This is a genomic window from Terrabacter sp. C0L_2 (assembly GCF_036352015.1).
Lineage (GTDB): Bacteria > Actinomycetota > Actinomycetes > Actinomycetales > Dermatophilaceae > Terrabacter > Terrabacter tumescens.
The window spans coordinates 3,191,941-3,305,285 of the sequence record NZ_CP143557.1 but is presented as its reverse complement, the minus strand read 5'-3'; the positions used below and the strand labels follow the sequence as shown (position 1 = coordinate 3,305,285).

Genomic DNA, 113,345 nt, shown 5'->3' with positions numbered 1-113,345 from the left:
CAAGGGTGTCGTCACTGTCCTCAAGGACGCCGGCTCCGAGGACGACATCCTCGAGGTCGTGCTCGAGGCGGGGGCCGAGGAGGTCAACGACAACGGCGACACGTGGGAGATCATCTCCGAGGCCACCGACTTCGTCGCGGTTCGCAAGGCCATCCAGGACGCCGGCATCGACTACGAGTCGGCCGAGGCGTCGTTCGTCCCGAACCTGCAGGTCCCGCTCGACCTCGACGGTGCGCGCAAGATGATCCGCGTCATCGAGGCGCTCGAGGACAGCGACGACGTGCAGAACGTCTTCGCCAACGGCGACATCCCCGACGACGTGCTCGCGCAGCTCGACGAGGACGAGGACTGAGCCACACCAGACGGCACCAGCCGCAGCACGGGAGGCACGCCGGGACCGGCGTGCCTCCCGTGCTTTCGGGGGAGCGCGGCTAGCGTTGTCCCGAACACCTGTTCGGATCGTCCGCCCCGCCCACAGACCTGGAGGTATGCCGTGCGCGTCCTCGCGGTCGACCCCGGGCTCACGCGGTGCGGCGTAGGCGTCGTCGACGGCGTCCCGGGTCGCAAGCTCTCCCTCGTCGAGGTGGGCGTCATCCGCACCCCGTCCACCGACCCCACGCCGCGACGCCTCGTGGTGGTCGAGGACGAGATGCGCCAGTGGTTCGCCCGGCACCGTCCCGAGGCCGTCGCCATCGAGCGGGTCTTCGCCGACACCAACGTCTCCACCGTCATGGGCACCGCGCAGGTCACGGGGATCGTCATGATCATCGCCGAGCGGCTCGGCCTGCCGGTCACCCTGCACACCCCGACCGAGGTCAAGGCCGCGGTCAGCGGCAGCGGTCGGGCCGACAAGGCGCAGGTCACCACGATGGTGACCCGGCTGCTCGGACTCGACACGCCACCCAAGCCCGCCGACGCCGCCGACGCGCTCGCGCTCGCGATCTGCCACGTGTGGCGCGGGGGTACCCAGAGCCGTCTCGAGGAGGCACGGCTCGAGGTGCTCGCGCGCACCGGCAACCGGGGGAGCGGCATACCCCGGCGTGTGCCCCCGGGTGCGGCGCCACCCGTGCAGCGGCTCCGTGCCGCCTCCACCCAGCCCGGCGACGCCGCCCGGACCACCCGACCGCTACCCCCGCACCCTGGAGCCCAGCCCCGATGATCGCCTCGCTCTCCGGCACCGTCCTCAAGGTCGGCCTCGACTCCGTCGTCGTCGGCGTCGGCGGGGTCGGCATGCTCGTCCACACCACCCCCGCCACGGCGACGTCCGTGCGGCTGGGGCAGCCCACCGAGCTCGCCACGAGCCTCGTCGTGCGCGAGGACTCCCTGACGCTCTACGGCTTCGCCACCGACGACGAGAAGCACGTCTTCGAGACGGTCCAGACCGTCTCGGGCGTCGGTCCGCGGCTCGCCCTCGCGGTGCTCGCGGTGCACTCTCCCGACGCGGTGCGCGTGGCCCTGGGCACGGGCGACCTCGTCGCGCTGACCAAGGTGCCCGGCATCGGCAAGAAGGGCGCCGAGCGCATGGTCCTCGAGCTCAAGGACAAGCTCGGCGCGCTGCCGGGCTCGGCCGGCCATTCCGAGGCGGTGCACCTCGACACCGGCGAGGCCTGGCGCGAGCAGGTCCGGGAGGCGCTCGTCGGCCTCGGGTGGACCGCTCGTCAGGCCGACGACGCCCTCGACAAGGTCGCGCCACTCGCGGCCGACGGCGCCGGGGTGTCCGCGCTGCTGCGCGCGGCCCTGCAGGAGCTCGGCCGATGAGCGTCGACCGCTCGTGGGAGCTCGAGCAGGCCCCGGACGTCTGGGACGACGGCTCCTTCGACGCGACGGCCCGCATCGTCGACGCCGCCGGCGACACCGACGAGCGGCAGGTCGAGGCGGCCCTGCGCCCCAAGCGGCTTGAGGACTTCCCGGGCCAGACGCGCGTGCGCGACCAGCTCGGGCTCGTGCTCAAGGCCGCCAAGCGGCGTGGCACCCCGCCCGACCACGTCCTTCTGTCCGGTCCGCCCGGGCTGGGCAAGACCACCCTGGCGATGATCGTCGCCGGTGAGCTCGAGCAGCCCATCCGGATCACGTCCGGTCCCGCCATCCAGCACGCCGGCGACCTCGCGTCGGTGCTGTCCTCCCTGGCCGAGGGCGAGGTGCTCTTCCTCGACGAGATCCACCGGATGTCCCGCTCGGCCGAGGAGATGCTCTACCTCGCCATGGAGGACTTCCGTGTCGACGTCATCATCGGCAAGGGCCCCGGCGCCACGGCGATCCCGCTCGAGCTGCCGCCCTTCACCGTCGTCGGCGCCACCACCCGTGCCGGCCTGCTGCCCGCCCCGCTGCGCGACCGCTTCGGCTTCACCGGGCACCTCGACTACTACGCCGCCGCCGACCTGGTGACGATCCTGCACCGGTCGGCCCGCCTGCTCGGCCTCGACGCCGACGACGACGGCATCCGCGAGATCGCGCTGCGGTCCCGAGGCACCCCGCGCATCGCCAACCGGCTGCTGCGCCGGGTGCGCGACTGGGCCCAGGTGCACGGCGAGGACCGCGTCACGCACACGGCAGCGCGCCAGGCCCTCGAGCTCTTCGACGTCGACGAGCGCGGCCTCGACCGGCTCGACCGCGCCGTCCTCGAGGCGCTCTGCCGCCGCTTCAACGGCGGCCCCGTCGGCCTGTCGACGCTCGCCGTCGCCGTGGGGGAGGAGCCCGACACCGTCGAGACCGTGGCCGAGCCCTACCTCGTGCGCGAGGGCTTCATGGTGCGCACGCCACGCGGACGCGCCGCCTCGGGCCTCGCGTGGGAGCACCTCGGGCTCACCCCGCCGCTAGACTCGCAGGCGCTGTGGACGGCCACGCTGCCCATCGACGAGGCCGGCGGAGCCCGTTTCGACGGCTGAGTCGGGCCCCTCCGGGGCCTGTCGAGTGCGACCAAAACGTGACCCGCGCCCGCGTCACAACGGCCCGAGTCGGTCTGACAAACTGCACCGGCGCACGTAGACTCCTGCGGGCACCATCGCCGCTGCCGCGGCACCATCCGGTGCCCTTGGTCGTTGACGCGACATCCGACCCGATCGACGGGCGTGGCGCGCATGTGCACCGACCGGACGAAGACACGAAGGACTGAGCTGACATGAACAACAACGGGACTTTCTCGTTGCTGATTTTCGCCCTGCCCCTGCTGCTGCTGGGCTGGCTGTTCTTCACCCAGAACAAGCGGATGAAGCAGATGCGCGACTTCAGCTCGGCGCTCAACGTCGGCGACCGCGTCGTCACGTCGTCGGGGATCTACGGCACGGTCAAGCACCTCGACGACGCCAGCGCCTGGCTCGAGGTCGCCGAGGGCACCACGATCCGGATCGACCGCCGCGCCATCGCGATGAAGCAGGCCGACACGGACGCCACGGACGGCACGACCGCGACGAACGCGAGCACGGCCACCGATGTCGCGTCGGACGACGCCCCCGGCACCACGCCGGGCTCCCAGCAGAACGGTCAGTGAGGGTTTCGTGGCACGCAGCTCCACCAAGAAGTCGGCGAGACGCAGCCTCCTGGCGCTCATCGTCGTCATCCTCGGCCTCGGCGCACTGACCGCCGGCCTCGCCAAGTGGGGCGACGGGTCGATGACTCCGCGCCTCGGCCTCGACCTCGAGGGCGGCACGGAGCTCGTGCTCCAGCCGCAGCTCAACGGCACCGAGACGATCAGCGAGGGCCAGGTCAACCGGGCCGTCGACATCATCCGCCAGCGCATCGACGCCAACGGCGTCTCCGAGGCCGAGATCACGACCCAGGGCGGTCGCAGCATCGTCGTGTCGATCCCCGGCCAGCCGACCGCCGAGCAGCTCGACGCGCTGAAGAAGCCCTCGCAGCTGCGCTTCCGCGCGGTCTACGTGCAGGCGCTCGACTCCAACGCCGCGCAGGTCAACCCGAGCGGCACGCCGACCGGCACCTCGACCGGCACCCCCACGGGCACGCCCTCGGGCACGGCGACGAGCACCGGCACGCCGAAGGCGACCACGACCCCCTCGACGTCCGCCACGGCGCAGAACGGCGTCGTCCCCGACGCGCTGCGAGCCGCCACCACGCCGGCCACCCCGACCGCCACGCCCACCGGCACTCCGACCGGTACCGCGACCACGCCGGCTCCGTCCGCGACCGAGACGGCCCCGGCGCCGACTCCGGCCGAGACCGAGGCCGCGGTCAAGGCCCAGGCCAGCACCGGCCTCGTGGGCCTCGGCTGGGACAAGGTCAAGGCCGACGCGGCCGCGGCCAAGGTCGCCAAGGAGTACGTCGCGCTCAACTGCGGCAAGCCCGGCGCCATCGACGCCGTCAAGGACGACCCGGCCCAGCCGATCGCCACGTGCGGTGAGGACCGCATCACCAAGTACGTCCTCGGCCCGAGCGAGATCGACGGCAGCGAGATCGCCGACGCGACGAGTGGCTACCAGCCCGGTCCCAACGGCCAGCCCACCTCCATCGTCGAGGTCGCGCTGTCCTTCAAGGACGCCGGCAAGGCCAAGTTCGCCGCCGTCACCAAGCGCCTCTACGGCCTGCAGTCGCAGCCGCCGCTCGACCAGTTCGCCGTCGTGCTCGACAAGGCCGTCATCACGGCGCCGCAGGCGCGGGCCGTCATCACCGACGGACGCGCGTCGATCACCGGCTCGTTCACCATCGACTCGGCCAAGCAGCTCGCGGAGCAGCTGAAGTTCGGCGCGCTGCCGATCTCGTTCGCCCTGCAGACCCAGGACAACATCACGCCACAGCTCGGTGAGGAGCAGCTGCGCATCGGACTGCTGGCCGGCTTCATCGGCCTGCTGCTCGTCGTCATCTACTCGCTGATCCAGTACCGCGCGCTCGGACTCGTCACGGTGGCCTCGCTCGTCGTGGCCTCGGTCATCACCTACCTCGCGGTGACGGTGCTCGGGACGACGCACGGCTTCCGCCTGACGATGGCGGGGGTGACGGGTCTCATCGTGGCCATCGGTGTCACGGCAGACAGCTTCATCGTCTACTTCGAGCGCATCCGTGACGAGGTGCGCGACGGTCGTCCGCTCGTCGCCGCCGTGGAGACCGGCTGGAAGCGCGCCCGACGCACGATCATCGCGGCCGACGCCGTGAACTTCATCGCGGCCGGCGTGCTCTACTTCCTGGCCTCGAGCAACGTCCGTGGCTTCGCCTTCACCCTGGGCCTCACGACGCTCATCGACCTCGTCGTCGTCATGCTCTTCACCCACCCGATGGTCCAGCTGCTGGCCCGCACCGAGTTCTTCGGCAACGGGCACAAGTGGTCGGGTCTCGACCCGCAGCGCCTCGGCGCGAAGGAGTCGGTCCGCTACCGCGGGCGCGGCCAGTTCGGGGCACCCGGCGCCCAGCGCCCGCCCGCCACCGTGGGCTCGGCCCGCGTCGCCGATGGGAAGGCAAAGGCATGATCAACTTCGCCCAGGTCGGCAACGACCTCTACACCGGCAAGCGCTCGATCGACTTCATCAAGCGCCAGAAGACGTGGTACGCCGTCTCGGCGGTCCTCATCACCCTGGCCCTCGTCGGCATCTTCGTCCGGGGCCTCAACTTCGGCATCGAGTTCAGCGGTGGTTCCGAGTTCCGCGTGCAGGGCGTGACGAACAGCCAGGGCTACGAGGAGAAGGCCCAGTCGGCCATCTCCCAGGCCGGCATCGAGGGCAACGTCATCTCGACGATCGTCGGGCAGGACACCGTCCGTGTGCAGTCCGAGGCAGCTTCCGACCGCACGGACGAGGCCAGCGCCGCCCTTGCGAAGGAGTTCGGCGTCGACAAGGGCGCGGTCAGTGCCTCGCTCATCGGCCCGAGCTGGGGGCAGTCGGTCAGCCAGCAGGCGATCCGGGGACTCATCGTCTTCCTCATCCTCGTGACCATCGTCATGGCCCTCTACTTCCGCACGTGGAAGATGGCCGTCTCGGGACTCGTGGCGCTGCTGCACGACCTCGTCATCACGGTCGGGATCTACGCCCTCTTCGGCTTCGAGATCACGCCGTCGTCGATGATCGGCTTCCTGACGATCCTCGGGTACTCGCTCTACGACACCGTCGTCGTCTTCGACAAGGTGCGCGAGAACACGACCGAGGCGTTCCGCACCAAGCGCATGACCTACTCGGCGGCGGCCAACCTCGCCGTCAACCAGACGCTGGTGCGCTCGATCAACACGACCGTCGTCGCGCTGCTGCCGATCGCGGCCGTGCTCTTCGTCGGCTTCACGCTGCTGGGTCCGGGCACGCTGCTCGACCTGTCGCTCGCGCTCTTCATCGGCATCGCGGTCGGCGCCTACTCCTCGATCTTCATCGCGACCCCGTTGCTCGTGGACCTGCGCCGCAACGAGCCAGCCGTGCGTGAGCTCGAGAAGTACGTCGCCCGGCACGGCGTCAAGCCGCACGTGCCCGCTCCCCAGGGTGCGCTCGAGCCGGCCGTCGTCGGCGCCGACACCACGGGTGCGGCCGCCGACGCGGCGAGCCCGCTGCAGGCCGACGGATCGCCCCGCCCCGTCCACAAGTACGCCCAGGCGGGACCGCGCAACCAGCCCAAGCGCGCCCCGAAGTCGCGACGCTGACCCGTCGCGACACTGAACGATCCACCACCTCAGGAGACGGCGTGAGCCAGATCAGTGACCTCGTCGCGAGCAAGCTGCGCGACATCCCGGATTTCCCGAAGCCCGGGGTCCTCTTCAAGGACTTCACGCCGCTCATCGCCGATGGCCCCGCGCTGGGCGAGCTCACGCGGGACATCGCCAAGCGCTATCAGGGCCAGGTGGACGTCATCGTCGGCATCGAGGCGCGCGGTTTCATCCTCGGTGCCGCGGTGGCCTACGAGCTCGGCCTCGGCATGGTCCCGGTGCGCAAGGCCGGCAAGCTGCCGGGGGAGACCCTGAAGGAGTCCTACGCCCTCGAGTACGGCACGGCAGAGATCGAGGTGCACACCGACGCCTTCGAGCCGGGCCAGCGCGTCCTCGTCATCGACGACGTCCTCGCGACCGGTGGCACCGCCGAGGCGACGGCGCTACTCGTCGAGCGGGCCGGCGCGAAGGTCGCCGCGATCGAGGTCGTCCTCGAGCTCGGCTTCCTCGAGGGACGCAAGCGTCTCGCCGACCGGCCGGTCAACGCCATCCTCACGGTGTGATCTCGGAAGGACCGCCTAGACTCTCTTCATGAGCGAGGACGTCCGCAACGAGCTGTCCACCCCGTCGCGGGTGCGCGCCCGTTTCGCGCGTTTCGGAGCCACCCGGCCGGCCGGCAACCCCGTGCTCGAGCCGCTCATGACGGCGGTCCGCCAGAACCACCCGAAGGCCGACCTGTCGGTCATCGAGCGGGCGTATGCCGTCGCCGAGCACGCGCACGAGGGCCAGATGCGCAAGAGCGGCGACGCGTACATCACGCACCCGCTCGCCGTGACCACGATCCTCGCCGAGCTCGGCATGACCCCTCCCACCCTGGCGGCGGCGCTGCTGCACGACACCGTCGAGGACACGGCATACGGCCTCGACGAGCTGCGACGCGACTTCGGCGACGAGATCGCGATGCTCGTCGACGGGGTGACCAAGCTCGACAAGGTCACCTACGGCGAGGCCGCGCAGGCCGAGACGGTGCGCAAGATGGTCATCGCGATGGCGCGTGACATCCGGGTGCTCGTCATCAAGCTCGCCGACCGGCTCCACAACGCGCGCACGTGGCGCTACGTCAGCCCGGAGTCGGCCAAGCGCAAGGCCAACGAGACGCTCGAGATCTACGCCCCGCTCGCGCACCGCCTCGGCATGAACACCATCAAGTGGGAGCTCGAGGACCTCTCGTTCGCGACGCTCTACCCGAAGGTCTACGACGAGATCGTGCGCCTCGTCGCCGAGCGCGCCCCGGCCCGGGAGGAGTACCTCGCGGGGGTGCGCAGCCAGGTGACCGAAGACCTCACCGCGGCCAAGATCAAGGCCGTCGTGACGGGCCGGCCCAAGCACTACTACTCCGTGTACCAGAAGATGATCGTGCGGGGCCGCGACTTCGAGGAGATCTACGACCTCGTCGCGGTCAGGGTGCTCGTCGACACGGTGCGCGACTGCTACGCGGCGCTGGGCGCCCTCCACTCGCGGTGGAACCCGGTCCCGGGCCGGTTCAAGGACTACATCGCGATGCCGAAGTTCAACATGTACCAGTCGCTGCACACGACGGTCATCGGCCCGCAGGGCAAGCCGGTCGAGATCCAGATCCGCACGCACACCATGCACCGCCGCGCCGAGTACGGCGTCGCCGCGCACTGGAAGTACAAGGACCAGAGCAACGGCGGCGGTCCCGCGCGACCCGGCGAGATCACCCCGCAGAACGACATGGCCTGGCTGCGCCAGCTGCTCGACTGGCAGCGCGAGACCGAGGACCCGGGCGAGTTCCTCGACTCCCTGCGCTTCGAGATGGGCAGCAGCGAGGTCTACGTCTTCACGCCGAAGGGGTCGGTCGTCGCGCTGCCGATGGGCGGCACGCCCGTCGACTTCGCGTATGCCGTCCACACCGAGGTCGGCCACCACTGCATCGGCGCACGCGTCAACGGCCGGCTCGTCCCGCTCGAGTCGACGCTCGAGAACGGCGACGTCGTCGAGGTGCTGACGTCCAAGGCCGACGGCGCCGGGCCCTCGCGCGACTGGCTCCAGTTCGTCAAGAGCCCGCGGGCGCGCAACAAGATCAAGCAGTGGTTCTCCAAGGAGCGCCGCGAGGAGGCCATCGAGGCCGGCAAGGACTCGATCGCCAAGGCGCTGCGCAAGCAGAACCTCCCGCTCCAGCGGCTCATGAGCCACGAGTCGATGACCGCCGTGGCGACCGACCTGCGCTACCAGGACATCGAGGCGCTGTATGCCGCCGTCGGCGAGGGCCACGTGTCCGCGCAGCACGTCGTGGGCAAAGTCGTGGCCTCGATGGGCGGCGTCGACGGCGCGACCGAGGACCTCGCCGAGGCGACCGTCCCGACGCGGGCCGCGAGCCGCCGCAAGCCGGGCGACCCGGGCGTCGTCGTCGTCGGCACGGCCGACGTGTGGGTCAAGCTCGCCAAGTGCTGCACGCCCGTGCCGGGTGACCCGATCATCGGCTTCGTGACGCGCGGCAACGGCGTCTCGGTCCACCGCGTCGACTGCACCAACGCCGACCAGCTGACCGCCAACCCCGAGCGGCTCATCGACGTCGAGTGGGCGCCGAGCTCGGCCAGCGTCTTCCTCGTCCAGCTCCAGGTCGAGGCCCTTGACCGCAACCGGCTGCTGAGCGACGTGACCCGCGTGCTGTCGGACCAGCACGTCAACATCCTGTCGGCGTCGGTGCAGACCTCCCGCGACCGGGTGGCGATCTCGCGCTTCACCTTCGAGATGGGCGACCCGGCCCACCTCGACCACGTCATCAAGGCCGTCCGCAAGATCGACGGCGTCTTCGACGTCTACCGCGTCAACGGCGGCAAGTCGACGATGTGACGGGGACGCACGAGAAGGCCCGCCCGGCGAGTTCGCTTGCCGGGCGGGCCTTCTCGTGTGACTGCTGTTTCGGTCAGCCGCCGAACTCGGCGACGCCCGCGCGGGCCTGGTCGAGCCAGACCTGACGTGCGTCGAGGGCCTCACGCGCCTTCTTGATCTTGCTCGCGTTGCCTGAGGCCTCCGCCTTGGCGAGGTCGTCCTGCAGGTCGGCGACGGCGCGCTCGAGCTGGTCGACCATCGCCCGGGCGCGGGCCGCGACCTCGGGGTTGCTCGACTTCCAGCGGCGGTCCTCGGCGTCACGCACGGTCTGCTCGACCCGGCGCATGGCCTTCTCGACCCGCTCCATGTCGGAGCGCGGCACCTTGCCGGCGGCATCCCACTTGTCCTGGATGACGCGCAGCTGGCCCTTGGCCTTCTCGAGGTCGGTCACGGGCAGGATCGCCTCGGCCTCGACGAGCAGGGCCTCCTTGACCGTGAGGTTGCCACGGTACTGCTCCTCCTCGGCAGCGACGACCTCGTCCTTGGCGGCGAAGAAGCTGTCCTGGGCCGCCTTGAAGCGGGCCCACAGCTTGTCGTCGTCTGCCCGGCTGGCGCGCCCGGCACGTCGCCACTCGTCCATGAGCCGCTTGAACGCACCGGCGGTGGCAGCCCAGTCGGTGCTCGTCGCGAGCTTCTCGGCCTCGGCGACGAGCCGCTCCTTGGTGCTCTTCGCGTCGGCATGCTGCGCGTCGAGGCCGGCGAAATGGCTGCGGCGGGCCTTGTCGAACCCGTTGCGGGCGGCGCTGAAACGCTGCCAGAGGTTCGACTCGGTCTCGCGGTCCAGGCGCGTCGCCGCACGCTGGTGCGACTTCCACTCGTCGAGCAGCTCGCGCATGCGGGCGCCGCTCGTCTTCCACTGGATGCGGTTCTCGGGCTGGCCCGCGATGGACTCGGCCTCGGCGACGATCTTCTCGCGCTCGGCCGTCGCTGCGGCCCGGGCCTCGGCACGGTGCTGCTGCTCGACGTTGCGCTTGGCCGCGAGGCCGGACTGGATCTCGTCGAGCTTGGTCGCGAGCGCGTCGAGGTCACCGACGACCGTGGCGTCCTTCACCTGGGCTGTCAGCGTCTTGAGACCCTCGGCGACGTCCTTGGACGGAACCTCCGGCTGGGAGAGGCGCTGCTCGAGGAGCACCGCGGACGCGAAGAGCTCGTCGTACTTGCGGGCGAAGTAGGTGAGCGCCTCCTGGTCGCTGGCGCCGGGGTAGGAGCCGACCTCGCGCTCCTCGCCGTCCTTGGTGCGCACGAAGACGGTGCCGTTCTCGTCGACCCGTCCGAACGCCGCCGACGCGGAGTGGTCGGTCAGGATCGGGGCCGGCGCGGCCGGCGTCACCGTGGGGTGCGGCACGGCCTTGGCGAGCGCCGCCGGCGTCGGGATCGACGACGGCTTGGGGATGCTGGCCGGTGACGGGGCGGCCGGGGTCGCGTCGGCTTCGGCGTCGGTCGTGGCATCCACGCTGGCGTCCGGGGCGGCGTCAGGTGCAGTGTCGGGGGCGGTGTCAGCGACAGCGGCCTCGACCGTGTCACCGGCCTCCGTGCTGCTCACCGACGCGACACTGTCCGCGGTCTCCGTGGCGGCTGCGGCGGTCTCGTCGCCCTCCACGGCGACGGGCTCGGCTGCTACCTCGGCGACGGGCCCTGCTGCTTCCTCGGCGACGGGCTCGGTCCCGGCGGCCTCGACGGACTCGGGCTCGGTGACAGGCGCCGGAGCCTCGGCCTCGGGCGCCGTCCCGGCAGGGACGGCCTCCGCGGGCGACGTCGCCTCGGACGCCTCGGTCACCTCGGTCGTCTCTGCCACGTCGGCGTTGTCGGCTGCGGGGACGACGGCGGGCCCAGCAGCGGGCTCGGCAGCGGGGTCAGAGGCGGGCTCGGTGGCCGCCGTCGCCTCGCTCGTCGCCTCGGCCTCCGGCGTGGCGTCATCCGCCGTGGGGTTGGTCGCCACCGCCTCGGGCTCGGCGGTGTCGTCAGTCTGGGGGTGCTGGATGTCGGTCATGCCTTCTTCTCCGTCACGCTGACGCTGAGGATGCTGATCGGGGAGACGGGGGTACCGTCCGTCGGGCTGGGGGGCAGCGCCTTGTTGGCCGCAATCTTCTCAACGATGTCGAGGCCCTTGGTCACCTTCCCGAAGATCGTGTAGCCACCGCCGTCGGTGGGCAACTGGGTTTCCTTGTAGGTGATGAAGAACTGGCCGCCGTTGCTGTTCGGGTCCTGGGTGCGGGCCATGGCGAGCACGCCGGGGGCGTACTTCCCGTCCTTGGGGGCGTTCTCGATGCCGAAGGTGTAGCCGGGGCCACCCTGGCCGGTGCCGGTGGGGTCACCGCACTGGAGGACGTAGATGCCCTCGGTGGTGACGCGGTGGCACGGGCTCGGGGCCCAGAAGCCGGTCTTGGCGAGGTTGATGAACGACGCGACCGTCTGGGGTGCCTTGGCACCGTCGAGCTCGAAGGTCAGGTCGCCGCACGTCGTCTTGACGGTCGCGATGAACGTCTTGCCGGCAGCGGTCGCCTTGTCGGGGACGTCCTTCTGCTGCTTCGGGGTGGTCTGGTTGGCCGGGGGAGCCGTGCAGCCGGCCGCGAGCTTCTGGCCCTCGGCGAGCCCTCCGGAGGACGTCGGCGTGGCCGTCGCGGTGCCGGCGGGGGTCGTCGACCCGGCCGCGGGCGTGGCGCTGTCGGAGCTGCCGACGATCTTGGGCACGACGATGACGGCAGCGATGATGAGGATGACCGCGAGGATCACACCGAAGACCTGCTTGTCGCGCGTCGAGTCGCCCACCGGCGGCTTGGCGCTCTTCTGCTGCTCCTCGTGGCGGCGGCGCGCACGTGCGCGTTCCTGCTCTTTGGTCACGAACCTCTCCTCGTACGGGCCACATGGGCGGTCCCCGGGCGTCCGGTCATTTTATGGAACGACGGTCTCGCCGTCGCAGCGGGACGGGTCACGAGTCCGTGACATCTCCCCGCGTGCGCGCGCAATTGCGTCGGCGACGTCGCCGCACGGCATACCTACCCTCTCGCGACGTCCACCGAGGGCGTATGCCGGGTGCCCGAGTCCGCGTCGTCGCTAGGCTCCCAGCGTGCTGACCATCGCGTTCCCGGCCCAGGCATTCGACACCAACTGCTACGTCCTCGCCCCGCAGGCGGGGGAGGAGTGCGTCATCGTCGACCCGGGCATCGGCGTCGAGGAGACGCTGCGCGAGGTCCTGGCGCAGCACCGGCTGCGGCCCTCGGCGGTGCTGCTGACCCACGGGCACGTCGACCACGTCTACTCCGTGACGCCGGTCTGCGGGTCCGACACGGCGGCCTACATCCACTCCGACGACCGCTACCGGCTGCACGACCTGCTCGGCCGCAGCAACCCCGGGCTCATCGCCATGCTCGAGCAGCAGTTCGGCACCGCGGCCACGTGGACCGAGCCGACCAACGTCGTGGAGATCACGGACGGCACGCGTCTGACGCTGGCCGCCATGGAGTTCGACGTGCTGCACGCCCCGGGACACACCGAGGGCTCGGTCATGTTCGGCATCGACCGGGTGCCGGACGGGATCCGCGAGCAGGTCGACGTCGACCGCACCATGGTGACGGGCGACGTGCTCTTCGCCGGCTCGGTCGGCCGCACCGACCTGCCGGGCGGAGACCCGGCCGCGATGCAGCGCAGCCTGCGTGACGTCGTGCTGCCGCTGCCCGACACGACGCTCGTGCTGCCCGGGCACTACCAGGCCACGACGATGGCCCACGAGCGAGCCACCAACCCCTACCTGAAAGACTTGCGCGCGTGAGCACCCCGCAGCCCAAGGCCGTCAAGGTCATGCCGATCAGCGGCTTCCCCGAGTACCTCCCGTCCGAGCGCATCGTCGAGCAGCGCTTCCTCGACGTCATCCGCGAGACCTTCGAGCTGCACGGCTTCTCCTCGATCGAGACGCGGTCCATCGAGCCGATCGAGCGCCTGAGCTCCCAGGGCGAGGACGCCGACAAGGAGATCTACGCGGTCTCCCGCCTGGCCGGCGGCGGCGACGACGACGCCCGCTGGGGTCTGCACTTCGACATGACCGTGCCGTTCGCGCGCTACGTGCTCGAGAACGCCGGCAAGCTCGCCTTCCCGTTCCGGCGCTACCAGATCCAGAAGGCGTGGCGGGGTGAGCGCCCCCAGGAGGGTCGCTACCGCGAGTTCACGCAGGCCGACATCGACGTCGTCGACGTGGGTCAGCTGTCGCCTCACTTCGAGGCCGAGATGCCGCTCGTCATCGCCGACGTCTTCAGCAAGTTCCCGGTCGGCGAGTTCGTCATCCAGGTCAACGACCGCAAGATCCCCAACGGCTTCTACCAGGGCATCGGCATCACCGACGTCATCGGGACGCTCCGCATCGTCGACAAGCTCGACAAGATCGGCGCCGACAAGGTCAAGGCCCTGCTCGTCGAGTCGGGCACGACGGCCGAGCAGGCCGACCAGTGCCTCGCCCTCGCAGCCATCCGCTCGACCGACCTCGGCTTCGTCGAGCAGGTGCGGGCCCTCGGCGTCGAGCACCCGCTTCTCGAGGAGGGGCTCGAGTCCCTGGCGCGCGTCATCCGCACCGGGATGGCCCACGCGCCGGGCAAGCTCGTCGCCGACCTGCGGATCGCCCGGGGCCTCGACTACTACACCGGCACCGTCTACGAGACCCAGTTCGTCGGGCACGAGTCCTGGGGCTCGTTCTGCTCCGGTGGCCGCTACGACGCCCTCGCGAGCGACGGGCGCACCACCTACCCCGGTGTCGGCATCTCGATCGGGGTGACGCGCATCCTCGGCCTGCTCGTGGGGCGTGGGCTCGTCACGGCCTCCCGGTCGACGCCGGCTGCCGTGCTCGTCGCACTGACCGACGACGAGTCCCGCGAGGAGGCGGTGGCCGTCGCCACGGCACTGCGGCGGCGGGGCATCGCGTGCGAGGTCGCTCCCTCGGCGGCGCGCTTCGGCAAGCAGATCCGCTACGCGGACCGCCGCGGCATCCCGTACGTCTGGTTCCCCGGGACGGACGGGTGCGCCGACGAGGTCAAGGACATCCGCTCGGGCGAGCAGGTGCCGGCCTCGGCCGACTCGTGGACGCCCCCGGCCCAGGATCTCACCCCGCTCGTGACCCGCACCGACGTCGAGAGCTGAGCACCGGCCCGGGCCGTCCTGGTCCGCTCCGCCCTCCGCGGCGGCGGGTCAGGCCCCCGGGGGCGGGCGCAGGCCCTGGTCCCGCAGCTCGAGCAGGGCGAGCTGTCGGATGACGTCCCGGTCCTGACGACGCCAGGCTCCCGCCGGGTCGTCCGACACCCGGGCGAGCGACCGCATGGGCTGCGTCGCCAGGGCCCGGAGTGCGAAGAGGTCGAGGTCCTCACCGGCGTCGATGAAGCGCTGGGACTGGATCGCGTTGCGCACGAAGCGGACCCGGACATAGAGCCATACGGCGAGCACGAACAGAATCGGCACGAGTGCCGTGGCGAGCCCGAGACCGAGCGCCAGCCTGTCGACCGTGTCCGCCATCGAGGTGCCCGCGGACTGGAGCGTCGTGCCCGACCCTGCGGCCTGGGTGAGCCACGTCTTCAGCTGGTCGCCCACGAGCGGGATCTGGCCGGCCTGGTCGCCGGCGCCGGTCAGCGCGCCGTTGACGGAGCGCCCGGCCGAGCTGATCGAGTCTGCCGGGGCGCGCAGCTGGTCGACGGTGTCGTGGACCTGGCGACCGGCATACACCCAGATCCCCACCCACAGCAGCACGAAGACGTCCGACAGCAGCTGGCGGGTGCGGCGTGCGGGGCTGTCCGCGTAGAGCCTCACGAGCCCACTGCTGCGACGAAGATCGTGACGAGGAAGAGGTAGAGCAGGCCGACCGAACCGATGCCGACGACGACCGACGCGGCCAGGAAGCCCTGCGCGAACGGCCGCAGCCGAGGGACCGCCGTGGCAGCGGCGGACAGCACCACCCCGGCGCCCAGGACCCACAGCCCCTTCGACAGCACCACGCCCTCGCCGATCGTGAGCCAGGCGGTGACGATGGCGAAGACCGTCCCCGCTGCGACGCCGTAGCGACGCGGGTGCCCGCGGTGCGAAGCCTGGTCGCCGCCTCCACCGCCTCCACCGACCCCGGCGGGCGACACCGGCGCCGGCTGCAGAGGGCCGTCGTGAAGGGGCTGGGGCGGGCCCGCCGGCGCGCTCGTCGGGGTGCCCGGCCAGGTGTAGCCCTCGCCGGGCTGGGGGTCGGTCATGTCGGCTCCTCCCGAGTCGTGTGACGGCGGCGCCGGTGCGCGCACCCGGCGCACGGCGTTGCGCACACTCTGGCAGGCCGAGGGCGGCCGCGCCCTCCCGAACGAGGTCCGTACGAGGTCGAGCGAGGTCGTGAACGGGCGGCGGTACCCACGGATACAGTGGGCTCGCGGCCCCTGCGGGCCCCTTCTCGCCACCGCAACGGCGCCGTGGCCGAGTCAGTCCGGAAGGAAGTGCAGCAGCATGAAGGTCGGCATCCCCCGCGAGGTCAAGAACCACGAGTACCGCGTGGCCATCACCCCCTCAGGCGTCCACGAGCTCGTCGAGAACGGGCACGACGTGCTGGTCGAGAAGGACGCCGGCGTCGGCTCCCAGATCAGCGACGACGACTACGCCGCTGCCGGGGCGCGCGTCATCGGGTCCGCGGACGACGTGTGGGGCGAGTCCGACATGGTGCTCAAGGTCAAGGAGCCCGTGGCGGAGGAGTACCACCGCATGCGCGAGGGCCTGACCCTCTTCACCTACCTGCACCTCGCGGCCGACAAGCCGCTCACCGAGGAGCTCGTCAAGCGCAAGGTCACCGGTATCGCCTACGAGACCGTGCAGCTGCCCTCCGGCGGCCTGCCGCTGCTCTACCCGATGTCCGAGGTCGCCGGCTGCCTCGCGCCGCAGGTCGGGGCGCACGCCCTGATGCGCGCGCAGGGTGGCCGGGGCGTCCTCATGGGCGGTGTCGGCGGCGTGGCCAACGCCAAGGTCGTCATCCTCGGCGCCGGTGTGTCGGGCCAGAACGCCGCCAACATCGCGCTCGGCATGGGCGCCGACGTCACGCTGCTCGACACCGACCTCGACAAGCTGCGGATGTCGTTCTGGCGCTACGAGAACCAGGTGCACGGCCTCGCCTCCAACCGGCTCACGGTCCAGCAGCAGGTGCAGGAGGCCGACATGGTCATCGGCGCCGTGCTCATCCCCGGCGCGGCTGCACCCAAGCTCGTCTCGAACCAGCTCGTCTCGCAGATGAAGCCGGGCTCGGTGCTCGTCGACATCGCCATCGACCAGGGCGGCTGCTTCGAGGACAGCCACGCGACGACGCACGCCGACCCCACCTACACCGTGCACAACTCGGTCTTCTACTGCGTCGCCAACATGCCGGGCGCGGTGCCCAACACCTCGACCTACGCCCTGACCAACTCGACGCTGCCGTATGCCGTGAAGCTGGCCAACCAGGGCTGGCGCGAAGCGCTGCGCAGCGACCACGCGCTCGGCCTCGGGCTCAACACGCACGACGGCCACGTCACGTACGCCGGTGTGGCCGAGGCGCACGGCATGCAGTCGGTCAGCCTCGACGAGGCCCTGTCCTGACCCAGCAGCTCGTCACCGAGCCACCCGCGGTACGCCTGACGCGTCTCGAGCGCGACGTCCGCGGGTGGCTCGACCACGTCCGGGTCGAGAAGGGCGCGTCCGACAACACCCTGAAGTCCTACGGCCGTGACCTGCGCGCCTACAGCGCCTTCCTGGCCGCGAAGGGGATCGACGACGCGGGCCGCGTCACCGAGGCCGACGTCACCGACTTCCTCGCGTCGCTGCGTGAGCGAGGCCTCGCGGCCTCGTCCGCGGCCCGCACGCTCGTGGCCGTCCGCGGATTCCACCGGTTCCTCGCGCTCGAGGGTGAGGTGCCCGGCGACCCGGCGGCCAACGTCGCTCCGCCCAAGCCGCCGGCCCGGCTGCCCAAGGCGATCCCGCTCGAGGCCGTCGAGCGCCTGCTCGCCGCTGCATCGGTCGGCGACACGCCCGAGTCGCTGCGCGACCGTGCACTGCTCGAGATCCTCTACGGCATCGGCGCGCGCATCAGCGAGGCGGTCGGACTCGACGTCGACGACATCGAGACGGCCGGCGCCGACGACCCGTCCGGCGGTGGCGCGACGCGCGGGGGAGTGGCGTCCGTGCGACTGCGCGGGAAGGGCGGCAAGGAGCGCGTCGTCCCGGTGGGGCGCTACGCCGTGGAGGCCGTCACGGCATACCTCGTGCGGGGCCGTCCGGCCCTCGCCACGCACGGAACGGGCGGTCCGGCCCTCTTCCTCAACCAGCGCGGAGCGCGGCTCTCGCGCCAGTCGGCGTGGGCGGTCATCCGGCGGACGGCCGAGAGCGCCGACCTCACCGAGCACGTGTCACCGCACACGCTGCGACACTCCTTCGCCACCCACCTGCTCGACGGGGGCGCCGACGTGCGCGTCGTCCAGGAGCTGCTCGGGCACGCCTCCGTGACCACGACCCAGATCTACACCATGGTCTCGGTGCACCGACTCCGCGAGGTCTATGCGGGCGCCCACCCCCGTGCCCGCTGATAAGGTCACACGTGATCAGCGCGAGGCTGACCGCAGCATCCCAGGGCAAGGCCGAGCGGAGTGGAACACCCGGTGAACGAGGAGTCACACGACACCATGCAGTCCGTGCCGTCCGAGGACCTCGACCAGCGCCCCAGTCCGGTCAGCGCCGCCCCGCGCGTCGCGCAGCTGCCGGGCACCGAGTCGGCCGGATCCGGCGCCATGGGCCCGACCGGCCGTCCGCTCCCTGACTTCCCCGTCCCGGGCCCTCTCTCGAGCCACGGGCCGGCGCGGATCATCGCGATGTGCAACCAGAAGGGTGGGGTCGGCAAGACGACGACCACCATCAACCTCGGTGCCGCGCTCGCCGAGCTGGGCCGCAAGGTGCTCGTCATCGACTTCGACCCTCAGGGCGCGCTCTCCGTCGGCCTCGGCGTCAACGCCCAGGAGCTCGACACGACGATCTACAACCTGCTCATCGAGCGCGGTCACGACATCCACGACGTCATCCAGCAGACGCGCACGCCCAACCTCGACCTCGTGCCCGCCAACATCGACCTCTCGGCCGCCGAGGTCCAGCTCGTCGGCGAGGTCGCGCGCGAGCAGATCCTGGCCCGGGTGCTGCGTCCCGTCATCGACGAGTACGACATCGTCCTCATCGACTGCCAGCCGTCGCTCGGCCTGCTCACCGTCAACGCGCTGACCGCCGCGCACGGCGTCGTCATCCCGCTCGAGTGCGAGTTCTTCGCCATGCGTGGCGTCGCCCTGCTCATCGACACCATCGACAAGATCACCGACCGGCTCAACCCGCGCCTGCAGGTCGACGGCATCCTCGCCACGATGTACGACAGCCGCACCCTGCACAGCCGCGAGGTCGTGCGCTCGGTCGTCGACCACTTCGGCGAGCAGGTCTTCCACACCGTCATCAGCCGCACCGTCAAGTTCCCCGACGCGACCCTGGCCGCCGAGCCGATCACGTCCTACTCGTCCGAGCACTCCGGTGCCAACGCCTACCGCCAGCTCGCCCGCGAGCTCATCGCGCGCGGTGGCGCAGCCTGATCCGCAGTGATCTGATGACCGAGCAGGACACCGTCGACCGCACCGCGGTTGACGCCGACGACGCTGCCCTGCCTGCCGAGCACGCCGACGACTCGGCGCTCGTCCCGGCTGCCGCGCCGGCCGAGCTGACCCCCGGCGGCGTCATCACGCGGCGGGCGTCCACGCCGTTCGAGGTGCACCTCGACGTCTTCTCCGGCCCCTTCGACCTGCTGCTCGGCCTCATCAGCAAGCACAAGCTCGACATCACCGAGGTCGCCCTCGCCAAGGTGACCGACGAGTTCGTCGCCCACATCAAGGCGGCCCAGGCCGCCGAGAGCGACTGGGACCTGGGGCAGGCCTCGGAGTTCCTCCTCATCGCCGCGACGCTGCTCGACCTCAAGGCCTCGCGCCTGCTGCCGCAGTCCGGTCCGCAGGACGACGAGGACCTCGCGCTCATCGAGGCCCGCGACCTGCTGTTCGCGCGGCTGCTGCAGTACCGCGCCTACAAGGAGATCGCCAACACCTTCCGCGACCGGATGGCCACGGCAGGGCGCATCACCCCGCGGCAGGCCGGGCTCGAGCCCGAGTTCGCGAGCCTGCTGCCCGAGCTCGTCATCGCCATCACGCCAGAGCAGTTCGCCAGGATCGCCGCGCGGGCGATGACGCCGAAGATCGCGCCGACCGTCGGCCTCGAGCACCTCCACGCGCCGCAGGTCAGCGTGCGTGAGCAGGCGGCGATCATCGTCGACCGCCTGCGCCACCGGGGCCAGGTCTCGTTCCGGAGCCTCGTCGCTGACGCCGACAGCACCCTCGTCATCGTGGCCCGCTTCCTCGCGTTGCTCGAGCTGTTCAAGGAGGCTGCGATCGCCTTCGAGCAGGCCGAGGCCCTCGGTGAGCTCGACATCCGCTGGACCGGCACCGAGGCAGGCGACATCGCCATCGACGACGAGTTCGACGAGGACGACGAGGGCGCCGAGGACGACGGCGACGCGGGCACGCCCGAGCAGGCCGAGGACACGAACGACGACGCGAACGACGAGACGGGCGGCGCCGCCGCCCCACGGACAGGAGCAGACGATGAGTGACCAGTCGGCGCAGGGGCCCGACGCGACCGCCGAGCCGGAGGAGCTCGACGACCGCGAGGGTGCCGACGAGCAGATCGCCTTCGACATCAACGACTTCCCGGGCGGCGCCCGCTCGGCCCTCGAGGCCGTGCTCATGGTCGTCGACGAGCCGGTGACCGAGGTCGCGCTGGCCTCGGCGCTCGAGCTGCCCGTCGAGGACGTGCGGGGACACCTGCACGCCCTCGAGGAGGAGTACGCCGCCGCGCAGCGCGGCTTCACCCTGCGCAGCGTCGCGGGTGGATGGCGGGTCTACAGCCGGTCCGACTTCGCCCCCGTCGTGGAGAAGTTCGTCCTCGACGGCCAGCAGGCCAAGCTGACACAGGCCTCCCTCGAGACGCTTGCCGTCATCGCCTACCGCCAGCCCGTCTCCCGCGCGCGGGTCAGTGCCGTGCGCGGCGTCAACGTCGACGGAGTCGTGCGCACGCTGACGTCGCGCGGTCTCATCGAAGAGGTCGAGGACCTCGGGGAGAGTGGCGCGATGCTGTTCCGCACCACGCCCTACTTCCTCCAACGCATGGGGCTGTCGTCGCTCGACGACCTCCCGGCGCTGGCGCCCTACCTCCCGGACGCCGACGTCATCGACGAGCTCATCGAGGAAGGACACGCATGAGCGAGTACTCCAGGTCACCCCGCCAGCCGCGCAAGAAGGGCGGTCCGTCGGGACCGTCCGGCGGCGGTTCCAAGGGACGCGCCGGTCGCCCCACGGGCACACGCAGCGGCGGCAAGTCAGGCGGCGGCGGCGGCGGCGGGGCTAGCGGTCCGCGCTTCGCCGGGTCCACCAAGGCGAGCCAGCCCACGAAGCTGCCCGACCGCAAGGCCGTGCCCCAGATCGACGTGCACGACCCCGACGGCGTGCGCCTGCAGAAGCTGATGGCGGCCGGCGGCGTCGGCTCCCGTCGCGTCTGCGAGAACCTCATCGAGCAGGGCCGGGTCGAGGTCGACGGCCAGGTCGTCACCGAGCTCGGCGTGCGCATCAACCCGCAGACCCAGGTCGTCCACGTCGACGGCGTCCGCGTCAACCTCGACGAGGACCGCGTCTACCTCGCCTTCAACAAGCCCAAGGGCGTCGTCACGACCATGCACGACGAGCTCGGGCGCATCTCCCTCGCCGACTACGTCGGCAACCGCGAGGAGCGCCTCTTCCACGTCGGACGTCTCGACGCCGACACCGAGGGCCTGCTGCTGCTCACGAACGACGGCGAGCTGGCCCACCGGCTCCAGCACCCCGCATACGGCGTCCTCAAGACCTACATCGCCACGATCCGTGGCCCCGTCCAGCGCGACGTCGGCAAGCGGCTGCGCGAGGGCGTCGAGCTCGAGGACGGGCCGGTGAAGGTCGACTCGTTCCGCATCGTCGACCACCAGCCCGGCAAGGCCATGGTCGAGGTCGTGCTGCACGAGGGACGCAAGCACGTCGTCCGCCGCATGCTCGAGGCCGTGGGACACCCGGTCGTCGAGCTCGTGCGCACGGAGGTCGGTCCCATCCGTCTCGCCGACCTCAAGTCGGGGCGCACGCGCCGGCTCAACAAGGCCGAGATCGGGGCGCTCTACAAGGCCGCCGGTCTGTGATCCGGACGTCCCGTCGGCGTGACGAGACGCTCGCTACGCTGACGGGGTGACCACGCACGTCCGCATCGTCGGCACTGGGCTCATCGGCACCAGCTTGGGAATTGCGCTGTCCCAGAGCGGATTTCGCGTCTCCCTCGACGACCCGTCCCCGACCGCCGTCCGTCTCGCGCGTGACCTGCGGGCGGGGGAGGTGGCCGACGAGCAGTCCGGCGCGCCCGACGTCGTCGTCGTGGCTGCGCCCCCGGACGTCGCGGCGGGTGTCGTCGTCGACGCCCTGAACCGCTGGCCGGACGCGGTCGTCACCGACGTCGCCTCGGTCAAGGAGTCGGTGCTGAGGGTCGTGCTCGACTCCGGCGCCGACGCCAGCCGCTACGTCGGCTCGCACCCCATGGCGGGGCGCGAGCGCTCCGGCGCCGCGGCGGCGCGTGCCGACCTCTTCGACGGGCGGGCCTGGGTCGTCGTGCCGCACGAGGCCTCGACCGACGCCGCGGTCCGCCGCGTGCGCGAGGTGGCGCTCTCCGTGGGCTCCGCCTTGCGTGTCATGCCGGCGCACGAGCACGACGAGGCCGTGGCGGCCGTTTCGCACGTCCCCCAGCTAGCGGCGAGCATCGTCGCGGCGTGCCTCCGCGAGCTGCCGGAGTCCGCGGTCGGCCTCGCCGGCCAGGGCCTGCGCGACGTGACCCGCATCGCCGCCAGCGACCCCCGGCTCTGGACCCAGATCCTCGCGGGCAACGCGCCGGCCGTGCGTGACGTCCTGCGCCACGTGCGGGACCAGGTCGACCACGTCGTGGGCGCTCTCGACTCGCTGGCCGACGCGGACGGAGAGGGCGCTCTCGGCACCCTGAGCCGGGTCCTCGAGGCCGGCAACCTCGGCCACGCGCGGATCCCCGGCAAGCACGGCGCCGCGCCCGCGGCATACGAGGTCGTGTCTGTGGTCGTCCCGGACGAGCCGGGGTCGCTCGCCCGGCTGCTCACCGACGTGGGTGCGGCCGGCATCAACCTCGAGGACCTGCACCTCGAGCACGGGCTCGGGCAGGCCGTCGGGGTAGCCGAGATCTCGGTCGTCCCGTCCTCGGTCGAGCCGCTTCGCGCGGAGCTCGCGCGGCTCGGGTGGCGCGTGCACGACTGACGAGCGCGTGGCCCCGAGGATGACCGGTCCGGCCCGCGGGCTGGTCCGGGTGGGGCCCGACCCAGGCACTATCCTCGTCCGCATGTCGCAGACCCCCGAGGAGCACCTGTCCGGATTCGTCGTCGCCGTGGACGGGCCCTCCGGCTCGGGGAAGTCGAGCGTCAGCAAGCAGGTCGCGCGTACCCTCGGCTTCGGCTACCTCGACACCGGCGCGATGTACCGCGCGCTGACCTGGTGGTGCCTGCACGAGGACGTGGAGCTGACCGACGCCGACGCGATCACCGCTGCGGCACAACGCTTTCCGCTGGCCATCGGCACCGATCCCGACGCTCCCACGGTCACCGTCGGAGGCACCGACGTCGCGGCCGCGATCCGCGAGACGCGGATCTCCACCAACGTCTCGGCGGTGGCCACGGTGATCCCCGTCCGCGAGATCCTCCGGGTCCTCCAGCGTCGCCTCATCTCCGAGGCCGCGCAGACCAAGGGCGGCGTCGTCGCCGAGGGCCGCGACATCACGACCGTCGTCGCCCCCGACGCACCCGTACGCATCCTGTTGACCGCCTCGGAGGAGGCCAGGCTCGCACGCCGGTCCACGGAGCTGCACGGGGCGGCCGACGCCGCCGCCGTCGCCGCGACCAGGTCGCAGATCGTCGACCGCGACAAGGCCGACTCCGCGGTCTCGGAGTTCACGGTCGCGGCCGACGGGGTCACGACGATCGACACCTCGCACCTCGACTTCGAGGGCTCGGTCGAGGCGGTGCTCCAGGTGGTCGGGGCGGCGCGGGCATGAGCCAGGCGGTCGCTCCCCACCCCAATCGGGCCCGGATCGGCCGCCCGATCGGCAAGGTCATCTTCAGCACGCTCTACCGCGGCACCGCGCTGCACCCCGAGCGCGTCCCGCTGGCCGGTCCCGTCATCCTCGTGGCCAACCACGCGGCCTTCCTCGACGGGCCGCTCGTCTTCGGGCTCGCTCCGCGGCCCGTCAGCTTCCTCGTCAAGCAGGAGGCCTTCTCCGGCTTCTGGGGCTGGACCATCCGCAGCGTGGGCCAGATCCCCATCGACCGTTCGGTCGGGGACCGCGCCGCCCTCGCGTCGGCCAGCGCCGTCCTCGAGGGCGGGGGAGCGGTCGGGATCTTCCCCGAGGGCAACCGGGGTGACGGCGAGGTCCACCAGGTCAACCACGGCGCAGCGTGGATCGCGCTGCGCACCGACGCCCAGATCGTGCCCGTGGCCGTCAGCGGCACCCGCGCACCGGGCTCCACGAAGGACGACTGGCCGGCGTTCCGCTCGCGCCTCGTCGTCGACTTCGGGGACCCGTTCCGGCTCGCCGTCGACCCCGCGGTGCCGGGCCGGGACCGCCTCCGGCTGGCCAGTGACCAGCTGCGCGACGCGCTCGCGTCACATGTACGTCGCTCGCGGGTGGAGAATGGTCCCTCAACAGACGTTCACTGATTCGAGGACACCGTGACTGACGAGACCGCCCGCCCCATCGACGAGGGCGCTCCGATCTCGACCCCCGACCACGCCGTCGACCCCGTCGCCGGCGCCGTCGGCGCCCCTGAGCTCGACGACGCCGCCGTGGAGCGCGCCCTGCGCGCCGGGCTCGAGGACTTCGAGCTCAGCCCCGAGGACCAGGCCCTGCTCGACGCGCAGGGTGGCCTCTCCAACGACGGCGCGGCCCAGGGGCCGCTCCCGGTCGTCGCCGTGGTCGGCCGACCCAACGTCGGCAAGTCGAGCCTCGTCAACCGCATCCTGCGACGCCGCGAGGCCGTCGTCGAGGACGTGCCCGGGGTGACCCGTGACCGGGTCTCCTACGAGGCCGAGTGGGGCGGGCGCCGCTTCACCATCGTCGACACCGGCGGCTGGGAGGCCGACGCCACCGGCATCCACCTCCGCGTCGCCGAGCAGGCCGAGATCGCCATCGACCTCGCCGACGTCGTCATGTTCGTCGTCGACGCCACGGTCGGCGCCACCGACGACGACGAGGCGGTCGTCAAGCTGCTGCGCCGCTCCGGCAAGCCCGTCGTGCTCGTGGCCAACAAGGTCGACGACCAGCGCGGCGAGGCCGACGCGGCCATGCTGTGGAGTCTCGGACTCGGTCAGCCCTTCCCGGTGTCGGCCGTGCACGGCCGGGGAAGCGGTGACGCCCTCGACGCCGTGCTCGACGTGCTTCCCGACGTGTCGGCACACGGCGCGTACGCCCAGGGCGGCCCCCGTCGCGTCGCTCTCGTCGGCCGGCCCAACGTCGGCAAGTCGAGCCTGCTCAACCGTCTCGCCGGGTCCGAGCGCGTCGTCGTCGACAACGTCGCCGGCACCACCCGCGACCCGGTCGACGAGCTCATCGAGCTCGGCGGCAAGACGTGGCGCTTCGTCGACACGGCCGGCATCCGACGCCGCGTGCACCAGAGCCGCGGCGCCGACTTCTACGCCTCGCTGCGCACCCAGACGGCCCTGGAGAAGGCGGAGGTGGCCGTCGTGCTCATCGACGCCGAGGAGCCCATCGCCGAGCAGGACATCCGCGTCGTCCAGCAGGTCATCGACTCGGGGCGCGCCCTCGTGATCGCCTACAACAAGTGGGACACCCTCGACGAGGAGCGCCGCTACTACCTCGAGCGCGAGATCGAGAAGGAGCTCGTCCAGGTGCCGTGGGCGCCCCGGGCCAACATCTCCGCCCGCACCGGGCGGCACATGGACCGCCTGGTGCCCGCGATCGAGACCGCGCTCGAGTCGTGGGACACCCGCGTCCCCACCGGCCGGCTCAACGCGTTCATGGGGGAGATCGTGGCTGCTCACCCGCACCCGCTGCGGGGTGGCAAGCAGCCGCGCATCCTCTTCGCGACCCAGGCCTCGACGCGGCCGCCGCGCTTCGTCATCTTCGCCTCAGGCTTCATCGAGGCCGGCTACCGCCGCTTCATCGAGCGTCGTCTGCGCGAGCAGTTCGGCTTCGAGGGCACGCCGATCGAGGTGTCGGTCCGCGTCCGCGAGAAGCGTCGCCGCTGACTCGGAGCCCGACCGAGGCTCCCACGGGGGCCGATTGGGACCAGCGGCACCCGGTGCGCTAATGTTCCTTTCGCCCCGAGGGGCATTCGGGCTGTGGCGCAGCTTGGTAGCGCACTTGACTGGGGGTCAAGGGGTCGCAGGTTCAAATCCTGTCAGCCCGACCGAACGACGAAGGGCCGCACTCTCCACGGAGAGTGCGGCCCTTCGTCGTTGGTAGGCCGTTGCACCGTCCGAAGAGGCGGTCGCCGGACCGTCGTGTGGTGGCGCGAATCCGCTTGTACTGCAAGCCCTCCCGCCGGGCACTGCAAGGACTCCCTCTGTGGCACAAGCCTTCCGCAAGGTATGCGCTACGTTGCCCGAGGTGCCCTCGTTTCGGCTGTTTCGCGTGTCAGTGTTGCTCCAGCAGCACACCAAGAAACGGTAAAGCCACTCGAGGGAAAGGTCATGGGGGACACCATGCGCACCGAGAAGAAGAACTCCAAGAAGAAAAAGTCCGCAGCTTTCGTCGCCGCCGGTGTCATCGGCCTCGCGACCGCCGGCGGTGCGTACGCCTACTGGACGAGCCTCGGTGGCGGCACCGGCACGGCCTCCACGAGGGCGGGTGCCTCGAACGTCTTCGAGGTGACGGGCAACGCCGCCACCTCGATGTTCCCCGGTGACACCGCGCAGACGGTCACGGCGACCGTGAAGAACACGGGCACGGAGAACTACAAGCTCCAGGGTGTCAAGGCGTTCATCACGACCGACAAGCAGGGCTGCGACGGCACCGACTACAAGATCAACGGTGCGGCGGCTCCGACCAACGCGACGGACGCGGTCGCCATCACCGTCACGCAGGCCGACCTCGCGCCGGCCGCCACGACGACTGGCACCTTCTCCCTGCAGTTCAACAACAAGGCGACCAACCAGGACGCCTGCAAGGGCGCTGCGGTGGCGATCACCTACATCGCCAGCTGAGACCCGGACGGGGTGGGACGCCGCATCGACCCCGGCGCCCACCCCGTCCGCCACGTCCGTAGCAGTAGGGCCCCTCGGACAGGGCCAGGATGCCGTTCCAGACAGGGGAGCACGACCGTGACGACGCCGACCAGCACCAGGCAGACCGCCCTGGGGCTGTTCGGCGTCCTCGTCGTCCTGGCGACGTCGGCGGACATGGTGCCCGCCGTCGCTCCCGGCACGCGGCCGGCCGCTCCGGTCCTGACCTCGGTGCCGGCCGACCCGACGGCCAGTGTGACCAACACCGCGATGTGGATCCACCCCCGACCGGGCACGCGCTTCCGCTGCTCGACCGACGACCGGGGCTGGTTCCCCTGCACGTCGCCCCTGACCTGGGCGCTCGACCCGACGCGAGCAGGCCACCACCGGCTCTCCGTCCTGGCCGTCGACCCGTCCGGTCGTGAGTCGGCCGCCGTGACGTACTCGTTCTCGTACCGCGACGCCCTGCGCGCCTCCGGTCTCCGCTTCACGGTGACGGGCGGCGTCGACGACCTGACCCCCGGGGTGTGGCGCCAGGTCCCGGCACGCGTCACCAACCCCGGCGCCGTCGCGGTCCGAGTGACGGCGCTCGAGCTGCACCTCGCGGCCAACAGCACCCCGCCGGGGTGCAAGGCCGCCACCAACCTCGAGGTGCGACAGCCGCGCCTGGCCGGGCCGGACGCCCTCGTGGTGCCTGCGCGCTCCACGGTCACCCTTCCCGCACCCGGCGTCGCGACCGCCGCGATCCGCCTCCGGAACCTTGCGACGGTCAACCAGGACGCCTGCAAGAGCAAGTCCTTCGCGCTCACCTGGACCGGGACGGCACAGCAGTGATGCCGACCCTGACGCCCCCGAAGACGCGCGCACGCCGTGCCGCCCCGAGCCGCGGCGTGCGCGCCCTTCGTGTCGGTGTCCTGCTCACGGTCCTGATGGCCGTGTCAGGCACCGCGTGGGCGGCCTGGACAGCGTTGGGCGGCGGGACGGGCCAGGCGACGACCGGGACCCTGGTCGCGCCCTCGGCCGTCACGGCCACCGCGGTGAGCGGTGCCTCCAGCGTCGGCGTCACCTGGACCGCGCCCTCGACCGGGGTGTCGCCGAGCGGCTACCGGGTCGACCGCACCGACACGACGACTGGCAGCACCGTCGCGGCCTGCGGCTCGTCGAGCTCGTCCCTGGTCACGGGCACGTCGTGCACCGACACGTCCGTGCCCGACGGCAGCTACCGCTACACGGTCGTCGCCATCCGTTCCGGGTGGACGGCCAGGAGCGCCACGAGCATCCCTGTCACGGTCCTGGCCACCGTCGCGACGTCGGTCTCGTTGACGTCGTCGGCGACGCCGTCCGTCGTCGGCCAGCCCGTCACGTTCACGGCAACGGTCAGCGCCGCCTCCGGCACCGCGACGGGCTCCGTCGCGTTCCGCGACGGCGGCACCGCCATCACGTGCAGCGGCGGGAGCCAGACCCTGAGCTCCGGCGTCGCCACGTGCGTCACCACGTTCGGTTCCAGCGGCACCCGCTCCATCACGGCGGCGTATGCCGGGTCGGCACCCTTCGGCGCCTCCACGTCCGCCGCGCTCAGCCAAGTTGTGAACGTCGCGCCGACGACCACCATCGTGGCCTCCTCTGCGACGCCCTCGGTGGTCGGGCAGCCGGTGACCTACACCGCGACGGTGTCGGCGGTGGCCCCCGGTGGTGGCACCCCGGCCGGCAGCGTCACCTTCAAGGACGGTGCCACGACCCTGGCGTGCACCGGCGGCACCCAGACCCTGAGCTCCGGTGCGGCCATCTGCGTCGTCGCCCACGGCTCCGCGGGCACGCGCGGCATCACGGCCACGTACGCCGGCTCGGCCAACCATGGGTCCTCGACCTCCGCGGCCGTCACCCAGGTCGTCAATGCTGCCTCCACGACGACCAGCCTGACGACGTCCGCTGCGACTGTCACAACGGGACAGAGCGTCACGTTCTCGGCGACCGTCGCTCCGGTGGCTCCCGGTGGGGGAGTGCCGACGGGCGCGGTCTCCTTCAAGGACGGCTCGGCCACCATCAGCTGCTCCTCCGGCACGCCGACGCTCAACGCCTCCGGGATCGCCACGTGCACCACGTCGTTCACTGCCACGGGTTCCCGAACGATCACGGCGACGTATGTCGGCAGCTCGAACCACCTGTCCTCGACCTCGGGCGTCGTCACCCAGTCAGTGGTCAACCCGTCGGCCGTCGGACTCGACTTCGCCGGCGTCACGGTGGACGGCACGAGCGTCGTGCCAGCATGCACCGGCTCCGCGGCTTCCGGCTACGCCTGCACCGTCAGTGGCGGCAACAACGCGGTGGTGTCGGCCTCGGTCGGCTTCGTGGACAGCACGGGCAACCCCATCGCCTACAGTTCGGCGACGGAAACCATCTCGTGGACGGCCACCGGCAAGACTGCCGGGTCGGGCACCGTGACGGTGGCACCCAACGCGACCGCGGCCACCGCCAAGGTGTCCGCCACGAAGACAGGCAGCAATGCCGCCTCGATCACCGTGACGTACACGACGGCGAGCGGCGCCACCTGGACCGCGACCCTCACGGTGAGCTGACCGGGCCCAGCGGCGAGCAGTCAGCTCGACGTCATCCGGGCCCGGGCCTCGGCGCGGGTGGCCGGGGGAGGTGGCCCGCTCGCCGCTCGCACGAGGTCCGCGGCAGTCGGGCCGCTCGGCTCTCCCGGGCCCGGTCCGGGCCGGCGCTCATTGCCCTCGGGCGGTCCGGACCCGTCGGCCTCCGGATCCTCCGAGGGAGCCCGCCTCGCGCCCACGGTCAGCGCGGCGACCGCAGTCGTGACGGGCACCGCGAGGACGAGGCCGATGGCGCTGGCGAGCGTGCGCACGATCTCCTCCGACAGCGACTCCGTCTGGAGCATCTCGAGGACGGGACGCTCGTAGAGGAAGAGGAGCAGCAGCACGGGAAGGGCGGCACCGGCATACGCGAAGACGATCGTGTAGATCGTCGAGGCGATGTGGTCGCGCCCGATGCGCATGCCCGACTGGAAGAGCTCGCGACGCCCCATCGAGGGCGCCGCGGCGCGCAGCTCCCACACCGCGGACGACTGCGTGATGGTCACGTCGTTGAGCACGCCGAGGCCGGCGACGATGATCGCGCACGTCAGCAGCTCGCGTGGGTTCATCGTCGTGACGAACGAGGCGAGGGTCGCCCCCTCGTCGTTGGCGACGCCGCTGAGGCGTGCCATGTCGACCGCGAGAAGGCCGAGGCCGGCCGTGATCCCGACGCCGAAGAGCGTGCCCGCGAGCGCCGTGCTCGTGCGGACCGAGAGGCCGTGGGCGAGGTAGAGGACGACGAACATGATCGCCGAGGAGCCGATGAGCGCGACGAGCAGGCCCGACTGACCGTCGAGCAGGGCCGGCAGCATGAACTTGACGACGACGAGGCCGCCGAAGCCGAGGCCGGCCAGCGCGAGCACCCCACGCCACCGCGCGACGACGGCCACGACGACGAGGAAGAGGGCGAGCATCAGCGAGAGCGGCGCGCCGCGCTGGACCTGCAGGAAGGAGTACGTCTCGGGCTGGCCGCTCTGGGGCGGCGTCCTCAGCAGCTGGACGGTGTCGCCCTCCCGCAGGCCCGACGACGAGACCGCAGGCGGGACCGGGACCGACACGATGGGTCGCACGTCGCCGGAGGTCGCTGTGGGCTGCTCGAGCTGCACCGTGATGGCTCCGCACGTGGGCGCCGAACCACTGTCACCGGCCTGCCCGCCCGAGGACACGTCCCCAGCGCCACCGGTCGGCGTGGCGCAGACGGGCAGGGTCTTCTGCACCTCGGCGATCGGGAAGGCCACGCCGGGGGCGGCGAAGTCGGTCGTGCCCACCCGGTTGGGTGTCTGCGTGTCGCCCGGCCGGTAGCGCACGAGCCCGTAGACCGTCGCCGCGGCGGCGACCACGAGCAGGATGGTCAGGCCCACGCGGGCGAGCGTGCTGACGGCGACTGCGCCAGAGGTGCTGCGAGCGTCGTGGCTGTGCGTGTGCGAGTGTCCGCCGGGCATGGTGGCGAGTGTGCCAGAGCGACGGCGCACAGCGGCGGTGCGATAAGGCCCGGCTGCGAAGGCTCCCGACGTGTCCGGATCGATGCCGAAGACGCGCATCGACCTGTCCGGGGGCCGGTTAGGCTTGCCGCCGTGGAGGTCGAGAAGGCGGGGGAGCGCGAGCACGTCGTGACGGAGCGTCTGGTGACCATCCCCAACGTGCTGTCGGTGCTGCGCCTGCTCGGGGTCCCCGTCTTCCTCTGGGCGATCGTGTCCGAGCGCGACGGCCTCGCGCTGCTGCTGCTGCTCTTCTCCGGGGTCACCGACTACCTCGACGGGAAGATCGCCCGCCAGTTCAACATGGAGAGCCGACTCGGCCAGTTCCTCGACCCCATCGCCGACCGGCTCTACATCCTCACGACCCTCTTCGGGCTCGCGTGGCGCGAGATCATCCCGGTCTGGCTCGTCGTCGTGCTCCTCGCGCGCGAGGTCGTCATGGCGCTCATGCTGCTCTTCCTGCGCTCGCGCGGGCAGCTGGGCCTGCCGGTGCACTTCGTCGGCAAGGCCGCGACCTTCAACCTGCTCTACGCCTTCCCCCTCCTGCTGCTGGCCCACCGTGACGACTGGCTGGGCGCGCTCGCCCGTCCCGTCGGGTGGGGCTTCGCCTGGTGGGGCGTCGTCCTCTACTGGCTGGCGGCGGTGTTGTATGCCGTCCACGCGCGCATCGTGCTGACGCGCGGTCCCCGGGCGGTGACCTCGTGATCGCACCACGCCGGCCGGACGAGTCGATGACGCTGCTGACCACGATGATGGAGCGGCCGCTCGACGCCGGCTACCAGGAAGCTGCCGACCGCCGCGCCGCCGCCGGGCTCCCACGGGCCACCTCCACCCGCACCGTCCTCGTCGTCGTGCTCATGATTCTCGCCGGCTTCCTCTTCGCGGTGGCTGCGCAGTCCCTGCGCCCCAAGCCCACCGCCGCGGCGGCGGTCAAGAAGGAGCTCGTCACTCGCATCGAGGCGCTGCAGAAGCACGGCACCGAGCAGGAGGCCAAGGTCGCCTCGCTCGGCAAGCAGGTCCGCGAGTTCGAGGCCCTGGCCCTGCAGCAGTCGGGAGGGCCTGACCTCACGACCACGATCAAGGATCTCGAGGTGCAGGCCGGCGCGGTGCCGCTCACCGGTCCCGGCCTGACCCTGACCCTCGACGACGCCGCCTCGACCCAGGCGGACGGCAACGCCGGCAACCGCCCCAGCAGCGGCTTCGAAGAGGGACGCGTCACCTCCGGCGACCTGCAGATCATCGTCAACGGGCTCTGGGGAGCGGGGGCCGAAGCGATCTCCATCAACGGCCACCGGCTCAGCTCGACCGCCGCGATCCGCTTCGCGGGCCAGGCGATCATCGTCGACTTCCGGCCCCTCTCGCGGCCCTACGTCATCACGGCGCTCGGCGACTCGCAGGGCATGCAGCAGCTCTTCGAGCCGTCGTTCGCCGGGCTCTACCTCTCGCAGCTCACCGAGGAGTACAAGATCCGGTCGATCATGGCAGGCAGCGACTCGCTCACCGTGCCGGGTGACTCGGCGGCGCGGCTCGAGGTCGCGCAACCCGTCGGGCCGCCCGTAGTCTCGACCGCGCCTTCGACGTCCTCGACGCCGTCGCTCCAGAAGCGCACGACCACCCCCGCCTCACCCAGCTCCGCCACACCGACCCGTCAGGAGACCTCGTCGTGATCCCAGTTCTCGGCCTCGTGGCCGGACTCGCGGTGGGTCTCTTCCTCGATCCGTCGGTGCCCGTCTGGCTCCAGCCGTACCTGCCGATCGCCGTCATCGCGGCCCTCGACGCCGTGTTCGGCGCCATCCGCGCGATCCTCGACGGCATCTTCAACGACAAGGTCTTCGTCGTCTCGTTCCTGTCGAACGTCGTCGTCGCCGCCTTCATCGTCTTCCTCGGTGACCAGCTCGGTGTCGGCTCGCAGCTCTCCACCGGCGTCGTCGTCGTGCTCGGCGTGCGGATCTTCTCCAACGTCGCCTCGATCCGTCGGCACCTGTTCAAGGCCTGACGATGGCGAAGCGCAAGAAGGGTCGCCACGAGCCGACCACCCCGCCGATCTCCGGTCCGGCCACCGAGGCAGCCACCGAGGCGGAGGTGGGACAGGACGCACCCGTCGCAGCCGCGACCTCGCCGTCCGACGCGACCACCGAACCGGACGCACCCAACCCCGAACCGCACGCACCCGACCCCGAACCGGTACTCGACCCGACACCTGAGCCGACACCTGAGCCGACACCCGAGCCGACACCCGAGCCGACACCCGAGCCGAAGCCCGAGCCCGTCGCTGCCGACGCTGCTGGTGAAGCCGACGACAACGTCGACGACAAGACCGATCACGACGTCGCCGCTCCGCCCGCCCCGATCTTCGGCACGGGTCTCGACGACGGTGCCGAGGTCGACTTCACCTCGTCCGAGGCGCGCGAGAGCGGGACCAGCCGCGTCCCGGTCGAGGGCCGGGACGCGTGGACGCGTCTGGTCAAGATGAGCAAGCCCCGCGCCACCCGGGCCAACCTGCTCGGCGCACTGCTCGCGGTGCTGCTCGGCGCCGGGATCGCCGCCCAGGTGCAGCTGACCAACCAGCGCGGTCTCGACGAGCTGAGCCAGACCGACCTCGTCCGCGTGCTCGACGACATCTCGCTGCGGTCCTCGCGCCTGGACCAGCAGGTCCGTGAGCTGGAGTCCACCCGTGACCGTCTCAAGAACGGCACCGGCACCGCGGCGGAGGCCCTCGAGCAGGCCCAGAAGCGCGTGGACACCCTCGGCATCCTGGCGGGGACCCTGGCCGCCAAGGGGCCAGGCATCACGTTGCGCGTCACCGATCCCACCAACGCCGTGACGGGTCCGATCGTCCTCGACATCATCCAGGAGCTGCGCGACGCCGGCGCCGAGTCCATCGACGTCGGGGGCGTCCGTGTCGTCGCCTCCTCGTTCGTGGGCGACAAGGGAGGCCAGATCCTCGTCGACGGCGTCCCCGTGCCCCGTCCCCTCGTCATCAAGGTCATCGGCGACTCCAAGACCCTGTCGTCGGCCATGACGATCCCCGGCGGGATCGTCGAGTCGGTGCGGCAGAAGGGCGCCGAGGCGGTCGTCACCGAGTCGAGCCTCATCGAGATCACCTCGCTGCACCGGCCCACCGCCATGACGCACGCCAAGCCGGTCGAGTGATCTCGGCACACCCACCCGGCCCCACTTCCTGCGCGGCCCGCACGGGTCTGGCATCCTCTCAGGTGCCGCCACATGGTCTGCGGCACCCACGCACAGCAGCACGCGCGGCCCCGACACCCCTGACCAGGGCCGCCACCGACGAAGGAGCGACATGAGCGAGCTGGACTACCCCTCTGACCTGCGCTACACCAGCGACCACGAGTGGGTCCGCGTCGGCGACGACGGGGTCGTCCGCATCGGCATCACGGCGTTCGCGCAGGACGCCCTCGGCGACGTCGTCTACGTGTCCCTGCCCGCCGTCGGCGACACCGTGACGCCGGGGGACTCCTGCGGCGAGGTCGAGTCGACGAAGTCGGTCAGCGACGTCTACGCGCCGCTCGAGGGCGAGGTCACGGCGACCAACGCCGCGCTCGACTCCTCGCCCGAGCTGATCAACTCCGACCCCTACGGCGAGGGCTGGATGTTCGAGCTCCGTCTGGCCGACGCCTCGTCGGTCGACGGCCTCATGGACGCCGCGACCTACACGGCTTCCCTCTCCTGACTCCAGCCCCCACCCGGGGTACCCGCTCGTCGTGGCGCCGGGCAGGATGTGACCTGCCCGGTCAACTAGAGTGGATGCACCCGAATCCGCCCGCACCACAGAGGAGGACCGCATGTCGAGCAACCTGCCCGACCCCGACGACATGAACGTCGAACCCCGCACCATGCGGTTCCAGGGCGTGCCGTCGCAGGACAGCGACCACGTCGACACCGTCACGCCGCGCGGACTCAGCGCCGAGGACCAGGCCACCATCGACGCGCTCCGTCCGGGCACAGCGCTGCTGGTCGTCCTCCGAGGGCCCAACACCGGAGCGCGCTTCCTGCTCGACGACCAGCAGGTGGCCGCAGGTCGCCACCCGGACTCCGACATCTTCCTCGACGACGTGACCGTCTCGCGCAAGCACGCCCTGTTCGTGGCGCAGGGCGGTGGCTACGTCGTGCGTGACGCCGGCTCGCTCAACGGCACCTACGTCAACCGCGAACGCATCGACGAGGCCCCGCTGCACCTCGGCGACGAGGTCCAGATCGGCAAGTTCCGCCTCGTCTACTACTCGTCCGGAGCCCCCCAGACCGCACCGGCATGACCGCAGGCACGGCGGCGGCCGACGGGGCTGCTCCTGCCCCGCGGCGCCTGACCATCGGCAAGGTGCTCGCCGCCCTGTCGGAGGACTTCCCCGACGTCTCTGCCTCGAAGATCCGCTTCCTCGAGGCCGAGGGGCTCGTGCAGCCGCACCGCACGGCATCCGGCTACCGCACGTACACCGAGGACGACGTGCGCCGGTTGCGCTACGTCCTCACGGCGCAACGCGACCGCTACTGGCCGCTCAAGGTCATCCGCGAGGCGCTCGACGCCCTGGACCGGGGACTCACCGACCCCGCGGACGACCCCGGCGGGCGCCCCGAACCCCCGACGCCGACCGTCGACCCGGAGGTGCCGAGCTCCGTCGACCTGCTCCCTGGCCCCGTCGTGTCACTGACGGGTCCGGAGCTGCGCGCGGCCACCGGCATCGACCGCGACACGATGCACGCCCTCGAGACCTACGGCCTGCTCCAGGCCGACGAGCGCGGCCACTTCGGTCACGAGGCGCTGGCCATCGGCGCGGCGGCGCGCACGCTCTCCGACCACGGGCTCGAGCCCCGCCACCTGCGGCCGTTCCGCACCGCCGCCGACCGCGAGATCGGCCTCGTCGACCAGGTGCTGGCCACCCGCCGGGGGAGTGGCACCAGGCAGGAGCGTGCGGCCGAGATCGCTTCTGCCTGCATCGCCCTGCACGTCGCCCTGGTCCGGGCGGGGCTGCGCCGCTGAGGCCTGCCCGCGTCGACGACGGGCCGGGGTACGGTGGAGGAGTGAGAGAGGTCGATGTCCTGGGCGTCCGCGTCGAGATGCCCACGAACCACCCGATCGTGCTGCTGCGGGAGCGGGACGGGGGCCGCTACCTGCCGATCTGGATCGGGGCGGCCGAGGCCGCCGCCATCACGTACGCGCAGCAGGGCGTCGTCCCGCCACGACCACTAACGCACGACCTGATGCGTGACCTGCTCGCCGTGCTCGGCCACGAGCTCACGGAGGTGCGCATCGTCGCCCTCAAGGACTCGGTCTTCCACGCGGCGCTCATCATCGACGGCAAGGTCGAGGTGGGATCGCGTGCCAGCGACGCCATCGCCCTGGCCCTGCGCACCGGCGCCAAGGTGCTCGTCGAGCCGGCCATCCTCGACGAGGCCGCCATCGTCGTCTCCTCCGAGGAGGACGACGAGGTCGAGCGCTTCAAGGAGTTCCTCGACCACGTGTCGGCAGAGGACTTCGAGGGCCCGGCCCCGGAGTCCCAGGAGCCCGGCGACCGCCCGGACCGGCCCGACCTTCCTGACTGACTCTCCTGACCCACGCGGCCGGGGCGAAGCCGGCCGTCCGCGTCACCGCGACCGTCGACAGCCACTCTTACCGTGAGGTAGAGATCGAAGGTTTGCGTGGACGCCCCGACACGCCGTGCCCTTAGCACGCGGGTGATTGACCGCAGCACGGCGGCGGCCTACCGTCAGTAGAACGACGTGAGTGTAGTTATCTGGATGTCGTCTGCGCGATCGCACCACCGCGACTCGCAGCCTGAGCACGAGGAGGACGGCATGGCCGCCATCGAGGACGCGCGTGACACCGGCCGGGCCCTGCCCGTCGGGTCCCAGGGCCTGCTGTTCACCGACGACCTGCCCGAGCTGGACGAGGACAGCGGCTACCGCGGTCCGACGGCCTGCAAGGCGGCCGGCATCACGTACCGCCAGCTCGACTACTGGGCCCGCACCGGCCTCGTCGAGCCGTCCGTGCGCAGCGCCACCGGCTCCGGCACCCAGCGCCTCTACGGCTTCCGCGACATCCTCGTGCTCAAGGTCGTCAAGCGACTGCTCGACACCGGCGTCTCCCTCCAGCAGATCCGGGTGGCCATCAGCCACCTGCGCGAGCGCGGCGTCGAGGACCTCGCCCAGATCACGCTGATGAGCGACGGCGCCTCCGTCTACGAGTGCACGTCCGCCGACGAGGTCATCGACCTCGTCCAGGGCGGACAGGGCGTCTTCGGCATCGCCGTCGGGCGCGTGTGGCGCGAGGTCGAGGGCGAGCTCGCCCACCTGCCGAGCGAGCGGGCCGACGACGACAGCTCGCTCGACCACCCCGACGACGAGCTGGGCGCCCGTCGCCAGGCACGACGAATGGCCTGACCCGACATCTCCTGACATCTTCTGGCTCCACTCGACACGGCCCGACCGGACACCCGGCCGGGCCGTTCGCATGACCGGAAAGCCCGCGCCTGCTGGTAGATTCGACAGTGCCGATCGACCCTGCGTGGGAGAGTCCTCGGGGTGCCACGCACCTACGAGGCGCCGAAGGGGCAACATCCCCGGAACCTCTCAGGCGCCAGGACCATGCGGGTGAGGCAACTCTGGAGACACGTCTTCGCGGTGCTCGACAGACGGGGAGCGTGTGTCGTCCGCTCGTACCCGTCAGGAGCCCCGCATGTCGATCGACCAGCTCGTGCCCGTCACCACCGGAACGTCCACCGAGACGGTGATGGCCGACTTCGTCAGCCGCCACGTCGGTCCCGCCGGTGACGACGTGCGCCACATGCTCGAGGTGGTGGGCCAGCCCAGCCTCGACGCCATGTGCGACCGCGCCATCCCCGGCGCCATCCGCTCCGAGACGCCGCTGCGCGTCGAGGCCGCCGCCAGCGAGAGCGCCGTCATCGAGGAGCTGCGCGGGTTCGCCTCGCGCAACACCGTGCTCACCTCGCTCATCGGGCTCGGCTACTACGGCACCGTGACGCCGCCGGTCGTGCGTCGCAACGTCCTCGAGAACCCCGCCTGGTACACCGCCTACACGCCCTACCAGCCCGAGATCTCCCAGGGCCGTCTCGAGGCCCTGCTCAACTTCCAGACCGTCATCACGGACCTCACCGGACTCGACGTCGCGGGCTCCTCGCTGCTCGACGAGTCGACCGCCGCCGCCGAGGCGATGTCGCTCATGCGCCGCGCGAGCAAGACGTCCGCGGACGCCGTCGTCCTCGTCGACGAGCGGCTCTTCCCGCAGACGATCGCCGTCATGCGCACGCGTGCCGAGGCCCTCGGCCTGCCCGTCGTCGTCGCCGACCTGCGCGGTGTGACCGACGCCGACTCCCTCTCCGAAGCGGCAGGCGGCAAGGCAGTCGTGGGCGCCATGGTGCAGTACCCCGACGCCACCGGCGAGCTCGTCGACTGGGCTCCGCTCACCGCTGCCGTGCACGAGGCCAAGGGCCTGGTCACGGCCTGCGCCGACCTGCTCGCGCTCACCCTCGCCGCCGCCCCCGGCGAGTGGGGCGCCGACATCGCCGTCGGCAGCGCCCAGCGCTTCGGCGTGCCGATGGGCTTCGGTGGGCCGCACGCCGGCTACATGGCGGTCCACCGCGGACTCGAACGCCAGATCCCGGGCCGCCTCGTCGGCGTCTCCGTCGACGCCGAGGGACACCAGGCCTACCGCCTCGCCCTGCAGACGCGTGAGCAGCACATCCGTCGCGAGAAGGCGACCTCCAACATCTGCACCGCGCAGGTCCTGCTCGCGGTCATGGCGAGCATGTATGCCGTGTGGCACGGTCCTGCAGGCCTCGTGGCCATCGCGCAGCGCGTGGCTCGCCTGACCGGGGCGCTGCGAGGCGCCCTCGTCGACGGTGGCCTCGACGTGGAGACGACGTCCTTCTTCGACACGCTCACCGTCGTCGTGCCGGGTCGCGCGGCCGAGGTGACGGCGACCTTCGCGGACCGGGGCATCAACGTCTGGCGCGTCGACGCCGACCGCGTGTCACTCAGCCTCGACGAGACCTCCACGGCCGCAACGGTGCTCGCGGTGCTCGACGGCTTCGGCCTGGAGGCGGGCGACGACGTGACGTCGGCCTCCGGCGCGACGGGAGCACACGGCATACCCGAGGGTCTGCAGCGCACGTCCGAGTTCCTCACGCACCCGGTCTTCCATGCCCACCACTCCGAGACGGCGATGCTGCGCTACCTGCGCCGGCTCTCCGACCGCGACTTCGCGCTCGACCGCGGGATGATCCCGCTCGGCTCGTGCACGATGAAGCTCAACGCCACCACCGAGATGGAGGCCATCACCTGGCCGGAGTTCGCCAACCTCCACCCGTTCGCCCCCGCCGAGCAGACGGAGGGCATCCGCGCCCTCATCGACGACCTGTCGGGCTGGCTGTGCGAGATCACCGGCTACGACGCCGTGTCGCTCCAGCCCAACGCAGGCTCCCAGGGCGAGTTCGCCGGGCTGCTTGCGATCCACGCCTACCACCAGGCCCGCGGCGAGGGCCACCGTCGCATCTGCCTCATCCCGGCGAGCGCCCACGGCACCAACGCCGCGTCCGCCGTCATGGCGGGCCTCAAGGTCGTCGTCGTCAAGACGGCCCCGGACGGCACCGTCGACATGGACGACCTCCGCGCCAAGATCGAGACGCACCGCGACGACCTCGCCGCGATCATGGTGACCTACCCGTCGACGCATGGGGTCTACGAGGACACCATCACCGAGCTGTGCGAGCTCGTCCACGAGGCGGGCGGCCAGGTCTACGTCGACGGCGCCAACCTCAACGCCCTCGTCGGCCTCGCCCAGCCGGGCAAGTTCGGCGCCGACGTCAGCCACCTCAACCTGCACAAGACCTTCTGCATCCCGCACGGCGGCGGCGGCCCGGGTGTCGGCCCGGTCGCGGTCCGGTCGCACCTCGCGCCGCACCTGCCCAACCACCCCCTCGCGCCCGAGGCCGGCCCCGAGTCGGGCGTCGGCCCGGTGTCCGCCGCCCCCTACGGGTCGGCGAGCATCCTGCCGATCTCGTGGGCCTACGTGCGTCTCATGGGCGGCGAGGGCCTGCGGCACGCGACGCAGATGGCCGTCCTCGGCGCGAACTACATCGCGGCCCGGCTGCGCGAGCACTACCCGGTGCTCTACTCCGGCCACGACGGGCTCGTCGCCCACGAGTGCATCCTCGACGTCCGGCAGATCACGGCCGAGACCGGAGTGACCGTCGACGACATCGCCAAGCGCCTCGTCGACTACGGCTTCCACGCGCCGACGATGAGCTTCCCGGTCGCGGGCACGCTCATGGTCGAGCCCACGGAGTCGGAGAACCTCTACGAGCTCGACCGCTTCTGCGACGCGATGATCGCGATCCGCGGCGAGATCGAGGAGGTCCGCTCCGGCACGGTCGCAGTGGGCGACAGCATGCTGCGGCACGCGCCGCACACCGCCCTCAACATCGCGGGGGAGTGGGACCACCCCTACGAGCGCACCGCCGCCGCCTTCCCGGTCGGCGTCCACGCCGCCGACAAGTACTGGCCGCCGGTGAGCCGCATCGACGGCGCGTACGGCGACCGCAACCTCGTCTGCTCCTGCCCGCCGCCGGAGGCGTTCGAGGGCTGAGTCCCGCCGACGGAGTGGTCACCACCTGGGGCCTCACGCGCCCACGTGGTGACCACTCCGCGCGCGCCTCTCGCGCCGGGCCCGCGAGTGTGGTTGTCTCCTCACGTGGGAGCGGACGTCGAGCAGGCCAGGTACACACGCGAGCAGCGGCAGCAGTACCGCGAGAAGGTGCGCCGCGACCTCGACGTGTTCGAACGCATGCTCGGCAAGAGCGAGTTCGAGTTCGACCGCCCCATGACCGGTCTCGAGATCGAGCTCAACCTCGTCAACGAGGACCTCGGGCCTAAGCTCGACAACAAGACGGTGCTCGAGCAGATCGCCGACGAGGACTACCAGACCGAGCTCGCGCGCTACAACATCGAGCTCAACGTCCACCCGCGCCCGCTTCCGGGCGACTCCGCGATCGAGCTCGAGGATCTGCTGCGCGAGTCGCTCAACCGCGCTTCCGCCAAGGCCGCCGAGGCGCACGCCGGGATCGTCGCCATCGGCATCCTGCCCACGGTCATGCCCGAGCACTTCGAGGGTGACTGGATCAGCGAGAACATCCGCTACGCCGCGCTCAACAACGCCGTCCTCGACGCCCGCGGCGAGGACGTCTGGCTCGAGCTCGAGGGCCCGACCGGCGAGCGCATCGCACGCTACTCCGACAGCCTCGCTCCCGAGTCGGCGTGCACCTCCATCCAGCTTCACCTTCAGGTGCAGCCTGAACGTTTCGCCGACCACTGGAACGCCGCCCAGGTGCTCGCGGGCCCTCAGCTCGCCCTCGGCGCCAACTCGCCGTTCTTCCTCGGGCAGCGGCTGTGGGCCGAGACCCGCATCCCGCTCTTCACGCAGGCCACCGACACCCGCTCCGTCGAGCTGAAGAACCAGGGCGTGCGCCCGCGCGTCTGGTTCGGCGAGCGGTGGATCACCTCGATCTTCGACCTCTTCGAGGAGAACGTCCGCTACTTCCCGGCGCTGCTGCCCGAGCTCTACGACGAGGAGCCCGAGGAGGTCTTCGAGCGCGGCGAGGTCCCGGAGCTCAAGGAGCTGCGGCTGCACAACGGCACCGTCTACCGCTGGAACCGCCCGATCTACGACATCGTCGGCGGCCGCCCGCACCTGCGCGTCGAGAACCGCGTCCTGCCGGCAGGCCCGAGCATCGCCGACGTCATGGCCAACGCCGCCTTCTACTACGGCACGATGCGCGTGCTCGCCGAGGAGGACCGTCCGGTGTGGACCCGGATGAGCTTCTCGGCCGCTGAGGCGAACTTCGAGGAGGGCGCGCGCCTCGGCATCGACGCGCGCACCTACTGGCCCGGGTTCGGCGACGTGCCGGCCACCGAGCTCGTGCTGCGCCGGCTGCTCCCGATGGCACACGAGGGCCTCGAGCGCTGGGGCGTGTCGGCGGCCGTGCGCGACCGGTTCCTCACGATCATCGAGCAGCGCTGCCTGCTCGGCGTCAACGGCGCCTCATGGCAGACCGAGTGTGTCGCCCGGCTCGAGGCCCAGGGGCTGACCCGCGACAAGGCGCTGCGCGAGATGCTCCGCCACTACATCGAGGGCATGATGGCCAACGAGCCGGTGCACACCTGGGAGCTGCCCCGCGGGTGACCCGGGCAGGGCTCACTGAGGGCGTGCTCAGCGCCTGCTGAGGCCCACTCGCAGCGGCCTCACGGCAGACGCAGGTCCGCCACGACCATGTTGTGGTCCGACGGCCGCGCGCAGTCGGTCGGAGCCATGACGTTCTCCCAGCGCGCCGCGCCCCACACGCCCTTGACCGTGACGACGTCGAGCCGGCTGCCCCAGCCGGTGCCCGGCACCGTGAGCGTGCAGGCGAAGTGGTTCATCGTCGTGTAGCGCGGGTTCATCTGCGTGACGGCGGCGGCCGCGTCGTAGTAGCCGGCCGACACGAGCGTGTCGTGGGCGTCGTAACCGCCCTGGTTGTTCTGGTAGGTGTTGAGGTCGCCCGAGAGGACGACGGGCAGCCGCCCGGTGTTCAGCTGGTCGATCCGCGCCAGGACCGTGCGCACCTGCGTCGCCCGCAGCCGCTCGTAGGTCCGCTCCGTCGTGTAGCTGGTGCTGTGCCGCTGGTCGAGGTGGGCCGACACGACGTAGAACTGGCGTCCGGTTGTGCGGTCGGCCAGGACCGCGTACGAGGCGCGCCGACGCGCCCACGCGTCGTCGGTGCTGAGCGTCGGGAGCAGGATCGTGCAGGAGCTCGAGTAGCTGTTGTTGCTCAGCGGGTTGGTGTCCGAGCGTTCGGGGCACGAGCTGACGAGCCGGTAGCGGCTGGAGTCGTAGAGGATGCGCGCGCCCTGGATGGCCTCCGGCGTGCCCGGCGCCGCGAAGCGGGTGGAGCGCACGAGCTGGTAGCGGCCACCGCCCTGCGCGGCAAGCGTGTCGAGCAGGCTGCGCACCTGGGTGAGTCTGCCGGCCGTGCTCGGCTGCGAGCTGCCGTCGGCGCGGCCGATCCCCAGCTCCTGCAGGCTCACGACCCCCGGATTGCGCGAGAGGATCGTCCGCGCGATGCCCGGCACCCGGGTCGTCCACGGGCGCACTCCGGAGGTCGTCGTGGCCGTGTGCACGTTGAAGGTGGCGACGCGCAGCGCAGTGCCGGTGGTCGAGGGCGTTGCCGGCTTCACCGCGACGTTCTGCAGGTAGGGCCAGTTGCGCGTGGCTGTGCCGGACGCCGTCTTGTTGACGGCCCTGAAGCGGTAGTAGAGGTGGTTGGCGGAGGACGTGCCGGCTCCCGCAGTGGCCAGCTGTGCCGCGGTCAACGTGACGGAGCGCCGGTTCGCGGGGACGGTGAAGTACGTCGCCCGGCGACCGTGGTCCGGCAGGACGGGGTCGCCGACCTTGAAGGTGGTCAGACCGGTCTCGATGACGAAGCCCGTCGTGCTCGCGCCGGACGCCACCCAGGTGAAGGTGACCTGGCCGGCAGCTGGACCCGGCTTGGCGACCACCGACGAGATGGCTCCCGGGGTGGCCACCCCGGCATCGGCCGACGGCGCGGTCGTCACCGCGGCGAGGCCGGCGAGCAGGGTCGCGACGACCGTGGCGACGCTCGTGCGGACGGTGGTGGGCGTGCGGCTCACGGCAGCTCCTCGGGTCGAGCCAGGGCGGGGAAACGGTAACCCGCCCCAGCGCCCAGCCGCAGGGTTTTCGTCCCTTTCGTCCCGCGGTCGTGAACCGGCGCCTCCTTCGCTCGGTAGCCGGCCGGCCCGACGGTGGTCAGTCCGAGAGCAGGCGCCAGGGGGAGAGGTTGTACATCCCGAGGCAGCGCGTCGAGCGGTGGTGAGTGAGCACGCTCATCGACCCGGCGTCCAGGATGAGCTGCTGCCCGAACCGCGGGTCCAGCCCGAGGTAGGTCGCCGTCAGGACGCGCAGCGCGTGGCCGTGACCGAAGAGGGCGACGTCGCCCCGCTCGAGGTCGGGCCACACCTTGTCGATGACCTGCTGGGCGCGCGCCGAGACCTGCTCTATCGTCTCGCCGGGGGTGACGCCGGGCTGCACGCCGTCGACGAACACCTCCCAGGGGTGGCCGATCTCCGCGGTGATCTGCTTCGTCGTGATGCCCTCGTAGGCGCCGTAGTCCCACTCGCGCAGGAGTGGCTCGACCTCGAAGTCCCCGAGCCCCGCGAGCTCGGCGGTGCGCTTGGCCCGCTGGAGCGGGGAGACGAGGACGCGCTCGAAGCGGTGCTTGCTCAGCACCCCGGCGAGCTCGCGAGCGGCCGCCTCACCCTCGGGAAGGAGCGGCAGGTCGGTCGTGCCGGTGTGCTGCCCACTGAGCGACCATTCCGTCTCGCCGTGTCGGAAGAGGTAGATGTTGCCGGGAACGACGCCGTCGGGGGTGGCCATGACCGCCACAGTATCGGCGCGCAGGTGCGCGGTCCGTATGCCGTCCGTCCACAGGAGGGCGGCGCTCCGGCAGACTCGGACCATGGACCTGCGCTTCGACCTGCTCAACGTCTTCTCGATCGAGGGTCGACCGTTCTCGGGCAACCCGCTCTGCGTCTTCCCCGACGCAGGCACGCTCTCCGACGCGGAGATGCTCGCCTGGGCCCGACAGTTCAAACTCAGCGAGTCGACCTTCGTGACCTCGACGGGGAACGGAGGGACGGGGGAGGCCGCGGTGCGCATCTTCACCCCCGGCCACGAGATGCCCTTCGCCGGCCACCCCACCCTGGGCACGGCCGAGGTCGTCGCCTCGCTCGACGGCTCCGACGGTGAGCCCGACCTCGTGCACCTCACGATGCCCGCGGGCCGCATCCGGGTGACCCGCATCGACGGCGGGTGGCGCCTGACGGCGCGCCCGGCGACCCTGCGCGAGGTGACGCCCAGTGCCACGGACCTCGCGGCGGCCCTCGGCGTCGATGTCGCCCGCGTCGTGCGCTCGGACGCGAGCTGGGTAGACGCGGGCGTCGAGCAGCTCGTCGTGCGCCTCGAGGACGTCGGGGCCGTGCGCGCGTGCGACCCTGACCCGCACCTGATGGCCGAGCACATGACCTCTCCCGACCGGCCACCCCATGTCTATGCGTGGGCCTGGAGCGGGCCCCGCAGCATCGAGGCACGCCTCTTCTACACCCAGGACCAGGCGGTCCTCGAGGACCCGGCCACCGGTTCGGCGTGCGCCAACCTCGGCGGCTGGCTCGTCGCGCAGGGCGTGCGCGACGTCTCCGTCGAGGTGAGCCAGGGAGCCGCCGTCGGACGGCCCTCACGACTGCTCCTCGACGTCGACGAGCAGGGCGGCGTCCACGTCGGCGGACGGGTGGAGCGCGTGGGCAACGGCACCTGCTGGGCGGGTGCGTGAGCATGGCCACCTTCGTCGCCTTCCTCAGGGCCGTGAACGTCGGGCAGCGCTGGGTCAAGATGGCGCACCTGCGCGAGCACCTGACCGAGCACGGCTTCACCGATGTCGTCACGCACATCCAGAGCGGCAACGTGCGGGTCACGACGCCGATGCGCAGCATCGGCAAGGTGGAGACCGCGCTGCGCGACCTCATCAGCGGCGAGTTCGGCTTCGACGTGCCGGTCATCGCCCGGACCCCGGCCGCCCTGACGCAGACAGCCGTAGATGCCGACTCGGCGCAGTCGCCGCTGGGCGCGGACGCCCGCCGCTATGTCACGTTCACGACCGGCGGGATCACCGCGGACGGACGCCGGGCACTCGAGGCGTGGGACGAGCCGGGGGAGAGGGTGCTCGTGCTCGGGAGCGACGTGCTGCTCTTCCTCACCAAGCCCGCACACCAGGCGAAGCTGACGAACGCCCGGCTCGAGCGCCTGACCGGGGCCACCGGCACGGCCCGAGACATCAAGGTCGTGCGCGCGCTCGCCGAGAAGTGGGGCCCCTGACGCCGTCCCGGCCCGACGGAACGCCACGAAACACGCGTCTCACCGCGCCGACGTGCGTGAGCCGGGGCACACGGCATACCTCATGGCGGTCCACCGGACCGCGTGCACGCGCTCAGAGACGCGCGCGACGGACGAGCTCGAAGCAGACGACGGCGGCCGCGGCGGAGACGTTGAGCGACTCGACGCCGGCCGCCATCGGGATCGACACCCACGTGTCGACGAGGTCGGCCACCTCGGGGGTCAGCCCGGCGGTCTCGCTGCCGAGGACGAACGCGACGGGCTCTGGCAGGTGGGCGGCGAAGAGGTCGTCGTCGCCGCCGGCGTCGAGTCCGACGACGTGGAAGCCCGCGTGCTTGAGGTCGGCCACCGCCTCGGCCGCGGTGAACGCCTTGAGGATCGGTGCGCGGAACGCGACGCCGGCCGAGGCCTTGACGACGAGCGGGTCGAGCGAGGCGACACCCTTGCGGGGCACGACGATGCCGTCGACACCGGCGGCCGTGGCCGAGCGCAGGATCATGCCGACGTTGGCGGGGGTCGTCACGCCGTCGAGCACGAGCACGGCCCGTAGTGACGCGGCGTCCTCGGCCAGCGCGGCCTCGAGCGGCCGCATCCGCGGCGCCACGACGTCGGCGAAGACGCCCTGGTCCTGACGGCCGTTGCCGGCGAGCTTCTTGACGCGCTCGGCGCTCGCGTGCTGCACCTCGACCCCGCGGCGGCGCGCGGCCTGCTGGATCTCGCGCAGGCCGCTCCCGCGGGCACCCTCGGCGATGACGACCTTGTCGACCTCGAGGTCGCCGTCGAGGAGCACCTCGTGGACGGGGTTGCGGCCGTAGACCGTGATGAAGCGGTCCTTGGGGGAGATCTCAGCGCTCACCGCGACAGGATGTCATGACCCGGACCTGCGGCGTGGAGCGTGCCCGACCGTGGACCGGTGCCGCCGCTCCGGTGGGGTCGCCCCCGGCGCCGGCACCGGTCGCGGCCCCAGTGACACGTCGATGACGGGTACCTGCGGCTCGTAACGGACGAGGGCGCAGTTGCGCTTCACCAGCTCCTCGCGTACGCCGCGCCCGGTGCGCTTGTCGATGACGGTGCGCCAGATCTCGTTCCGTCGGAAGACGTCGGCTCCCGACCGGATGAACTGCTCGTCGCGGGCCTCGACCTTGTACGAGTGCGCGCCCGGCAGGTCCGTGCGCAGCTCGCCCCGGAGGTGGCGTTCGTCCACGCTGACCAGCAGCTGGAAGGTCGCCTTCGTGTCGTTGCGCACGACGAGGTCGACGTAGTTGTAGACGATGGAGCACCCGACACCCCAGGGCAGGACTCGAGCCTTGTCGGGGAAGGGGTCGAAGGAGTGCTCCGATCGCTCGACGACGGTGAGCTCGCTGTGGAGGAACATCCAGTGCAGCAGGTTGGCGAGCTGGCAGATGCCACCGCCGACGCCGGACCGCGCCTCGCCGTTCGAGAGCCGCATGCCCTCGACGTAGCCGCGGCGGCGGGTGCAGTTCCCCACCACCTTGTTGAAGGAGAACGTCTCGCCGGGGCGGATGAGGATGGTGTCCACCTGTCGGGAGGCGAGACGGAGGTTGACCACCTTGTTGCGCTGCAGGTGCATCTGGTCCTCGGACAGCTCGCGCATGAGCAGGGAGGCGTGCACCTTGACGCGGTGGCCCAACGGCTCGGCGAGGCGCTCGGTGGCCCAGTCGGTCCGGCACCGGATCCAGGCGAGACGCCGCCGGAGGCGATGAACCCGGACGGCCAGCGGGTGGAGGGCGGGAACGGCCTGCGCCGGGCGTCGGGGCGCCGTGACCCTGGCGGGCACGACGAAGCCGGGTGGAGGAGCGATGAGCTGCATGGGACTGTCCTGGGTCTCGGGTCTCGGACCGGCGGCCCCTGCGGCAGCCGGTTACCTCTACCGATGGCGGTCGCGGGGCGAAAGTTGTCGGGTGCCGCCAGTCCGGTGCACGGGGATCTCGTGCAGCGTGGAGGTGGGGAATGAGGGAGCCACCTTCGACGTTCGGTATGATTGAATCGTCAATCAAAAGGAGCTGGGAGACATGCAGTTCGGGATCTTCACCGTCGGCGACGTCACGACCGACCCCACGACGGGCCGCACGCCGACGGAGCACGAGCGGATCACGGCCACCGTCGCCATCGCGAAGAAGGCCGAGGAGGTCGGGCTCGACGTCTTCGCCACCGGTCAGCACCACAACCCGCCCTTCATCCCGTCCGCCCCGACGACGACGCTCGCCTACATCGCCGCCCAGACCGAGCGGATCATCCTCTCGACCTCGACGACGCTCATCACGACGACCGACCCCGTGCGGATCGCCGAGGACTATGCGACGCTCCAGCACCTGAGCGGCGGTCGCATGGACCTCATGATGGGCCGCGGCAACACCGGCCCGGTCTACCCGTGGTTTGGCAAGGACATCCGCGACGGCATCCCGCTCGCCATCGAGAACTACGCCCTGCTGCACCGGCTGTGGTGCGAAGAGGTCGTCAACTGGCAGGGGAAGTACCGCACCCCGCTCCAGGGCTTCACCTCGACGCCGCGCCCGCTCGACGGCATCCCACCGTTCGTGTGGCACGGCTCGATCCGCAGCCCCGAGATCGCCGAGCAGGCCGCGTACTACGGCGACGGCTTCTTCTCCAACCACATCTTCTGGCCGGCCAGCCACACGAAGCAGATGGTCCAGCTCTACCGGCGCCGCTTCGAGCACTACGGCCACGGCACCGCCGACCAGGCGATCGTCGGGCTCGGCGGCCAGGTCTTCATGCGCAAGAACAGCCAGGACGCCGTCCGCGAGTTCCGGCCCTACTTCGACAACGCCCCCGTCTACGGCCACGGCCCGTCCCTCGAGGAGTTCACGAGCCAGACGCCGCTGACCGTCGGCAGCCCGCAGGAGGTCATCGAGAAGACGCTCGGCTTCCGCGAGTACGCCGGTGACTACCAGCGCCAGCTCTGGCTGCTCGACCACGCCGGCCTCCCGCTCAAGACCGTCCTCGAGCAGCTCGACATCCTCGGCGAGGAGGTCGTGCCGGTGCTGCGCAAGGAGTTCGCGGCGCTCAAGCCCGCGCACGTCCCCGACGCGCCCACGCACGCGAGCCGGCTCGCCGACGCGCTGTCCACCCCGTCCGTCCCGTCCACCGACGCCACCCTGGAGGTGACGAAGTGACCACGTTCCACCTCGCCGTCATCACGGCCGGCATCACCCAGCCTTCGTCGACGCGACTGCTCGCCGACCGCCTCACGGAGGCCACCGTCCGGGCGCTCGCGCCACGGGACGTCGTCGTCGAGGTCGTCGACGTGCGCGACGTCGCCCACGACGTGACGAACCACGTCCTCACCGGCTTCGCCTCGCCCGACCTGCAGGCCCGCCTCGACGCCGTCGCCGAGGCCGACGCCGTCATCGTGGCCACCCCGGTGTATGCCGCGTCGTACAGCGGGCTGTTCAAGATGCTCGTCGACGTGCTCCCCAAGGACGCGCTGCGCGACACCCCGGTGCTGCTCGGCGCGACGGGCGGCACGGCCCGCCACTCACTGGCCATCGACCACGCCCTGCGCCCGCTCTTCGCGCACCTCGGCGCGCTCGTCGCCCCGGTCGCCGTCTTCGCGGCGAGCGAGGACTGGGGGAGCGTCGACGCCGGACGGCTCGGCGAGCGCATCGACCGGGCGGGCGCCGCCTTCGCCGGCCTCGTGACCTCGGCACCCCGCGCCGACCGGGTCGACCCGTTCGAGCAGGTCACCCCCTTCGCGTCGATGCTCAGCGACCTGCGCGGCTGACGCCGGGTACGCGACAAGGCACCCGACCGGGCCGTCGCCCGGTCGGGTGCCCCGTGCGTCCCGCACGGGGAGTGCTCCCCATGGACCTCCCGCTGGAGCCCACCTAGCGTGGGGCCCACCGTCGACAGGAGGCCCACGTGCTCTACCGCAAGGGTGCAGACCCGGACGCCCTCGAGCGCACCGCGCACACGCTGACGGCGTGCGCCGACGAGGTCGACGGCATAAGGGCGACGGGGACCCGTGCCCTCGCGGTCATCGGCCGCTCGTGGGGCGGGGACGACTCCCAGGCGGCCCAGCAGGACTGGCGGGCGACCGCCGCGGCCCTCGTGGCGCTCGGGTCGAGCCTCGAGGCGATGTCCCGGCGCCTGACCGACAACGCCCGCGCCCAGCGCGGGGCGAGCGGTGACGGTCCGAACGGACCCGCCGGCCCGCCCGGGCCGTTCCCCGGACCCTTCCCGGGGCCCTTCCCCGGCCCACTGCCGGGACCCGGCACCGAGGCGCCCCCACCCTTCGCCGACGACGTCCGCGGCACGCAGCCGCACGAGGTCGACCTCGAGCTCGCCGAGCTCGCGCAGGGCGTCTACGACGGGGAGGGCACCGAGCACTTCTCAGCCCTCTCCGCCTCCGAGCTCGAGTCGCTGGGCATCGACCCCGGCTCTCTCGAGGGGTCCGGAGGTTTCCAGGCGGGCATCTACCGCGACGACGACGGCCGCTACGTCCTCGCCTTCGCCGGCACCGACCCCTCGAGCGTGCGCGACTGGGGCACCAACCTCCAGCAGGGCGCCGGCGCCCTCAGCGCGCAGCACCTCCAGGCGGTCGCCCTCGCGCAGCACCTCGCCGGCGCGGTCGGGAGCGAGAACATGGTGCTCACCGGGCACTCGCTCGGGGGCGGCCTCGCGAGCACCGCGTCCGTGGCCACCGACGTGCCCGCCGTGACCTTCAACGCCGCCGGCGTGCACCCCAACACCGTGCTGGCCGCGGCCGCCCTCGGTCACGAGCACGCCGACCTCGACTCGGGGCAGATCCGCAACTACCACGTGCGGGGCGAGATCCTCACGACGGTGCAGAACCCCCTGGGCTCCTTCACCGACCACGTGCCCTTCATCGGCGACAACCCGCTGCCCAACGCGCTGGGCACCCAGATCGCCCTCGACCCCGCGAAGGGCCCCGACCTCGACGTGTCCCCGTGGCAGCTGCTGAGCCCGATCAGCGTCGTCGCCGACACCGCCGTCGACCTCGGCAGCTACGCGATCGGCCAGCACGGCGCACCGTCGGTCATCGACGCCATGGAGGCGAGCGACTACTTCGGCAAGGACTGAGTCGCGTCCTCGCCGCCTCGCCCGCCCCCACGGCGGCGGTGGGTCAGCGCTGGTGCGCCGCCAGGGCGAGCCAGGTGTCGACGACCGTGTCGGGGTTGAGCGACATCGACTCGATGCCCTGGTCGAGCAGCCACTCCGCGAGATCGGCGTGGTCGGAGGGACCCTGTCCGCAGATGCCGACGTACTTGCCGCGCGCCCGGCACGCCTCGATGGCGAGGGCGAGCATCTTCTTGACCGCCGGGTCGCGCTCGTCGAAGCTGCCGGCCACGAGCGAGGAGTCCCGGTCGACGCCCAGCGTCAGCTGCGTCATGTCGTTCGAGCCGATCGAGAAGCCGTCGAAGTGGTCGAGGAACGCGTCGGCGTTGACGGCGTTGCTCGGGATCTCGCACATCATGACGACCTGGAGGTCGTTCTCCCCGCGCCGGAGCCCGTGCGAGGCGAGCAGGTCGATGACGCCCTCGGCCTCGGCGACGGTCCGCACGAACGGGATCATGATCTTGACGTTCGTCAGCCCCATCTCGTCGCGCACGAGGCGCAGCGCCTCGCACTCCATGGCGAAGCACTCGGCGAAGTCGGCGGACAGGTAGCGCGCGGCGCCCCGGTAGCCGATCATCGGGTTCTCCTCGTGCGGCTCGTAGCGCTCCCCACCGAGCAGGCCGGCGTACTCGTTGGACTTGAAGTCCGACATGCGCACGATGACGGGCTCCGGCGCGAAGGCGGCGGCGAGCATCGAGACCCCCTCGGCCACGCGCTTGACGAAGAAGTCGCGCGGGCTGTCGTAGGCCGCGATGAGCGCCTCGATCTCGGCCTTGAGGCCCGGCTCCTGGTCGTCGAGCTCGAGCAGGGCCCGCGGGTGGATCCCGATCTGGCGGTTGATGACGAACTCGAGCCGGGCCAGACCGACGCCCTTGTTGGGCAGCCGGGAGAACTCGAAGGCCTGCTCGGGCGTGCCGACGTTCATCATGATCTTGACGGGCAGCTCCGGCATGTCGTCGAGCTCGGTCTCCGTGACCGAGAACTCACGGAGCCCCTCGTAGACGAAGCCGGTGTCGCCCTCGGCGCACGAGACCGTGACCTCCTGGCCCGCGGCGAGGTCCAGCGTCGCGGTGCCCGTGCCGACCACGGCCGGGATGCCGAGCTCGCGGGCGATGATGGCCGCGTGGCACGTGCGGCCGCCGCGGTTCGTCACGATCGCGCTGGCGCGCTTCATGATCGGCTCCCAGTCGGGATCGGTCATGTCGGCGACGAGCACCTCCCCGGCGACGAAGTCGTGCATCGACTCCGGGGTGCTCAGCACGCGAACGGCGCCGGCGCCGACCTTCTGCCCGATGGCCCGGCCCTCGACGACCACGGGCCCCCGCTCGTCCATGCGGAAGCGGCGCAGGGTGTTGCCCGTCTGGCGGGACTTGACGGTCTCGGGCCGCGCCTGCAGGACGTAGAGCAGCCCGTCGACGCCGTCCTTGCCCCACTCGATGTCCATCGGGCGCCCGTAGTGCTCCTCGATGCGCAGCGCGTGCTGGGCGAGCTCGGTGACCTCGGCGTCGGTGAGGCTGAGGCGCGCCCGCTCGTCCGGCGCGACGTCGACGAAGTCGATGGAGCGACCCACCTCGGAGTCGTCGGTGTAGACCATCTTCGTCGCCTTGCCGCCGACGCCGCGCTTGAGGATGGCCGGGCGGCCGGCACGCAGCGCCGGCTTGTAGACGTAGAACTCGTCGGGGTTGACGGCGCCCTGCACGACCGCCTCGCCGAGCCCGTAGCTGCTCGTGACGAACACGGCGTCGGAGAAGCCCGACTCCGTGTCGATGGTGAACATGACGCCGGACGAGCCGACGTCGGAGCGGACCATGCGCTGGACGCCCGCCGAGAGCGCGACGACGTCGTGCTCGAAGTTGCTGTGCACGCGGTAGGAGATGGCGCGGTCGTTGTAGAGCGAGGCGTAGACCCGCTTGATCGCGAGCAGGATGTTGTCGATCCCGCGGACGTTGAGGAAGGTCTCCTGCTGCCCGGCGAAGCTCGCGTCCGGCAGGTCCTCGGCCGTCGCGCTCGAGCGCACCGCCCAGCTGACCTCGTCGCCGCTCTCGCCGACGAGCCGGTCGTATGCCGTGCGGATGTCGGTCTCGAGGTCGGCGGGGAACGGCTGCTCCTCGACGGCCCGGCGGATGTCCGCCCCGGCCGCGGCGAGCGCACGGGTGTCCTCGACGTCGAGCTCGGCCAGGGTGGTGCTGATCCGTGCGGCGAGGCCCTCGTGGGCGAGGAAGCGGCGGTACGCGTCGGCCGTGGTCGCGAAGCCGTCGGGCACGCGGACGCCCGCCTTCGAGAGGTGCTGGACCATCTCGCCGAGCGAGGCGTTCTTGCCGCCGACGCGCTCGACGTCGGTGAGGCCCAGGTCTGCGAACCAGGCGACGTTGGCGTCCTGGTCTCCGGCGACGCTGCCGGGGTCGGTGCCGTTCACGGCGGTCCTTTCGTCGGTTCGGCGCTCAGCCGAGGTTGGGCAGGCGGCTGCTCTGCATGATGACGGCAGCCATCTCCTCCACGGACATGGCCGCGGAGTTGATCGAGGGGATGCGGTGCGCCCGGTAGAGCGCTTCGGCGCGCCGCAGCTCGAAGCTGCACTGGGCAAGGCTGGCATAGACCGATCCGGGCCGGCGCTCGCCCCTCACCTGGCTGAGGCGGGCGGCCGTCGAGAGCAGGCCGAAGCACTTGTCACCGAGCGTGCGCAGGGGGCGGGGGAGGTCTCCCGTGTCGAAGTCCTCCTCGACGAGCGGGTAGTTCGCGACCTTGAGCCCGTGCTGGAGGGCGAGGTACATCGACGTCGGCGTCTTGCCGCACCGCGACGGCGCGACGAGGACCAGGTCGGCCTGCTCGAGGTTGCGCAGGCTCGCGCCGTCGTCGTGCTCCATGGCGAACTCGATCGCCTTCATCCGCCGGTCGTAGCGCCGGGCGTCACCGACGCCGTGCAGGGCCGGCGCGCGGTGCGTCGCGTTGGTGTGGAGCACGCGCTCGACGGTGTCGAGGTGCGAGCCGAAGAGGTCGATGAAGGCGCACCGCGTGCGCTGGATCTCCTGCCGGATCGTCTCGTCGGAGACGGTCGAGAACACCAGCGCCGTCACCGAGTCGGTCATCGCCGCGTCGAGCTGGGCCACGACGTCACGCGCCTGCTCGACCGTCGTGATGAAGGGGATCTTCCGGCGCCGGAAACGCAGGCTGGGGAACTGCGCGAGCATGAGGTTGCCGAGCGTCTCGGCCGAGATCCCGGTGCCGCCGGCGAGGAAGAACACCGGGGTCACGCCCTCGTCGGTGGCCAGCAGGCCCGTCGACGCGTCGTCGGTCGTCACGCGCGCACCTCCGACGCGGGGACCGACTCTGAGACCGGCCCTGAGGCTCCGGGAGCCGGCCCGGCGCCCGGCTCGGCGACGAGGACGACGACGAGCGTCCTCGGCCCGTGCACCCCCTCGACGCGCTGCAGCTCGATGTCACTCGTGGCGCTCGGCCCGCTGATCCACGTCAGGGGTCGCGCGCCGGTGGCGTCGGGGCGCAGGCGCGCGACGGCGTCCGGCACGTCCGGCACGACCGCGTCGTCGTGCACGACGCAGACGTGGGTGTCGGGCACGAGCGTCAGCTCGCGCCGGCCCTGCCCCGAGCCGTGGTCGAGCACGATCGTGCCGGTCAGGGCGATGCCGACCGTGGCCCCGGTGACCACGGCGTCGACGCCGTCGAGCTCGACGTGGCTCGGGGCCTGCGCCTCCCTGACGACCGACACGTCGCCGCCGAGCCCCTGCAACCACGCGTCGTCGAGGCCGGTCGGCACGACGACCGAGCGGCAGCCGGCGTCGCGCAGCGCTGCCGCGACGACCGCGCCGACCTCGCCCGGGCGGGCGTGCAGCACGGTGGCGCGGTAGTCGGCGACGCGCTCGACGAAGAGGGGCAGGCGACCGGGGCCGGATCCCGAGCCGGAGTCACGCGCCTCGACCACCGGGAGCCCCTCTGCGCCAAGGCTTCCCGGAGGCGCCGGCGTTGCGGGCTCGGTCGTCACGTCGGCCACGGCCGAGCGCACCCGGGCCAGGATCTCCTCGCGGGCGCTCACGGCGTCCCTCCCTCGGTGTCGTGCGTGCGGACCCACCACTGGCGGAAGGTCTCCTTGGGTGGCGTCGGCAGGTCGCGGGCGTTGGTCCACGCGCCGAGCCCCGGCACGGACCGCACGGTGCGGTCACCGAGCAGGCGGCCGGCCGTCGTCGCCGCACGCTGGGCCCCGGCGAGACGCTTGGGGTCCGAGAGCACCCAGGCGGCCGCCTTCATCGCCGCCGACTCGGCGGTGCGGCCCGACTCCTCGACGACCTTCCCGCGCAGCTCGACGAGCAGCTCGGGGATGTCGATGCGCACGGGGCACGCGTCGAAGCACGCACCGCAGAGGCTCGAGGCGTAGGGGAGCGACTTGTCGACGTCGCTCGCGGTGCCGCGCAGCTGGGGGTTGAGCACGGCACCGATGGGTCCGGGGTAGACCGAGCCGTACGCGTGCCCGCCCGTGCGCTCGTAGACGGGGCACACGTTGAGGCACGCCGAGCAGCGGATGCAGCGCAGGGCCTGGCGACCCAGGCGGTCGGCGAGGACGTGGCTGCGGCCGTTGTCCACGAGCACGACGTGCACCTCCTGGGGCCCGTCGCCGGGGTGCACGCCCGACCACATCGTCGTGTAGGGGTTCATCCGCTCCCCGGTGCTCGACCGGGGGAGCAGCTGGAGCATCGGCCCGAGGTCGTCCCACGTCGGCAGCACCTTCTCGATGCCGACGACGGAGATGAGGGTCTCGGGCAGGGTGAGGCACATCCGCCCGTTGCCCTCGGACTCCACGACGACGAGCGTGCCCGTCTCGGCGACGGCGAAGTTCGCGCCGGAGATGCCGACCTTGGCACGGAGGAACTTCTCGCGCAGGTGCAGCCGGGCGGCCTCGGCGAGCCGTGCGGGGTCGTCGGTGAGGTCGTCGGGGGCGGGACGCCCCACCGCTCCCATCTCACGGCTGAAGATCTCGCGGATCTCGCTGCGGTTGCGGTGGATCGCCGGGACGAGGATGTGGCTCGGCCGGTCGTGTCCGAGCTGGACGATGAGCTCGGCGAGGTCCGTCTCCCAGGCGCTGATGCCAGCCGCCTCGAGCGCCTCGTTGAGCTCGATCTCCTGCGTGGCCATCGACTTGACCTTGACGACCTCGTCGACCTCCTTGGCGCGCACGAGGTCGACGATGATGCGGTTCGCCTCCTCCGCGTCGCGGGCCCAGTGCACCGTGGCCCCGGCGCGGGTCAGGCTCTCCTCGAGCTGCTCGAGGTAGTGCGCCAGGTGGGTCAGGGCCTCGTCCTTGGCGGCCGCCCCCGCGACCCGCAGCGCCTCCCACTCGGGCAGCTCGGCGACGACGTCGGCCCGCTTGGCGCGGATCGTGTGGGTCGCGTGCGCCAGGTTGCGCCGCTGCTGGGTGTTGGCGAGCGCCTCCCGCGCGGCCGCCGGGAACTTCGGCATGCCGACGAACGTGGCGGAGGTGCGCTGGACCGGCTGGCCGGGAGCGGCCGCGCGGGCGCCCTCGGCTCCGGTGGTCGTGGTGCTCATGCGGGGTCCTCCTCGGTCGAGGCGAGGATCTCGGCGAGGTGCAGCTGCCGTACGCCGGACCGCTGCCGGCCGAGGATCCCGCCGATGTGGGCCAGGCACGAGTTGTCGCCCGCGACGAGCACCTCGGCGCCGGTCTCGACGACGTGACGGGCCTTGTCGGAGCCCATGGCGATCGAGACGTCGGCGTTCTTCATGGCGAACGTGCCACCGAAGCCGCAGCACTCCTCGGCACCCGGGAGCTCGACGAGGTCGATGCCGCGGACGGCCCGGAGCAGCTGGAGCGGCCGGTCGCCGACCCGCAGCAGGCGCAGGGAGTGGCACGTCGGGTGGTAGGTGACGCGGTGCGGGAAGTAGGCGCCGACGTCGGTGACGCCGAGCACGTCGACGAGGAACTCCGAGAGCTCGTGCACCCGCGGGCCGAGCTGCCCGACGCGGCCGACGAGCGCCTCGTCGCCCGTCGGCTCGGCGATCATCGGGTGCTGCGTGCGGACGGAGCCGACGCACGAGCCGGAGGGGGCGACGACGGCGTCGTAGTCGCCGAAGACGTCGACGAAGCGGCGCACGAGCGGCACGGCCTCTCCGGCATACCCGGTGTTCGTCAGCATCTGCCCGCAGCACGTCTGGGCCAGGGGGAACTCGACGCGCACCCCGAGCCGCTCGAGGAGGCGGACCGTGGCCCGGGGCGTGCCCGGCCACATCGTGTCGTTGAAGCACGTCGCGAAGAGCGCGACCCGGAGGTCCGCGCGGGGGCGGGACGACGTCGTCATGGGAGCATCCAACCAAGAACGGTGGACTGGAGCCCGACGAGCACGCAGACGGCGGCGATGAGGCCGATGCTCCAGGGCAGGACGCGGCGCAGGATGTCGGACTCACGACCGAGCAGGCCCACGGCCGTCGCGGCGATCGTGAGGTTCTGCGGGCTGATCATCTTGCCGACGACACCACCGGAGGTGTTGGCCGCCACGAGGAGCGTCGGGTCGATGCCGGCGTTCGTCGCCGCGGTCTGCTGGAGCGTCGCGAAGAGCGCGTTGGCGCTCGTGTCTGAGCCCGTGACCGCGGTGCCGAGCCAGCCGAGGAGCGGGGAGAAGAAGGCGAAGGCGGCACCCGCGCCGGCGATCCACGTGCCGATGGTGATCGTCTGCCCCGAGAGGTTCATGACGTAGGCGAGGGCGAGCACCGAGGCGACGGTGAGGAAGGCGAAACGCATCTTGTACGCCGTCGCGGCCATCTCACGGCCGAGTCCGCGGACGCCGATGCCGTAGACGAGTGCCACGACGAGCGCGCAGACGACGAGCACCGTGCCGGGCCCGCTCAGCCACGGCAGCGTGTAGGTGGCGGACTTGTTCGGTGTGCCGCTTGCGGTCAGCACCTCGCCGGCGAGGCCGGGCCACGGGATCTTGACGTCCGTCGCGGCGAGGAGGTCCTTGACGACGGGGACGAGCTTGGCCACCGAGAAGACGACGATGACGAGGACGTACGGGAAGAGGGCCATGGCGATCCGGCGCGGGGTCAGCGACCGCGCCCGGGCGTCGAGCTCGGCGACCGAGGTGGCGTGGTCACCGACCATCCGGGCCGCGCGGGCGGCGGTGGCCGAGGATCCGGCGGCGGACGCGCCGTCGGGGCCACCGACGAGCGCGAGGTCACGCTCCCGCTCGACGCTCAGGGTGTCGAGGGCCCCCTCGCGCCCCTTCGGCTGCCAGACCCGCAGGAAGAGCACGGCGGCGGCGAGCCCGCCGAGGGACGCGATGATGTCGGTCAGCTCGACGGAGACGAAGGTCGCCGAGAGCCACTGCAGGACGGCGAAGACGACACCGACGACGACGGCGATGGGCCAGGTCTGGCGCACCCCGCGCCGCCCGTCGGCCATGAGGACGAGCAGGAGGGGCACGAAGACGGCGACGACCGGGGTCTGGTGGCCGACGTAGGCCCCGATCTCGCCGTACGGGATCTTCGTCAGCGCGCCGGCCGTGATGATGGGGGTGCCGATGGCGCCGAAGGCGACCGGCGCCGTGTTGGCGAGCAGGACGACGGCCGCCGCACGCAGGGGTGAGAAGCCGACGGCCATGAGCATGACGCCGGTGATCGCGACCGGTGCCCCGAAGCCGGCGAGCGCCTCGAGGAGGCCACCGAAGCAGAAGGCGATGATGATCGCCTGGACCCGCGGGTCGTCGGAGATGAGGTGGAAGGTCGCGCGCAGGTCCTCGAAGTGCCCCGAGGCCACCGTCACCTGGTAGAGCACGATGGCGGTGAAGACGATCCACATGATGGGGAAGAGTCCGAACGCGGCGCCCTCCGTCGCCGCCAGCCCGGCGAGCCCGATCGGCATGTTGAAGCCGACCGTCGCGACGACGAGGGCGACGACCACGGCGCTGAGGCCGGCCCAGTGCGCCTTCCAGCGCAGCAGTCCCAGGGTGACGAAGACGGTGACGAGGGGGAGGGCGGCGACGAGGGCGGAGAGCCCCAGGCTGCTCGCGACGGGGTCGAGCTCCGGGCGGAACGCGCTGACGAGGGCAGCGGGTGCGGCGGATGCGGTCATGGAGGGCCTCCTGGGCCTGCTGGGCACGGACACGGCGGTGGGTCTTGCCTCGACTCGTAATGGTCAGACCATTAGGATCGGCTGAACGTAGCGCCGGACGAACCCGGGGGTCAAGTGGTCAGACCATTTGCTGAGATGCCGTCGACGGTGCCGCGCGTCGCCCGCGGGGCGCAGCGCCGCGGTGCGATGCTGTCCGTCGTGCAGACTGCTTCCACCTCACCCCACCCCACCGGCAAGAAGGCCTACGAGGTGGTGCTGGACTGGGTCGAGGGCCGCATCCTCTCGGGCGAGCTCTCCGTCGGTGACGTCCTGCCGCCCGAACGCGAGCTCGCCCACACCCTCGACGTCGGACGCTCCGCGGTGCGCGAGGCGGTGCGCACGCTCCAGGCCATGGGCGTGGTGAGGTCGACGGTAGGCGCCGGAGGGGCCGGGGGCACGACGATCACGGCCGTCCCCTCCCGCGCGCTGTCGCAGCTGCTCCAGCTGCACGTCGCGCTCGCGAACTTCCCGCTGACCGACGTCATCGAGGTGCGCATCGCCCTCGAGCGCCTCAGCGTCAGGCTCGTGTCCACCCACGGCACCGCGGAGGGGCTCGAGCCCGCGCGGTCGCTCCTCGAGGTCATGGCCGAGCCCACCATCGACCGGCAGAGCTTCAACGACGCGGACACGGCCTTCCACGTCGCGCTCGCCGCAGCGGGCGGCAACCGCGTCGCGACCGACCTCACCGTGGCGATCCGTGAGTCGATGCGGCTGCCGATCCTCGACCGCTTCCGAACCCTCGACGAGTGGGACGTCGTCGTCGAGCGCCTGCGCGCCGACCACGAGGCGATCTACGAGGCCGTGCTGCGCCGGGACGCCGAGGCTGCCGAGGCGCTCATGGAGGAGCACATCCGCACGGCCTGGTCGAGCCTCGACCGCTGACGGCGATCCCGCTGCCGCGCCGGCCGGGACAGGCCGGACCGGTCGACGTCAGGCCGACCGCTCGGCCGCGTCGACGTCGGCCTGCGTGGCCGGGACGACGTGGGCGGCATACGGCTCGGGGTGCCGCTGGACGTACGCCTTGACGTAGGGGCACAGGGCCACGACGTCGCGGCCCGCCCCGATCGCCGCGTCGAGGGCGTGGGTGGCGAGCCGGGCGGCGAGGCCGCGGCCCTCGTACTCCGGACGCACCTCCGTGTGGAAGAGGACGATGCGCTCGCGGTCGCCGACCGTGCCGGCCGGCACGATCGCGTAGGACGCCACGCCGATGACGCGGTCGCCGTCGCGCAGCTCGAAGCGGCCGCGCCCGGGGGCGTCCACGACCTCGATGGAGTCCGCGCCGGTCCCGCCCTCACCCGTGTGCTCGGTCATGGGTCCAGCATGGCAGTCTGGGGGCATGGCGAAGTACTTCGACGTCCACCCGGTGGACCCCCAGCCTCGGGCGATCGGCCAGGCCGTCGAGATCCTGCGGTCCGGCGGGCTCATCGCCTATCCCACGGACTCGTGCTTCGCCCTCGGGACCTCTCTCGACAACCCCGAGGGCAAGGAACGGATCCTGCGGATCCGCCACCTCGACGACAAGCACCACTTCACCCTCGTCTGCTCCGACTTCGCGCAGCTCGGGCAGTTCGTCCACCTCGACAACTCCGTCTTCCGCGCCATCAAGGCGGCGACGCCCGGCCCCTACACCTTCATCCTCCCCGCGACGAAGGAGGTGCCGCGCCGGCTGCTCCACGCGAAGAAGAAGACGGTGGGGGTCCGCATCCCGGAGCACCCGGTCGTGCGCGAGCTGCTCAAGGCGATGGGGGAGCCGATCCTCTCGAGCACGCTGCTCATGCCCGACGACGACGAGCCGATGACCGAGGGCTGGGAGATCAAGGACCGCCTCGACCACGTCGTCGATGCCGTCATCGACTCGGGTGAGTGCGGTCTCGAGCCGACGACCGTCGTCGACTGGTCCGACGGCTCCCCGGTCGTGACCCGCGTCGGCGCCGGCGACCCGACGCCCTTCGAGTGACCGGCCGCCACTGACCCGGCACTGACCCGGCACTGACCCGGCGAGCCACTGTCGCCCCGCCGCCCCGTGCTGTTCAATCGGGCCATGAGCGACGCTGCGCGTGACGCCCGACCGGCGACGGAGTCGGTGACCGCACTGCTCGCGGGGCTCGACGACCCGGACCGGGAGACGATGGAGCTGCGGCTCGAGCGGTGGTCCGACGACCTCGTCGCCGCGCTCCGCGTGCTCTACCCCGAGCACGACGTCTCGGCCCTCGCGCTCCGGCTCGTCGAGACCGCCGTGGCCGGCTACGGGCAGCGCTCGCCCGAGCTGCGCCGCCTCGACCAGCGGCGCCTGCTGCGCCCCGACTGGCTCCAGCAGCCCGGCATGTTCGGGTACGCGTGCTACACCGACCGCTTCGCCGGTGACCTCGACGGCCTGCGCGGCCGGGTGGGCTACCTGCGCGACCTCGGCGTCAGCTACCTCCACCTCATGCCGCTGCTCCGACCCCGGGACGGCGACAACGACGGCGGCTACGCCGTCCAGGACTACCGGACCGTCCGTCCCGACCTCGGCGACGTCGAGGACCTCACCCGGCTCGCGGGCGACCTTCGCGCACAGGGCATCTCGCTCGTCCTCGACCTCGTGCTCAACCACGTGGCCCGCGAGCACGAGTGGGCGCGGCGCGCCCGCGCGGGGGAGGAGCGCTATCGCGCGTACTTCCACGTCTACCCCGACCGCGTCATGCCGGACGCCTACGAGCGGACCCTGCCGGAGGTCTTCCCCGACTTCGCCCCGGGCAACTTCACGTGGGACGACGAGCTCGGCGCCTGGGTCTGGACGACGTTCAACGAGTGGCAGTGGGACGTCGACTGGGCCAACCCCGACGTCCTCGTCGAGTACGCCGAGATCGTCCTGCACCTGGCCAACCTCGGCGTCGAGGTGCTCCGGCTCGACGCCATCGCCTTCACGTGGAAGCGGCTCGGCACGAACTGCCAGAACCAGCCCGAGGTCCACGCCGTGACGCAGGCGCTCCGGACCGTCGCCCGCATCGCCTGCCCGGCGCTCGCCTTCAAGGCCGAGGCCATCGTCGGGCCGCGCGACCTCGTCCAGTACCTCGGCCAGGGTGAGCACGCGGGAAGGGTCAGCGACCTCGCCTACCACAACAGCCTCATGGTGCAGGTCTGGTCGATGCTCGCGACGGGCAGCACCGGCCTGACGAAGCGGGCGCTGAAGGCGCTGCCCCCGACACCGCCCACGGGCACGTGGATCTGCTACGTCCGCTGCCACGACGACATCGGCTGGGCCATCGACGACGGCGACGCGGCCGCCGCGGGCCTCGACGGGCACGCGCACCGACGCTTCCTGTCGAGCTGGTATGCCGGCGACGAGCCGGGGTCGTGGGCGCGGGGCCTCGTCTTCCAGCACAACCCCGCCACGGGCGACAAGCGCATCAGCGGCACGGCGGCCTCGCTGACAGGGCTCGCCGACGCCCGGGCCCGTGGCGACGACGAGGCCGTCGGGAAGGGCCTGGCCCGGCTCTACCTCGCCCACGCGGTCGTCGCGGGATGGGGCGGCATCCCCGTCGTCTGGAGCGGCGACGAGCTCGGGCTGCCGAACGACCCGCACTGGGCCGACGAGCCCGGTCACGAGGACGACAACCGGTGGGCCCACCGGGAACGCCTCGACTGGGACCTCGCGGCCCAGCGCGACGACCTCGACACGGTGACCGGCAAGGTCTTCCAGGGGCTGCGGCACCTCGCCGCCGTCCGCGCCGGGCTGCCGCCCCTGCATGCCGCCGGGCCCACCCAGGTCCTGCTCGGGACGCACGACGGGGTCCTCGCCGTGCTGCGCACGCACCCCAGCGGCACGATGGTCTGCGTCTACAACGTGACCGCCGCGTGGCAGACCTTCGACATGCGCCACTTCAGCGATGCCGGGATCCACCGGCCCCACGACGCGCTCGGCGGCCACCCCGTGTTCGCGGGCGCCGACGGCGTGGCGTCCCTCAGCCCGTATGCCGCGTGGTGGGTCATCGACGCCCCCGCGGAGGTGCCACACGCCTGACCACCCGCTTCTTGGTTAAGGTTGATCTCTAACCTTTATCAAGGGACGGTGATGGCATGGCTCATGAGTGGCCCGCACTCGGGGTGCAGACGGTGGCCTGGCAGCCCGTCGACGGCCTGCTGGAGGTGTCCAGGCGCTCCCGGAGGTCGACCCCGTCGTCCTTCCGGGCCGCAGTGGTCCCGCCCATCGCCGCGACCGGCCTCCAGCTGCCGGGCGACGTCGCTGCCGACCTCGACGAGGCCACCCGACTGCTGGCCACCTTCGACGCCGGGGGAGCAGGGGAGATCGCGCCCTTCGCCTCAGTCCTGCTGCGCTCGGAGAGTGCCGCGAGCTCGCAGATCGAGAACCTCACCTCGTCGGCACGCGCCCTGGCCGAAGCGGAGATCGGAGAGGGCAACCGGGCCAACGCCGGGGTCATCCTCGGCAACGTCCGGACCATGCAGGCCGCGCTCGACCTCGCCGGACGGCTCGACGAGGCCGCCGTCCTGGCCATGCACCGAGCCCTCATGGCGCAGCAGACCCAGCACCGGCCGGGCCGCTGGCGTGACCAGCAGGTCTGGGTCGGGGGGTCGCCGTTGCATCCCGGGGACGCCGACTACTTGCCTCCGGTGGCCGCCGACGTTCCCGCCCTCATGGCCGACCTCGTGGCCTTCATGGACCGCGACGACCTGCCACCGCTCGCCCTCGCCGCCCTGGCGCACGCGCAGTTCGAGACGATCCACCCGTTCACCGACGGCAACGGGCGCACGGGGCGGGCCCTGCTCCACTCGGTGCTCCTGCACACCGGCGCGATCCACCGGGTGACGGTGCCGATCTCCGCCGGCCTGCTCGCCATCCGCGACGACTACTTCGCGGCCCTGACGGCCTACCGCAGGGGAGAGGTCGAGCCGATCCTCCGGTGCGTCGCCGAGGCCGCCCGCAACGGCACGCTCATCGGCGAGCATCTCGTCGGGACGTTGAGAGGGGTCCGGGCGCAGTGGTCCGAGCTCGTCACGGCCCGCGCCGGGTCGGCGTCGTGGGCGGTCCTCGACCTGCTCGTGCGCCAGCCGGTGGTCACCGCACGCGTGGTGATCCGGGAGCTCGGGGTCTCGGCCCCGACCGCCCAGGCCGCGCTACGTCGCCTCGTGGACGACGGGGTGCTCCTCGAGTCGACGGGTCACCGCCGCAACCGGGTCTATCGCGCCCCTGCCGTCCTCCGCGCCCTGGACGACTATGCGGCTGGGCTCGGGCGTCGAGTAGGATGATGAATCCCGTTGTGCCGCAATATAATCCGCCGTTAATCGACATTATGCAATGACAGGTCGGCGCCGTCGGTGTCCCAGCAGAACCGGGACACCGACGGCGCCCTGCCGTCGTTACGGCGTCTTGTCGAGCAGGCGGATCTGGACCGCCTCGATGCGGAGCGAGCGACCGGTCGTGCCGGTGGTCGCACCGTTCTTGACCCACGGCATCCAGCCGACGTTCTGCACGTGCACGCGGTAGGCGAGGTCGAAGTTCGTCGCGAGCGACCCCGTCAGCCGCAGCTGGACCGCCTCCAGTCGGAGCGAGCGCCCTGTCGTGCCGACGACCGCGTTGGTGGCGCCGTAGCCCATCCACCCGATGTTCTGCACGTACGCATTGCCCTGGACGCCACCGGTCAGGCTCGTGTTGCTCACCTGGAACCGCAGCGCCTCCATGCGCCGGGACTCACCCATGGTGCCCACGATCATGCCGCCCGAGACGGCCGGCTGCCAGCCGATCGAGGCGAGGTGGCCGGAGAACCTGAACGTCGGCAGGCTCGACCCGTAGGCCTGCGCGAGGTAGTTGACGCGGCTCGTCACCCACGTCTTCAGAGCGGTGACGCCGTTGCTGAAGGTCGTGGGACCGTAGCCGCGCGACCCGGCCCAGATCTCGAAGTTGCGGGTCGCCGAGCTGGACAGGATCGGCTTCAGGGTGTCGATCTGGCTCTTCATGGCGTTGACCTGCGGGCGCACGGTCGAGGTGTAGAGAGCATTGGCGCGGGCCACGAACTGGGGGTTGCGCATGAGCTGCTCGAACCAGTTGTGCGTCTTGTTCCGCAGGTAGGTCGTCGTCTTCGCGTAGTCGGACGTCGGGTCCCCACCCCAGGACTGTGCCGTGAAGTTGCCGAGCGACAGGTCGAAGTCCCACACCGGTCCGGCGTGCAGCTTGTCGCTGGGGCCATTGCGGTAGAAGTAGATGCTCGACCGGTTGAAGTCGTAGTTCTCGGTGACCTCGTGGACGAAGTAGTACTTGACGAACGAGTCCACGTCGATCATCGAGCTGATCTTCGTCCAGTCCGGGGTCGGCGCGTAGAGCGCCGTCTCGAGGCTGTTGATGTAGGACTTCGTGCTGGCCCAGCCGGCCGCCTGGTCGGGCGTCAGCGTCGCGTTGACCCCACCCGGGGCGTCCTTGAGCGTGAAGATGCGCCCGCTCGTGGCCGCGGTGAAGTAGAAGGGCTCCGCCGTGCCGTAGTTCTGGTCGAGCTCGACGATGTTGGCCTGCGGGTCGGTCAGGTTGACCCGGGTCGGTCCGACCTCGACCTTCTCCGTCAGCAGGTAGTTGCCCAGGACGTGCTCGCCGTTCACGTCGGTGATCTTCACGTCGACGAACCGCGACTCCGGCGAGTAGGCGAGGCCGACGGCGCGGGCCAGGTCATAGGACAGCTTGTTGCGCATCAGCGCGGGGTCGGTGTGGTCGGCCAGCAGCACCCAGGTCCGGGTCGACTCCATGCCCAGCGGGCCCACGGCGGTCTTGAACTTGATCTGGTACGGCTTCTTGTCGAGGGTCCACGTGTAGTTGCCGCGCCCCTTGATCGTGGCCGCCGCGTCGACGATCGCGTATGCGGCGTTGGAGTCGTCGACGAGGTTGACCGTCGCTCCGACCGAGTTGTCCTTCGACGCGTTGAGGTAGCTGAGCGTGTTCTTGGTCGTGTCGGCGTCCGTCAGGTCGATGGCGACGATCGGCAGGTTGCTGATGGGCACGGGCGTCACGGCGGCCGCAGCAGGCACGCCCGCGGCTGATGCCGTGGCCCCCGTGACCTGCCCGAGCGCGGCAGAGCCCGGTAGTAGAAGTGCGATGGCTGCCAGGGTCGCGTAGAGCCCCCGTCGGCGAAGTTTCATGGTGTTCCTCCCCAATCACCCGAAATGGGTGGATTAGGCACAATGCCGGATTTGCTTGTGCCACAGGGGAATTCGCTCCCTCGCTTCCCCTGGACGCAGGCTAAGGCCCCGCCGTGCGAGTCGTGGCAAGACGGCAGAATCTGTGTCACAAGGAACAGCCGTGGAGCCACTCGGCATCCGCCAGGGGTCCGTCAGAGGTCCGTCAGAGGTCCGTCAGAGGTCCGTCAGAGGTCCGTCGGAGTCCGGCCGGGGGAGGGGTGCCCAGCCCCGGGCTGCCGGCCCGGACCCGGTGCTACGCGCGCTCGAGCCGCACGATGACCTCGTGGTGGGAGGTCTGCGGGAACATGTCGAACAGCCGCGCCTCACGCGCGACGAACGACGGCAGCTGCGTGAGGTCTCGCGCGAGGCTCTCGACGTTGCAGCTGGAGTAGATGAGATGGTCCGCGCCGGACCGCTCGAGCCACGCAGCGAGGTCGACGCCGATGCCGCGACGTGGCGGGTTGACGACCACCATCGACGGCGCGGCGGCCATCAGCTGGGGGTCGAGCGTGTCGACGTCGGTGGCGTCGCCGGCGCGGAACTCGAGAGGACCCAGTCCGGGGTGCTCGGCACGCAGTCGCGAGGCGCTGGACTCGGCACTGCGCACGGCCTCCGGTGACACCTCCACGCCCAGCACGTGACCGGCGCCGGCCAGGGCACAGTTGAGCGCGAATCCGCCCACGCCGCAGTACAGGTCGAGCACGACGGCCGGCGTGACCTGACGCGTCCAGTCCTGCGCCTGGCCGTAGAGCGCCGACGCGACCGCGGTGTTGGTCTGGAAGAAGCTGTTGGGGCGCAGGAAGAGGGTGATCTCACCGACCGGCATGGCCAGCTCACCCTGCGTCGTCAGGACGATCTCCGTGTCGCCCTCGAGCACGGCCTTGTGCTCCGGCTGGAGGTTGACGGACACGACCGCCACCTCCGGCAGGCGCCCCTGGAGCATCGAGAGCCTCGACTCCACCAGGGCCAGGTGCCGGCGCGAGCGCAGGACGAAGCGCATCATGGCCCGACCGGCGGGGGAGAGGGTCAGGATCACGTGCTTGAGCTCGCCCCGCCGCGAGCTGACGTCGTAGGGCTCGAGCCCGATCTCGTCGACGACGTCGGCGACCCGCGGGATGAGCTGCTGCAGCGCAGGCTCGTGCAGACCGCACGCGCGCAGGTCGACGCCGTTCGCGTCGGCGTCGAGGATGCCGACGGTGACCGCTCCGGTGCGGCCGCCGACGACGAGCTTGGCCTTGTTGCGGAACGCCGACTCGGGGCCGGCGAACGGCTCGAGCCAGGAGACGGTCGGCGCGACGTCCGCCAGCGCAAGCCCGCAGCGCGCGTCCTTGTCAGCGAGCTGCACGGCATACGGCACGCCCATGAGGGCACAGGAGCGGCAGCGGCCGGCATCGAAGTAGTCGCACTGCATCACGGGCAAGGGTACGGCGCAGAGCACTGGGTGGCGGACCACGGGCGCATCACCACCGGGGAGGGCCTCTCCACGCCAAAGTGACATAATGTCGATTATCGGCGTTATGGCGTGGAACGAGGGTCGCGCGAGAAGGGGCCGGAGAACGACGAAGGAAGGACGCCACCTCGGCGTCCTTCCACTCCCAACGTATAGCGCACCCCGGGTCTTGCGGCAAGGCCCCGGTCGTGACCGAGAATCACTGGCTCGACACCAGAACTCGGGACGGAGCTCACCGACGTGATCCCTTCGACGACCAGCGCCTTCGACCTGCGCGACCACCTGACACCCAAGGCCGACCCGGCCCTCATCGGCCACGACGAGTCCCAGTTCGCCGCCATCGCCCAGACCATGGACCAGACGGTCACCGAGCTGTCCGAGCGCCTCGACGCCGCCCGCCGAGCGCCCGGCGGCTCCGGACAGGCCGCGCTGGACCGCGACCAGGAGATCCACCGACTGACGGCCCGGCTGCGCACCCTGCGCCGGTTCGGCCTGGACCTGTGCCTGGGACACATGTTGCCTGAGAACGATTCTCAGCCGGTGTACGTCGGCCGGATCGGGCTGACCGACCGGACCGGGCGGCGGCTGCTCGTCGACTGGCGCTCCCCTGCGGCCGAGCCGTTCTTCGGCGCGACCCACGCCGACCCCATGGGTCTCGTGAGCCGTCGGCGCTACCGCTGGACTCGGGGCCGCGTCAGCGACTACTGGGACGAGGTCTTCAGCGCCGAGGGTCTCGAGGGTCGGGCCGCCCTCGACGACGAGTCCGCCTTCGTGGCGTCGCTGGGCGCCAGCCGCTCGCCGCGGATGCGCGACGTCCTCGCCACCATCCAGGCCGACCAGGACGCCATCATCCGCGCCGGCTCCCGGGGCGCTCTCGTCGTGGACGGCGGCCCGGGCACCGGCAAGACGGTCGTCGCGCTGCACCGGACGGCATACCTGCTCTACTCCGACCCCCGGCTCGGGCACCGGCGCGGCGGCGTGCTCTTCGTCGGCCCGCACGAGCCCTACCTCGCCTATGTCTCGGACGTGCTGCCGAGCCTCGGCGAGGAGGGCGTGCGCACGTGCACGGTGCGCGACCTCGTCCCGGAGGGGGCGACAGCGCCTGCCGAGAGCGACCCCGAGGTGGCCCGGCTCAAGGCCTCCACCGAGCTCGTCGACGCGATCGAGCCCGCCGTCGCCCTCTACGAGGAGCCCCCGAGCCGCGGGATGGAGGTCACGACGCCGTGGGCGGAGGTCTGGCTCTCCCCCGCCGACTGGCAGGAAGCCTTCGCCGCCGGGCTGAACCTGCCCCACAACGAGGCGCGCGACGACGTCTGGGAGGCGCTGCTCGCCATCCTCCTCGAGCGCCACGACCTCGAGGCGCGCCTCGATGACGACTGCCTGGACATCGAGCTCGAGGCGACCCCGGCGATGGTCCGGCGCTCGCTCGAGCAGAACCGGGAGCTGCGTACGGCCTTCGAGCGCTCCTGGCCGCTGCTCGACGCGGAGGACGTCGTGGGCGACCTCTGGACCGTCCCGGCCTACCTCCGGCGGTGCGCTCCCGGCCTCGAGGTCGCCGACGTCCGCCGGCTCCAGCGGGCCGAACCGACCGCGTGGACCCGGTCGGACCTTCCCCTGCTGGACGCCGCTCGGCTGCGCCTCGGTGACCGGGAGGCGGCCCGACGTCGGAGCCGGCAGGACGCCGAACGCACCGCCGAGCGCGAGGAGCGGGCCAAGGTCGTCGAGCACCTCATCGCCTCCGACGACTCCGACATGCACATCATGTCGATGCTGCGGGGCGAGGACCTCCGCGGCGCCCTCGACGACGACGGCGGCGACACCGAGGACCCCGGCGCCGATCCACTGGCCGGCCCCTTCGCACACATCGTCGTGGACGAGGCCCAGGAGCTGACCGACGCGGAGTGGCGGATGCTGCTGAACCGCTGTCCGTCCCGGAGCCTGACCATCGTGGGCGACCGGGCGCAGGCCCGTCACGGGTTCACCGAGACCTGGCAGGAGCGACTGGGCCGCATCGGCCTCGACCGTGTCGCCCTGGCCTCGCTCAGCATCAACTACCGGACGCCGGCCGAGGTCATGGCGGAGGCGGAGCCGGTCATCCGCGAGGCGCTACCCGACGCCAACGTGCCCACCTCCGTGCGTGAGAGCGGCGTGCCCGTGCAGCACGGCGCCACGACCGAGCTGGCCTCGGTCCTGCAGGCGTGGCTCGAGGCCCACTCCGACGGAACGGCTTGTGTCATCGGCGACCCCACGTTCGAGGAGACGGCGCGGGTCAGGTCCCTGACGCCGGTGCTCGCCAAGGGGCTCGAGTTCGACCTCGTCGTGCTCGTGCGTCCGGAGAGCTTCGGTGACGGCATCGAGGGGGCCGTCGACCGCTACGTCGCCATGACCCGCGCCACGCAGCAGCTCGTCGTCCTCACGGACCGGTGACGTCCCCGGCGCTGCCGGCGACCGGACCCCGGTCGAGCCCCGCCAGCCAGCCGCGCAGCAGGCGCTCGAGGGACGTCCGGTCCGCCGGCGTCAGGCCGGCGAGGAGCCGCTCGTCGCCCGCCATGACGTCGGCGAAGATCTCGTCGAGGCGGGCCAGCCCCTCGGAGGTCAGCTGCACGTGCACGGTGCGCCGGTCGGGCTCCTCACGGACCCGCTCGACGAGGCCGAGCGACTCCATCGCCTGGACGCGCTGCGTCGTCGCGCCCGCCGTGACCCGGCAGCGTCGGGACAGCTCGCCGGCGGTCAACCGGTACGGCGCACCGCTGCGACGCAACGTCGCCAGGACGTCGAGGTGGCTCTGGTCGAGCCCGTGGGCGGCGAGCTCGCGGGTCCGGTTCTCCGCGGCGAGCGCCCCGAGTCGCCACAGCGGCGTGATGATGCCGATCGACGACACGTCGACGTCGGGCCTCTCCCGCTGCCACGCCTCGATGATCCGCCCCACCTGGTCCCCCGGCACCCTGTCCACCCGCAATACTTTAGGGCTAAACGAGTGCGCGTGGGGCACCCACGGTGGGACGATCTCGGCAGCGAAAGGAGGACGCATGGACCTCTCGACGTTCTACGCCGTCGTGTCGGCCACCTGCTTCACGCTCGTCGGACTGTGGTGGACCGCCCTGGAGCGTCGCCGCGAGCTGCTCGCCACGGACGAGACGCGTCGCCTCGTCGGCGGCGTCTACGTGACGTTCCTGCTGCCCGGGGTGATGGGACTGTTCGCGCAGGTCGACCCCGGACGTCCCGGGGTGTGGCGCACGACCTTCGGCCTCGTCGCGCTGATCGGCGCCTGGTCGACGTTCCGTCTCATCCGCGCCGACCGGCACCCGGGAGTCCGTGGCCCCTTTCGACGTCATCGCTGGCTCGTGGCGGTGCTCTACGTCGTCATCGTCGTGCTCGGCGCCGCGCCTGAGGTGGCCGGCGGTGTCGGTCTCAGCGGGCTGCAGGCGGCGGCGCTCGCCGTCGTGTGCCTCGTCGTGCTCGCGCACGGCCTCGCGTGGGAGCTGTTGACGACCATGCCACACCCCGAGGATGCCCACCTCCCCTCCCCCGAACCCGACCTCTCCCCCGCGCCTGGCCCCGCCCCCGATCGGGAGCAGGACCAGGTGCGCGACCAGGGCCGGCGACACGGTGGCCGGGTGACGGACTGACCTCAGGTCGTCGTCAGCGCGGTGTCGTCGATGACGAACGAGGTCTGGGCCGACGAGTCCTCGGTCGCGAGGAGCTTCACGGTGACGCTCTTGCCGCGGTACGCCGACAGGTCGAACGACCGCTGCGCCCACGTCGCGTCGGCGCCGACGTTGCTGTAGGTCGCCAACGTCGTCGTGACGCCGGCGACGACGGCCTGGACCTTCAACGTGTCGTAGACGGTCGAGCCGGTCTCCGCCGTGTCGAAGCGTCCCCAGAAGGAGAGCTTCGCCGTGGTCGCCGTCGAGGGGATCGTCACGGTCTGCTGCTCGCTCTCGGTGGCAGTGGTGCCGTTGCCCCCGAGCCACAGCTTCCACGTGCCCGAGTGCGCCGGTCGGCTCGACGAGCTCGTGATCGGGCCGCTCGTGCCCGTCCACGAGACCGCGCCCGCCTCGAAGCCGGGGTTGGCGAGCAGGTTCGACCCGGTGGGCGGCGTCGTCGTGCCGTAGTTCTTGGCGGCATACCTCCACACCATGTAGCCGATCGTGTCGACGTTCCTGTCGAGGGCGACGAGGTCGAGGTTGGTGTTCGTGTCGCACGCGCGGTGGTAGCAGGCGTCGAAGGCCTGCCCGGCCGTGCCGCCCCACTTGCTCGCTTGCGCGCTCGTCTTGATCGTCTCGGCGCCGGAGAAGATGCCGCCGGTCGCGATGCCGCTCGACCGAAAGGCGGCGTGGTCGCTGCGGCCCTGGACGTCGATGTACTCCCACGGCAGGCCCTTGGAGTTGTAGTACGCCGTGAAGTCGTCGCGCACGCCGTTGCCGACCGCGTTGTCGTCGTAGACGAAGTAGCCGACGTTGGGCGAGGCGATCATGTCGAAGTTCTGGTAGCTCTTGATCGCCGAGCGCTGGGTCGACGTCAGCTGGCCGACGTAGTACTTCGACCCGAGCAGGCCGAGCTCCTCGGCGCCCCAGAAGCCGAAACGAACGTGGTTGCGGGGCGTCTGCCCGCTCGCGGCGTAGGCCAGCGCGGTCTCGAGGATGCCGGCGCTGCCGCTGCCGTTGTCGTTGATGCCGGGCCCTACGGCGACGGAGTCGAGGTGGGCGCCGAACATGACGACGGACGACGCGTCGCCGCCGGGCAGGTCGGCGACGAGGTTGTAGGAGGTGCCCGACGACGTGCTGAAGCTCTGCACGGTCGTCGTGTAGCCGGCCGCGTCGAGCTTGGCCCTGACCCAGTCGACCGACGCCTTGTAGCCGGGCCTGCCGGTGCTGCGGTTGCCACCGTTGGCGTTGGCGATCGACTGCAGCTGGTCGAGGTGTGCCTTCGTGTTCGTCACCGAGATGTCGGGTCCGGCTGCGAGCGCCGACGGGGCGGCGACGGTGAGGCCGGCCGTCGTGACCGCGGCGAGCACCAGCGGGGTGAGCAGGGCGCGCGTGCGCATGGATCTCCTTGTGGGTGTTGGGATCGGGCGAGCGAAACCCTCCCGATCCGCGCCCCGCCCGAGCAATGCCCCTGGACAAGACTTGGTGCCCCCCTGCCAACTCCTGACGGGTGCCCGGGCGCGCGCTGAGTGGACGTATGCCGTCCGCTGACCACGGGTGCGGCGTGTTGGCCCGGCTCCCCCGCCGTGGCGTCCGCCCGTGTGGGACAGTCCTCGCATGTCGCACGTCGTCGTCAACGCCGCACGGCCGGAGACCCGGGAGCAGCGGGCCTGGTACTGGTACGACTGGGCCAACTCCGCCTACGTCACGACCACCGCCACGGTGCTCATGAGTCCCTACCTCACGACCGTCGCCGAGGAGGCCGCCTGCCCCGGGTTGCCCGACGGCCAGGACTGCACCACGACCCTCTCGGTGCTCGGCATCCCGGTCGCGCCGGGGTCGCTGTGGTTCTTCACCGTGACCTTCACGACGATCCTGTCGGCGATCGTGCTGATCTTCATCGGCGCCATCGCGGACCGCAGCCCGCGACCGACGCGGCTCTTCGCGACCTTCGCGTGGGCCGGCGCCCTCGCCGCGAGCCTGATGTTCTTCGTCGCCGGCACGAACTGGCAGCTCGGGGCCTCGCTCGTCGTCGTCGCCGGCATCTGCCTCGGCGCCTCGCTCGTCATCTACGACTCGATCCTGTGCCGCATCGCCAACGAGAACGAGCGCGACCGCGTCTCCTCCAAGGGCTGGGCCTTCGGCTACCTCGGTGGCGGCATCCTGCTCGCCCTCAACTTCGCCCTCGACTTCTTCCACGAGGACCTCGGCCTCGACCGGGCCATGAGCACCCGGATCAGCATCCTGTCCGCAGGCCTGTGGTGGGCCGGGTTCACAATCATCCCCTACCTCGGCCTGCGCCACCTGACCGGCACGGTCGAGACCCCGGTCGAGCGCTCCGCCGGGGTCGTGCGCGGCAGCCTCGTCCAGCTGCGGACCACCTTCCGCGACCTCGCGAACTACCCCCAGACGAAGCTGTTCCTGCTCGCCTACCTCTTCTTCAACGACGGCATCCAGACCGTCATCGGCAGCTCGAGCGTCTACGGCTCCAAGGAGCTCGGCTTCTCCGAGACCACGGTCCTCGGGGTGTTCCTCTTCGTGCAGTTCGTCGCCTTCTTCGGCGCCCGGCTCTTCGGCAGGGTGGCCGCCTCCATCGGGGCGTGGCGCACCATCCTCTACGGCATCGGGCTGTGGACGGTCGTCGTCGTCTTCGCCTTCCTCGTGCCCTCGAAGTCGCTCGTCATCTTCCTCGCGCTCGCGCTGCTCATCGGCATCGTCCTCGGCGGCACGCAGGCGCTGTCCCGCTCGCTCTACAGCCAGCTGATCCCCCGTGGCCGCGAGGCGGAGTACTTCAGCCTCTACCAGGCGATGGAGCGCGGCACGAGCTGGTTCGGCACGCTGATCTTCGGGCTCGTCTACCAGTTCACCCTCAGCTACCGCTGGGCGATCATCGCGCTCATCGTCTTCTTCGCCATCGGCGGGCTGCTCCTGTCGCGGGTGCGCATGCGGGAGGGCATCGAGCAGGCCGGCAACCCTGTACCCGCCGTCATCTGAGACCGGCTTACAATTCGCGGCTCGTCGGGGAACAAGTCAACTGTTTCGCTCGTTCAAGCGTCTGTGAGGGTAAGACACCAGCGAGGTGTCACAAGGGCAGAAGTCTTGGAGGGGTCCACATGGCCGATCGAGCACTACGCGGTTCCAACCTCGGCGCGAGGAGCATGGAATCCGACGAGAACGTCGTCCCGAGTGAGCGTCAGCTCACCGTCTACGTGTGCCCGGAAGGTCACCGCACCGAGCTTCCGTTCTCCATCGAGGCCGACGTGCCCTCGACGTGGGAGTGCCGCTGCGGGCTCGACGCCAAGCTCCAGGGCGGTGGCCCCGAGCCCGAGGCCAAGCCGGTCAAGCACCAGCGCACGCACTGGGACATGCTCCTCGAGCGTCGTTCCATCCCCGAGCTCGAGGAGCTCCTCGAGGAGCGCCTGACGCTCCTGCGCGAGTCGCGGGGCGAGAAGCCGCGCCGCAAGAAGACCGCCTGACCCCACCCGACTGCACCACCGAGAAGCCCGCCCCGTTCGTGGAGGCGGGCTTCTTGCACGTCAGCGGGCTTCCAGCCCGACCACCAGTTTCGTGGAGGCGGGCTTCTTGCACGTCAGCGGGCTTCCAGCCCGATCACCAGCTTCGTGGAGGCGGGCTTCTTGCACGTCAGCGGGCTTCCAGCCCGATCACCAGCTTCGTGGAGGCGGGCTTCTTGCACGTCAGGTTGCGTATGCCGTGTGCCGCGGTTCGAGGTGATGGTGGCAGTCGGGTGCGTGCCGAGATCACCTCGAACGAGGCGCGGCACGCGTGAGACGAGCGGGACGAGCCGGCTCAGTCCTCGTCGTCGATGATCTCGCCCTCGACGACCTCGTCGCTCGAGCTCGAGCGCGCCGGGCCCCGGGGCGTCGTCGGCTGCTCCCAGCCGGGTCCGGTCGGGCCACCGGCGACCGTGGGGCCGGTGAAGCGCTCGGTCTGGGCCAGCAGGCGGCGGGAGATCACGGCGGCGAGCAGGCTGCGCGCGACGGGTCGGGTGAACGGCAGCACGAGCAGCAGCCCGAGCACGTCCGTGACGAAGCCCGGGAGCAGCAGCAGGCTGCCGCCGACGAGGACGACGATGCCGTCGGCGATCTCCCGGGCCGGCATGCGTCCGCTGCGGACCGCCTGCTCGAGCGCGCGCCAGGCCCGGCCGCCCTCGCGGCGGATGAGCCAGGCGCCGAGGAGCGAGGTGGCGACGAGCAGCAGGAACGTCGGCCAGCCGCCGATCCACTGGCCGACGGCGACGATGACGACGATCTCGATGACGGGGACGAGCAGCACCCCGGCGAGCGCGAGCCGGGTCAGCCGAAGCCGTCGGGCCCGTGACGGCTGGGACGCGCTCACGAGCGGTCCTCGGCGGGCTCGCGGCCGCGCACCCGGCCGGCGACCGAGCGCAGCTGCCCGACGCGGTGCTCGATGCCCCACCGGGTCACGCTGGTCAGGGCCTCGCGGACGATGTCCTGGCCCATCTTCGACACGCCCACCTCGCGCTCGACGAAGGTGATCGGCACCTCGACGACGGTCAGGCCGGCTCGCACCGCGCGCAGGGTGAGGTCGATCTGGAAGCAGTAGCCCTGTGACTCGACGCCCTGCAGGCCCATCGTGCGCAGCGCGCTCGCGCGGTAGACGCGGTAGCCGGCGGTGGCGTCGTTGACGGACATGCCGAGGAGCATCTTCGTGTAGATGTTGGCGCCGACCGAGAGCACCTTGCGCCGGACCGGCCAGTTGCGGACCTCGCCGCCCTTGACCCACCGGGCCCCGATGACGAGATCGGCCTCACCGAGGGCGGCGAGCAGCGACGGCAGCTGCTCGGGCAGGTGCGAGCCGTCGGCGTCCATCTCGACGGCCGCGTCGTAGCCGCGCTCCAGCACGAGAGCGAAGCCGGCGAGGTAGGCCTTGCCCAAGCCCTCCTTGCCGGGGCGGTGCACGACGTACACCTGGGGGTCGCTCGCGGCGATGTCGTCGGCGATCTGGCCGGTGCCGTCGGGTGAGCCGTCGTCGAGCACGAAGACGTCGGCGGCGGGCACGCTCGCGCGCACCCGCGCGACGATGCCGGGCAGGTTGTCCCGTTCGTTGTACGTCGGGATGAGCACGGCGACTCGGGTCACCGGCTCACGCTGCATCGTCGTCATCCTCGTCCTTCGTCGTCTGCGGCACTCGCGCGCGAGCACCGCGACCGCTGCGAAGACTCAGGGCGAGCATCGTCAGCAGTGCAGCGGCGGCGACCCATTCGGGAGCCTCACCCACGCGGGTCGCCACGGTCGTGGCGTCCCGCAAGGGTAGTGCCCCCCGGACCACCGCCTGTGTGAACAACGACGTCACCTGGTGCGCGGTTCCGTCGGGGGTGATGAGGGCGCTCTGGCCCACCGTCGAGACGTGGACGACGGACCGGCCGAACTCCATGGCGCGCACCCGGCTGATGGCCAGCTGCTGCGGCGACTCAGCGGTGAAGCCGAACGTCGCGTTGTTGGTCTGGACCACGAGGACGTTGGCACCCGACTGCACGGCGTCGCGCATGATGTCGTCGTAGGCGACCTCGAAGCAGATCGCCAGCCCGGCCCGGATCTGCTGGCCCGAGGCCGTGGTGACGCGAAAGACGCCGGGGCCGGGGCCTGGGACGAAGTCGCGCCGGACGAGGTCGACCTCCTTGCTGAAGTTCCGCCAGAAGGCCCGGTTGGGGATGTACTCGGCGAAGGGCACCGGGTGACGCTTGACGTAGCGGTCGGTGTTGCCCTTGCCCGGCTCGAAGAGCAGCGACACGTTGGACACGAAACCCACCGGCTCCTCGAGCAGGCCTCCGACGATGAGCGGCCGCTTCAGGGCGTCGACGGTCTCGAGGATGAGGCTCTTGGCGTCGGCGTTGCGCAGCGGGTCGATGTCCGAGGCGTTCTCGGGCCACACGACGAGGTCGGGCGCCGGCGCCCGGCCGGCCTCGACGTCGCCCTGCGCCTTGAGCGTCGCAGCGATGTGGTTGTCGAGGACCGCGCGACGCTCGGAGTTGAAGTCGAGCCCCGGGTGCGGGACGTTGCCCTGCACGCCGAGGAACTGCGCGGTCGGGCCGTCCGTCGGCAGCGGGACGGCGAGGCCTGCGACGCCGACGACGAGCGCTCCGGCCACGGGCAGGACGAGCCGGCGTGACGGCATACGCGACGGGGGTGACGAGGCGTCGGCGACGCTCGTGCGTCGGTCCGAGACGGCGCGCAACGCCTGCTCGGCGGCGAGGGCGAGAAGCGCCCCGCACAGCGCGATGACGAACCCGACGAAGGGCGCGCCGCCCAGGGCGACGAGGCGCCCGAACGGCGAGTCGGCCTGGCCGAAGGCGAGCTTGAGCCACGGGAAGCCGCCGTAGGGAGCTCGAGCGCGGAAGCCCTCGGTCACGACCCAGACGAGGGCGAAGGCCAGCGGGCGCACACTCCCCCGGCGGCTCAGCCAGCCGTAGAGCGAACCGGCCAGCGCGATGAAGAGGGCCTGGAGGGTCGCGAGCGCGAGCCACGGCACCGACCCGACGTAGATGCCCGACCAGCTCAGCGTCGGGACGAAGAAGGCGAGCCCGCCGAGCAGCCCCGAGAGGAAGCCCCGTCGACCGCCGGCGCCCGTCCAGGCCCACGCCCACAGTCCCAGGGCGAGCGGCGCGGCGACCCACACGTCGAACGTCGGGAACGCGAGGCACAGCAGCCCGCCGGCCATGAGGGACAGGAGGAGGCGCCGCACGGGGTTCACCGTAATCCGTGCGGCCGGGACCACTGCGCTCAGGGCACGACGACGACGCCCCGCGCCGTCGTAGCGACGACCACCGGGTCGAGCGGGTCGGCAGCCGACGCACCCCGGGCGGGGTTGCCACGGGCGACGATCCGCACCTCGAAGTCCATCTCGCGAGAGCGCGTGCCCACCCGCACGATCTCGGCCGAGATCTCGATGACGTCACCGGCACGGACCGGCGCCTTGAACTGCACGTCGCTGTAGGACGCGAAGAGCCCCTCGTCCCCGTCGGTGACGATGCTCATCTCGGTTGCTACGTCGCCGAACGCGGCGAGCGAGTAGGCGCCGTCGACGAGGTTGCCGGCGTAGTGGGCGTGGCTGTAGGGCACGTAGCGGCGGTGCGTGACCCGCCGCCCGACCGTCGCGGTCGTGGAGCGCCGGGTGGGCTGGGTGGGTTCGGTGGCCTCGGTCATGACGGTCTCGCCTTCCGCTGGGTCATCTCGTGGACGAGGTAGCTCGCGACCTCGCCGGGTGTCGTGCCGCGACCGAAGATGCGGTCGACGCCGAGCGCCGCCTCGGAGCCCTCCTCGAAGCGGGGTCCGCCGACCACGAGGATCGGCACCTGCCCGGCCGGGTAGGCCTCGCGGAAGGCGGCCGACATCTGGGTGGTGTTGTGGACGTGGGCGTCCTTCTGCGTCACGACCTGGCTGACGAGGACGGCGTCGGCCTTCTCGGCACGCGCGAGGGCGACGAGGTCGGGCACGAGCACCTGCGCGCCGAGGTTCACGACGGTGATCTCGCGGTAGTACTCCAGGCCCTTCTCGCCCGCGAAGCCCTTGATGTTGAGGATCGCGTCGATGCCGACGGTGTGGGCGTCGGTGCCGATGCAGGCCCCGACGACGACGAGCCTGCGCCGGAGCAGCTTCTTGATCGCCGTGTTGGCGTCCTTGGCCGTGAGCAGGGGGTACTCGCGCTCGACGACGTGGACGTCGTCGACGTCGACGAGGTGCGTCGTGCTGCCGTAGACGACGAAGAAGGTGAAGTCCGGCCCCATCGCCTTGGCGTGGACGAGCAGCGCGGGGTCGAGCCCCATCTTGCGGGCGAGTTGGAGCGCCGCGCCCTCGGCCCTCTTGTCGTGCGGCAGCGGCAGCGTGAACGACAGCTGCACCATGCCGTCGCCCGTGGTGTCGCCGTAGGGGCGGACGATGTGCGCGCTCATCGGGTAGCCCTCTCCGTGGGGGTATGCCGGGCGGCGGCGGGCGGCGTCCACGCGTCGAGGGCGGTGGTCGCCGGGTTGTCGTAGTCGTCGGCGCGCTCGCTGACACCCTCGAGGCCCTTGCCGCCGGTGGCGGGGCGCTTCATGAGGCCGAAGGTGCCGTCGGCGATCGCGGCGAGGAGCGGGGCGTCGCCGGCTGCGTCGCTGTCGTGCACGATCCGGTCGAGCAGGTCAACGGCCTCGGAGAGCACCTGCCGCGCGCGGGTCTGGATGTAGCCGTCGCGCGGCGGGTGGAAGTCCTCGGTCAGCCCGCTCGCGGCGTTCATGACGTAGCGGACGTTCTGCAGGGCCAGGTCCCGATCGGACAGGAACGGCGTGACGACCGCCTCGGTCATCATCCCGACGAGCAGGATCCCCTGGCCCGTCATGGCGCCGACGAGGTTGAAGAACCCGTCGAGCAGGTAGCCCCGGAAGATGTCGCCCGTCATGTGCTTGGTCGGCGGCATCCACTTGAGCGGCGCGTCGGGGAAGAGCTGGCGCGCGAGCAGCGCGTGGGCGAGCTCCATGCGGAAGCTGTCGGGGATCTCGGGGTTGATCTCGAAGGCGTGGCCGAGGCCGAGCTGCCAGTCCTCGAGACCGGCCTCCTTGGCGAAGCGCTCGTTGAGCAGCTGGCTGACGGTGACGGTGTGCGCGGCCTCGACGGCGTCGGCGGTGGTGAGGTAGTTGTCCTCACCGGTGTTGATGATGATGCCGGCCCGGGCGTGCACCTGGCGTGAGAAGCGCTGGTCGACGAAGGTGCGGATCGGGTTGATGTCGCGGAAGAGGATGCCGTACATCGAGTCGTTGAGCATCATGTCGAGGCGCTCCATGCCGGCGAGCGCCGCGATCTCGGGCATGCAGAGGCCCGACGCGTAGTTCGTCAGGCGCACGTAGCGGCCGAGCTCCTTGCTGACGTCGTCGAGGGCCGCCCGCATGAGCCGGAAGTTCTCCTGCGTGGCGTAGGTGCCGGCGAAGCCCTCGCGGGTGGCACCCTCCGGCACGTAGTCGAGCAGCGACTGTCCGGTGGACCGGATGACGGCGATGATGTCGGCGCCCTCGCGCGCCGCCGCCTGGGCCTGCGGGATGTCCTCGTAGATGTCGCCGGTCGCGACGATGAGGTAGATCCAGGGCTTGGACGTCGGGTCGCCGTGCCGCTTGATCATCCGGTCGCGGGTGGCACGCGAGCGGTCGATGGTGCGCAGGCCGGCGCCGACGCCCTTCGTCGCAGCGCGCTTGGCGGCTGCAGCCTCACGCCCCTCCGGCAGACGGAAGGAGACGTTGCCGCTCGCGGCCTTCTGCGCCAGCGTCGTGAGGTCGGGTGCCTCGCCGCGCAGCAGCGCGTCGTAGACCGGTGTCGTGACCCCGTGCTCGAGGCCGACCTCGTCGCGCACCGCCGACACGAGGTGGTTGACCCACGGCACGCGCTCGTGGTCGGCGCCGGACAGGCCGGCGAGGCGCAGCGTCGCCCGCTCGACCGAGACGGTCGTGTGGCTCCGGGCGATCTCGACGACGGGCTCGGCGGCCTTCTTCGCGAGCGCACGGGCACGGCGGACGACCGCGGGGTCGAGCTCGAGCAGGGCGTGGGGACGGCTCATGCGTCAGATCCTGCCGTCTCGGAGGCCAGTCGGCCCTCGAAGAGCGCGCGGACGGCCGGCACCTCGCGCACGAGCCGCAGCGCCTCCTCGGCATGACCGGGGACGTAGCCGTTGCCGACGAGCATCCGCACGTCGGCGGCGAGGCCCTCGGCGCCGAGCGCGGCCGCGGCGAAGTTCGTCGCCATGCTGAAGAAGATGATCGTGCCGCCCTGGGCCGTGGCGAGGATCGCCGGCTGCTCGCAGCCAGGCACGTCGACGCAGACCACCGTGACGTCCGCGGGGCCGCCGGCGGACTCGACCGCCGCCGCGAGGCCCAACGGGGACCGGGCGTCGGCGAGCACGACCGCGTCGGCGAGGCCGCTGTCCTCGAGCACGACACGCTCACGCTCGACCGGGACGACACCGATGGTGCGACCCGCACCCGCGGCCCGCGCTGCGGCGAGCGAGAGCGAGCCGGACTTGCCGGCCCCGCCGAGGACGGCCACGGTCGGCGCGACGCCGCGGGCGGCATACTCCCCCACGACCCGCTCGACGAGCGCGGGGGCGCCACAGACGTCCATGACCATGAGCGCGAGGTGCGGGTCGAGGTCGGCGGGCAGCGTGGCCGCGATGCTGCGACCGAAGAGGATCGCGTGGCCGGCGGCCGGCACCTGCTCGGAGAGCCCGTCCCAGCGCTCGAGCCCGTCGGTGACGGCGAGCGGGGTCAGCGAGAGGGAGACGAGCGTCGCGACCCTGTCGCCCACCGAGAGACCCAGCCTGCTCTCCGGGCCCACCTCGTCGACCGTGCCGATGAGCATGCCGCCCGAACCCGTCACGGGGTTCTGCATCTTGCCGCGGGCCTCGATGATCTCGAACACCTCGGCGCGCACCGCCGCCCCGTCGACGACCCCGGCGCTCGTGTGCTTGCCGGCGAGCTGTCGGTAGGAGGCCGCGTCGAGGTTGAGCGTCTCGACGGCGATGCGCACCTCGTCGGGCCACAGCTCCGGCCGCGCGTCGAGACGCTGCGCGGCCTGCGGGAGCGTGACCGCCTCGCCGGTCGGCTCGAGGACACGGTGCAGGCCGACGGGCGAGGGCACGCGCACGTCGTCGGGCGGGAGCGATGGGGTCACGGAGCAGATCCTTCTGTCGCGACGGACACGAACGACAAATCCTTTCGCATCATAGGAGGTTCGGGACGCACCTTTCGGCTATCGTCGCTCCATGACACTGGTGTCGCAGCCGTACGTCTACGCCCGGCGCCCGCTCGTCGAGCCGGACTGGACCAGGCTGCCCGGCTGGGCCCACGTCACCCAGGCCGACTGGGACAGCGCGCAGTGGCAGCGGGTCAACTGCGTCAAGAACATCAAGCAGCTGCGAGCCCTCATGGGCGACCTGCTCGACGACCGCTTCTACGACGACCTCGAGCGGGACCAGGCCGAGCGCGCGACGATGTCGATGCTGGTCCCCCCGCAGATGCTCAACACGATGGTGCCCTCGACCGACTCGGCGACGCCGTCGGCGGGACACGACTTCACCGAGGCCTTCTACGCCGACCCGGTCCGCCACTACATGCTGCCGGTCTTCTCCGACCGGCGCACCGACTGGCCGTCGCACCCGCACGCTTCGCGCGACTCGCTGCACGAGCACGACATGTGGGTGGCCGAGGGGCTGACGCACCGCTACCCCACCAAGGTGCTGGCCGAGCTGCTGCCGACCTGCCCGCAGTACTGCGGCCACTGCACGCGGATGGACCTCGTCGGCAACTCGACGCCGCAGGTCGCCAAGCTGAAGTTCGACCTCAAGCCCGTCGACCGGTATGCCGCGATGCTCGACTACCTGCGCGCCTCCCCCGTCGTGCGCGACGTCGTCGTCTCGGGCGGCGACGTGGCCAACATGCCGTGGAAGAACCTCGAGGCCTTCGTCGACCAGCTCCTCGACATCGACAACATCCGCGACATCCGGCTCGCGACCAAGGCGCTCATGGCGCTGCCCCAGCACTGGTTCGCCGAGGACGTCGTCGAGGGCGTGGCGCGCGTGTCCGCCAAGGCCCGGGCGCGAGGCGTCTCGCTCGCCATCCACACCCACGTCAACAACGCGCAGTCCGTGACCCCGTCGGTGGCCCGAGCCTCCGCCGCGATGCTCGACGCGGGGGTGCGCGACGTGCGCAACCAGGGCGTGCTCATGCGGGGCGTCAACGACTCCACCGAAGCGCTGCTCGACCTGTGCTTCGCGCTCGCGGACGGGGCCTCGATCACGCCGTACTACTTCTACATGTGCGACATGATCCCCTTCGCCGAGCACTGGCGACTCTCGCTCGCCGAGGCCCAGCACCTCCAGCACTCGATGATGGGATACCTCCCCGGCTTCTCGACGCCGCGCATCGTCTGTGACGTGCCCTTCGTCGGCAAACGCTGGGTCCACCAGGTCGAGGAGTACGACACCGAGCGCGGCATCTCCTACTGGCGCAAGAACTACCGCACGTCCATCGAGGGCGACGACACCGAGGCGCTGTCGCGCGAGTACGTCTACTACGACCCGATCTACACGCTGCCCGAGTCGGGCCAGCGGTGGTGGCAGGGGTCCGTCGACGAGGCGTCGGTCCTGGCCGAGGCGACCCGGCGGGCTGCATCTAGCCGGGTCACCTCGGAGTCGCAGCTCGTGCCGTGAGCGGGCACGAGCCGGCCGGCCCTCAGCGGGCCGCAGCCTCCTCGTAGACGGGGGTCAGCTCGGTCCAGCGGTCCTTCCACGCAGGGGCCGCCTCGTGCTCGGACCAGCCGTCTATGTGCGCCGGGCCGTCACCGGCGAGCGACCGGCCCAGGTCCTCGAGGTGGACCTGCCAGCCCGCGCCGTAGAAGTGCAGCTGGCCGACCGGCAGACCGCGTTCCTCGACGACGAGCCGCGTGCGCTCTCCCTCTGCGGTGAGCCAGGCCTCGAGCTGGGTCTCCTCGTCGGTCCCCGGCTCGTTCGTGACGAGCAGGTGGTGCGGGGCGTCGCACGCCTCGATGCGCACCGCCCCCGACCACGTGCTGGTGAAGACGGCCCGGACCGTGGCACCCACGCTGAGGTCCCCGGACACCTGGGCGATCCACCGCGCCAGCCGGTCCGGCGTCGTGCACGCCCGCCAGAGGTCCTCGATGTCGGTGTCGTAGACGTCCTCGACCCGCACCAGTCCGTGTGTGTCGTCCATCGCTTGCATCGTGCCGTTGATCTTCACTGTCCTGCCTTCTCTCCTCGTGCGACCTTGCCTCGGGCGATCTCGGTGTGCAGCGCGTCGAGCCGGTTCTGCCAGAGGGCGCGGTAGCCCTCGAGCCACTCGTCAACCTCGACGAGCGCCTCCGGTCGCAGGCTGTAGATCCGGCGCTGGGCCTCGGCCCGGACGTCGACGAGCCCGGCCTCGCGCAGGACGCGCAGGTGGCGGGACACGCCGGGTCGGGCGATCGGGAGTGCGTCGGCCAACTCGCCTGCCGTCGCGGGGTGGTCCCGGAGGATCTCGAGCACCGTGCGGCGGCTCGGGTCGGCCAACGCCTGCAGCACCATGTCCATGCCCCCAACATACCCAGGCGGTTACGTAACCGCAAGGGTACGCAAAATCGGATGCTGTCATGGAGCAGCCCGCCGGTCCCTCCACACGCCATCTATTGCGTTGTCCCTGCCTGTCCCACGGCCCTAGCGTGTCGAGCGCCCCGGACGACGTCGATCGGAAAGGCCCACCATGACGAGCCACTTTCTCGAGCTCTGCTTCGACGCCCACGACCCCGACCGGCTCGCCCACTTCTGGGGCGGCCTGCTGGGGCGGCAGACCGACGGCGACGGTGTCACGCTGCTGCCGCGCGAGGGCACCGACATGGCGATCCGCTTCCTGCGCACGCAGGAGCCGAGGTCCGGGCCGAACCAGATCCACCTGCACCTGACGAGCAGCACGCCCGAGGACCAGCAGTCCACCGTGGAGCGTGCCCTCGAGCTCGGCGGCCGTCACCTCGATGTGGGCCAGACGCCCGAGGAGGGGCACGTCGTGCTCGCCGACCCCGAGGGCAACGAGCTGTGCGTCATCGAGCCGGGCAACTCCTTCCTCGCAGGCTGCGGCTTCCTCGGTGAGCTCGCCTGCGACGGGACGCGGGCGGTCGGCCACTTCTGGAGCGCAGCCCTCGGGTGGCCGCTCGTGTGGGACCAGGACGAGGAGACCGCGATCCAGTCGCCGCGCGGGGGCGCGAAGATCGCCTGGGGCGGCCCGCCCGTGCGAGCCAGGACGGGGCGCAACCGGATGCACTTCCACGTCGCACCGACCGACCCCGCGGACGTGGAGGCCGAGGCGGCCCGTCTCGTGGCACTCGGTGCCACGCGCCTGGGACACGGCCCCGACACCCACGAGCCGGACGCGCACGGCCGAGTCGCGATGGCCGACCCCGACGGCAACGAGTTCTGCCTCCTGCCTGAGGGGAGCCTACGATAGGGCCGGGCCGCTCGTGCTCGTCTGACGGGGGGGCGCTGCCCCGTAGACTCCAGCGATGACCTCGCGCTCCCCCGGCACCCGCGTCCGCATGCCCCGCGCCGAGCGCGAGGCGCAGATGCTGGCGGTGGCCGAGCAGGTCTTCTCCGCCCGCGGCATCCAGGCGACGACGATGGACGAGATCGCCGAGCTCGTGGGGGTCACCAAGCCCCTCATCTACGACTACTTCGGGTCCAAGGAGGGGCTGCTCGCGGCGACGATCGAGCGGGCCCGCGGCCAGCTGCTCGCGGCCCTCATCGACTCGTGGGTGGCCCAGCCCGCGGCCCCGGCGCGGGACCGGGTGCGAGGCGTCGTGCACGCGTTCTTCTCCTTCATCGACGAGCACGACCAGGCGTTCGCCCTGCTCCGCACCGAAGGTGCCCTCATCGGCGAGGCGTCGGCCTCGGTCGAGCGCATCCGCCAGCAGACGGCCAAGGCCTTCGCCGAGGGCCTGCTCACCCTCCCGGCCTTCGAGGCGCTCGAGCCACGACGGGTCACTGCGATGGCCGAGATCCTCATCGGCGGCTGCGAGCGGCTCGCCGTCTGGCGCAGCACCCACCCGGGCACCACCGCCGACGAGGCCACCGACCTCGTCGTGACGACGATCTGGGACGGACTCGCCTCCGTCGCCGGCGCCTGATGGCGAGGCAGCGCCCGGGCGACGGGCCGGCGACGCCCGCGACCGCCGCCCTCGACCGCGCCGGCATCGCCTACACCCGTCACCCCTACGACCACGACCCGTCCTCACCGAGCTACGGGCTGGAGGCGGCCGCCGCGCTCGGGGTCGATCCGGCGCACGTGTTCAAGACGCTGCTCGTCGACACCGGACGGGGGCTGGCCGTGGGCGTGGTCCCGGTCGACGGCCAGCTCGACCTCAAGGCGCTGGCGTCCGCACTCGGCTCAAAGACCGTGACGATGGCCGACCCGGCAGCAGCCGAGCGCAGCACCGGCTACGTCGTGGGCGGGATCTCGCCGGTGGGGCAGAAGCGCGCGCTGCCCACGGTGCTCGACGACACGGCATACGCCCTCGAGGTCGTCTACGTCTCGGGAGGACGCCGCGGCTTCGACCTCGGCCTCTCCCCCGCCGACCTGGCGGCAGTCACCCGCGCCGTGCGGGCCCCCATCGGCCGACGGGTCAGCTGACCTCGCCCGCCGCGGCGGACGCGCTGCGGCCCTCCCACGGCGTCGACAGCACGACCGTCGTGCGGGTGGAGACGTTGGCCGCCGAGCGGATGCGGGCCAGCAGGTCCTCGAGGTCGCCGGGCGTGGACACGCGCACCTTGAGGATGTAGCTCTCGACGCCGGCCACGGAGTGGCAGTCCTCGATCTCGGTGATGTGGCGGAGGCGGTCGGGGACGTCGTCCGGAGCGCTCGGGTCGAACGGCGCCACCGAGATGAGGGCCGTCAGCGGCAGGCCGAGCGCGTCCGGCGACACCTGCGCCGTGTAGCCGGTGACGACGCCGCGCTCCTCCAGTCGGCGCACGCGCTGGTGCACCGCCGACGTCGAGAGGCCCGTCGCCTTGCCGAGGTCGGTGTAGCTCATCCGGCCGTCGGCGAGCAGCAGGCCGACGAGACGACGGTCGAGATCTTCCATGGCCGAAGGGTAGTCCAGCGGTTGCACGCGGGGCGGGTCGTTCCTCATCGCGGTACGTCGTGGTGGGCACCTGCGCGCGGCGTGCGTCGTCGGGTCGGCCCGGTACCCTCTCGCATATGCCGTCCGCCGCGCCCAGGATGCTCCTGCTCGACTCCGCGTCGCTCTACTTCCGTGCCTTCTTCGGCGTCCCCGAGGTCGTCGGCCCGAGCGGGGTCCCGACGAACGCCGTCCGCGGGCTGCTCGACATGATCGCCTCGCTCGTCGACCGGGGGCGCCCGACCCACCTCGTGGCCTGCTGGGACAACGACTGGCGCCCGGCCTTCCGCGTCGAGGCGATCCCGTCGTACAAGGCGCACCGCGTCGCCGAGCCCGGCCCCGACGAGCTCGCCGGCGAGCAGGTCCCCGAGGCGCTCGGCGTCCAGGTGCCGATCATCGTCGATGCCCTGACGGCCCTCGGGATCGCTCGCATCGGCGTCGACGGCTACGAGGCCGACGACGTCATCGGCACGCTCGCCACCCAGTTCAGCGGTCGTATGCCGGTCGACATCGTCACCGGTGACCGTGACCTCTTCCAGCTCGTCGACGACGCCAACCAGGTGCGCGTCGTGTACACCGCGCGCGGCGGCGTGCGCTCGCCCGACCTCGTCGACGAGGCGTTCCTCGCCGAGAAGTACGGCGTCGGCACGGGCCCCGCCTACGCCGACATGGCGGTCCTGCGCGGCGACACGAGCGACGGGCTGCCCGGCGTGGCCGGTATCGGCGAGAAGACCGCCGCCAAGCTCATCACGACGTACGGCACGCTCGAGGCGGTCCGGGCCGCCATCGCCGACGGCGACCCGGCCCTCAAGGGCGCCCAGCGCGCCCGGCTCGAGGCGGCCGCCGACTACCTCGACGCAGCCCCGCGGGTCGTCGCCGTCGCCAAGGACGCCGCGGTCCCCCAGATCGACCTCGCCGCGCCGACGTCGGTGGCCGACCCGGCACTGATGTCCAAGCTCGCCGTCGAGCACGGGCTGACGTCGTCGTTCGACCGCGTCATCTCCGCTCTCGGCATCGACTGACGCCCGCCTCGAGCGGCCTCTGCGGGGGTCACGGTACGGTCACGTCTGGACCGCCTCCGTGCGGGGACGGGGGCAGTCGGCCTACTCGCCGGTCACCACCGTGGTGCGGAAAGGCGCATACTGAAGGGTGCCCACCCACGGAAACCCCGACCGCCGCCGTCACCTCTCCAGCAGCCCGTTCCGGCCGGCTCCGGCGCCGGACATCCAGCAGTTCTCGGTGGGTGACCGCGTCTCCCACCTGCGCCACGGCCTCGGGGTCGTCGTCGCCTGCAACGAGGCCACCGTCACCCTGAAGTTCGAGTCGGGCGTCGTACGCGTCAACAGCCCGTTCGACCGGCTCACCCGGCTCTGAGGCCCTCCGGGTCGGCTCTCCCGGGCTGCGCCCGGGGCCAGACCCGGGGCACGGCTCCACTGCCGGCCCTGGGGCCGCTCCGGGGCTCATGACATGACGAAAGGCCGGTCCCCCGTGGGGACCGGCCTTCGCCGTTCGGACTGTGTGGTCCGACGAGATCAGCGAGTGATCAGAGAGCGCGGACGCGCATCGCCTGCGGGCCCTTGGGACCCTGCTCGACGTCGAACTCGACGGCCTGGTTCTCCTCGAGGCTGCGGTAGCCGTTGCCCGTGATCTCCGAGTAGTGGACGAAGACGTCGGGACCCTCGGTCGGGGCGATGAAGCCGAAGCCCTTCTCCGAGTTGAACCACTTGACGGTTCCCTGTGCCATGTTTTTCTCCTTTGGGTGGAAGTGAGTCGTTGTGTGTCAGCGACCCCCGGTCGGCAGAGACGCGACCACTTTCCAGAAACCCTGAAGAAACAGTTGCGCTCGCAATGGCGTTCCTTGCGAGCGTGTGAAGACACGAGCACCAAAAACGTCGACCGGTGCCCCAACCATAGCCGACCGGGTGCTCCCGACGACAATCGTCCGGCTGGTCCGGGGATGAGGTCGCTACCGCTCCTCAGTCGAGGCGATCCGCCGCAACGACACCGCGCAGCACGCTGTCGCTCGCCCGACGCGCCGTGGTCGCCAGGGCCGGGTCGGCGGCGTCGGTCAGCTGGCCGAGCAGGTCGATGACCTGCTTGCAACGACGGACGAAATCGCCCGCGGCGAGGTCGGTCCCGCGCAGCACGTCCTCGAGTCGCTGGCCGCTCGCCCACCGGTGCATGGCCCACGCGAGACCGCCGTCCGGCATGCCGGTGCGAGGCAGCGCGAGGGCGCCCTCGGCGTCCTCGAGGTCGGACCAGATGCGGATCATCCGGTCGTAGGCCTCGCGCACGTCGTCGGTGGGCCACCGGGGCGTCAGGCCGCCCTCCTCGCGCCGTGGCTCGTGCACGAGGGTCGAGACGATCGCGGCGAGCGACGGCGGGTCGAGCCGGCGCCAGACCTGCTCGCGGAGGCACTCCGCCGCCAGCAGGTCCTTCTCCGTGTAGAGCTGGCGCAGCCGGTCGCCGTCGCCGGTGACCGTCTGGCCGCCCTCGCCGAGGTAGCCCATCTCGACGAGCAGCTCGCAGATGCGGTCGAAGGTCTTGGCCACGGAGTTGGTGCGGCCGTCGATCTTGCGCTGGATGCCGTCGGTCTCGCGCCGGAGGCGCCACCACCGTTCGGCCCACCGGGCGTGGTTCTCGCGGTCGGGGCACCGGTGGCAGGGGTGGGCCTTCATCCTGCGCCGCAGCTCGTCGACGCGGTCGTCCGACCCGTCGGTCTCGGCCTGCCGCCGCCGCGGTGGCGGGTCGTGCGGCATCGTCGCGCGCAGCGTGGCGGCCAGGTCGCGGCGCGCCTTGGGGTTGCGGGCGTTGAACTGCTTGGGCACGCGCATCGAGCCGAGCGGCTCGAGCGGCGTGGGCACGTCGTGCAGGGTCAGGCGGCGCAGCTGGTGGTCCTCGGTGACGACGGCGGGCGACGCCGCCTCGCCCTTGCCGCCACGGTTGGGCATGACGACGACGGCCAGCCCGCTGTGCCTACCCGCCGGGATGCGCACGATGTCGCCGATCTTCAGCGACTCCAGGGAGATCGCCGCCGCGGTGCGCATCGACGCCGACCGCGCACGCGCGCCCTCCTTCTCGACGTCGCGGATCTCGTTGCGGATCGCGGCGTACTCGGTGAAGTCGCCGAGGTGGCAGGTCATCTGCTCGGCGTAGCCGGCGAGGGCCTCCTCGTTGCGCCGGACCGTACGGACGAAGCCGACGACGGCCCGGTCCGCCTGGAACTGGGCGAACGACGTCTCGAGGATCTCGCGGGCGCTCTCGCGACCGAACTGTCGCACGAGGTTGACCGCCATGTTGTAGGTCGGCCGGAAGCTCGAGCGCAGCGGATAGGTGCGCGTCGACGCGAGACCGGCGACCCCGGCGGGGTCGAGCCCGCGGTTCCACAGCACGACGGCGTGGCCCTCGATGTCGATGCCGCGTCGGCCGGCCCGACCGGTGAGCTGGGTGTACTCCGCCGGGGAGATGTCGACGTGGCTCTCCCCGTTGAACTTCACCAGTTTCTCGAGCACGACGGTGCGCGCCGGCATGTTGATGCCGAGCGCCAGCGTCTCGGTGGCGAACACGGCCCGCACCCGGCCGGCCGTGAAGAGCTCCTCGACGATCTCGCGGAACGTCGGCAGCATGCCGGCGTGGTGCGCGGCGAAACCGCGCGAGATGCCGTCGACGAAGTCCCAGTAGCCGAGGACCGACAGGTCCTCCTCCGCGAGTCCCTGGATGCGCTCCTCGACGAGGCGACGGTTGGCCTCCCCCTCGGACTCGGGGATGAGGCGCATGCCGCTCGACAGCAGCTGCCCCACGGCGCCGTCGCAGCCGGCACGGCTGAAGATGAACGTGATCGCCGGCAGCAGGCCCTCGCGCTCGAGGCGCTCGATGACCTCGGCGCGCGTGGCGCCGCCGCCGGGGCGACCGCCCCGCGAGAAGCCGCGTCCGCCGTCGCCACCGCCCGGGCCACGGCCACCGGACTCGTTGCCTCGTCTCCCGCGCCCGGACCAGTCGTCGCGCCCGCCGCCACCTGCACCGCCGCGCCCGCCGTTCTTGCCGCGCGGACGGCCCTTGTCGCGACCGCCCCGGGAGCTGACCCAGTGCGAGTCCCACGCCCCGCGGCCCTCGGTGCCGCGGATGGCGTGCACGAGGTCGGGGTTGACGCTGACCGAGTAGCGGCCGGGTGCCGCCTCGAAGTGCTCGTCGTCCTCGCGCGCGTCGCGTTCCTCGACGAAGAGGTCGAAGAGCGTCTGGCCCACCATCATGTGCTGCCACAGCGGCACCGGTCGGTGCTCCGACACGATCACCTCGGTGTCGCCGCGCACCTCTCCGAGCCACGCGCCGAACTCCTCGGCGTTGCTGACGGTCGCCGACAGCGACACGACGCTGACCTCCGGGGGCAGGTGGATGATGACCTCCTCCCACACCGCCCCACGGAAGCGGTCGGCGAGGTAGTGGACCTCGTCCATGACGACCCAGCCGAGCCCGCGCAGGGTGGTCGACCCGGCATACATCATGTTGCGCAGGACCTCGGTCGTCATGACGACGACGGGCGCCTCCCCGTTGATGGAGGCGTCACCGGTGAGCAGGCCGACGTTCTCCGGGCCGTGGACGCGCACGAGGTCGGTGTACTTCTGGTTCGACAGCGCCTTGATGGGCGTGGTGTAGAACGCCTTGCGGCCGGTGGCGAGGGCCATGTGGACGGCGAACTCGCCGACGATGGTCTTGCCCGCGCCCGTCGGCGCGGCCACGAGGACCCCGCGCCCCTCCTCGACGGCGCGGCACGCCTCCGTCTGGAAGTCGTCGAGCGGGAACTCGAGCTGCGCGGCGAACTCCGCGAGCCGCGGCCAGGTGGCGATCACGCGGGCACCTCCGAAGGGGTCACGACACGGAGGGCGCCGGGCACGACCTCGGCGTCGATGGGTAGGTCGGCGAAGGTCTCGCCGTCGGCCTGTGAGTGGATACCGCTCGCCTCCAAGCGAACTCGCCGGGCGCGATAGATCTCGACGGCCGGATGGGTGATGTGCGTGCCGGAGTAGACCTTGGGGAAGACCCGGAGGAACGCGGGGATCGACAGCGCGTGGACGATCATGACGTCGAAGAGCCCGTCGGCGACGTCGGCGTCGGGACACACCTGCATGCCGCCGCCGAACGACGTCGTGTTGGCGACCGCCACCAACATCGCACGGGTCTCGATGCGGCGGCCGTCCAGCTCGACGGCATACGGGATCGGCCGGAAGACGGGGAGCTCGCGCAGGACCGCGAGGTTGTAGCGCATCTGACCGCGCGGCCAGGTCATGCGCTGGGCGCGCGCGTTGACCACCGCGTCGAAGCCGGCCCCGAGCACGCCGCCGAACCACCGATCCCCCACGACGCCGTCGCTGACACGACCGAGGTCGACCCGTCGCGTGCTCCCCTCGGTGAGGAGGGCGACCGCCGCCGGGACGTCACGGACCGGCAGGCCCAGGTTGCGCGCGAAGTCGTTGCCCGTCCCGGCGGCCACGACCGCGAGCCGGGCGGACGTGGCCGCGCAGAGGTTGACCCCGAGGTGCACCATGCCGTCCCCGCCCACGACGACGACCGTGTCGACCCCGTCGGACACCACCTGGCGCGCCTGGGTCCGGGCCTGCTGGTAGTCGCTGCCCGAGACGTCGACGACCTCGTGGCCCGCCTCGCGGAGCAGGCGCAGGGCCTCTGCGCCCAACGCCCTCCCGGCGCCCTTGCCCGCCGTGGGGTTGACGATCAGGGCGACACGCTGGGACACACCCGAACGCTACAGGGCGGACGCCTGGTCGTCGGGGACGTCCAACCAGTCGGGCTTGTGCTCCTCCTTGCGGCGGTCGAGCAGGAACGCGATCCCGACCGAGGCGAAGTAGAGCAGCACCATGGGACTGGCGAGGAAGAGCATGGTGTACGCGTCGGGCGTGGGCGTCATGATCGCCGCGAAGACGAGGATGATCATGACGGCCGGGCGCCAGCCCTTGAGCATGGCGCGCGCCGGCAGGACGCCGACGAGGTTGAGCGCGACGAGGAAGACCGGCAGCAGGAACGCGCAGCCGAAGGCGACGATGAACTTGAGGACGAAGTTGAGGTACTGCGACCCGTCCTGCAGGTTGTAGGCGCCCTGGGGCGTGAAGCCGAGCAGGACCGCGACGGCCTTGGGCACCATGATGAACGCGAAGAAGCACCCGGCGAGGAAGAGCGGCACCGCGGCGACGACGAAGAGCCGCGCGATGAGCTTCTCCTTCTTCGTCAGGCCCGGGACGATGAAGCCCCAGATCTGGAAGAGCCACACCGGCGACGCCAGGATCAGGCCGACGAACAGCGAGGTCGTCAGCTGGAGCGCGAACGCGTCGGTCATCCCCGCGAAGTTGATGTTGACGACGCCCTCGCGGCCCTTCTGCAGCTCGGTGAGCGGCTTGGTCAGGGCGTCGATGACCTGGTTGTAGTAGATCCAGCCCACCACGCCGCCGATGATGATCGCGATGGCGCTGATGGTGATGCGGTTGCGCAGCTCACGGAGGTGGTCGCCGAGCGACATCCGCCCCTCGGGGTCGCGCTGGCGTCGAAGTGACGGCATTCAGGTCAGTCCGTGTGACGGGTCCGGGTACCGACCCACTCAGAACGTCGTGTCGCGGCGGACGTCGTCCGTGCTGCTGACCGGCGTGCTCGTCGGCGTCGTCGGAGCGGCGGCGGAGCTGCTGGCGCGCAGGCGGTCGGCTTCGGCGCGGGCTTCGGCGGCGCGGCGCTCGGCGTCGGCGAGACGGGCCTCGGCGGCGCGACGCTCGGCGTCGGCGTCCACGACGTCACCCGGGACCGTGGTCTTCGCGGCGTCGCTGGGGACGGGCTTGCCGTCCTTCTTCAGCTCGTCGACCTCGGACTTGAACACCCGGGCGGAGCGGCCGAGGCTGCGGGCCATGTCGGGGAGCTTCTTCCAGCCGAACAGGGCGATGAGCACGACCGCGATGATGATGAGTTCGGGGGCACCCAGGTTGGGCATGGTTACGTCTCCTCGTCGAAAGCCGGTCCGGTTCGGAACCGTCATGGAGCAGCCTCGGTGCTGCAGGTGACCAGCATACGTGCGCGGGGTGAACGTGACCCGTGCGGCGCCCATGAGAACAGCAACTGACCGCCATGTGGGCACCGACGACCAGCATGCGGACGCCCCGACGCGGGCCCGGCGGGGCGTCGGTCCTCAGGTGAGGTCGTCGTAGGCGGCCAGCGCGGAGCGCGCCTCGTCGGCGACGGCCTCGACGAGCTCGGGTGGCTCGACGACACGCGCCTCTCCCCCGAGGCGCAGCACGAGGCGCCGTACGAGCGCCGGGTCCGCGACCTTGAGCGTCACCCGCAGCGACCCGTCCGGCCCGCGCTCGACACCCTCGTTGGGGTAGTAGTCGGCGATCCAGGCAGCCCAGCGGGTCGCCTCGATGACGACGGTGAGGTCGTTCTCGCCTGGGACGAAGACGTCGTCGAGGTCGCGCGGCCGTGCGTCGGCCGGCGGCGTGCCGTCGGCATCGAGCACCGACACGTCCTCGATCCGGTCGAGCCGGAAGAGCCGGACGTCCTGAGCGCGGTGGCAGTAGCCCTCGACGTACCACTGCGCGTCGAGGTTGAGGATGCGCATGATGTCGACGTCGCGCTCGGTGGACTCGTCGCGCGTCGCGACGTAGTAGCGCAGGTGCACCCGCCGGCCCCGCGCGAAGGCGTCCTTGAGCGTGGCCATGGCCGGGTGCTGGCTGCCGTCGTCGAGGTCGAGGTCGATGCGGCCGGTGGGCTCGCCGGCACCCGCGGCCGCGGCGACCCGGATCTTCTCAAGGGTGCGCTCGGCGACGTCGGAGCCGACGAGGGTCGAGCCCAGGGCCTGCAGGCCGGCCGTCAGGGTGACCGCCTCGTCGCGCGTCAGGCGCATCGGGGCGGCGATGTCGTCGGCGTTGTCGAGGTAGATGTAGCCGCTGTCCCACTGCGCGTCGATGAGCTCGGCGTGGCCGTAGCCCGGTGTGCCGCACACGAACAGCAGCTCGAGGTCCTCGACGACCTGGGCCTCGTCGACGCCGAACTCGCGCGCCGCCTCGGAGATGGTCACGCCGCGGTGCTGGAGCAGCCACGGCACCATGTCGAGCAGGCGTCCCAGACGCTGGGTCGCCGTCTCGGGTGCGCGGCGCGCGGCCGTGCGTCCGGTTCCACTCATGCGCGTGCCTCCGAGCGCGTCGACGTGTCGTGGGCGGCCGCGCCGGCGTGCGCCCGGGCCACGGCGAGCAGCGCCGCGCGGACACCGTCGACGAGCTCGGGCGGGGACACGGCGACCGCGTGGGTGCCGAGGGCGACGACGTCGCGCTCGGTCGTGCCGCGGCGGTAGGGCAGCTCGATCTCGGCCCACCGCTCATCGAGCTCGGTGGTGCGCTGGGCGTGGCGGCGCAGGGTGTGGCCACGCCCGTGGCGCACGCGCACGACCGCGGTGCCCTCGGGCTCGGGCAGCTGGGCCTCGAGGGCCACCTCGGGCACGTGGTCGGACGGGACGGCATACGACCCCGCCCTGCCCTTGCGGCGGACGGCGCCCTCGAAACGGCTGAGCCGGAAGGCGCGCTCGTCGCCGCGGTCGACGTCGAAGCCGGTGAGGTACCAGCGGCCGTGCCAGTTCTTCAGCGCCCACGGCTGGACGTGACGCGTGGTCAGCTCGCCGTCGTTCTTGCGGTAGCCGAAGGTGATCGGCTGCAGGGCCGACACCGCGGCGTGCACGGCCTCGAAGGCCGGCTCCTTGGTGCGGATGCGCGGCTCGGCGCCCGCCGCCACGGACTCGTCGATCTCCACGCCCGAGAGGCGCAGCTTGCGCAGACCGGCCGACGCCGCACCCGAGATGCTGGCCGTCGACCACGCCCGGGCGGCCAGGGCCAGGGCCGCGACCTCGTCGGGCTCGAAGCTGATCGCCGGCAGCGTCGTCTCGCTCGCGTCGATGCGGTAGCCGACCTCGTCGTCGAAGAGGACGTCGAGCACCGTCGTCGAGATCGGGATGCCCATCTCGCGCAGCTCGTCCTTGTCGCGCTCGAACATCCGGTCGAAGGCCTCGTCGGAGCTCGCCTGGGCGTACGCCGGCAGGGACTCGCGGATCTTCTGCTTGGAGACCGGCCGCCGCGCGGACTTCAGCGCGAGGATGAGGTTGAGCAGCCGTTCGGTCTTGTCGGCCGAGGCAGACGCTGGGCTCATCGAGGCCTTCCTGGAGGACTGCGGGGCGGTGGGCAGTCTGACGCTACCCGAACATGCGATCGAATAGGGTCACCCCATGATCCAGTGGCGCCGGGGTGTCGTGGTCGAGGTCCGCTCCCGCTGGGCGGGGGCGATCGAGTATGCCGTCCGCCTCGCCTCCGGGGACCGTGTCCGCGCGCTCGGCTACGTCGAGGTCGTCGGCGACCTCGTTCCGGGGACCGCCGTCCTGCTCAACACGACGGCGCTCGAGCGTGGGCTGGGGACCGGGGGGCTCGCCATCGTCGTGGCCGCGCCCGACGCCCTCCCCCGCCCCGTCGACGACGTGGGCGCCGTCCGGGGGCATGTCGTCAAGGCGCGCTACACGCCGTCGCAGACGATGGTGCTCGGTGTCGACGAGCAGGAGAGCGAGCACTACGCCGTCCTCTCGGACGCCGACGACCTCGCCGGGCTGCCGGTCGTCGTCGCCGACCTGCACTCGGCGCTCCCGGCCGTGCTGGCGGGTCTGCGCGAGGCGGCTCCGGCGCTGCGGGTGGCCTACGTCATGACCGACGGCGGCGCGCTGCCCATCGACTTCTCCCGCACCGTGGCGGGGCTGCGCGAGGCCGGCTGGCTCGAGGCGTCGATCACGGTCGGGCAGGCCTTCGGCGGCGACCTCGAGGCCGTCAACGTCCACACCGGTCTGCTCGCCGCGCACCACGTCGTCGGCGCGGACGTCGTCGTGGTGTCGCAGGGCCCGGGCAACCTCGGCACCGGCACCCGGTGGGGTTTCTCGGGGACGTCGGCCGGAGAGGCCGTCAACGCCGCCGGCACCCTCGGCGGCCGACCGGTCTGCTCCCTGCGGATCTCGGAGGCCGACCCGCGCGAGAGGCACCGGGGCGTCTCGCACCACAGCCTCACGGCATACGGCCGCGTCTCGCTCGTGCCGGCCGACGTGCCGGTGCCGCTGCTGCCCGGCGAGCTCGGTGCGCGGGTGCTCGAGCAGACGCAGGGGCTGGCCGCGGCGAGCGCGGGACGTCTCGTGCTCCACGAGGTGGAGACCGATGGCCTGAAGGAGGCGCTGCGGTCCTCGCCCGTGACGCTGAGCACGATGGGCCGCGGATACGACGACGACCGCGCCGGATTTCTCGGCGCGGCCGTCGCAGGGCGCTACGCGGCCCGGATGCTGAACGACTAGAGCAGTCTCATCTCACGTCGTCGAGGTCGACGACGAAGATCAGCGTCTCGCCCGGCTTGATCGCGGCGCCGGCGCCGCGGTCGCCGTAGGCGAGGTGGGCCGGGATGGTCAGCTTGCGCCGACCGCCGACCTTCATGCCCTCGATGCCCTTGTCCCAGCCCGGGATGACCATGCCGACGCCGAGGCGGAAGTCGAGCGCGCTGCCGCGGTTCCAGGACGAGTCGAACTCCTCGCCCGTCGAGTGCGCGACGCCGACGTAGTGGGCGCTGACGGTGTCGCCGGCCTTCGCCTCGCGGCCGTCACCCTCGATGAGGTCCTCGACGACGAGGTCGGCGGGGGCCTCGCCCTCCGGGAAGTCGATCTCGGGCTTGGTGCGGTTCGGGTCCAGTGCCATGCGTGCGTTTCCCTTTCGTTGGTGACTCAGGTGGATCGGGTGAGTCAGGTGACTCGGACGGCGAGCGGGTCGCCGGTCCGGGTGCTGCTCAGTACGCGTCGAGGATGTCCACGACGAACACCAGGGTGTCCGTGCCGGAGATCTTCGGCGGGCTGCCGGCCTTGCCGTAGCCGTCGGCCGGCGGGATGACGAGCAGCACGCGGCTGCCCACCTTCTTGCCCACCAGTGTCTTGTCCCAACCAGGGATGACGCCACCGACGCCGATCGGGAAGTCGGCGGCCGCGCCGCGCTGCCACGAGGAGTCGAAGACGCTGCCGTCCTTCCAGAGGACGCCGTGGTACTGGGCGCTGATTGTCTGGCCCTTCTGCACCGTCGCGCCGGTGCCCTGGACCAGGGTCGCCTGCTGCGTGGTGGTCGGAGCCGCCGACTTGGGCACCGTGACGGTGGGCTCCTTGGTCGGGCCGTTCTTGAACTCCACCGTCGGCAGACCCGCCGGCGCCGGCGTCTGGGTGCCGTCGATCGTGGTCAGCGGGGTGTGGACGTCGGCGATGTCGGCGACGACGACGATCGTGTCGGTGCCCTTGACGCCGAGCTGCTCGTTGCCGGCCGACCCGAAGCCCTTCTCGGGCGGGATCGTGAAGGCGATGCGGCCGCCCTTGGTGGCGCCGACGAGGCCCTCGGTGAAGCCGGCCACGATGTCGGTGCGTCCGAGCCGGTAGCCCTCCTCGGACCGGCCCGCGGCGTAGCCGTCGTCGATGAGCTTGCCGCTCGTGCCGTTGTAGATCTGCGCGCGCAGGCGCACGGTGTCGGCCTTGGTGGCAGCCTTGCCGGTGCCGGGCGTCAGCACCTTGTGCTCGACGGCCTTGGAGCTGATCGGCGTGGCGCCGAGGGCGACCTTGGGGGCGGTCTTGAGGTCGACGGCACCGGTGGCCGTCACCCCCTTGAGGGCGGCCGAGGCGGCGACGTTGGTCGTGGCGGTGCCGTTGGAGCCCGAGGAGCTCGACCCGCACGCGGCGACGGTCGTGAGCCCGAGGGCAGCGATCAGGGCAGCGGCCGTGCGAGCGGCCGGACGGTTGGAGCGCACAGGGGAAGACTTTCGGTCGGGGCGGGCGGGCGTGGAGGTCCCGCTGGGCAAATCCCCGTCACTGTAACGCCGCCCCTTGTGCGAGACACACAGCGCACTGACAGGTTGGGGTGGCAGGGCCGCCCCGGTCGGTGGACCCCGTCAGAGTGGCCGCTGGACCGTCGGCGAGCGGTCGATCGTCTCCATGAGCCGCTCGACCCGCTCGTCCACGGCACGGAACGGGTCCTTGCACAGCACCGTGCGCTGGGCCTGGTCGTTGAGCTTGAGGTGCACCCAGTCCACGGTGAAATCACGTCCGTGGGCCTGGGCGGCGCGGATGAAGTCGCCGCGCAGCTTGGCCCGCGTCGTCTGCGGCGGTCGCACCTTGGCCTGGAAGATCTCCACGTCGGAGGCGACGCGCGCCGTGCGACCGTGCCGCTGGAGCAGGTAGAAGAGCCCGCGCCGCCGGTTGATGTCGTGGTAGGCGAGGTCGATCTGCTGGACCCGGGCGTCGGTCAGTGCCAGCCCGTGCTTGGCGCGGTAGCGCTCGATGAGGCGGTACTTGATGACCCAGTCGATCTCGGTGTCGATGGCGCCGAGGTCACCGGAGCCGATGGCGTCGAGCGCCCGCCCCCAGAGGTCGATGACCTGCTTGGTGTCGGGGCTGTCCATCCCCTCGCGGTCGACGAACTCGACAGCCTTGTCGAGGTACTCGCGCTGCATGTCGAGCGCCGAGAGCTCGCGGCCGTTGGCGAGCCGGACCGTGGCCCGACCGGTCGTGTCGTGGCTCATGGTGCGGATGGCCCGGATGGGGTTCTCCATCGACAGGTCGCGCATGACGACCCCCGCCTCGATCATCCGCAGCACGAGGTCCGCACTGCCCACCTTGAGCAGGTTGGTCGTCTCGGACATGTTCGAGTCGCCGACGATGACGTGCAGGCGGCGGTACTTCTCGGCGTCGGCGTGGGGCTCGTCGCGGGTGTTGATGATGGGGCGGCTGCGGGTGGTCGCCGAGGACACGCCCTCCCAGATGTGGTCCGCGCGCTGGCTGACGGCGAAGCTCGCGCCGTGGGCGGTCGCCACGACCTTGCCCGCTCCGCAGACGATCTGCCGGCTGATGAGGAACGGGATGAACATGTCGGAGACCCGCTGGAAGTCACCGCCGCGGCCGTAGAGGTAGTTCTCGTGGCACCCGTAGGAGTTGCCCGCCGAGTCGGTGTTGTTCTTGAAGACGAAGATCTCGCCCTCGACGCCGTCGTCGCGCAGCCGGCCCTGGGCGTCCTCGACGAGGCCCTCGAGGATCCGCTCCCCCGCCTTGTCCTGGATCACGAGCTCGCGCACGGAGTCGCACTCGGCCGTGGCGTACTCCGGGTGGGAGCCGACGTCGAGGTAGAGGCGCGCACCGTTGCCGAGGAAGACGTTGCTCGAGCGGCCCCACGCCACGACCCGGCGGAAGAGGTAGCGCGCGACCTCGTCCGGGGTCAGGCGCCGCTGGCCCTGCGTGGTGCAGGTGACGCCGTACTCGTTCTCGATCCCGAAGATCCGCCGCTCCATGAACCAACTCTAGGTGGCACTCGTGCCGTCCGCCGGGAAGGACCACGCCAAGGGCCGACACCCGCCGGACGCGCGCGTGCTACTGGCGCGGGCGGCTGTCACAATGGCCGTTGTCCCCTCATGCCGTACCCCTCCACCATCCCTGCATTGGACGGAAATGATCGACAGACCCCACTTCAAGTTCTCCCGCCGTGGCTACGAGCCCGAAGAGGTCGACTCGTTCATCGAGTCGCAGAACCGCACCCTCCAGGCTGCCAAGAAGGACGCTGCCGAGCGCAGCGTCGAGCTGACGAAGCTCAACGCCGCGCTGACCGACCTCAGGGGACAGCTCGGTCAGCAGTCACGAGTCATGGCCGACCTGAAGAAGAACAGCTCGCCGACCCAGGCCCAGACCTTCTCCGACCTCGGTGAGCGCATCGCACAGATCCTGACGCTCGCCGACCAGGAGGCCGCGGACATGCGCTCGCGCGCCTCGGGCGAGGCCGACGAGATCCGCGAGCGTGCCAACCGCTCTGCCGCCGAGCTCAAGGCGACGACGGCCACGTATGCCGAGCAGGCCCGCGCCCGTGCCGACGAGGAGGCCGTGCGGATCATCGCCCAGGCCAACCGCGAGGCCCAGGCCATCGTGGCCGAGGCCCAGAGCGTCACCGCTGCGCAGCGTCAGGAGGCCGCCGCCGAGTTCGAGGCGCACCGCCTCAAGGCGTCGACGGCGTCCGCCGAGCTCGAGGTCAAGCTGGCGGCCCGCCGCGAGTCGGCCGACGCCGAGTTCGAGGCGCGGCGCCAGCAGCAGGAGGCCGCCCTCAGCGAGAGCGAGTCCCGTCTCCGGCAGCTCACCGAGCGCGCCGAGCACGACGCGCACGAGATGCGGGCCCGTGCCGAGCGACTCCTTGAGAACGCCCAGACGCAGGCCGACCAGATCGTCTCCGAGGCCCGTGACCACGCCTCGCGCCTGCGCGAGGAGTCCGACCGCGAGCTCGCCGCCGCGACGGCGCAGCGCGACAGCATCACCGCCCAGCTGGGCAACGTCCGCCAGATGCTCGCCACCCTCGGGGGCGGCGCGCTGATGGACACCCTCGGCACCCCGGACAAGCCGGCCCAGCCCGCCCAGGTCGCCGAGGCCCAGCAGCCGGTCCCGACGCCCGCGGCGCAGGCCGCCGAGTCGCAGGACGCGGACCCGTCCGCCGACACCGAGCCCGAGCAGGTGGACGAGGCTGCGGACGACGCGCAGCCCTCCGCCGCTTCCGAGACGGCGTCCGACGACGAGGCAGACGACCAGACCGGCAACGAGTCCGGCGCCGAGGCTGAGGGCGACTCGTCCTACGGCTCCGACCAGTCGTCGTACTACCAGCGCAGCGCCTCCGGCGACAAGGTCGGCGCCACGCGACGCTGAACGCCGCTCGAGCACGAGAGCTCGACAGCACGACGAAGGCCGCCCACCGACTCGGTGGGCGGCCTTCGTCGTCCGCGGCGTCCTGCTCGGCAGGGCACCCAGGGGTCAGGCAGGTGGTGTCGTCGGTCCCGATGCCTCGGGCGAGCCGTCCTCAGCTGAGTCCGCTTGTGCCACAGGCGACTCCGAGCCCAGCGCGGCGGCCGGGACGTCGGTGGTCTCGCGGGGCTCGCCGAGCAGCCGCGTCAGCAGCGGGCCGACGATGCGCCGGAACGAGCGACGCGGACGGTCGCGGTCGAGCACGGCCACCTCGAGCTGCGCCTCGTCGAGGTGCCGGCGCTCGCCGTTGTCGCCGGCACCGAGCACGTCGACCGCGAGCCGGAGCACCTCGCTCAGGGTCATGCCCGGCCGCCAGCCGGTGCCGAGCCGCTCCTCTGCCGCCTCGCTCGCTCCACCCATCGCGACGAAGCCCTGCTCGTCGGCGACGGACCCGTCGTAGGTCAGCCGGAAGATCTGGTCGGAGTCGCTGTCGGCCCCGACCTCGGCCACGACGATCTCGATCTCGAAGGGTTTGGACTCCTGGGTGAACACTGCGCCGAGCGTCTGCGCGTAGGTGTTGGCCAGGGCACGGGCCGTGACGTCGGTGCGGTCGTAGGAGTAGCCCCGCAGGTCGGCGTAGCGGATGCCGGCGACCCGGAGGCTCTCGAACTCGTTGTAGCGCCCGACGGCGGCGAAGGCGATGCGGTCGTAGATCTCCGACACCTTGTGCAGGGCGCGCGACGGGTTCTCTGCGACGAAGGCGATCCCGCGGTCGTAGCCCACCACGACGACCGAGCGTCCGCGTGCGATTCCCTTGCGCGCGAAGTCGGCCCGGTCCTTCATGACCTGCTCGGGCGGGACGTAGAACGGCATGCTCATCGGGCACCTCCCGGGTTGTCGCGGCGCGCGGCGACAACGCGCTCCACGTGTCCTTCGAGGACGTCCTGGGCGACGAACCGGGCACCGGAGTGGTCGACGACCGCGACGGTCGGCCAGATCTGGCGGCCGAGGTCGGGGCCGCCGGTGGCGGAGTCGTCGTCGGCCGCGTCGTAGAGCGCCTCGATGGCAACCGACACGGCCTGCTGCTCCTCCAGGCCCGGCCGCCACAGCTTCTTCAGGGCACCGCGCGCGAAGACGGATCCGGAACCGGTGGAGTGGTGACCACCCTCGACGTAGCAGCCGCCCGTGACGTCGTAGGAGTAGATGCGGCCGGTGGCCGAGTCGAGGTCGAACCCGGCATACGTCGGGACGACCGTCAGCCCCTGCATGGCCAGCGCGAGGTTGCCACGGATCATCGAGGCGAGGCGGTTGGCCTTGCCCTCGAGCGACATGATCGCGCCCTCGATCTTCTCGTAGTGCTCGAGCTCGACCTGGTAGAGCCGGACGAGCTCGATCGCGATGCCCGCGGTGCCGGCGATGCCCACGACGCTGTAGTCGTCGGCCGCGAAGACCTTCTCCATGTCGCGGTTGGCGATGACGTTGCCCATGGTGGCGCGACGGTCACCGGCCATGACGACGCCGCCCTCGAAGAGCAGCGAGACGATGGTGGTGCCGTGCGGCGCCTCGATGGTCGCCCCGGAAGGCAGGCGACGCCCGGCAGGGAGCAGCTCGGGACGGTAGGCCGTCAGAAACTCGGTGAACGACGACGACCCGGCAGTGAGGAAGGCGTCGTCGAGCCGGCGCGGGCGTCCCGTGGACGACTGGGTCACTGGCCGCCCTTCTGCACGAAGCCCCGGACGAACTCCTCGGCGTTGGACTCGAGGACGCCGTCGATCTCGTCGAGGACGCTGTCGATGTCGTCGGACAGGCCCTCCTTGACGGCGGCCCCGGCGGGCGCGGTCGGCGGTGCCTCCGGTGTCTCCGGCGGCTCCTCGTCACGACGCTGCGGCTTGGCGTGCTCCTGACCCGGCATGGCTACCTCCCAGACGTGTTGGACCTCGTGACCCGACCCTAACCCGTGCGGCCCCCGCCGTCCGAGCACCCGCTCCGGACGGACGCCCGGGAGACGCGCCGGGACACAGCGGGACAAGCCGGACACCTTGCGTGCCAGGCGTTCCCACGCCTGCGCCTCGCTGTTACGTTGTGCGCGGTCGCCGTCGAGGACGGCGACTCGACAACTGCATCTACTCGGGGGAGTAACCGATGAACGCTGCACAGCAGCAGGCGACCGCGCCTTCTCGCGGTCAGTCACGACGCGCCGTCGTGAAGGGGGCCGCGTGGGCCGTGCCGGTCCTCGCGATGGGGGCGCCCGCCGCCCACGCCGGCATCAGCCGGTGCACCGTGAGCGGCTCGATCCAGATGGGGCCCAACGTCTTCACCGACGTCGACGCCGTCTGCCGGGCCAACGCCCAGAGCCCGGACCTCGGCGTGCCCCGCATCCGGACGGGCTACGGGCGCGCCTGGCTGCCCGTCTACATCGAGATCTGCAACTGCACCGTCGACTCGGCGTGGTACCGCTTCCGCGAGGTCGACACCCTCGACAACTTCCAGATCGAGGTCGCGGGGCGCCACAACGACCAGAACGGGTCGGGCGCGGGTTTCCGCCCCGGGTTCAAGCTCAGCCCGGTCGGCGAGTCCGGGGGCTGCCAGCGGTTCCCCCTGACCTACCGGACGTCGCAGAGCAGGCCCTTCTCGAGCAGCCTCAGCGGGATCCCGGGCAACGCCGTCGGCGTGACGATGACCGTGACGCTCCAGCGCAACGCGAGCACCAGCGGGAGCGCGCCGTCCCAAGGCGACCCGGGCTGGACCACGGTGTCGACGTTCACGGTGTCCGGCTCGGTGTGGCGCACCGTGCGGGCCGGCACGTCCGGCAGCGCCGACCCGGTCGACTTCGGCTCGTGCGCCGTGCGGTCTGGCGCAGCGGCGGCGGTCGTGCAGACGGAGTCACGCGTGGCCGGGCTCGATTGAGAGCGGTGACCGAGCGGGCCGTCGACCTCCCGTCCGACGGCCTGCTCTGCCTCCGCGTCCTCGGCGAGGTCGTCGGTGTGCGGTTCGCCGGACCCGAGCCACGCGAGCAGGTCCGGGCGGCATGGTCCCGGTGCGTCGTCCCGACACCTCGGGGGCGAGTGCGCACGATCCGCTCGGAGCAGTCCGACCTGCCCCTGACCCGCCCGCTCTCGCACCGGCTGGCCTACGACCTCACCGACCTCGGCATCGACCTGCTGTCGGGGCGCGCGGTGCTGCTCCACGCCGCCGGGCTCAGCCGGCCCGACGGGTCCGTCGTGGCGCTCGTCGCCGCGTCGGGCACGGGCAAGACGACGGCCGCGGCAACGCTCGCGCGGGGTGGTCTCGGCTACGTGACGGACGAGACGGTGGCCGTCCTCGAGGACGGTACGGTGCCGCCCTTCCCGAAACCGCTGTCGATCGTCGTCGATCCGGACGTCGAGGACGACAAGGTGCACGTGGGGCCGGACGAGCTGGGCCTCGCGCCGTGCCCGGAGCGGTTGCACCTCGCGGCGGTCGTGCTCCTCGAGCGCGACCCGGACCTGGCCGGGCCGCCCTGGCTCAAGCGTCTCGACCCGCTCGAGGCCGTCACTCAGCTCGTCGGGCACACGAGTGCCTTGACCCGTCTGCCTCGCCCACTCGTGAGCCTCGCGGCGCTCGCCGTGGACGGGGCCGGGGTGCACCGGGCGCACTACGCCGAGGCGGAGGACCTCGAGCCGCTCCTCCACGCGTTGCTCGACGCCCCCTCCGCCCCGACTACCCCGGTGCTCCCCGTCGTCCTCCCCGTCGACCTCACGGATCGCTCTCATATGCCGTCAGGGAGGGACCCGGCCGAACGGCTGGGGTACGTGCGCGCCCCGGTCGCGGACGGCATACGCACTCGGGACGGAGCCGTCCTGCTCGTCGGGACCGCCCCGGTCCGGCTCAGCCCGCTGGGACTGACGCTGTGGGACGCCGTCGAGCCCGTGCCTGACCCCGCAGCAGGGCCGGTCAGCCTTGCCGACGTCGACGACCTCGTGGAGGCTGCCGAGCGCGAGCACGGTCCGCACCCGCAGGCACGCGAGCTCGTCGGCACCGCGCTCGATGCGCTCGTCGCGGCCGGAGTGCTCGTGCGGACCTAGCGCGGGTCGCTCACTCGGGCGTGGCCAGCCCGCGGAGCAGCTCTCCGACGTCGGCGCTCTGCTCGAGCAAGGCGCCCACCTGGGCCCGGGTGCCGCGCTCGGGCTCGAGGATGGGCACGCGCTGCAGGCTCGCCCGGCCCGGGACGTCGAAGACGACGGAGTCCCAGCTCGCGGAGAACACCTGCGAGGTGAACCGGCGCACGCACTCACCGCGGAACCAGGCGCGGGTGTCCTCGGGCGGCGTGGCCTGCGCGGCCTTGACCTCCTCGGCCGAGACGAGGTCGCGCAGCATGCCGCGGTCGCGCAGGCGGTGCACGAGGCCCTTCTCGGGGCGCACGTCGGCCCACTGGATGTCGATGGCGGCGAGGCGGTGGTCGTCCCAGGCGAGACCGTCGCGGGCGCGGTAGCCCTCGAGGAGCTTCAGCTTGGCGACCCAGTCGAGCAACGGCGCGCACGACATGACGTCGCGGCCGAGCCCGGTCAGGACCTCCTCCCAGAGGCCCATCACCTCGGCGGTCGCCTCGGGCTCGGGGTCGTCGCCACGCGCGTCGAGCCACGCCCGGGCCGCCTCGAGGTACATCCACTGCACGTCGAGCGCCGTGACGGTCCGGCCGTCGACGAGCTCGACGGTCGCGGCGAGCGTCGGGTCGTGGGAGATCGTCTGCAGCGCGGCCACCGGACGTCGGATCGACCAGTCCTCGGTGAGGTGGCCGTCCTCGATCATGCCGAGGACGAGCGAGGTCGTGCCCGTCTTGAGCAGCGTCGCGACGTCGAGGTGGTTGGCGTCACCGATGATGACGTGCAGGCGCCGGTAGCGGTCGGCCACGGCGTGGGGCTCGTCGCGGGTGTTGATGATCGGGCGCTTGAGCGTGGTCTCGAGCCCGACCTCGGTCTCGAAGAAGTCGGCGCGCTGGCTGAGCTGGTAGCCCGCTCCCCTGCTGTCGACGCCGAGCCCGACGCGTCCGGCACCGCAGACCACCTGCCGCGTCACGAAGAACGGGATGAGGCCGCGCACGATGTCCGGGAAGGGCGTGCGCCGGGGCATGAGGTAGTTCTCGTGGGTGCCGTAGGACTGGCCCTTGCCGTCGGCGTTGTTCTTGTAGAGGTTGACCGGCGGTTGCCCGGGACGGGCGGCGAGCAGGCGCACCGACTCGAGCGCGATGGCGTCGCCGGCGCGGTCCCAGATGACGGCGTCGCGCGGCAGGGTCACCTCGGGCGAGCTGTACTCCGGGTGGGCGTGGTCGACGTAGTAGCGCGCCCCGTTGGTGAGCACGACGTTGGCGAGGGTGGGGTCCTCGACGTCGGTGAGCTGGCTCGGGTCGGCGGTCTGCCGGTCGAGCTGCCACCCTCGCGCGTCGCGCAGCGGGTCCTCGAAGGCGTAGTCCCAGCTCGACTGGTTGGAGCGGATGCCCTGCGCCGCGGCATACACGCTGACGACCTGGCCCGAGAGGAACATCGGGTTGGCCATGGGGTCGCCGGGCACCGAGATGCCGTACTCGGTCTCGAGACCCATGATCCGCCGCACCGTCATGGCCCGACGATAACCGCCGGCAGCGCCCGTGCCGCGGGCGGTCCGTCCACGACCGTGGGCGTATGCCGTGTGGCCGGGCTCAGATGGCCCCGACCTTCTGCAGCCGGTTGAGCGAGAACCAGCCGAACGGGATCGGCAGCCAGTAGGTCGCGAGGCGGTAGAGCAGGACCGAGGAGACGGCGGTGCCGCTGTCGACGCCGATGGCGATCAGGCCCGCCGACATGGCCGCCTCGATGCCGCCGAGGCCACCAGGCGTCGGCACCGCCGACCCGATGATGGCGCCGGCGAAGTAGACGACCGCGACCGCTGCCACGGGCGCGTCGGCGCCGAAGGCGCGGGTGGCGCAGACGAGGGCGGCGACGAACGAGACGTCGAGCAGGAGCGCGCCACCGAGCAGCTGGGTGAGCTTCTTCGGGTGCTGCAGCACGGCGAGGACCTGGGGCACCGCGGACTTGATCTGCGGCAGCACGCGGTCGGTGATGAGCGCGCGGACCCGTGGGATGGCGAGCAGTGCGAGCAGCGCGATGAGGACGGCAAGGATGACCGCGACGAGCACCGGTGATGGGCTGAACGACACGGCGGGGCCGGTGCCGGCCAGCACGCCGGAGATGACGAGCAGCACGAAGTACGAGCAGAACTGGGCGACCTGGGCCACCCCCACGCTGGCACCCGCGACCGTCGGGGACAGCCCCGAGGTCTGGAGGTAGCGGGTGTTTAGCGCGATGTTGCCGACGGCGGCGGGCGCGACGAGCCCGCTGAAGGCGACGGCGAGCTGCGTCATGTACGTCCGGACGAAGCGCAGGTGGATCTGCACCGCGCCGGCGAGGGCGATCGAGGCCCCGGCGAAGGTGAGTCCCGCGAAGGCCAGGAGGACCACGGCCCAGCGCCAGTCGGCGGTGCTGATCACCTGGCTGAGGTTCACCTGGGCCAGCTGGCTCAGCACGACGTAGCCGGCGATGCCACCCATGACGAGGGTCGCGACGGCCTTGAGGGAGATGCGCCGCAGCTGCACCGGCTCGACGGCCTCGGCCTGGGGGCGCAGCGCGACGAGACGCTCGCGCAGCTCCCCCATGACCGACTTGGACCCCTTGAGCGCGGCGCGGGCGTCGGGGCTGAGGGCGACCGGCTGCAGCACGGGCACCGCCCGCAGCACGGCGTCCTCGCCGAGGACGGCGACGGCCGACTCCACGGTGCGCTCGGGCCCGACGGTGAGCGCCACGGTCGTGAGCAGCTGGGCGAGGTCGATGCGCAGGCTGATGTCGTCGGCGGCGACGTCGCCGCTGCCGAGCCGCGAGAGGGCGACCCCGCCCTGGTCGTCGAGCAGGATCGTCGACGGACCGAGCTGACGGTGGACGAGGCGGCGGCGGTGGAGCGTGGCCGCGAGCCGCCAGATCGCGGCGAGCCGGGCGTCGTCGAGCCGGGAGTCCGGCTCACTGCCTGTCCCGTCATCTGCTCCGCCGTCGGGCCCGGTGAGGTCGCTGAGGGGCGTGCCGTGCGGCTCGTCGTAGGCGATGACGGCCGAGAACGGTCCGACCTCGGAGACCGCGACCGGCTTGGGGGCACGGATGCCGGCGTCGCGCAGCGCCAGCCCCATGAGCGTGCGGTGCTCGACCTCGGACTTCAGCGTCAGGGCGGGCGGCCGGGTGAAACCGCTGCGGAGGCGCAGCACGCGCAGCAGGCGCCGACCGGACGCGAGACCGAAGGTGTCGCGGTCGATGACGTGCACGTCGAGGGGACCGTGGGGCGTGGAGCCGACGTAGCGGCGGTCGCCGGCGTCGTTGGCGTCGATCAGCTCGAGCCTGGTGAGCGGCACGCCCCCCGAGACGAGGACGGCGGCCACCTCGGTGCCCGGGGGGCGGGTGGACGTCACGCCGAACACGAGCCGCGCGGCGAGGCCGACGATCCAGCCGACGAGGAGCGAGCACGCGAGCGCCGCGAGCGTCATGGCGCCGGACAGAAGGGTGGTCACGAGCGTCGCGATGACGACCGTGGTCGCGATGGGCGAGATCCACTTGCGGCCCGAGATGTCTGCGACCGTGAGGAGGGCGAGCATCGAGACGATGACGATGTCGAGCGGACCGGTCTGTCCCGTGGCTGTCGGACGCGTCAGCACGTCGGTGATGAAGCCGCCGTTGCCGGACTGGACGAGGACCGCCAGGACGATGACGAGGATGCCGGCGACGACCGCCGCACCCAGCGCCTGGATGAGCTGCATCGGGCGGCGACGCACGAGCAGGTCGGCGCCGACCCCGATGGGCAGGAGCAGCACGCCGATGCCGCTCATCCAGCCCAGCAGGGTCAGCAGGAGCCGGGGCAGTCCGCTCGTCGCGTCGGTGAGGTCCTGCTCGACCGCGCCGCGGGTGCCCGCCGCCAGGTCGGAGACGACCAGCCCGATCACGAGGAGCACGACGGCAACAGCCAGTCGCGCGCCGTCGACGGGCCGCCGGACCCGTTCGGGGATCGGGGGCTCCACGACCTCGACGTCGGGGGCCGTCCTGAGGGCTCCCTCGGTCGCCCCTGCAGGCGCCTCCCGGGGGACCTCCGCCGGCGCCCCCTGAGGGGCTGCCACGTGGACCCCGTCGGGACCGGTGTCCGGCTGTCGGGCCCCCTCGGGCCGGGTGCCGGCCTCTTCCGCCGTCTGGTGCATGCTCTCCCCCGTGGTGTCGTCAGACTGCTCGGCACGGCTGAGGTCGGCCCCGTCCAGCGGGGGCCGCGTCCTCTCCGAGTCGCCGGGCATGGGTCAATCCTGCCCGAGCCGAGGACCGATTCGCCGCAGCGTCGCCGCGCAGGCCCCGTGCGGAACACGCGCGGAACCCGTGCTGCAGCGCGGGTCGACCCCCGGGCGCCCGGTGCGCGAGCCCCCGGCCCCCGGTGCGAGACTGACGCGGTGACGGTCAGCGACTCCTGGGACATGCCCCTGCGCACCAAGCTCCTCGCCCGCGCCCTGAGCCGTTCGCGGAGCTCGGAGCGGATGCAGACCGCCGACGAGATCGCCCGCAGCAGAGCGTGGTTCGCCCCGACGAGGCTGCCGTACACCTGGGTCACCGGGGCCGTCCCCGACGGGGTCGCGATCGGTGCGACGAGCTTCCGGGCGCGTGACGGGCACGAGGTCGCGGTCCGCACCTACCGTCCACGAGGCACCGAGGGCGAGGTCCTCCCGGCGATGCTGTGGTTCCACGGTGGCGGGTGGGTGCTGGGCAACACGCGCGGCTACGACCCCCTGTGCGCCTGGGTCGCCGACCGGGCTCGGGTGGCCGTGCTCAACGTCGACTACCGTCTGGCGCCCGAGCACCGCGCGCCCCGAGCCGCGCACGACTGCGTCGACGCCGCTCGCTGGGCGGCGTCGGCCGGCACCACGGAGGGGTCCCTCTCCGGCATCCGGCCGACGGGCCTCGGGCTTGCGGGCGACTCGGCCGGCGGCAACCTCGCCGCCGTGACCGCGCAGGTGCTGCGTGCGGAGGGTGGCGCCGACATCGCCTACGAGGCGCTCGTCTACCCCGCCGTCGACGCGACGATGAGCTCGCCGTCCGTGGCCCAGCACGCCCAGGCGCCGATCCTGACCCGCAGCGACATGGACATGTTCCTCGGGCACTACCTCGGCACCGAGGACGACGCCCTCGACCCGCTCGACCCGCTCGTCTCGCCGCTGCACGCGAAGGACCTGGCCGGTCTGCCGCCGACGCTCGTCCAGACGGCCGACCTCGACCCGCTCCGCGACGAGGGGGCGGCCTACGCCGAGGCCCTGCGCGACGCAGGGGTCGACGTCCGGCACACGAACTACCCCCGGGTCCCGCACGGCTTCATGAGCTTCCCCGGGGCGACGCGCGTCGGTGGCGCCGCCCGCTCCGAGCTCGTCGAATGGGTCGCACGCCACGCGCGACCCGAGGTGGTCGGCTAGTCTGCGAACGCACGCGAGTCTCGTGAGGGATGGTCTCGAAGTGAACGACGTCGTCGTCTTCAGCGGCTCGGCGCACCCCGCCCTGGCCGACCGGATCTGCTCCCACCTGGGGGTGACCCGCTCCCCCGTCGACATCAAGCGGTTCAGCAACGACTGCCTCCAGGCGCAGCTGCTCGCGAACTGCCGACAGCGCGACGTCTACATCGTGCAGCCGCTCGTCCCGCCGACGCAGGAGCACCTCATGGAGCTGCTCCTGATGATCGACGCGGCCCGCGGCGCCTCGGCGGCCCAGATCACCGCCGTCATGCCGCATTACGCCTACGCGCGGTCGGACAAGAAGGACGCCTCGCGCATCTCCCTCGGGGGGCGCCTCGTGGCCGACATGATCTCGACGGCCGGGTGCCACCGGGTCCTGACGATGGCGCTGCACGCACCCCAGGTCCACGGTTTCTTCTCCACGCCCGTCGACCACCTGACCGCCATCGGTGTCCTCGCCGACCACTTCCGCGACAACGACCTGAGCAACTCGATCGTCGTCAGCCCCGACCTCGGCAACGCCAAGGTCGCGACCCAGTTCGCACGCCTGCTCGGCCTGCCCGTGGCAGCCGGCTCCAAGCAGCGGGTGGCCGACGACCGGGTCGTCATCGACTCGATCGTCGGTGACGTGTCGGGCCGGCGGGCCATCATCCTCGACGACGAAATCGCGACCGGCGGCTCAATGCTCGAGCTCATGGACCGGCTCAAGGACGCCGGCGCCACCGAGGCCGCGATCGTCTGCACGCACGGGCTCTTCGCCGGCAAGGCCGTCGAGCGGCTGCGCGACCACCCGTTCGTCACCGAGGTCGTCACGACCGACACGGTGCCGGCACCCGATGGCTGGCCCGAGCTCAAGGTGCGGTCGGTGTCGGCCCTGTTCGCCGAGGCGATCAGCCGCATCCACCACGGCCGCTCGGTGAGCTCGCTCTTCGAGGGCGTCGACCCGACCCACGCGCCGCCTCAGGCCAAGCTGCCCTTCGACACGCCGTCATGACCCATTCGCCCTGGTGGCGCCGCCCCGCGGTCGCGCTGCTCCTCGACGTCCTGCTCGTCCTGCTCTTCGCAGCAGTGGGGCGGGCCAGCCACGACGAGGCGAGCCCCGTTGTCGGCGTGCTGTCCACGGCGTGGCCGTTCCTCGTCGGGACCGGCCTCGGCTGGCTCGTCGTGCGGGTCGTGCGCCGCGCGTGGCCGCTCGAGCTCGCGCCGGGCGTCACCGTGTGGTTCGCCACCGTGCTCGTCGGGATGCTGCTGCGCCACGCTGTCGGCTCCGGCACGGCCGTCAGCTTCGTCGTGGTCGCGTCGGTCGTGCTGGGGCTCTTCCTGCTCGGCTGGCGCGGGCTGGGGGCGTATGCCGTCCGCCGCGCCCGCGCGCCCCACCGCACCTAGCGCGGCCGTCCCCTCGGCTCAACCGTCGAGAGGCCACGTGTGGCCCCTCCTCAACCGACGAGAGGCCACCTCTGGCCCCTCGCCACGTGAGATGCCGGGTGGCCCGAGAACCGGGCCACCCGGCATACGCGATGGGTTCAGAGGTACTGACCGGTGTTGGCCGTGGCGATCGAGCGGCCCGGCTCGGTGCCGTCCTTGCCCTTGAGCAGCGTGCGGATGTAGACGATGCGCTCGCCCTTCTTGCCGCTGATCCGCGCCCAGTCGTCGGGGTTGGTCGTGTTGGGCAGGTCCTCGTTCTCCTTGAACTCGTCGACGCAGCTCGCGAGGAGGTGCTCGACGCGGATGCCCTTCTGACCGGTCGTGAGGAAGTCCTTGATCGCGAGCTTCTTGGCCCGGTCGACGATGTTCTGGATCATCGCGCCCGAGTTGAAGTCCTTGAAGTAGAGGATCTCCTTGTCGCCGCCCTGGTAGGTGACCTCGAGGAAGCGGTTCTCCTCCATCTCGGAGTACATCCGCTCGACCGCGGCCGTGATCATGGCGGCCACCGTCGCGTCGCGGTCGCCCCCGTTGACGGACAGGT

Annotated in this window: 107 protein-coding genes, 1 tRNA gene and 1 riboswitch (2 of these 109 only partly in view); of the genes, 62 read left to right on the top strand and 46 right to left on the bottom strand. The window is 71.6% G+C overall.

The genetic code is table 11. From position 1 onward, the window contains the following. The 9 genes from U5C87_RS15090 to U5C87_RS15050 all read left to right on the top strand — a co-directional run. Positions 1–352: the final stretch of a YebC/PmpR family DNA-binding transcriptional regulator gene (locus tag U5C87_RS15090; RefSeq protein ID WP_030146158.1), read on the top strand. The gene continues 410 nt to the left of window position 1, outside the view; 352 of the gene's 762 nt are visible here — the last part of the coding sequence; its start codon lies off the left edge, out of view; its stop codon occupies positions 350–352. Positions 353–493: 141 nt separating this feature from the next. Continuing rightward, positions 494–1,159 (top strand): crossover junction endodeoxyribonuclease RuvC, encoded by a 666-nt coding sequence (gene ruvC, locus U5C87_RS15085; protein ID WP_330473344.1) that lies wholly within the window; start codon positions 494–496, stop codon positions 1,157–1,159. Then, positions 1,156–1,758 carry a Holliday junction branch migration protein RuvA gene (ruvA, locus tag U5C87_RS15080; protein ID WP_030146156.1) on the top strand — a complete coding sequence of 201 codons (603 nt, stop codon included), beginning with the start codon at positions 1,156–1,158 and terminating at the stop codon, positions 1,756–1,758. Before ruvC ends, ruvA begins: the two co-directional genes overlap by 4 nt. Next, the gene (ruvB, locus tag U5C87_RS15075) at positions 1,755–2,885 is read left to right on the top strand and encodes a Holliday junction branch migration DNA helicase RuvB (RefSeq protein WP_030146155.1); all 1,131 of its coding nucleotides are present in this window, start codon (positions 1,755–1,757) and stop codon (positions 2,883–2,885) included. Before ruvA ends, ruvB begins: the two co-directional genes overlap by 4 nt. 233 nt (positions 2,886–3,118) lie before the next feature. Further along, positions 3,119–3,487 carry a preprotein translocase subunit YajC gene (gene yajC, locus U5C87_RS15070; RefSeq protein ID WP_330473343.1) on the top strand — a complete coding sequence of 123 codons (369 nt, stop codon included), beginning with the start codon at positions 3,119–3,121 and terminating at the stop codon, positions 3,485–3,487. 7 nt (positions 3,488–3,494) lie between these two features. Beyond that, positions 3,495–5,414 (top strand): protein translocase subunit SecD, encoded by a 1,920-nt coding sequence (gene secD / locus U5C87_RS15065; RefSeq protein ID WP_330473342.1) that lies wholly within the window; start codon positions 3,495–3,497, stop codon positions 5,412–5,414. Next, on the top strand, positions 5,411–6,565 hold the full coding sequence (gene secF, locus U5C87_RS15060; protein WP_330473341.1) for a protein translocase subunit SecF: 1,155 nt from the start codon (positions 5,411–5,413) through the stop codon (positions 6,563–6,565). The genes secD and secF overlap by 4 nt, the downstream gene beginning before the upstream one ends. Before the next feature lie 41 nt (positions 6,566–6,606). Then, complete coding sequence (locus U5C87_RS15055) at positions 6,607–7,131, top strand: adenine phosphoribosyltransferase (protein WP_330473340.1); 525 nt, start codon at positions 6,607–6,609, stop codon at positions 7,129–7,131. A gap of 28 nt (positions 7,132–7,159) precedes the next feature. Next, positions 7,160–9,445 (top strand): RelA/SpoT family protein, encoded by a 2,286-nt coding sequence (locus tag U5C87_RS15050; RefSeq protein ID WP_330473339.1) that lies wholly within the window; start codon positions 7,160–7,162, stop codon positions 9,443–9,445. A gap of 73 nt (positions 9,446–9,518) precedes the next feature. Here the strand turns inward: U5C87_RS15050 and U5C87_RS15045 are convergent, their stop codons facing one another. Continuing rightward, positions 9,519–11,474, bottom strand: coding sequence for a DUF349 domain-containing protein (locus U5C87_RS15045; protein ID WP_330473338.1), 1,956 nt, complete (start codon positions 11,472–11,474; stop codon positions 9,519–9,521). Next, a complete protein-coding gene (locus U5C87_RS15040; RefSeq protein WP_330473337.1) occupies positions 11,471–12,325 on the bottom strand; it encodes a peptidylprolyl isomerase in 855 nt (284 codons plus the stop codon). The genes U5C87_RS15045 and U5C87_RS15040 overlap by 4 nt, the downstream gene beginning before the upstream one ends. Before the next feature lie 226 nt (positions 12,326–12,551). On the opposite strand from U5C87_RS15040, the gene U5C87_RS15035 reads away from it, so the two are divergent. Both U5C87_RS15035 and hisS read left to right on the top strand, forming a co-directional pair. Continuing rightward, positions 12,552–13,253 carry an MBL fold metallo-hydrolase gene (locus U5C87_RS15035; RefSeq protein ID WP_330473336.1) on the top strand — a complete coding sequence of 234 codons (702 nt, stop codon included), beginning with the start codon at positions 12,552–12,554 and terminating at the stop codon, positions 13,251–13,253. A gap of 29 nt (positions 13,254–13,282) precedes the next feature. Beyond that, positions 13,283–14,608: a histidine--tRNA ligase gene (gene hisS, locus U5C87_RS15030; RefSeq protein ID WP_330476700.1), complete on the top strand. Its 1,326-nt coding sequence runs from the start codon at positions 13,283–13,285 to the stop codon at positions 14,606–14,608. A 48-nt stretch (positions 14,609–14,656) separates the two neighbouring features. Here hisS and U5C87_RS15025 read toward each other — a convergent pair whose 3' ends face one another. After that, complete coding sequence (locus U5C87_RS15025) at positions 14,657–15,268, bottom strand: hypothetical protein (RefSeq protein WP_330473335.1); 612 nt, start codon at positions 15,266–15,268, stop codon at positions 14,657–14,659. Further along, positions 15,265–15,696: a hypothetical protein gene (locus tag U5C87_RS15020; protein WP_330473334.1), complete on the bottom strand. Its 432-nt coding sequence runs from the start codon at positions 15,694–15,696 to the stop codon at positions 15,265–15,267. Before U5C87_RS15020 ends, U5C87_RS15025 begins: the two co-directional genes overlap by 4 nt. Before the next feature lie 241 nt (positions 15,697–15,937). Between U5C87_RS15020 and ald the strand changes: the two genes are divergently transcribed. The 14 genes from ald to U5C87_RS14950 all read left to right on the top strand — a co-directional run bounded on the left by ald (position 15,938) and on the right by U5C87_RS14950 (position 29,426). Then, complete coding sequence (gene ald / locus U5C87_RS15015; protein WP_330473333.1) at positions 15,938–17,053, top strand: alanine dehydrogenase; 1,116 nt, start codon at positions 15,938–15,940, stop codon at positions 17,051–17,053. Positions 17,054–17,088: 35 nt separating this feature from the next. Then, positions 17,089–18,036: a site-specific tyrosine recombinase XerD gene (gene xerD / locus U5C87_RS15010; RefSeq protein WP_330476699.1), complete on the top strand. Its 948-nt coding sequence runs from the start codon at positions 17,089–17,091 to the stop codon at positions 18,034–18,036. Positions 18,037–18,108: 72 nt separating this feature from the next. Beyond that, the gene (locus U5C87_RS15005; RefSeq protein WP_030146142.1) at positions 18,109–19,074 is read left to right on the top strand and encodes an AAA family ATPase; all 966 of its coding nucleotides are present in this window, start codon (positions 18,109–18,111) and stop codon (positions 19,072–19,074) included. A 14-nt stretch (positions 19,075–19,088) separates the two neighbouring features. Continuing rightward, entirely contained in the window at positions 19,089–20,138 is a 1,050-nt protein-coding gene (locus tag U5C87_RS15000; RefSeq protein ID WP_330473332.1) for a segregation and condensation protein A, read from the top strand. Next, positions 20,131–20,787, top strand: coding sequence for an SMC-Scp complex subunit ScpB (gene scpB, locus U5C87_RS14995; RefSeq protein WP_330473331.1), 657 nt, complete (start codon positions 20,131–20,133; stop codon positions 20,785–20,787). Before U5C87_RS15000 ends, scpB begins: the two co-directional genes overlap by 8 nt. Continuing rightward, complete coding sequence (locus tag U5C87_RS14990) at positions 20,784–21,746, top strand: pseudouridine synthase (protein WP_330473330.1); 963 nt, start codon at positions 20,784–20,786, stop codon at positions 21,744–21,746. Before scpB ends, U5C87_RS14990 begins: the two co-directional genes overlap by 4 nt. Positions 21,747–21,792: 46 nt before the next feature. Next, complete coding sequence (locus U5C87_RS14985; protein ID WP_330473329.1) at positions 21,793–22,875, top strand: prephenate dehydrogenase; 1,083 nt, start codon at positions 21,793–21,795, stop codon at positions 22,873–22,875. A gap of 82 nt (positions 22,876–22,957) precedes the next feature. Continuing rightward, positions 22,958–23,665: a (d)CMP kinase gene (gene cmk / locus U5C87_RS14980; RefSeq protein ID WP_330473328.1), complete on the top strand. Its 708-nt coding sequence runs from the start codon at positions 22,958–22,960 to the stop codon at positions 23,663–23,665. Beyond that, a complete protein-coding gene (locus tag U5C87_RS14975) occupies positions 23,662–24,327 on the top strand; it encodes a lysophospholipid acyltransferase family protein (protein WP_330473327.1) in 666 nt (221 codons plus the stop codon). The genes cmk and U5C87_RS14975 overlap by 4 nt, the downstream gene beginning before the upstream one ends. Positions 24,328–24,339: 12 nt before the next feature. After that, a complete protein-coding gene (gene der / locus U5C87_RS14970) occupies positions 24,340–25,875 on the top strand; it encodes a ribosome biogenesis GTPase Der (protein ID WP_443082063.1) in 1,536 nt (511 codons plus the stop codon). Between the two features lie 87 nt (positions 25,876–25,962). Continuing rightward, positions 25,963–26,036, top strand: a tRNA-Pro gene (locus U5C87_RS14965). A 283-nt stretch (positions 26,037–26,319) separates the two neighbouring features. Next, positions 26,320–26,832, top strand: coding sequence for a hypothetical protein (locus U5C87_RS14960; protein ID WP_330473326.1), 513 nt, complete (start codon positions 26,320–26,322; stop codon positions 26,830–26,832). Positions 26,833–26,949: 117 nt separating this feature from the next. Then, a complete protein-coding gene (locus U5C87_RS14955) occupies positions 26,950–27,684 on the top strand; it encodes a hypothetical protein (RefSeq protein WP_330473325.1) in 735 nt (244 codons plus the stop codon). After that, complete coding sequence (locus U5C87_RS14950; protein WP_330473324.1) at positions 27,684–29,426, top strand: beta strand repeat-containing protein; 1,743 nt, start codon at positions 27,684–27,686, stop codon at positions 29,424–29,426. Before U5C87_RS14955 ends, U5C87_RS14950 begins: the two co-directional genes overlap by 1 nt. Before the next feature lie 20 nt (positions 29,427–29,446). Here U5C87_RS14950 and U5C87_RS14945 read toward each other — a convergent pair whose 3' ends face one another. After that, positions 29,447–30,883, bottom strand: a complete 1,437-nt coding sequence (locus tag U5C87_RS14945; protein WP_330473323.1) for a YibE/F family protein — start codon at positions 30,881–30,883, stop codon at positions 29,447–29,449. A 132-nt stretch (positions 30,884–31,015) separates the two neighbouring features. On the opposite strand from U5C87_RS14945, the gene U5C87_RS14940 reads away from it, so the two are divergent. The 11 genes from U5C87_RS14940 to U5C87_RS14890 all read left to right on the top strand — a co-directional run bounded on the left by U5C87_RS14940 (position 31,016) and on the right by U5C87_RS14890 (position 42,134). Further along, positions 31,016–31,624: a CDP-alcohol phosphatidyltransferase family protein gene (locus U5C87_RS14940; RefSeq protein WP_030146116.1), complete on the top strand. Its 609-nt coding sequence runs from the start codon at positions 31,016–31,018 to the stop codon at positions 31,622–31,624. Further along, positions 31,621–32,586, top strand: coding sequence for a DUF881 domain-containing protein (locus U5C87_RS14935; RefSeq protein WP_330473322.1), 966 nt, complete (start codon positions 31,621–31,623; stop codon positions 32,584–32,586). The genes U5C87_RS14940 and U5C87_RS14935 overlap by 4 nt, the downstream gene beginning before the upstream one ends. Further along, the gene (locus U5C87_RS14930) at positions 32,583–32,915 is read left to right on the top strand and encodes a small basic family protein (RefSeq protein WP_142177902.1); all 333 of its coding nucleotides are present in this window, start codon (positions 32,583–32,585) and stop codon (positions 32,913–32,915) included. Before U5C87_RS14935 ends, U5C87_RS14930 begins: the two co-directional genes overlap by 4 nt. Positions 32,916–32,917: 2 nt before the next feature. Continuing rightward, on the top strand, positions 32,918–34,072 hold the full coding sequence (locus U5C87_RS14925; protein WP_330473321.1) for a DUF881 domain-containing protein: 1,155 nt from the start codon (positions 32,918–32,920) through the stop codon (positions 34,070–34,072). A 151-nt stretch (positions 34,073–34,223) separates the two neighbouring features. After that, positions 34,224–34,613, top strand: coding sequence for a glycine cleavage system protein GcvH (gcvH, locus tag U5C87_RS14920; protein WP_330473320.1), 390 nt, complete (start codon positions 34,224–34,226; stop codon positions 34,611–34,613). 112 nt (positions 34,614–34,725) lie between these two features. Continuing rightward, positions 34,726–35,196 carry an FHA domain-containing protein gene (locus U5C87_RS14915; RefSeq protein WP_030146111.1) on the top strand — a complete coding sequence of 157 codons (471 nt, stop codon included), beginning with the start codon at positions 34,726–34,728 and terminating at the stop codon, positions 35,194–35,196. After that, on the top strand, positions 35,193–35,918 hold the full coding sequence (ftsR, locus tag U5C87_RS14910) for a transcriptional regulator FtsR (RefSeq protein ID WP_330473319.1): 726 nt from the start codon (positions 35,193–35,195) through the stop codon (positions 35,916–35,918). The genes U5C87_RS14915 and ftsR overlap by 4 nt, the downstream gene beginning before the upstream one ends. A 41-nt stretch (positions 35,919–35,959) precedes the next feature. After that, positions 35,960–36,481 (top strand): bifunctional nuclease family protein, encoded by a 522-nt coding sequence (locus tag U5C87_RS14905; protein ID WP_330473318.1) that lies wholly within the window; start codon positions 35,960–35,962, stop codon positions 36,479–36,481. A gap of 252 nt (positions 36,482–36,733) precedes the next feature. Then, positions 36,734–37,318 carry a MerR family transcriptional regulator gene (locus U5C87_RS14900; protein ID WP_030146108.1) on the top strand — a complete coding sequence of 195 codons (585 nt, stop codon included), beginning with the start codon at positions 36,734–36,736 and terminating at the stop codon, positions 37,316–37,318. A gap of 115 nt (positions 37,319–37,433) precedes the next feature. Then, positions 37,434–37,533, top strand: a riboswitch (glycine riboswitch). 80 nt (positions 37,534–37,613) lie between these two features. Continuing rightward, positions 37,614–40,541, top strand: coding sequence for an aminomethyl-transferring glycine dehydrogenase (gene gcvP / locus U5C87_RS14895; RefSeq protein WP_330473317.1), 2,928 nt, complete (start codon positions 37,614–37,616; stop codon positions 40,539–40,541). A gap of 105 nt (positions 40,542–40,646) precedes the next feature. Continuing rightward, positions 40,647–42,134, top strand: a complete 1,488-nt coding sequence (locus U5C87_RS14890; RefSeq protein ID WP_030146106.1) for a hypothetical protein — start codon at positions 40,647–40,649, stop codon at positions 42,132–42,134. A gap of 59 nt (positions 42,135–42,193) precedes the next feature. Here the strand turns inward: U5C87_RS14890 and U5C87_RS14885 are convergent, their stop codons facing one another. Then, positions 42,194–43,618, bottom strand: coding sequence for a hypothetical protein (locus tag U5C87_RS14885; protein ID WP_330473316.1), 1,425 nt, complete (start codon positions 43,616–43,618; stop codon positions 42,194–42,196). A 136-nt stretch (positions 43,619–43,754) separates the two neighbouring features. Next, complete coding sequence (locus tag U5C87_RS14880) at positions 43,755–44,381, bottom strand: histidine phosphatase family protein (protein WP_330473315.1); 627 nt, start codon at positions 44,379–44,381, stop codon at positions 43,755–43,757. Between the two features lie 82 nt (positions 44,382–44,463). On the opposite strand from U5C87_RS14880, the gene U5C87_RS14875 reads away from it, so the two are divergent. Both U5C87_RS14875 and U5C87_RS14870 read left to right on the top strand, forming a co-directional pair. Further along, positions 44,464–45,333, top strand: a complete 870-nt coding sequence (locus U5C87_RS14875; RefSeq protein WP_330473314.1) for a PhzF family phenazine biosynthesis protein — start codon at positions 44,464–44,466, stop codon at positions 45,331–45,333. A gap of 2 nt (positions 45,334–45,335) precedes the next feature. Next, positions 45,336–45,875, top strand: coding sequence for a DUF1697 domain-containing protein (locus U5C87_RS14870; RefSeq protein ID WP_330473313.1), 540 nt, complete (start codon positions 45,336–45,338; stop codon positions 45,873–45,875). Positions 45,876–45,987: 112 nt separating this feature from the next. Here U5C87_RS14870 and U5C87_RS14865 read toward each other — a convergent pair whose 3' ends face one another. Beyond that, complete coding sequence (locus tag U5C87_RS14865) at positions 45,988–46,749, bottom strand: TrmH family RNA methyltransferase (protein WP_330473312.1); 762 nt, start codon at positions 46,747–46,749, stop codon at positions 45,988–45,990. 12 nt (positions 46,750–46,761) lie between these two features. Further along, complete coding sequence (locus U5C87_RS14860; protein ID WP_330473311.1) at positions 46,762–47,724, bottom strand: VanW family protein; 963 nt, start codon at positions 47,722–47,724, stop codon at positions 46,762–46,764. A 202-nt stretch (positions 47,725–47,926) separates the two neighbouring features. On the opposite strand from U5C87_RS14860, the gene U5C87_RS14855 reads away from it, so the two are divergent. From U5C87_RS14855 to U5C87_RS14845, 3 genes are all read left to right on the top strand, one after another. Continuing rightward, entirely contained in the window at positions 47,927–49,048 is a 1,122-nt protein-coding gene (locus U5C87_RS14855; RefSeq protein ID WP_330473310.1) for an LLM class flavin-dependent oxidoreductase, read from the top strand. Beyond that, the gene (locus U5C87_RS14850; RefSeq protein ID WP_330473309.1) at positions 49,045–49,656 is read left to right on the top strand and encodes a CE1759 family FMN reductase; all 612 of its coding nucleotides are present in this window, start codon (positions 49,045–49,047) and stop codon (positions 49,654–49,656) included. Before U5C87_RS14855 ends, U5C87_RS14850 begins: the two co-directional genes overlap by 4 nt. A 137-nt stretch (positions 49,657–49,793) precedes the next feature. Further along, complete coding sequence (locus U5C87_RS14845; RefSeq protein WP_330473308.1) at positions 49,794–50,975, top strand: Mbeg1-like protein; 1,182 nt, start codon at positions 49,794–49,796, stop codon at positions 50,973–50,975. Between the two features lie 43 nt (positions 50,976–51,018). Here the strand turns inward: U5C87_RS14845 and ppsA are convergent, their stop codons facing one another. The 6 genes from ppsA to U5C87_RS14815 are packed head-to-tail and all read right to left on the bottom strand — an operon-like array spanning position 51,019 to position 59,100. Next, entirely contained in the window at positions 51,019–53,427 is a 2,409-nt protein-coding gene (ppsA, locus tag U5C87_RS14840; protein WP_330473307.1) for a phosphoenolpyruvate synthase, read from the bottom strand. Between the two features lie 25 nt (positions 53,428–53,452). Beyond that, positions 53,453–54,310 (bottom strand): pyruvate, water dikinase regulatory protein, encoded by an 858-nt coding sequence (locus U5C87_RS14835; RefSeq protein ID WP_330473306.1) that lies wholly within the window; start codon positions 54,308–54,310, stop codon positions 53,453–53,455. Continuing rightward, positions 54,307–55,059 carry a LutC/YkgG family protein gene (locus U5C87_RS14830; RefSeq protein ID WP_330473305.1) on the bottom strand — a complete coding sequence of 251 codons (753 nt, stop codon included), beginning with the start codon at positions 55,057–55,059 and terminating at the stop codon, positions 54,307–54,309. The genes U5C87_RS14835 and U5C87_RS14830 overlap by 4 nt, the downstream gene beginning before the upstream one ends. Beyond that, positions 55,056–56,564: a LutB/LldF family L-lactate oxidation iron-sulfur protein gene (locus tag U5C87_RS14825; RefSeq protein WP_330473304.1), complete on the bottom strand. Its 1,509-nt coding sequence runs from the start codon at positions 56,562–56,564 to the stop codon at positions 55,056–55,058. Before U5C87_RS14825 ends, U5C87_RS14830 begins: the two co-directional genes overlap by 4 nt. Beyond that, positions 56,561–57,331 (bottom strand): (Fe-S)-binding protein, encoded by a 771-nt coding sequence (locus tag U5C87_RS14820; RefSeq protein WP_330473303.1) that lies wholly within the window; start codon positions 57,329–57,331, stop codon positions 56,561–56,563. Before U5C87_RS14820 ends, U5C87_RS14825 begins: the two co-directional genes overlap by 4 nt. After that, positions 57,328–59,100, bottom strand: coding sequence for an L-lactate permease (locus tag U5C87_RS14815; RefSeq protein ID WP_330473302.1), 1,773 nt, complete (start codon positions 59,098–59,100; stop codon positions 57,328–57,330). Before U5C87_RS14815 ends, U5C87_RS14820 begins: the two co-directional genes overlap by 4 nt. Positions 59,101–59,298: 198 nt before the next feature. On the opposite strand from U5C87_RS14815, the gene U5C87_RS14810 reads away from it, so the two are divergent. Further along, the gene (locus U5C87_RS14810; RefSeq protein WP_330473301.1) at positions 59,299–60,021 is read left to right on the top strand and encodes a FadR/GntR family transcriptional regulator; all 723 of its coding nucleotides are present in this window, start codon (positions 59,299–59,301) and stop codon (positions 60,019–60,021) included. A 48-nt stretch (positions 60,022–60,069) separates the two neighbouring features. Here U5C87_RS14810 and U5C87_RS14805 read toward each other — a convergent pair whose 3' ends face one another. After that, positions 60,070–60,450 carry a GNAT family N-acetyltransferase gene (locus U5C87_RS14805; protein ID WP_330473300.1) on the bottom strand — a complete coding sequence of 127 codons (381 nt, stop codon included), beginning with the start codon at positions 60,448–60,450 and terminating at the stop codon, positions 60,070–60,072. A gap of 25 nt (positions 60,451–60,475) precedes the next feature. Between U5C87_RS14805 and U5C87_RS14800 the strand changes: the two genes are divergently transcribed. The 3 genes from U5C87_RS14800 (at position 60,476) to U5C87_RS14790 (ending at position 64,386) form a co-directional block, all read left to right on the top strand. Further along, a complete protein-coding gene (locus U5C87_RS14800) occupies positions 60,476–61,096 on the top strand; it encodes an L-threonylcarbamoyladenylate synthase (RefSeq protein WP_330473299.1) in 621 nt (206 codons plus the stop codon). 84 nt (positions 61,097–61,180) lie between these two features. Further along, on the top strand, positions 61,181–63,142 hold the full coding sequence (locus tag U5C87_RS14795; protein ID WP_330473298.1) for an amylosucrase: 1,962 nt from the start codon (positions 61,181–61,183) through the stop codon (positions 63,140–63,142). A gap of 56 nt (positions 63,143–63,198) precedes the next feature. Beyond that, positions 63,199–64,386 carry a Fic family protein gene (locus U5C87_RS14790; RefSeq protein WP_330473297.1) on the top strand — a complete coding sequence of 396 codons (1,188 nt, stop codon included), beginning with the start codon at positions 63,199–63,201 and terminating at the stop codon, positions 64,384–64,386. 111 nt (positions 64,387–64,497) lie between these two features. Here the strand turns inward: U5C87_RS14790 and U5C87_RS14785 are convergent, their stop codons facing one another. Together U5C87_RS14785 and U5C87_RS14780 are read right to left on the bottom strand one after the other, a co-directional pair. Further along, positions 64,498–66,261 (bottom strand): CotH kinase family protein, encoded by a 1,764-nt coding sequence (locus U5C87_RS14785; protein WP_330473296.1) that lies wholly within the window; start codon positions 66,259–66,261, stop codon positions 64,498–64,500. A 292-nt stretch (positions 66,262–66,553) separates the two neighbouring features. Continuing rightward, the gene (locus U5C87_RS14780; RefSeq protein WP_330473295.1) at positions 66,554–67,711 is read right to left on the bottom strand and encodes a methyltransferase domain-containing protein; all 1,158 of its coding nucleotides are present in this window, start codon (positions 67,709–67,711) and stop codon (positions 66,554–66,556) included. 279 nt (positions 67,712–67,990) lie between these two features. On the opposite strand from U5C87_RS14780, the gene helR reads away from it, so the two are divergent. Continuing rightward, positions 67,991–70,177, top strand: a complete 2,187-nt coding sequence (gene helR / locus U5C87_RS14775; RefSeq protein WP_330473294.1) for an RNA polymerase recycling motor ATPase HelR — start codon at positions 67,991–67,993, stop codon at positions 70,175–70,177. Here the strand turns inward: helR and U5C87_RS14770 are convergent. After that, a complete protein-coding gene (locus tag U5C87_RS14770) occupies positions 70,164–70,703 on the bottom strand; it encodes a MarR family winged helix-turn-helix transcriptional regulator (protein ID WP_330473293.1) in 540 nt (179 codons plus the stop codon). The two genes, helR and U5C87_RS14770, sit on opposite strands and share 14 nt — an antisense overlap. Before the next feature lie 76 nt (positions 70,704–70,779). Here U5C87_RS14770 and U5C87_RS14765 point away from each other — a divergent pair, with 76 nt between their 5' ends. Next, entirely contained in the window at positions 70,780–71,379 is a 600-nt protein-coding gene (locus U5C87_RS14765) for a hypothetical protein (RefSeq protein ID WP_330473292.1), read from the top strand. A 2-nt stretch (positions 71,380–71,381) separates the two neighbouring features. On the opposite strand, the gene U5C87_RS14760 is transcribed toward U5C87_RS14765, so the two are convergent. Continuing rightward, entirely contained in the window at positions 71,382–72,797 is a 1,416-nt protein-coding gene (locus tag U5C87_RS14760; RefSeq protein WP_330473291.1) for a M20/M25/M40 family metallo-hydrolase, read from the bottom strand. Between the two features lie 217 nt (positions 72,798–73,014). Here U5C87_RS14760 and U5C87_RS14755 point away from each other — a divergent pair, with 217 nt between their 5' ends. Then, positions 73,015–74,391 (top strand): MFS transporter, encoded by a 1,377-nt coding sequence (locus U5C87_RS14755; RefSeq protein WP_330473290.1) that lies wholly within the window; start codon positions 73,015–73,017, stop codon positions 74,389–74,391. Positions 74,392–74,510: 119 nt separating this feature from the next. After that, positions 74,511–74,873 (top strand): RNA polymerase-binding protein RbpA, encoded by a 363-nt coding sequence (locus tag U5C87_RS14750; protein ID WP_030146086.1) that lies wholly within the window; start codon positions 74,511–74,513, stop codon positions 74,871–74,873. Between the two features lie 331 nt (positions 74,874–75,204). Here U5C87_RS14750 and U5C87_RS14745 read toward each other — a convergent pair whose 3' ends face one another. From U5C87_RS14745 to U5C87_RS14715, 7 genes are read right to left on the bottom strand one after another with little or no spacing between them, the layout of a single operon-like run. Further along, positions 75,205–75,753, bottom strand: coding sequence for an FxsA family protein (locus U5C87_RS14745; RefSeq protein ID WP_330473289.1), 549 nt, complete (start codon positions 75,751–75,753; stop codon positions 75,205–75,207). Next, positions 75,750–76,541, bottom strand: a complete 792-nt coding sequence (locus tag U5C87_RS14740) for a polyprenol monophosphomannose synthase (RefSeq protein WP_330473288.1) — start codon at positions 76,539–76,541, stop codon at positions 75,750–75,752. Before U5C87_RS14740 ends, U5C87_RS14745 begins: the two co-directional genes overlap by 4 nt. Further along, the gene (gene lnt / locus U5C87_RS14735; protein WP_330473287.1) at positions 76,522–78,120 is read right to left on the bottom strand and encodes an apolipoprotein N-acyltransferase; all 1,599 of its coding nucleotides are present in this window, start codon (positions 78,118–78,120) and stop codon (positions 76,522–76,524) included. The genes U5C87_RS14740 and lnt overlap by 20 nt, the downstream gene beginning before the upstream one ends. Positions 78,121–78,158: 38 nt before the next feature. Next, complete coding sequence (locus U5C87_RS14730) at positions 78,159–78,581, bottom strand: hotdog domain-containing protein (protein ID WP_330473286.1); 423 nt, start codon at positions 78,579–78,581, stop codon at positions 78,159–78,161. Beyond that, the gene (locus U5C87_RS14725; protein ID WP_330473285.1) at positions 78,578–79,327 is read right to left on the bottom strand and encodes an OAM dimerization domain-containing protein; all 750 of its coding nucleotides are present in this window, start codon (positions 79,325–79,327) and stop codon (positions 78,578–78,580) included. Before U5C87_RS14725 ends, U5C87_RS14730 begins: the two co-directional genes overlap by 4 nt. Then, positions 79,324–80,958 carry a lysine 5,6-aminomutase subunit alpha gene (locus U5C87_RS14720; RefSeq protein WP_330473284.1) on the bottom strand — a complete coding sequence of 545 codons (1,635 nt, stop codon included), beginning with the start codon at positions 80,956–80,958 and terminating at the stop codon, positions 79,324–79,326. Before U5C87_RS14720 ends, U5C87_RS14725 begins: the two co-directional genes overlap by 4 nt. Continuing rightward, positions 80,955–82,067, bottom strand: coding sequence for an L-erythro-3,5-diaminohexanoate dehydrogenase (locus tag U5C87_RS14715; RefSeq protein WP_330473283.1), 1,113 nt, complete (start codon positions 82,065–82,067; stop codon positions 80,955–80,957). Before U5C87_RS14715 ends, U5C87_RS14720 begins: the two co-directional genes overlap by 4 nt. 91 nt (positions 82,068–82,158) lie before the next feature. Between U5C87_RS14715 and U5C87_RS14710 the strand changes: the two genes are divergently transcribed. Next, positions 82,159–83,604, top strand: coding sequence for a KamA family radical SAM protein (locus U5C87_RS14710; protein WP_330473282.1), 1,446 nt, complete (start codon positions 82,159–82,161; stop codon positions 83,602–83,604). A gap of 22 nt (positions 83,605–83,626) precedes the next feature. Here U5C87_RS14710 and U5C87_RS14705 read toward each other — a convergent pair whose 3' ends face one another. Then, a complete protein-coding gene (locus U5C87_RS14705) occupies positions 83,627–84,124 on the bottom strand; it encodes an SRPBCC domain-containing protein (protein WP_330473281.1) in 498 nt (165 codons plus the stop codon). Positions 84,125–84,147: 23 nt separating this feature from the next. Next, positions 84,148–84,480, bottom strand: coding sequence for an ArsR/SmtB family transcription factor (locus tag U5C87_RS14700; protein WP_330473280.1), 333 nt, complete (start codon positions 84,478–84,480; stop codon positions 84,148–84,150). Between the two features lie 169 nt (positions 84,481–84,649). Between U5C87_RS14700 and U5C87_RS14695 the strand changes: the two genes are divergently transcribed. Genes U5C87_RS14695 through ybaK form a run of 3 tightly spaced genes read left to right on the top strand, consistent with a single transcriptional unit; the run spans position 84,650 to position 86,566 of the window. Beyond that, positions 84,650–85,387 carry a VOC family protein gene (locus tag U5C87_RS14695; RefSeq protein ID WP_330473279.1) on the top strand — a complete coding sequence of 246 codons (738 nt, stop codon included), beginning with the start codon at positions 84,650–84,652 and terminating at the stop codon, positions 85,385–85,387. A gap of 55 nt (positions 85,388–85,442) precedes the next feature. Continuing rightward, a complete protein-coding gene (locus tag U5C87_RS14690) occupies positions 85,443–86,063 on the top strand; it encodes a TetR/AcrR family transcriptional regulator (protein ID WP_330473278.1) in 621 nt (206 codons plus the stop codon). Next, positions 86,063–86,566, top strand: a complete 504-nt coding sequence (gene ybaK / locus U5C87_RS14685) for a Cys-tRNA(Pro) deacylase (RefSeq protein ID WP_330473277.1) — start codon at positions 86,063–86,065, stop codon at positions 86,564–86,566. Before U5C87_RS14690 ends, ybaK begins: the two co-directional genes overlap by 1 nt. On the opposite strand, the gene U5C87_RS14680 is transcribed toward ybaK, so the two are convergent. Then, positions 86,559–87,017, bottom strand: a complete 459-nt coding sequence (locus U5C87_RS14680) for an Lrp/AsnC family transcriptional regulator (protein ID WP_030146073.1) — start codon at positions 87,015–87,017, stop codon at positions 86,559–86,561. The genes ybaK and U5C87_RS14680 overlap by 8 nt on opposite strands. 116 nt (positions 87,018–87,133) lie before the next feature. Between U5C87_RS14680 and U5C87_RS14675 the strand changes: the two genes are divergently transcribed. Next, complete coding sequence (locus U5C87_RS14675) at positions 87,134–88,075, top strand: 5'-3' exonuclease (protein WP_330473276.1); 942 nt, start codon at positions 87,134–87,136, stop codon at positions 88,073–88,075. 127 nt (positions 88,076–88,202) lie between these two features. Beyond that, positions 88,203–88,427, top strand: a complete 225-nt coding sequence (locus tag U5C87_RS14670; RefSeq protein WP_030146071.1) for a hypothetical protein — start codon at positions 88,203–88,205, stop codon at positions 88,425–88,427. Between the two features lie 169 nt (positions 88,428–88,596). On the opposite strand, the gene U5C87_RS14665 is transcribed toward U5C87_RS14670, so the two are convergent. The 7 genes from U5C87_RS14665 to U5C87_RS14635 all read right to left on the bottom strand — a co-directional run bounded on the left by U5C87_RS14665 (position 88,597) and on the right by U5C87_RS14635 (position 96,239). Then, complete coding sequence (locus tag U5C87_RS14665; RefSeq protein WP_020144233.1) at positions 88,597–88,797, bottom strand: cold-shock protein; 201 nt, start codon at positions 88,795–88,797, stop codon at positions 88,597–88,599. Between the two features lie 232 nt (positions 88,798–89,029). Beyond that, positions 89,030–91,900 (bottom strand): DEAD/DEAH box helicase, encoded by a 2,871-nt coding sequence (locus tag U5C87_RS14660; protein WP_330473275.1) that lies wholly within the window; start codon positions 91,898–91,900, stop codon positions 89,030–89,032. Continuing rightward, positions 91,897–92,802 (bottom strand): diacylglycerol kinase, encoded by a 906-nt coding sequence (locus U5C87_RS14655; protein ID WP_330473274.1) that lies wholly within the window; start codon positions 92,800–92,802, stop codon positions 91,897–91,899. The genes U5C87_RS14660 and U5C87_RS14655 overlap by 4 nt, the downstream gene beginning before the upstream one ends. Before the next feature lie 9 nt (positions 92,803–92,811). After that, a complete protein-coding gene (tatC, locus tag U5C87_RS14650) occupies positions 92,812–93,618 on the bottom strand; it encodes a twin-arginine translocase subunit TatC (protein ID WP_330473273.1) in 807 nt (268 codons plus the stop codon). A gap of 39 nt (positions 93,619–93,657) precedes the next feature. Next, a complete protein-coding gene (tatA, locus tag U5C87_RS14645) occupies positions 93,658–94,038 on the bottom strand; it encodes a Sec-independent protein translocase subunit TatA (RefSeq protein WP_330473272.1) in 381 nt (126 codons plus the stop codon). A gap of 195 nt (positions 94,039–94,233) precedes the next feature. Beyond that, positions 94,234–95,226: a helix-turn-helix transcriptional regulator gene (locus U5C87_RS14640; RefSeq protein WP_330473271.1), complete on the bottom strand. Its 993-nt coding sequence runs from the start codon at positions 95,224–95,226 to the stop codon at positions 94,234–94,236. Then, the gene (locus tag U5C87_RS14635) at positions 95,223–96,239 is read right to left on the bottom strand and encodes a helix-turn-helix transcriptional regulator (protein ID WP_330473270.1); all 1,017 of its coding nucleotides are present in this window, start codon (positions 96,237–96,239) and stop codon (positions 95,223–95,225) included. Before U5C87_RS14635 ends, U5C87_RS14640 begins: the two co-directional genes overlap by 4 nt. 76 nt (positions 96,240–96,315) lie before the next feature. Here U5C87_RS14635 and U5C87_RS14630 point away from each other — a divergent pair, with 76 nt between their 5' ends. After that, complete coding sequence (locus tag U5C87_RS14630; RefSeq protein ID WP_330473269.1) at positions 96,316–97,413, top strand: DUF3866 family protein; 1,098 nt, start codon at positions 96,316–96,318, stop codon at positions 97,411–97,413. A gap of 7 nt (positions 97,414–97,420) precedes the next feature. On the opposite strand, the gene U5C87_RS14625 is transcribed toward U5C87_RS14630, so the two are convergent. The 3 genes from U5C87_RS14625 to pafA all read right to left on the bottom strand — a co-directional run bounded on the left by U5C87_RS14625 (position 97,421) and on the right by pafA (position 100,424). Further along, positions 97,421–97,807 carry an FKBP-type peptidyl-prolyl cis-trans isomerase gene (locus U5C87_RS14625; protein WP_330473268.1) on the bottom strand — a complete coding sequence of 129 codons (387 nt, stop codon included), beginning with the start codon at positions 97,805–97,807 and terminating at the stop codon, positions 97,421–97,423. An 88-nt stretch (positions 97,808–97,895) separates the two neighbouring features. Then, on the bottom strand, positions 97,896–98,891 hold the full coding sequence (locus U5C87_RS14620) for an FKBP-type peptidyl-prolyl cis-trans isomerase (protein WP_330473267.1): 996 nt from the start codon (positions 98,889–98,891) through the stop codon (positions 97,896–97,898). A 141-nt stretch (positions 98,892–99,032) separates the two neighbouring features. Next, positions 99,033–100,424 carry a Pup--protein ligase gene (pafA, locus tag U5C87_RS14615; protein WP_330473266.1) on the bottom strand — a complete coding sequence of 464 codons (1,392 nt, stop codon included), beginning with the start codon at positions 100,422–100,424 and terminating at the stop codon, positions 99,033–99,035. Between the two features lie 157 nt (positions 100,425–100,581). On the opposite strand from pafA, the gene U5C87_RS14610 reads away from it, so the two are divergent. Continuing rightward, positions 100,582–101,814 (top strand): hypothetical protein, encoded by a 1,233-nt coding sequence (locus U5C87_RS14610; RefSeq protein ID WP_330473265.1) that lies wholly within the window; start codon positions 100,582–100,584, stop codon positions 101,812–101,814. Positions 101,815–101,919: 105 nt separating this feature from the next. Here the strand turns inward: U5C87_RS14610 and prcA are convergent, their stop codons facing one another. Genes prcA through U5C87_RS14595 form a run of 3 tightly spaced genes read right to left on the bottom strand, consistent with a single transcriptional unit; the run spans position 101,920 to position 103,762 of the window. Further along, positions 101,920–102,729 carry a proteasome subunit alpha gene (gene prcA, locus U5C87_RS14605; protein WP_330473264.1) on the bottom strand — a complete coding sequence of 270 codons (810 nt, stop codon included), beginning with the start codon at positions 102,727–102,729 and terminating at the stop codon, positions 101,920–101,922. Beyond that, entirely contained in the window at positions 102,726–103,559 is an 834-nt protein-coding gene (gene prcB / locus U5C87_RS14600; protein WP_330473263.1) for a proteasome subunit beta, read from the bottom strand. Before prcB ends, prcA begins: the two co-directional genes overlap by 4 nt. Continuing rightward, positions 103,556–103,762 carry a ubiquitin-like protein Pup gene (locus U5C87_RS14595; RefSeq protein ID WP_030146057.1) on the bottom strand — a complete coding sequence of 69 codons (207 nt, stop codon included), beginning with the start codon at positions 103,760–103,762 and terminating at the stop codon, positions 103,556–103,558. The genes prcB and U5C87_RS14595 overlap by 4 nt, the downstream gene beginning before the upstream one ends. 230 nt (positions 103,763–103,992) lie before the next feature. Here U5C87_RS14595 and U5C87_RS14590 point away from each other — a divergent pair, with 230 nt between their 5' ends. Both U5C87_RS14590 and U5C87_RS14585 read left to right on the top strand, forming a co-directional pair. Then, positions 103,993–104,757 carry a hypothetical protein gene (locus tag U5C87_RS14590; protein WP_330473262.1) on the top strand — a complete coding sequence of 255 codons (765 nt, stop codon included), beginning with the start codon at positions 103,993–103,995 and terminating at the stop codon, positions 104,755–104,757. Positions 104,758–104,762: 5 nt separating this feature from the next. Continuing rightward, positions 104,763–105,914, top strand: a complete 1,152-nt coding sequence (locus tag U5C87_RS14585) for a hypothetical protein (RefSeq protein ID WP_330473261.1) — start codon at positions 104,763–104,765, stop codon at positions 105,912–105,914. 10 nt (positions 105,915–105,924) lie between these two features. On the opposite strand, the gene dop is transcribed toward U5C87_RS14585, so the two are convergent. After that, a complete protein-coding gene (gene dop, locus U5C87_RS14580) occupies positions 105,925–107,445 on the bottom strand; it encodes a depupylase/deamidase Dop (protein WP_330473260.1) in 1,521 nt (506 codons plus the stop codon). Between the two features lie 79 nt (positions 107,446–107,524). Then, positions 107,525–110,182, bottom strand: coding sequence for a lysylphosphatidylglycerol synthase transmembrane domain-containing protein (locus tag U5C87_RS14575; RefSeq protein ID WP_330473259.1), 2,658 nt, complete (start codon positions 110,180–110,182; stop codon positions 107,525–107,527). Between the two features lie 150 nt (positions 110,183–110,332). On the opposite strand from U5C87_RS14575, the gene U5C87_RS14570 reads away from it, so the two are divergent. The 3 genes from U5C87_RS14570 to U5C87_RS14560 are packed head-to-tail and all read left to right on the top strand — an operon-like array spanning position 110,333 to position 112,765. After that, positions 110,333–111,343, top strand: coding sequence for an alpha/beta hydrolase (locus U5C87_RS14570; protein WP_330473258.1), 1,011 nt, complete (start codon positions 110,333–110,335; stop codon positions 111,341–111,343). A 40-nt stretch (positions 111,344–111,383) separates the two neighbouring features. Next, positions 111,384–112,373, top strand: a complete 990-nt coding sequence (locus U5C87_RS14565) for a ribose-phosphate diphosphokinase (RefSeq protein WP_330473257.1) — start codon at positions 111,384–111,386, stop codon at positions 112,371–112,373. Next, positions 112,370–112,765, top strand: a complete 396-nt coding sequence (locus tag U5C87_RS14560) for a DUF3054 domain-containing protein (protein ID WP_330473256.1) — start codon at positions 112,370–112,372, stop codon at positions 112,763–112,765. Before U5C87_RS14565 ends, U5C87_RS14560 begins: the two co-directional genes overlap by 4 nt. Before the next feature lie 137 nt (positions 112,766–112,902). Here the strand turns inward: U5C87_RS14560 and arc are convergent, their stop codons facing one another. Further along, positions 112,903–113,345 carry the end of a proteasome ATPase gene (arc, locus tag U5C87_RS14555; RefSeq protein ID WP_330473255.1) on the bottom strand. Its footprint extends 1,345 nt past the window's final position, so only the last 443 of its 1,788 coding nucleotides appear in the window; its start codon lies beyond the right edge, outside the window; its stop codon occupies positions 112,903–112,905.

Coding starts and splice junctions, on each gene's coding strand:
- ruvA (WP_030146156.1), top strand. CDS start 1,156: ATGATCGCCTCGCTCTCCGGCACCGTCCTCAAGGTCGGCCTCGACTCC.
- ruvB (WP_030146155.1), top strand. CDS start 1,755: ATGAGCGTCGACCGCTCGTGGGAGCTCGAGCAGGCCCCGGACGTCTGG.
- yajC (WP_330473343.1), top strand. CDS start 3,119: ATGAACAACAACGGGACTTTCTCGTTGCTGATTTTCGCCCTGCCCCTG.
- secF (WP_330473341.1), top strand. CDS start 5,411: ATGATCAACTTCGCCCAGGTCGGCAACGACCTCTACACCGGCAAGCGC.
- U5C87_RS15050 (WP_330473339.1), top strand. CDS start 7,160: ATGAGCGAGGACGTCCGCAACGAGCTGTCCACCCCGTCGCGGGTGCGC.
- U5C87_RS15045 (WP_330473338.1), bottom strand. CDS start 11,474: ATGACCGACATCCAGCACCCCCAGACTGACGACACCGCCGAGCCCGAG.
- hisS (WP_330476700.1), top strand. CDS start 13,283: ATGCCGATCAGCGGCTTCCCCGAGTACCTCCCGTCCGAGCGCATCGTC.
- U5C87_RS15020 (WP_330473334.1), bottom strand. CDS start 15,696: ATGACCGACCCCCAGCCCGGCGAGGGCTACACCTGGCCGGGCACCCCG.
- ald (WP_330473333.1), top strand. CDS start 15,938: ATGAAGGTCGGCATCCCCCGCGAGGTCAAGAACCACGAGTACCGCGTG.
- U5C87_RS15000 (WP_330473332.1), top strand. CDS start 19,089: ATGACCGAGCAGGACACCGTCGACCGCACCGCGGTTGACGCCGACGAC.
- scpB (WP_330473331.1), top strand. CDS start 20,131: ATGAGTGACCAGTCGGCGCAGGGGCCCGACGCGACCGCCGAGCCGGAG.
- U5C87_RS14990 (WP_330473330.1), top strand. CDS start 20,784: ATGAGCGAGTACTCCAGGTCACCCCGCCAGCCGCGCAAGAAGGGCGGT.
- cmk (WP_330473328.1), top strand. CDS start 22,958: ATGTCGCAGACCCCCGAGGAGCACCTGTCCGGATTCGTCGTCGCCGTG.
- U5C87_RS14975 (WP_330473327.1), top strand. CDS start 23,662: ATGAGCCAGGCGGTCGCTCCCCACCCCAATCGGGCCCGGATCGGCCGC.
- U5C87_RS14960 (WP_330473326.1), top strand. CDS start 26,320: ATGGGGGACACCATGCGCACCGAGAAGAAGAACTCCAAGAAGAAAAAG.
- U5C87_RS14950 (WP_330473324.1), top strand. CDS start 27,684: ATGCCGACCCTGACGCCCCCGAAGACGCGCGCACGCCGTGCCGCCCCG.
- U5C87_RS14945 (WP_330473323.1), bottom strand. CDS start 30,883: ATGCCCGGCGGACACTCGCACACGCACAGCCACGACGCTCGCAGCACC.
- U5C87_RS14925 (WP_330473321.1), top strand. CDS start 32,918: ATGGCGAAGCGCAAGAAGGGTCGCCACGAGCCGACCACCCCGCCGATC.
- gcvH (WP_330473320.1), top strand. CDS start 34,224: ATGAGCGAGCTGGACTACCCCTCTGACCTGCGCTACACCAGCGACCAC.
- U5C87_RS14915 (WP_030146111.1), top strand. CDS start 34,726: ATGTCGAGCAACCTGCCCGACCCCGACGACATGAACGTCGAACCCCGC.
- ftsR (WP_330473319.1), top strand. CDS start 35,193: ATGACCGCAGGCACGGCGGCGGCCGACGGGGCTGCTCCTGCCCCGCGG.
- U5C87_RS14900 (WP_030146108.1), top strand. CDS start 36,734: ATGGCCGCCATCGAGGACGCGCGTGACACCGGCCGGGCCCTGCCCGTC.
- gcvP (WP_330473317.1), top strand. CDS start 37,614: ATGTCGATCGACCAGCTCGTGCCCGTCACCACCGGAACGTCCACCGAG.
- U5C87_RS14880 (WP_330473315.1), bottom strand. CDS start 44,381: ATGGCCACCCCCGACGGCGTCGTTCCCGGCAACATCTACCTCTTCCGA.
- U5C87_RS14875 (WP_330473314.1), top strand. CDS start 44,464: ATGGACCTGCGCTTCGACCTGCTCAACGTCTTCTCGATCGAGGGTCGA.
- U5C87_RS14870 (WP_330473313.1), top strand. CDS start 45,336: ATGGCCACCTTCGTCGCCTTCCTCAGGGCCGTGAACGTCGGGCAGCGC.
- U5C87_RS14860 (WP_330473311.1), bottom strand. CDS start 47,724: ATGCAGCTCATCGCTCCTCCACCCGGCTTCGTCGTGCCCGCCAGGGTC.
- U5C87_RS14855 (WP_330473310.1), top strand. CDS start 47,927: ATGCAGTTCGGGATCTTCACCGTCGGCGACGTCACGACCGACCCCACG.
- U5C87_RS14825 (WP_330473304.1), bottom strand. CDS start 56,564: ATGAGCACCACGACCACCGGAGCCGAGGGCGCCCGCGCGGCCGCTCCC.
- U5C87_RS14820 (WP_330473303.1), bottom strand. CDS start 57,331: ATGACGACGTCGTCCCGCCCCCGCGCGGACCTCCGGGTCGCGCTCTTC.
- U5C87_RS14815 (WP_330473302.1), bottom strand. CDS start 59,100: ATGACCGCATCCGCCGCACCCGCTGCCCTCGTCAGCGCGTTCCGCCCG.
- U5C87_RS14805 (WP_330473300.1), bottom strand. CDS start 60,450: ATGACCGAGCACACGGGTGAGGGCGGGACCGGCGCGGACTCCATCGAG.
- U5C87_RS14800 (WP_330473299.1), top strand. CDS start 60,476: ATGGCGAAGTACTTCGACGTCCACCCGGTGGACCCCCAGCCTCGGGCG.
- U5C87_RS14795 (WP_330473298.1), top strand. CDS start 61,181: ATGAGCGACGCTGCGCGTGACGCCCGACCGGCGACGGAGTCGGTGACC.
- U5C87_RS14790 (WP_330473297.1), top strand. CDS start 63,199: ATGGCTCATGAGTGGCCCGCACTCGGGGTGCAGACGGTGGCCTGGCAG.
- U5C87_RS14785 (WP_330473296.1), bottom strand. CDS start 66,261: ATGAAACTTCGCCGACGGGGGCTCTACGCGACCCTGGCAGCCATCGCA.
- U5C87_RS14780 (WP_330473295.1), bottom strand. CDS start 67,711: ATGCAGTGCGACTACTTCGATGCCGGCCGCTGCCGCTCCTGTGCCCTC.
- U5C87_RS14765 (WP_330473292.1), top strand. CDS start 70,780: ATGGACCTCTCGACGTTCTACGCCGTCGTGTCGGCCACCTGCTTCACG.
- U5C87_RS14760 (WP_330473291.1), bottom strand. CDS start 72,797: ATGCGCACGCGCGCCCTGCTCACCCCGCTGGTGCTCGCCGCGGTCACG.
- U5C87_RS14755 (WP_330473290.1), top strand. CDS start 73,015: ATGTCGCACGTCGTCGTCAACGCCGCACGGCCGGAGACCCGGGAGCAG.
- U5C87_RS14750 (WP_030146086.1), top strand. CDS start 74,511: ATGGCCGATCGAGCACTACGCGGTTCCAACCTCGGCGCGAGGAGCATG.
- U5C87_RS14740 (WP_330473288.1), bottom strand. CDS start 76,541: ATGACGACGATGCAGCGTGAGCCGGTGACCCGAGTCGCCGTGCTCATC.
- U5C87_RS14730 (WP_330473286.1), bottom strand. CDS start 78,581: ATGACCGAGGCCACCGAACCCACCCAGCCCACCCGGCGCTCCACGACC.
- U5C87_RS14725 (WP_330473285.1), bottom strand. CDS start 79,327: ATGAGCGCGCACATCGTCCGCCCCTACGGCGACACCACGGGCGACGGC.
- U5C87_RS14720 (WP_330473284.1), bottom strand. CDS start 80,958: ATGAGCCGTCCCCACGCCCTGCTCGAGCTCGACCCCGCGGTCGTCCGC.
- U5C87_RS14710 (WP_330473282.1), top strand. CDS start 82,159: ATGACACTGGTGTCGCAGCCGTACGTCTACGCCCGGCGCCCGCTCGTC.
- U5C87_RS14705 (WP_330473281.1), bottom strand. CDS start 84,124: ATGGACGACACACACGGACTGGTGCGGGTCGAGGACGTCTACGACACC.
- U5C87_RS14700 (WP_330473280.1), bottom strand. CDS start 84,480: ATGGACATGGTGCTGCAGGCGTTGGCCGACCCGAGCCGCCGCACGGTG.
- U5C87_RS14695 (WP_330473279.1), top strand. CDS start 84,650: ATGACGAGCCACTTTCTCGAGCTCTGCTTCGACGCCCACGACCCCGAC.
- U5C87_RS14690 (WP_330473278.1), top strand. CDS start 85,443: ATGACCTCGCGCTCCCCCGGCACCCGCGTCCGCATGCCCCGCGCCGAG.
- ybaK (WP_330473277.1), top strand. CDS start 86,063: ATGGCGAGGCAGCGCCCGGGCGACGGGCCGGCGACGCCCGCGACCGCC.
- U5C87_RS14680 (WP_030146073.1), bottom strand. CDS start 87,017: ATGGAAGATCTCGACCGTCGTCTCGTCGGCCTGCTGCTCGCCGACGGC.
- U5C87_RS14675 (WP_330473276.1), top strand. CDS start 87,134: ATGCCGTCCGCCGCGCCCAGGATGCTCCTGCTCGACTCCGCGTCGCTC.
- U5C87_RS14665 (WP_020144233.1), bottom strand. CDS start 88,797: ATGGCACAGGGAACCGTCAAGTGGTTCAACTCGGAGAAGGGCTTCGGC.
- tatC (WP_330473273.1), bottom strand. CDS start 93,618: ATGCCGTCACTTCGACGCCAGCGCGACCCCGAGGGGCGGATGTCGCTC.
- tatA (WP_330473272.1), bottom strand. CDS start 94,038: ATGCCCAACCTGGGTGCCCCCGAACTCATCATCATCGCGGTCGTGCTC.
- U5C87_RS14640 (WP_330473271.1), bottom strand. CDS start 95,226: ATGAGTGGAACCGGACGCACGGCCGCGCGCCGCGCACCCGAGACGGCG.
- U5C87_RS14635 (WP_330473270.1), bottom strand. CDS start 96,239: ATGAGCCCAGCGTCTGCCTCGGCCGACAAGACCGAACGGCTGCTCAAC.
- U5C87_RS14630 (WP_330473269.1), top strand. CDS start 96,316: ATGATCCAGTGGCGCCGGGGTGTCGTGGTCGAGGTCCGCTCCCGCTGG.
- U5C87_RS14625 (WP_330473268.1), bottom strand. CDS start 97,807: ATGGCACTGGACCCGAACCGCACCAAGCCCGAGATCGACTTCCCGGAG.
- pafA (WP_330473266.1), bottom strand. CDS start 100,424: ATGGAGCGGCGGATCTTCGGGATCGAGAACGAGTACGGCGTCACCTGC.
- U5C87_RS14610 (WP_330473265.1), top strand. CDS start 100,582: ATGATCGACAGACCCCACTTCAAGTTCTCCCGCCGTGGCTACGAGCCC.
- prcA (WP_330473264.1), bottom strand. CDS start 102,729: ATGAGCATGCCGTTCTACGTCCCGCCCGAGCAGGTCATGAAGGACCGG.
- U5C87_RS14595 (WP_030146057.1), bottom strand. CDS start 103,762: ATGCCGGGTCAGGAGCACGCCAAGCCGCAGCGTCGTGACGAGGAGCCG.
- U5C87_RS14590 (WP_330473262.1), top strand. CDS start 103,993: ATGAACGCTGCACAGCAGCAGGCGACCGCGCCTTCTCGCGGTCAGTCA.
- dop (WP_330473260.1), bottom strand. CDS start 107,445: ATGACGGTGCGGCGGATCATGGGTCTCGAGACCGAGTACGGCATCTCG.
- U5C87_RS14575 (WP_330473259.1), bottom strand. CDS start 110,182: ATGCCCGGCGACTCGGAGAGGACGCGGCCCCCGCTGGACGGGGCCGAC.
- U5C87_RS14560 (WP_330473256.1), top strand. CDS start 112,370: ATGACCCATTCGCCCTGGTGGCGCCGCCCCGCGGTCGCGCTGCTCCTC.